Source organism: Microbacterium sp. che218, from assembly GCF_040436305.1.
Taxonomy (GTDB): Bacteria; Actinomycetota; Actinomycetes; order Actinomycetales; family Microbacteriaceae; genus Microbacterium; species Microbacterium algihabitans.
On sequence record NZ_AP031501.1, the window covers coordinates 396,769 to 512,111 of the forward strand.

Below are 115,343 nucleotides of genomic sequence, written 5' to 3' on the forward strand. Positions count from 1 at the left end.
GTCAGCAGCGTCGGGGTTCCGGGCGCGGGCTTGTTCACGTTGAGGTTGTTGACCACGACCGGGGCCGTGCCGCGCAGGGCCGACTGCGTCACGATGGAATTCATCCACGCACCGCCGCGCTTGCTGTCGCGCGTGTACAGGTCGAGCAGGAACAGGCCGAGCTCGCTGCCGTCGGCGTTGTGCACCTCGAACACGCGGACGTCGGGGTGGTAGCCCTGAAGATCGTGGCGTTCGGTCAGGCGGATGCCGTAGAGCTTCTCGGCCGCGAAGAACACGCCGTCGCGCAGCACGCGCTCGGCCTCGAACCACGGACGCAGGGCGGCGCGGTCGAGGTCGTACCGCTCGGCGCGGACCTTCTCGGTGTAGAACGCCCAGTCGTGAGCTTCGATCCGGATGCCATCGGCATCGGCGATCTTCTGCAGAGCCTCCTGCTCGGAGCGGGCGTTGGCGGCAGCGGGGGTGGCGAGCCGGCGCAGCAGGTCGCGCGCGGCATCTGGAGACCCCGCCGTCTGATCGGCGAGGACGGCGGCGGCGTGCGAGGGGTAGCCGAGAACCTCAGCGCGCTCTGCGCGCAGGCGCACGATCTCGCGGAGGACTCCGCGGTTGTCGTTGTCGTTGCCGCGCGCGGCGCGCGAGCGCGAGGCCGCGAGCAGGCGGCGGCGGCTCTCGCGGTTCGCGAGCGAAGCGAGCAGGGGGTGGCCCGTGTACAGCGTGAGGTTCACGACGTAGCGTCCGTCGAGGCCGCGGCTCGTGGCCGCCTGCGCCGCGGCCGACAGCTCGCCGTCGCTCAGGCCATCGAGTTCATCCGCAGTGTCGAACACCACCGCGAGCTCGTTGGTGTCGGCGAGCAGGTTCTTCTCGAACGCGGTCGTCAGCACCGACAGTCGCTGATTGAGCTGGGTGAGCTTCTGCTTCTGCGCGGCGTCGAGACCCGCGCCGGCCAGCGACATCTCGCGGTGGTACCGCTCGACGAGGTAGCGGCTCTCGGCGTCGCGGTCGAGGTCGTCGAGCTGCGCGTGCACGGCGGCGATTCGCGCGAACAGGTCGGCGTCGAGCTGGATCGCGTCGCGGTGCGCCGACATGAGGGGAGCGAGCTCTTCTTCGACGGCCTGGATCGCGAGGGTGCCGTCGGCGGATGCCACGGTGTAGAAGGTGCGCGCGACCCGGTCGAGCACCTGCCCGCTGCGCTCCAGCGCGACGAGAGTGTTCTCGAACGTGGGCTCGGCGCTCTGCGCGGTGATCGCGTCGACCTCCGCCCGCTGCGCGGCGAAACCGGCGCGGAATGCGGGGAGGTAGTGCTCGACGTCGATGCTGCCGTAGGGCGGCAGGTCGTAGGGGAGCGAGGGCGGCGCGAGGAGAGGATTGTTCACGGCATCCGTCATCGGTCCAGCGTAGTTGGCGAGCGAACTACGCTCGACGGACACCGGCGCCGTTCCATAGGGTGGAGCGATGAGCGACACGATCGAGGTCGATCCGGGGGCGATCGACACCATGGCGACGCAGATCGCGCTCGCACTCGAGGGCATGCAGACGGAGCTCGACACCCTCGACTCCGTCCTGCAGACACTGAGGCAACAGTGGTCCGGCGAGGCGTCCGATGCGTACCAGACTGCGCAGGGCCAGTGGCTCGGCTCCATGGAGGCTCTCCGCGCCTGGGGAGAACGGGCCGTTCAGGCGCTGCACGCCGTGTCATCGGAGTACACCCGCGCCGAGTCGGCGGTCATCGCACGCTGTACGTGACGCCACCGGGCGAGCGCACATATGAAGGGGGAGCATATGAACGATTCCGAGAAGGCCACTGGGGGCGGTGACGACCTCATGGCGCGCCTGACGGCGTTTCAAGGACGCGCACAGCAGGCGGTCGTCGATCTGACAGCTGTGCAGGAGCAACTGACGGCGCTCATGGTCGTGCCCGAGCCGACCGCCGTCACCGCCACGATCGACGCGACGGGAACGCTGGTCGATCTCGCCATCGACGAGCACGCCCGCCTTGAACTCACCGACGAGCAGTTGAGCGACGAGATCGCGATCGCCGTGGCGATGGCGGCACGGGACCGGCCGACGCTCGATGCCCGCGACCTTCGTGCGCAGGGAGCGGACGGCCTCGACGTCGCCGAAATGCTCGACGGCTTGTTTTCGGGCGCGGTGCCCCCGTCACCGCCCGAGCCGATGTGGAACGACGACAGGACCATTGCCGTCACCGTTGTCGCGGGCGTGGTGACGGACGTCCGCGCGCAGCCGCGGTGGCTCGGCAAGAGCATCGACGCCGTCGCCGTGCGGGAGATCGTCGAGGCCGCAGCCGCGGCTCAACGGCGATCGCGCGGGGGCTCATCGAGCGCGCCGACGGAAGGGGTCTGACCATGGTGGACGAATTCACCGTCTCTCCCTCGGCTCTCCGCGACGATGCGGCGACCTGGACCCAGTGGCAGTCCTCGCTCGACTCGATCCGGGGCGGGGTGCCTTCGGTCGATATCCTCGCGTTCTCGATCCTGCCCGGCGCGGTCACCGTGGCGGGCGCCTATCTCGGAGCCTCGCAGACATTCGTCGAGCAGCTCGGGGTCGGCGTGAAGCAGCTGACAGGAGTGGCCGACACGCTCCGGTGGTCCGCAGACCGCTACGCCGAGATGGAATCGACGAACCAGCAGACCATCGCGACCGCCGCTGAGGAGGGCTGAGCATGAACCCCGAAGCGATTGCCGCGATGATCCTGCAGGGATGCGACACCGCTGACCGCACGATCGACGCCGCCATGGCAACGGCGCCCGGCCTGGTGCGCGCCGCCCTCGATCATGTGCGCGTCTTCGGTCTTCCGCTCCCGGGACCGGCCAAAGACCTCGCGTACGACCTGATCATGGGCGCGGCCCGACGCGCGGCCGAGATCCTCCGGGAAGCGATCGACATCATCCGCATTCTGGCGCGGTCGGTGGGCCGACCCACCCTGCTGCGCACTGCCGCGACGCAGATCCAGACCGACGTGGTCGACGCGGCCGAGACGCTCGGTTCGTCGATGTCGCTCAACGACCTCGAAGCGACTGATTCCGACGCCTGGGATTCTCCGGCGGCCGAGTCGTACGAGAGCGCGTTCTCCGACCAGGCGCGCAACGTCGACGGCATCAGCGAGGTGGGACGCTCGCTGGTGCGACTTTTGAACGACATGGCGGCGTCGATCGAATCGTTCTACGGCGAGCTGCAGTGGGCTTACTTCGGGCTGCTGATCTCTGTGGGGGGCCTCGTCGTGGCCATCGTGACCGCGGCCCCGACCCTCGGAGTAGGGACGATCATCGGCCTCATCGCGTCGGTTGCGGGCGTGATCGTGAGCGTTGCGAGCGTGGTGATGGCGTTCACCAACTCGTCGAGCCGCAATGCAGGGCTCGCCGAGGAGCTGTCGTCCGCGCCCGCCATCGAGTGGAAGACCTCCGCCTTCGCGGGATGAGGACGAGACATGACGAACAACCCCCCACCGCCAGCACCCCCACCCGGGTGGTATCCCGACGCTCAAGGACGACAGCGTTGGTGGGACGGCTCGGCATGGACGTCGCACATCACGCCTCAGACGCCGCGGCGACCTACGGTTCGTCTGGGTGAGGGCTCGTTCGTCGGCAGCATCATCGCCGGCGTCTTCTGCGCGGTCCTCGCGCCCACGGCGCTGATCATGGGCGTGGTCGCGGCGTCGACGGGTCAAATCCCGCTCGCGGTCGCGGGAATCGTGACGTTTCTGGCCGTTATCGCCTTCGCCGTCGTCGCGTTCGCGAACGCGGCCGCGCTCTCCCGGCGCCGCAGAGGTACCCGAGCTCCCTGACCTTTTCGGTCCCGCGACGCCTGCAACCCAGGTCCCCGAGCTTGTCGAAACTCAGGTGCCTGAGCCTGTCGAAGGGCCGGGACTCGCAGCGCTGGGCGCAGCCCGGGTCTTGGAGACCGTCTTGACGGGTTTGTTGCAAAGAGATGCTTGCAAAGATATCTTTGCACTGTGACCGAGCAGCCATATCCCCGCGAAGAGCGCGTCCTCGACGCCGGCGCACTGCGCGCACTGGCGCACCCCCTACGGGTGCGGCTCTACGACATCCTCAGCCAGTACGGCCCGCAGACCGCGAGCAGCCTCGCGGAGCTGACGGGGGAGTCGACCGGAGCGACGAGCTACCACCTGCGCGCGCTGGCCCGTCACGACCTCATCCGGGAGGTCGCCGATCGGGGAACCGCCCGCGAACGCTGGTGGGAGCGCCCCGCCGGCAGCGTCACGCTGACGAACCCCGAGCTCGAGCACACGCCGTCGGGGCGCGCCGTGATGGAGGCCGTGCACTCCGAGACCCTGACGCTGCGCCACCAGCAGCTCATGCACTTCGCCACCCACGGGTGGGACGAGAACGAGCAGTGGCGCGAGGCGTCGGTGATCTCCACCGCGACCGCGCGGCTGACCGCCGAGCAGTCGCGCGACCTCGTGCAGCGCATCGGCGCGCTGATCGACGAGACCGTCCAGCGCTACCGGGATCAGACAGGCGAGGGTGTGCGGCCCGTCACGATCCGCAACGACGTCTTTCCGCTGCCGACCGAGAGGGGCTCCGCATGACCGCCGTCACCCGCACCATCGTCCTGCCGGTGCGCCCCACCCCCGTCGAGGCGGCCCTGCTCGCTCTGTCGCGGGCGATGGCCCGTGTCGCCGAAGAGCGGATGCGCCGTCGCGCGTGGGCCGTCGAAGCGGAGCCGGCGCGTCGAGCCGGTCGCGCAGCGTCTCAGGCGATGTCGGCGGATGCCGCGCGGTACGTGTTGCCGCGCTGACGCCGGAGGTTCCTGAGCGTGTCGAAGGGACCGGGACCCGCGCGCGACCCAGGTCCCTGCGTGCAACCCAGGTCCCTGAGCTTGTCGAAGGGACCGGGACCCGCGCGCGACCCAGGTCCCTGAGCCTGTCGAAGGGACCGCGACCTGCGCGCAACCCAGGTCCGTGAGCCTGTCGAAGGGCCCGGGACCCGCGTACCCCCGGTGGCTTCGACAGGCTCAGCCACCTTGCTTCAGGCCCGGCAACCTCGCAACCCAGGTCCCTGAGCCTGTCGAAGGGACCGGAACCAGTGGGACCCCGGTGGCTTCGACAGGCTCAGCCACCTCGCCGTGCGGCTGAATTGCCTCGAAACCGAGGTCCCTGAGCCTGTCGAAGGGCCCGGAACCCGCGTGTGCCCGGTGGCTTCGACAGGCTCAGCCACCTTGCCGAGCAACCCGCGAACCCCCGGTGGCTTCGACAGGCTCAGCCACCTCGCAGTGCGGCTGAATTGCCTCGAAACCGAGGTCCCTGAGCCTGTCGAAGGGACCGGGACCCGCGTGTGCCCGGTGGCTTCGACAGGCTCAGCCCCCTCGCCCAGCAACCCGCGAACCCCCGGTGGCTTCGACAGGCTCAGCCACCTTGCCGAGCAACCCGCGCACCCCGGTGGCTTCGACAGGCTCAGCCACCTCCCCGCGCCGGAACGCACAGAGCCCGCCGACGCGCGAAGGCGTCGACGGGCTCAGCAGCGCGAACCCGAAGGCTCAGGCGAACTCGGCGTCGTCGTCGTAACGCACGACGACCTCGCCCGCGGCATCCTGGCTCACGATGACCCCGGTGTCGAGCTCGGCGACGGGTCGCCCCTCGAGAAAGGTCAGCGTCCACTTCGGAGCGGGCGCGCTGAGCCCGTCGGGGTTCAGCGCGGCTTCGACGGCGGCGATCTGGGCGTGGAGCACCTCGGGAACAGCCTTGGGCGGCTGTTCGCGGGCGGTCCAGCGGGTTCCGAGTTGCATCAGGCCTCCTGGGGTGCGAACACGATGTCGGTCACGGTGGTGGTGTCGGCCTCGGCGAACGAGATCGTCTCGATGCGGCCCACGGCGCGCAGGTCGCCCTCGGCGAGACGCAGGGCCTCGACCTTCGGACCGGACACGGTGAGCGAGGTCACCTGCGTCTTCTGCGAGGCCTTGGCCTCGGTCTTGGCGCGACGGATGCCGATGAGCGCAGCGCTCACGGCGGTGAGCACGGCCGGGTCGCCCTCGATGCCGAGCGGCTCGGGCCAGGCCGCGGTGTGCACCGAGCCCTCTTCGAACCACGACCACACCTCTTCGGACGCGAACGACAGTACGGGCGCGAACAGGCGGACGAGCGTCGACAGGGCCGTTCGCAACGCGAGGGCGGCCGAGGCCTGGCCCACGTCGGACTGGTCGTACGCGCGCTCCTTCACGAGCTCGAGGTAGTCGTCGCAGAACGTCCAGAAGAACGACTCCGTGATCTCGAGCGCCCGCGCGTGGTCGTACGCCTCGAAGGCAGCGGTGGCGTCGCGCACCACGGCATCCAGGGTCGCGAGCATCGACGCGTCGAGCGCGTGCGTCACCTCGGCGCCCTCCGGCACGGGGAACGACAGCACGAACTTCGCCGCGTTCAGCAGCTTGATCGCGAGGCGGCGACCGATCTTCACCTGGGTCGGGTTCTGCGGGTCGAACGCCGCGTCGGTGCCCAGACGGCTCGACGCCGACCAGTACCGCACCGCGTCGGAACCGTGCTGCTTCAGGATGTCGGCGGGCGTGACGACGTTGCCCTTCGACTTCGACATCTTCTTGCGGTCGGGGTCGACGATGAAGCCCGAGATCGCGGCATCCGTCCACGGGCTGCGGTCGTCTTCGAGGGCACTGCGCAGCATGGTCGAGAAGAGCCACGTGCGGATGATGTCCTGACCCTGGGGTCGCAGGTCGAACGGGGCCACGAGGTCCCACAGCTCCTCGTCGCGCTGCCAGCCACCGGCCAGCTGCGGGGTGAGCGACGAGGTCGCCCACGTGTCGAGGATGTCGCGCTCGGCGTCGAACCCGCCGGCCACGCCGCGCTGGTCTTCGGCGTAGCCCGGGGGCACGTCCACCGTCGGGTCGACGGGCAGCGACGCGAGGTCGGGCGTCAACACGCGCGAGTAGTCGCGCTCACCGCTGTCGTCGAGGCCGTACCAGACCGGGATCGGCACGCCGAAGAAGCGCTGACGCGACACGAGCCAGTCGCCCGTGAGGCCGCTGGTCCAGTTCTCGAAGCGCACGCGCATGAAGTCGGGATGCCACGACATCTCGCGACCGAGCGAGATGAGGCGCTCGCGCAGCTCGGCGTCGCGCGCGCCGTTGCGGATGTACCACTGGCGCGTCGACACGATCTCGAGCGGGCGGTCGCCCTTCTCGAAGAACTTCACGGGGTGGGTGAAGGGCTTGGGGGCACCCTCCATGGCGCCGGACTCCTGCAGGAGCTCGACGATGCGCTTCTTGGCGCTGAACACGGTCTTGCCCGCGAGCTCGTCGTAGGCCGCCTTCGCGGCATCCGTCGCGATCACATCGGGGGCCTCGGCCACGATGCGGCCGTCCTTGCCGATGATGGTGCGGTTCGGCAGGTCGAGCTCGCGCCACCAGATGATGTCGGTCACGTCGCCGAAGGTGCAGATCATGGCGATGCCCGATCCCTTATCCTTCTGCGCGAGGGGGTGCGCGAGCACCGGCACCTCGACATCGAACAGGGGGGTGCGCACGGTCGTGCCGAACAGCGGCTGGTACCGCTCGTCGTCGGGGTTGGCCACCAGCGCGACGCAGGCCGGCAGCAGCTCGGGGCGGGTGGTCTCGATGAACACGTCGCCCGAGCCGTCGGTCTTGGCGAAGCCCACGCGGTGGTACGCGGCGGGCTGATCGCGGTCTTCGAGCTCGGCCTGGGCGATCGCGGAGCGGAAGTCCACGTCCCACAGCGTCGGGGCCATCGACTGGTACGCCTCGCCGCGCTCGACGTTGCGCAGGAACGCCAGCTGGCTCGTGCGGATCGAGTCGTCGGAGATCGTGCGGTAGGTCTGCGTCCAGTCGACGCTGAGGCCCAGCTCGCGGAAGAGCTCCTCGAACTGCTTCTCGTCTTCGATCGTCAGCTGCTCGCACAGCTCGATGAAGTTGCGGCGGCTGATGGGCACCTGGTCGGCGGCCTTGCTGCTTTTGTTGTCGCCGCCCGCGAACGGCGGGGTGAACTCGGCGTCGTAGGGGAGCGAGGGGTCGCAGCGCACGCCGTAGTAGTTCTGCACGCGGCGCTCGGTCGGCAGGCCGTTGTCGTCCCATCCCATGGGGTAGAACACGGTCTTGCCGCGCATGCGCTCGAAGCGCACCTTCACGTCGGTGTGCGTGAACGAGAACACGTGGCCGATGTGGAGGCTTCCGGATGCCGTCGGCGGCGGGGTGTCGACGGAGTACACGCCCTGGCGGCCGAGCTCGGCGGCACGCAGGCGGTCGAAGACGTAGGTGCCGCGTTCACGCCAGGCGGCGTCCCATTTCTGCTCGAGGCCTTCCAGGGCGGGCTTGTCGGGAATGGTGGCCATAGGGGTACTCCTCGAGCGATATGGGCGGCACTGTGTGAGCGTGCCTGATGGGTGTGGCGTCCACGATACCGGGGGTCTTGCGCGAGCGCGCGTCGTGGCGCGCAGGCTCAGCGATTCGCGCAGATTCAGCCCGGCGGGGCGAATGCGGGCTGAGGTTGTGCGGACTGCGGAGGTTGCGCGGGCGAGCGTCACGCGCCGCGCGGTGTGAGGGATTCGCGCACCCTCAGCTTCCGGGGGCCGATGCCGACTGAGCTTGTGCGGATCGCGGAGATTGCGCGGACGAGCGCGCGATCGGCGCCCCGCGCAGGGGCAGGGATTCGCGCACCCTCAGCTTCCGGGGGCGGATGCCGACTGAGCTTGTGCGGATCGCTGAGATTGCTCCGTCTGCAGCGATTGCGCGTTGGCATTCCTCCACAGCGGGAAATTCATCCACAGGGGCTGCCGCCGTGCGTTTTCGCTGCTGAAGGCGGGCGACGATGGCGCGCATGGATGACGCCCCCGCCCGTGCCGTCGCAACGCGAACCGCTGAACTCGGAGGCGTCGTTCGCCCGACCCGTCTCATCAGGGAGGGGCACAGCCGACACCGCATCTCCCAAGCGCTCCAATGTGGATTCGTTCTCAGGGTCAGGCGGGACTGGATCGCGCTTCCGACGGCCGACGCACACGTGGTTTCCGCCGCGCGAACGGGCGTCGTCCTCTCGTGCGTCACCGCCGCCGACAGGCGTGGGCTGTGGGTCGCCGAACGGCCGGACAAGCCACACGTCGCGTATCCCGGCCGAGGAAGGGTCGACGGTCCGGCAGCCGTCGTGCACTGGCAGCGGGCGATCGTCCCTCGGCATCCGGATCTGCTCGAAGATGAGATCGAGAACGTCTTGCTGACTGTCGCCTCGTGTCAGCCCTACGAGGCGGCTCGTGCGATCTGGGACTCGGCGCTGAACAAGAAGCTGGTCGATCTAGCGCACCTACGCCGTCTGCCCTGGACCGGCGCCGCACGTCGGCTCGTTCGAGAGGCGTCGCCCTGGGCCGACTCCGGGCTCGAGACATTCGTGATCGTCCGACTGCGGTGGATGGGCTTGCCCATTCGCTCCCAGATCTGGATCTACGGTCATCGCGTCGACTTCCTCATCGGAGAGCGACTCGTTCTCCAGGTCGACGGCGGTCACCACGTCGGGGCTCAACGCACAGAGGACATCCGCCACGACGCCGAGCTGATGCTCCTGGGTTACCACGTCATTCGCGTGGGGTACGAGCAGGTCATGAACCGCTGGCCCGAGGTGCAGGAGCAGATCATGCACGCCGTGGCGCAGGGGCTGCACAAGGCGTGAGCGGTCGCGCACACTCAGCGATTCGCAGATCTTCAGCAAGATGGGGCGGATGCCGACGGAGGTTCTGCGAATCACTGAGGTGATGCGGGCCTCAAGTGAGCCGCCGCCCGCGCAGGATGAGCAATCCGCAGGGAGTCGCCGATCCGCGCGACCTCGGAGCCGAAAGGCGGATGGCGACGGAGACTGCGCGTGCCACTGAGGTTGTGAGTCCCCGTGTGCACACAGTGCCCCTCACGCAAATTCGGCGATTCGCACATCCTCGGCCCGGAGGGGCGGATGCCGACCGAGGTTCAGCGAATCACTGAACTTGTGAAAGCCCGTGGGCACGGTGCCCCTCTCGCAAATTCAGCGATTCGCACATCCTCGGCCCGGAGGGGCGGATGCCGACCGAGGTTCAGCGAATCACTGAACTTGTGAAAGCCCGTGGGCACGGTGCCCCTTTCGCAAACTCAGCGATCCGCACACCCTCGGCCCCGAAGGGCAGATGCCGACGGAGGTCGCGGGAATCACTGAACTTGTGAGTGCCCGTGGGTGGGTGCCCCTCTCGCAGACTCAGCGCTTCGCACATCCTCGGCCCGGAGGGGCGCATGCCGACTGAGAGTGTGCGAATCGCTGACTCTCTGCGGCGTGGCACCCGCCCGCGTTCGCTGTGAGCGCGCGCGGCGCCGGTGACTTTCCGCACTGGGTCCAGGAACCCCGGTAAGCTGAAAGCCTTCCCACCAGAGATTCCGAGGTTTCTCCATGCCTTCTTCGCTTTCGCGCCGCGCGCTGTCGGCTGTCGCCGTCGCGGCCGTCGCCGCCCTCTCGCTCTCGGCCTGCGCCGGGTCGGACCCCGCCGCGCAGGGCGACGGGGAGGTCGTCTGGGCGATCGAGGGAGCGAACCTCTCGGCCGGGCACATGGACCCGCAGACCAGCCAGCTCGACGTGTCGGCGATGGTGCAGCGTGCAGTGCTCGACTCGCTCGTGTACCAAGAGGCCGACGGCACGTTCTCGCCGTGGCTCGCCGAGTCGTGGGACGTCGAGGACGGCGGCGCGAGCTACCTCTTCCGCCTGCGCACCGACGTCACCTTCCACGACGGCACGCCCTTCGACGCGGCCGCGGTCAAGGCGAACTTCGACCGCATCGTGAACCCCGACACCGCCTCGGCGCAGGCGGCCAGCATGCTCGGCGGCGACCTGTACGCGGGCACCGATGTCATCGACGAGCACACCGTGCGGGTGCGCTTCACGCAGCCCTACGCGCCGTTCCTGCAGGCCGCCAGCACGGCTCTGCTCGGTTTCTACTCGCCGAAGGTGCTCGAGACCAAGGCCGACCAGCTGAAGGCCGGCGGCCCCGACGTGACCGTCGGCACCGGCCCGTTCGAGCTCACCGAATACACGCCCGACCAGGACATCGTGTACACCCGCAACGACGACTACACGTGGGGTCCCGACGGCGGTGGCAAGCCGAGCTTCAAGACGCTGCGCGTCGACATCCTCCCCGAGGCGTCGGTGCGCGTCGGTGCGCTCTCGAGCGGACAGGCCGACGTGGTGACCAACCTGCCGCCGAACCTCGTGCAGCAGGTGCCCGCCGACGACACCGTGAAGTCGATCGCCTACCCGGGCCTGCCGTACTCGCTGTTCCTCAACGAGAAGTACGGCGTCTTCGCCGACCAGAAGGTGCGTCAGGCCTTCAGCCGCGCGATAGACGTCGACACCGCGGTGAACGAGATCTTCTTCGGTCAGTACCCCCGCGCCTGGAGCGTCCTCGGCGCGACGACCCCGGGCTACGACGCGAGCCTCGAGAAGTCCTGGCCCTTCGACCAGGCTCGGGCCAACGCCCTTCTCGACGAGGCCGGATGGACGGGTCGGGATGCCGACGGCATCCGCACCAAAGACGGTCAGCGCCTCACCGCCCGGTGGATCGCGTGGACGCCGGTTCCCGACGACCGCGCCGCGCTCGCCAACGCCGTGCAGAGCGACCTGAAGGCCGTGGGCTTGGACCTGCAGCGCGAGGTGCTCGAGCCGGGTGCCTACAACGAGCAGTACGGCCCTAAGACCTTCGACGTCACCGACTGGGGCTTCTCGGGCGTCGACGCCGACCTGCTGCGCAGCCACCTCGCCACCGACGGGTTCCAGAACGCCTCGCAGGTGAGCGACCCCGCCCTCGACGCGCTGCTCGAGCAGGGCGCCTCGACGACCGACCCCGCCGCCCGCACTGCGATCTACGCCCAAGTCCAGCAGGGGAACGCCGACCAGGCCGCCATCGTGCCGCTGTACAGCCCGGCCCTCATCAGCGCCGTGACCCCGAAGGTCTCGGGCCTGACGTTCGACCTGTACGGTCGCCCGCTGTTCGCGACCGCCTCGGTCGGCTGAGCCGCCGGGTCTCAGACACACTATTCGGATGCCACGCTCTCGCTCGCGCGCCCTGCTGACGCGCCTCGGCGGGATCGTGGCATCCGTCGTCCTGGTGCTCTGGGGAGCGGCGACGCTCGCGTTCGTGGCGTTCCGCATCATCCCGGGCGACCCGGTCGACGTCCTGCTCGGACCGCAGGCGCAGGTGAGCGAAGCGGTCAAGGCCGGCATCCGCAGCGACCTGGGGCTCGACCGACCCGTGCTCGAGCAGTACGCGACCTTCCTCGGCCGGCTCGTGCGCGGCGACCTCGGCGAGTCGTACCAGCTGCGCCAGCCGGTCGTCGAGGTCATCGGGCGCCAGCTCGCCCCGACCCTGCAGCTCTCCGCGCTCGCGTTGATGATCGCCATGGTGCTGGCCCTCGCCTCGTCGCTGCTCGTGCGCGGGCGGACCGGTCGGGCCGTGGCATCCGGGATCGAACTCGTCGTGCTGTCGTCGCCGGTGTTCTGGACGGGGCTGCTGCTGCTGAGCGTCTTCTCGTTCCAGCTCGGGTGGTTCCCGGTGTCGGGGGCGCGGGATGCCGCCGCGATCGTGCTGCCCGCGGTGACCCTGGCGCTGCCGGTCGCGGCCCTGCTGTCGCAGGTGCTGCGCGACGGGGTCGAAGCGGCCGAGCGCGAGCCGTTCCTCACCACCGTGCGCGCCCGCGGGGCGACGCCCCTGCGCGAGAGCGTTCACCACACGCTGCGTCACGCGAGCGTCGGGGGAGTGACGCTCGCCGCCTATCTCGTCGGGTCGCTGCTCGGCGGCGCGGTGCTGGTCGAGACCGTGTTCGCCCGGCCCGGCATCGGCCGGGTGACGCTGACGGCGATCACCGACCGCGACCTGCCGGTGATCACGGGCGTGATCCTGCTGAGCGCGCTCGTCTTCGTCGTCGTGAACACCGTCGTCGACCTCGTCGTGCCCCTGATCGACCCGCGCCTGCGCACCGCCGCGCCGGCGGTGGCCGCACGAGCGGCGGTGCCCTCGTGAAGCGCCGCGGTCAGGCCGCCGCGCTGTGGATCGCCGGCGCCGTGCTCGCCGTCATCGCCCTGGCCGCCGTCGCCCCCGGGCTGCTCGCCACCCACGACCCGCTGCTGACCGACGTACGCGCGACTCTGCAGCCGCCCAGCGCGGCGCACTGGTTCGGCACCGACCAGAGCGGGCGTGACGTGTACTCGCGCGTGATCCACGGGGCCGGACGCTCGGTCGGCATCGGCCTGCTCGCCACCGGCCTCGCCCTGGTCGTCGGGGTGGTCGGCGGTTCGCTCTCGGCCGTCGCCCCGCGGTGGGTGGATGCCGCGGCCATGCGCGTCGTCGACGTGCTGCTCGCGTTCCCGGAGTTCCTCGTCGCCCTGCTGGTCGTCGCGGTGCTCGGTCCCGGCCCGGTGAACGTGGCGGTCGCCGTGACCATCGCCGCGGTGCCCGTGTACATCCGCCTGGCGCGGGCGCAGACGCGCACCCTCGCCGCCGCCGAACACGTCGAGGCCGCACGGATCATCGGGGTTCCGACCGCCGTCGTGCACGTGCGGCACGTGCTCCCCGGCGTGTTGGGCGCGGTGAGCGTGCTGGCCACGATCGGCATCGGCACCTCGATCCTCGCCGCCGCCGGGCTGAGCTTCCTCGGGCTCGGTCCCACCGAACCCACCGCCGAATGGGGCCTCATGCTCTCCGCCGGACGCAACCTGCTGCTGCAGGCGCCGTGGGTCGCGGTGTTCCCCGGGCTCGCGATCACCGCGACCGTCGTGAGCGTCAGCGTGATCGGCCGCATCCTTCGCGCTCGAGCCGAGGAGCGCGACGCGTGAGTGGATTGCGGGTACGCGGACTCCGCATCGACGGACCGACCGGCGCGATCGTGCGCGGACTCGACCTCGATGTCGCCCCGGGCGAATGCGTGGCGATGGTGGGGGAGTCGGGCACCGGCAAGTCGGTGAGCGCCCGCGCCCTGCTCGGCCTCCTGCCCGCGGGCCTCACGGCTCGCACCGACGAGCTCGAGATCGACGGCGTCGACGCCCGATCGTTCGGCGAGCGGCAGTGGCGAGGGCTGCGCGGCGACCGGATCGCTCTCGTGTCGCAGGACGCCCTCGTCTCGCTCGACCCGCTGCGACGCATCGGTGCCGAGGTGGCCGAGCCCGTCCGCATCCACGAGCCCGACGTGCGGGGAACGGCCTTGGCCTCACGCGTGCGCGAGAGCCTCGAGCGCGTGTCGCTGCCCGAGCCCGAGACGCGGGCACGGCAGTACCCCCACGAGCTGTCGGGCGGTCTGCGGCAGCGCGCGCTGATCGCCTCGGCGCTCGCCGCGAACCCCGCCGTGCTGGTCGCCGACGAGCCCACGACGGCGCTGGATGCCACCGTGCAGGCGCGCGTGCTCGACCTGCTGCGTCGCATCGCCGACGACGGCGTGGCCGTGGTCTTCATCAGTCACGACCTCGGGGCGGTCGCCCGCGTGGCGGATCGCGTCGTCGTGATGCACGAGGGGCGCGTCGTCGAGAGCGGGCCGACCGCCGAGCTGCTCGCCTCCCCGCGTGATCCGCACACGCGCGCGCTGGTCGAGGCGGTGTCGCACGAGCCGCTCCGCCGGGCACCGCGCACCGACGCCCCCATCTTCACCGCCGACTCCCTGACCAAGCGCTTCGGCGACCGTGCCGCGGTCGACGACGTGTCGATCGAGGTGCGCCGCGGTCGCACGCTCGCGGTCGTGGGGGAGTCGGGCTCGGGCAAGACGACCCTCGCGCGGCTGATCGTCGGGGTGTCGGATCCGGATGCCGGGACCATGACGTTCGCGGGACGCCCCTGGTCGTCGCGGGTCGCCCGCGGCGCCGCGCGCACCCGCGTGCAGCTCGTGCAGCAGAACCCGTGGGGCGCCCTCGACCCCCGCTGGACGGTCGGCCGCACGCTCTCCGAGGCGGTGACCGCCGGGGGAGTCGCGCGCTCGGCGCGTCGCACCGTCGTCGCCACGCTGCTCGAGGAGGTGGGCCTGTCTCCCGCGTTCGTCCGTCGTCGGCCCGCGCAGCTCTCGGGCGGGCAGCGCCAACGCGTCGCGATCGCGCGCGCCCTCGCGGTGACGCCCGACCTTCTCGTGCTCGATGAGCCGGTGTCGGCGCTCGACGCCTCGGTGCGCGCGCGGATCCTCGACCGCCTCCGCGCCCTGCAGACCGAGCGCGACCTCGCGATGGTGTTCGTCACGCACGACCTCGACGTGGTCGCCGGCATCGCCGATGACGTGATCGTGATGAAGGACGGGCGCGTGGTCGACTCGGGCACCGTGTCGTGCGTCTTCGCCGCCCCGCGGCATCCGTTCACCCGAGAGCTGCTGGCCGCGGCGGGTCTGGGCTCAGCGGGGGCGTGAGCCCGCGGTCGCGTCCGGCCCCTCGACGGCCACGCACGCGCCGCAGCGCAGCGCGCCCGGCTCGCGTAGACTGGATCCACACGCACCGATCCGGCCATCACCGGGGAGCACGCGGAAGAACGTCCGGCCCTTCGACTCGCTCGAAGTCCGGATCAGTAGAACCGCGCGGGGCAGGCCCGTCACAGCCGCAGTGAGAGTGGCACCGGTCCCGAACGGGGTCGGCGCAACGCGGGGTGGTACCGCGGTCCGCACGGATCGTCCCCGCAGGTGGATCCCAACCTGCGGAGAGACATGACCTACCCACGCCCCTCATCCTTCGGCCCGGCCGCTGACGCGCAGAGCGTCGCCGCCACGGCATCCGTCGTTCCGAGCCCCCGCTTCCCGTCGATCGAGAACGACACGCTCGACTTCTGGGCGGAAGACGACACCTTCCGCGCCTCGATCGCCAACCGCGAGGGCGCCGAGGAGTGGGTCTTCTACGACGGCCCGCCCTTCGCCAACGGCCTTCCGCACTACGGCCACCTGCTCACCGGCTACGCGAAGGACGTCTTCCCGCGCTTCCAGACGATGCGCGGCAAGAAGGTCGACCGCGTCTTCGGGTGGGACACGCACGGTCTTCCCGCCGAGCTCGAGGCGATGAAGCAGCTCGGGATCACCGAGAAGGACGAGATCGAGGCGATGGGCGTGGCGACCTTCAACGCCAAGGCCCGCGAGTCGGTGCTCGAGTACACGCGCGACTGGCAGGACTACGTCACGCGTCAGGCCCGCTGGGTCGACTTCGAGCGCGGCTACAAGACGCTCGACACGACCTACATGGAGAGCGTGCTGTGGGCGTTCAAGACACTCCACGACAAGGGTCTCGCCTACGAGGGCTACCGCGTGCTGCCCTACTGCTGGCGCGACGAGACGCCCCTGTCCACGCACGAGCTGCGCATGGACGACGACGTCTACAAGATGCGTCAGGACCCCTCGGTCACCGTCACCTTCCCGCTGGTCGGGGCCAAGGCCGAGGCCCTGGGTCTCACCGGCGTCCGCGCGCTGGCGTGGACGACGACGCCGTGGACGCTGCCGACGAACCTCGCGCTGGCCGTGGGTCCCGGCATCCGCTATGCCGTCATCGAGGGCGGACCGAACGGTGCCGCCGACGTGCACCGCGCTCCCGACGGCACGCCCGACGAGGCCTTCGAGGCCGTCGCCCACCGCTACCTGCTGGCCGAAGACCTGCTGCCCGGCTACGCCAAAGACCTCGGATACGAGAGCGCGGATGCCGCCCGCGAGGCCGTCCAGTCCACGATCCTGGGCTCCGAGCTCGAGGGCGTGTCGTACGACCGCCTCTTCGACTACTACGCCGACGCGTCGGTGTGGGGCACGCAGGACGCCTGGAAGATCCTCGTCGACGACTACGTCACCGTCAGCGACGGCACCGGCATCGTGCACCAGGCTCCCGCCTACGGCGAGGACGACAAGCGGTTGGCGGATGCCGCGGGCCTGCCGACGATCATCTCGCTCGACGACAGCGGCCGCTTCCTCTCCGCGGTCACCGACGTCGCCGGCGAGCTGTGGATGGAGGCCAACCGCCCCCTGATCCGCCTGCTGAAGCAGGATGGCCGGCTGCTGCGCGAGGCGTCGTACGAGCACTCGTACCCGCACTGCTGGCGTTGCCGGAACCCCCTCATCTACAAGGCCGTGTCGAGCTGGTTCGTGCGCGTGACCGACATCAAGGACGACCTGCTGGCCAACAACCAGCAGATCACCTGGGTGCCCGAGAACGTCAAGGAGGGCCAGTTCGGCAAGTGGCTCGAGGGCGCGCGCGACTGGTCGATCAGCCGCAACCGCTACTGGGGCTCGCCGATCCCGGTGTGGAAGAGCGACGACCCGAACTACCCGCGCGTCGACGTCTACGGCTCGCTCGCCGACATGGAGGCCGACTTCGGCCGCCTGCCGGTGAACGCCGACGGCGAGGTCGACCTGCACCGCCCCTACATCGACGACCTCACGCGTCCGAACCCCGACGACCCGACGGGACAGTCGACGATGCGCCGCATCGAAGACGTGCTCGACGTGTGGTTCGACTCGGGCTCGATGCCGTTCGCGCAGGTGCACTACCCGTTCGAGAACCACGAGTGGTTCGACGAGCACGCCCCCGCCGACTTCATCGTCGAGTACATCGGGCAGACGCGCGGCTGGTTCTACGTCATGCACGTGCTCTCGACCGCGCTGTTCGATCGTCCGGCGTTCACCGGCGTCTCATGCCATGGCATCGTGCTCGGCAACGACGGTCAGAAGATGTCGAAGTCGTTGCGCAACTACCCCGACGTGCGCGAGGTGTTCGATCGCGACGGGTCGGATGCCATGCGGTGGTTCCTCATGTCGAGCTCGGTGCTGCGCGGCGGCAACCTCGTCGTGACCGAGGAGGGCATCCGCTCGGGCGTGCGCGAGTTCCTGCTACCGCTGTGGAACGCGTGGTACTTCTTCGCGACGTACGCGAATGCTTCGGCGGCGCCGGTGGCTGAGCCGGTCGAAGCCTCCGGCCCCGGGGCCGCGGGGGTAGCGGTCCCTTCGACAAGCTCAGGGACCTCAGCGGCAGCGACCGCCGGGTACGACGCCGAGTGGCGCACCGACTCCACCGATGTGCTCGACCGCTACATCCTGGCGCTCACCGGCGACCTCGTGACGAACGTCGCCGCAGACCTCGAAGGGCTCGACTCCACGACGGCCGCCGAGCGCCTGCGCGACTTCGCCGAGGTGCTGACCAACTGGTACATCCGTCGTTCGCGCGACCGCTTCTGGGTGGGCGTGACCGACGACCCGCGCAGCCGCGAGGCCTTCGACACGCTCTACACCGTGCTCGAGACGCTGACCCGCGTCGCGGCCCCGCTGCTGCCGCTGGTCACCGAGCGCGTGTGGCAGGGCCTCACGGGTGGGCGCAGCGTCCACCTGACCGACTGGCCCGACGCCGCGGCGTTCCCCGCCGCCGAAGACATCCGCACCGCGATGGACACGGTGCGCGAGGTCTCGAGCGTCGCCAACGCGCTGCGCAAGCGCGAGGGCAAGCGCGTGCGCCTGCCGCTGCCGCGTCTGACGGTGGTGACTCCGGATGCCGCGGGCCTGGCCCAGTTCGAAGACATCCTCCGCGAGGAGCTCAACGTGAAGAGCGTCGAGCAGGTCGCCCTGCAGGACGGAACCGCCTCCGAGTACGGCATCACGCACCGCCTGTCGGTCAACGCGCGTGCGGCCGGCCCCCGCCTCGGCAAGCAGGTGCAGCAGGCGATCAAGGCCGCCCGCGAGGGCGACTGGAGCGAGGTCGACGGACAGGTCGTCGCGGGCGGCATCGCCCTCGAGCCCACCGAGTACGACCTGGTCGTCGAGACTGCGGGTCGCCCCGAGGGCGAGGCGCTGGCCGTGCTCGCGCGCGGCGGCTTCGTGCTGCTCGACACCGTCACGACCTCCGAGCTCGAGGCCGAGGGCCTGGCGCGCGACATGATCCGCGGCATCCAGGACACCCGCAAGGCCGCCGGCTTCGACGTCAGCGACCGGATCTTCCTCTCGCTCACCTTCGTCGAAGACGCCGACGCGCAGGCCGTCGCCCAGGCGTTCGACGTCGCGGGCGTGGCATCCGAGACGCTCGCCGAATCCGTCGTGCTCGCCGGTCCCGAGGGTCGCCTGATCGAGCGCGGCGAACTGCTGCCCGCCGAGTACGAGACCGTCGTCACCGCCAAGACCTACGCGAACGTCGGCGCCGTCACGGTGGCCGTTGCACGGATCGGAGCCCCCGCATGAGCGACCGCACCAGGGCGGATGCCGTCTACTCGGCGCTGCTCGAACGCCAGGGCGAGCAGTGGGTGCAGCCGCGCGTCGAGCGCACGCGCCGCGTGCTCGAACTGCTGGCCGACCCGCAGCGCACGTATCGCGTCATCCACGTGACGGGCACGAACGGCAAGACCTCGACCAGCCGCATGATCGAGAGCCTGCTGCGTGCGATGGGACTTCGCACGGGCCTGTTCACCAGCCCTCACCTCGAGCGCTTCACCGAGCGGATCCTCATCGACGGAGAGCCCGTGGCCGACGCCGCGATCGCCGACGCGTGGGAGGAGATCCAGCCGTTCGTCGGCATGGTCGACGGCGAGCTCGAAGCCGCCGGAGACGCGCCGCTGACGTTCTTCGAGCTGCTCACGGTGCTCGCGTTCGTCGTCGCGGCCGACGCGCCGATCGACGTGCTCGTGCTCGAGGTCGGCATGGGCGGGGAGTGGGACTCGACGAACACCGCCGACGGCGACGTGGCGGTCTTCACCCCGATCGACATCGACCACGTCGACCGTCTGGGCTCGACGATCGCCGAGATCGCCACGGTGAAGGCCGGCATCATCAAGCCGGGCGCCGCTGTCGTCTCGGCCGCGCAGCCCGACGAGGCCCTGCGCGCGATCCGCGCTCGCGCCGAGAAGGAGGGCGCGACGGTCGCGGTGGCCGGAGACGGCTTCACCCTCGAGGGCCAGACGCTCGCGGTTGGCGGGCAGCAGCTCGACATCCGCGGCGTCGCGGGGGCGTACCGCGAGGTCTACCTGCCGATGTACGGCGCGCACCAGGGCGCCAACGCGGCCCTGGCCGTCGCCGCGGTCGAGTCGCTCATCGGGGGAGGCACCCAGCCCCTCGCCGCCGACGTGGTGGCCGACGGCATCGGCAACGCCACCTCGCCCGGCCGCCTGCAGCTCGTCGGCACCGCACCGACCGTGCTGGTCGACGCCGCGCACAACCCGCACGGCGCCCGCGCGCTGGTCGCCGCCCTCGACGAGGCCTTCGACATCGACGAGTGGGGCGCCGTGGTCGGCATCCTCGACGGGAAGGACGCGGTCGGCATCATGTCGGCCCTCGTTCCCGCCGTCGCGCGCGTGTTCGCCACGGCGCCCGACAGCGACCGCGCGACCGACCCCGACGTGATCGCCGACGTGGCCGAGGCCGCCGACCTTCCGGTCACCGTGCACCCGACCCTCGAAGACGCCGCCGACGCGGCCCGGGCATGGGCCGCGGAGTCCGACCGCCGGGCCGTCGTCATCGCCGGATCCGTCGTGCTCGCCGGGGAGGCCCTGCGTCTGTCGGAGCTCGAGGACTGGAAGTCGGGGTGGCAGGCGTGAGCCCGCGCGAGCCCCGCGCCCCTCGCCCCCGGCGTCAGCGCGGCGCGCAGGAGTCGCTCGGCTCCGTCGTGCTCGGCTTCGAGTCGATCATCGTCTTCCTCGGCGGTCTCGTCGTCTACGGCCTCAAGGTGCTCCCCGCGGGCATCGAACCGTGGTGGGGGATCGTCGGCGGTGTCGTCATGGCGATCGCGATGATCGCCGTGTCGGGCCTGGTGCGTCACCGCTGGGCGCTCTTCGCCGGGTGGGGCCTGCAGATCGTGCTGCTGCTCGCCGGTTTCCTGGTTCCGGCCCTCGCCGTGGTCGCCGTCATTTTCGGCGGCATGTGGGCGTATGCGACGATCAAGGGAGCGGCGCTCGACCGACGCAACGCCCGGCTCGCCGCTGACCCCGACCTCTCGAACGGAGAATGACCCATGGCTACCGAAGAGACCCTCGTCCTGGTCAAGCCCGACGGCGTCGCCCGCGGCCTGACCGGTGCGATCCTGGCCCGCATCGAGGCGAAGGGCTACGCGCTCGTCGACATCCGCCTCGTCGAGCCCGACCGCGAGACCCTCGCCCAGCACTACGCCGAGCACGAGGGCAAGCCGTTCTACGAGCCGCTGCTCGAGTTCATGATGTCGGGACCCTCCGTCGCCATCCGCCTCGCCGGCAACCGCGTCATCGAGGGTTTCCGCTCGCTCGCGGGCACGACCGACCCCACCACCGCCGCCCCCGGCACGATCCGCGGCGACTTCGGCCGCGACTGGGGCCTCAAGGTACAGCAGAACCTCGTCCACGGATCCGACAGCGTCGAGTCCGCCGAGCGCGAGCTCGCGATCTGGTTCTCCTGATCCCGGATGCCGCGAAGGCCGCCGCCCCGCGTGGGGTGGCGGCCTTCGTCGTTGGGGGAGAGGTGGCTGAGCCTGTCGAAGCCCCCGGGCCCTGCGTTGGGCTCCCGGCGGAGGTGGCTGAGCTTGTCGAAGCCCCCGGGCCCTGCGTCGGGCTCGCGGCAGAGGTGGCTGAGCCTGTCGAAGCCCCCGGGGGTTCCGTGGGTCTCGGTCCCTTCGACAGGCGCAGGGACCTGTGCTGCGCGAGGTGGCTGAGCCTGTCGAAGCCCCCGGGCCCTGCGTCGGGCTTCCGTCAGCGGTGGCTGAGCCTGTCGAAGCCACCGGGGGTTCCGTGGGTCCCGGTCCCATCGACAGGCTCAGGGACCTGTGCTGCGCGAGGTGGCTGAGCCTGTCGAAGCCACCGGGGGTTCCGTGGGTCTCGGTCCCTTCGACAGGCTCAGGGACCTGTGCTGCGCGAGGTGGCTGAGCTTGTCGAAGCCCCCGGGCCCTGCGTCGGACTTGCGGCAGAGGTGGCTAAGCCTGTCGAAGCCACCGGGGGTTCCGTGGGTCTCGGTCCCTTCGACAGGCTCAGGGACCTGTGCTGCGCGAGGTGGCTGAGCCTGTCGAAGCCCCCGGGCCCTGCGTCGGACTCGCGGCGGAGGTGGCTGAGCCTGTCGAAGCCACCGGGGGTTCCGTGGGTCTCGGTCCCTTCGACAGGCTCAGGGACCTGTGCTGCGCGAGGTGGCTGAGCTTGTCGAAGCCCCCGGGCCCTGCGTCGGGCTTCCGGCGGAGGTGGCTGAGCCTGTCGAAGCCACCGGGGGTTCCGTGGGTCCCGGTCCCTTCGACAGGCTCAGGGACCTGTGCTGCGCGGCATCACGCGGGTTCCGGTCCCTTCGACACGCCCAGGGACCTCTGCCCTCCAACCCGGCCGGGTCAGAGCTGGGCGAGCACGTTCAGCCGCAGCTGCGCGATCACCGCGACGACGGCGAACGCCACGATCGTCATGAGCGGCACCCACGCCATGAGGCGGTCGGCGACCTCGCGCACGCGCTCTCGCGGGATCACACCCTCACGCAGCACGTGCAGGGTGACCACGAAGAACGACGGGATGACCACCGACCACGTGACCATGCACCACGGGCACAGCGTCGCCAGCACGAACAGGCTCTGCGAGATCAGCCAGACGACGAAGCTGATCGCGAAGACGAAGCCCAGCCAGAACAGCACCCAGAACCACCGCGCGAAGCGCGCGCCGGCCAGCAGCGCCATGCCGACCACGATCGGAGCGATCCACGCTCCGAGACCGATGATCGGGTTGGGGAAGCCGAACACGCTGCCTTGGGCCGACTGCAGGTTGGCCGAGCACTGCACGAGCACGCTGAAGTCGCAGGATGCCGCGGTGCCGGGGTTCTGCAGTTGGGCGAAGCGTTCCATCGTGAGCGAGAAGGCCGCCCACCACCCGACGACGCCCGCGAAGATCAGCCAGATCGCGACGACGACCGGACGACGAGGGGTGACGGTTTCGTTCATGGGGGCGATTCTCGCACCGCCCCGCTATGCAGTCGCTTTGAACGCGCCTGGCCGTCGCGACGCGCCCGCGAGACCGGCGGAACGCTTCTCGTGGGCGAACGCGGCGGTTCGTGCGATAATGAAGGCTGATGTGACCGCGGCCGCGCCGCAGGAACATCACCCAGAAGACTTCGGGCGATGACCGCCCTTCGCAGCACGAGCCGCAGGCCGGCTGCAGACCGAGTGAGTTCGCGGCCCCGCCGGGTGCGGCGCCGCATGAGATTTCGTCGGGCGACGCGCGGTGTCGCCCGCCAGGGAGTACCTCCGCATGGCTGATGTGACCGACGATCAGAACCCCACCGACGACACGCCCCCCACGTCCGCGTCCGATGTGACCGCCCCCGACCTCGCGACCCCTGCGGTCGACGAAGAAGAGGCCGCGGTCCAGGATGCCGAAGACGCGGCGTCGACCGACACCGAGGCCCCCGCGGTGCTCGACGATGCCGCCCCGGCGTCCGAGGGCGACGCGAGTGCGCCCGACGCGCCCGCCGAAGCTCCCTTCGACGAGTCGCCCGCAGAGGCTCCGGCTGAGGAGGCGCCCGCCGAGGCGTCCGCCGCCGAGGCTCCGGTCGAGCCCCCCGCCGAAGCAGCGGCCGAGGAGGCGACTCCGGCTGCCCCCGCCGAGCCCGCCGCACCCGAGGCCGACGGGACGGCCGAGGCGCCGGCATCCGCCCCCGAGCCCGAGGCAGCCCCCGAGCCCGAGGCAGCCCCCGAGCCCGAGGCAGCCCCCGAGCCCGAGAAGCCCGGACGCCCGACGGCTGTGTCGCTCGGTCTGCTGCCCGAAAACTTCGTCTCCGCCGTCTCGACGGCCCTGCACTTCTACGCCCCCGAGCTGCCGCCGCTCCCCGTGCGCGACGACTCGTGGGACCGCGACGACCGCGACGACGACGCCCCCGCCGAGCGCGGCTCCGCCAACGCGCGTCGCCGCAACCGCCGCCGCGGTGCTCCGATCTCCGGCTCCGACGAGGCCCCTGAGACCCCCGCGGCGCCCGTGCGCCAGCGCGCGGTCGAGGTCATCACCGAGCCGCAGCGCATCAAGGGCTCCACGCGTCTCGAGGCCAAGAAGCAGCGTCGCCGTGACGGTCGCGAGGCCGGTCGTCGCCGCCCCGTCGTCACCGAGGCCGAGTTCCTCGCCCGCCGCGAGGCCGTCGACCGCGTCATGGTCGTGCGCTCCAAGGCCGGTCGCATCCAGATCGCGGTGCTCGAAGACAACGTGCTCGTCGAGCACTATGTCGCGCGCAACCAGGACGCCTCGCTCATCGGCAACGTGTACCTCGGCCGCGTGCAGAACGTGCTGCCGAGCATGGAGGCCGCGTTCGTCGACATCGGTCGCGGCCGCAACGCCGTGTTGTACTCCGGCGAGGTCGACTGGGACGGCGTCGAGACCAACAACCAGCCGCGTCGCATCGAGCTCGCCCTCAAGTCGGGCGACCGCGTGCTCGTGCAGGTCACCAAGGACCCCGTGGGTCACAAGGGTGCCCGCCTGACGAGCCAGATCTCGCTGCCCGGCCGTTACCTGGTCTACGTGCCCAACGGCACGATGAACGGCATCTCGCGCAAGCTCCCCGACACCGAGCGCGCGCGCCTGAAGAAGATCCTCAAGGAGGTGCTCCCCGAGTCGTCGGGCGTGATCGTGCGCACCGCCGCCGAGGGCGCCACCGAAGAGCAGCTGACCCTCGACGTGCAGCGCCTCACCGCGCAGTGGGAGCACGTCTCGAGCCAGATCAAGACCATCCAGGCTCCGGCCCTGCTGCACTCCGAGCCCGACCTCCTGGTCAAGATCGTCCGCGACGTCTTCAACGAGGACTTCACGCGCATGCTCATCCAGGGCGACGAGGCGCTGCAAACGATCTCGTCGTACCTCCAGGGTGTCGCCCCCGACCTGCTCGAGCGGGTCGAGAAGTACGAAGGCGAGCAGGACCCGTTCGACGCGTTCCGCGTGACCGAGCAGATCGAGAAGGCCCTCGACCGCAAGGTCTGGCTGCCCTCGGGCGGCTCGCTCGTGATCGACCGCACCGAGGCCATGACGGTCGTCGACGTCAACACCGGCAAGTTCGTCGGCTCGGGCGGAAACCTCGAAGAGACCGTCACCAAGAACAACCTCGAAGCGGCCGAAGAGATCGTGCGCCAGCTGCGCCTGCGCGACATCGGCGGCATCATCGTCGTCGACTTCATCGACATGGTGCTCGAGTCCAACCGCGACCTCGTGCTGCGCCGCCTCATCGAGTGCCTGAGCCGTGACCGCACGAAGCACCAGGTCGCCGAGGTCACCTCGCTCGGACTCGTGCAGATGACCCGTAAGAAGCTCGGCCTCGGCCTGCTCGAGACCTTCAGCGAGGCGTGCGAAGTATGCGCCGGTCGCGGCGTGGTCGTGCACCACGATCCCGTGGTCAAGCACCGTCCCGCCGGCTCGTCCTCCAACGGCGGCGGCAACGCCAACGGCGGTTCGTCGAACCGTCGCGGCCGCGGCGGCAACGGTCCCTCGAACGGCAACAACGGAAACGGCGGGGGCAACGCTCCGGCGCAGAACACCGGCGCAGCGGCGGCCCCGGCCGGCGGCACGCACACCATCACCGAGGGCGTGAAGTCGGCGCTGGCGCAGATCGCGGCATCTACGGTCAAGCCCACCCTCGACGACCCCGCCGTGGTCGAGGCGGCGGTCGTGGCATCCGTCGAGGCGGTGCTCGAGGCGAAGAGCGACTCCGCCGCCGAGGCCCCGGCCCCGGCGCGCGAGAAGCGTCCGCGCAAGAAGCGCGAGCCCAAGGCGCCCCGCACCGAGAAGGACGCCCTGCTGGAGTCCGTGCTCGAGGCGTTGCCCGAGCCCAAGGCCCCCGGTCAGGGACGCTCGCGTCGTCGCGTGACCACGGCAGCGCTGACCGGTACGCCGGTCAACGCGCAGCCGACCACCGAGGCCTGAGCCCTCTTCTCCCTCGTGAGGGGTCGCTTTCCGTCGCCGAGCAACGCTTAGGCGAGGGCGAGCGGCCCCTCACGCGCACGCGAGGGGGGCGGATGCCGAGGGGCCGGGCGGGCCGTCAGAACACCGACAGCCGGCCGTCAGGCGCCGGGGCGCCGCTCTCGTGCCGTGATCCGCAGCCCCGAGGCGCGCAGACGTCGCACGAGCTCCTTGCCGCCCACGTGCTCGGCGCCCGCGGCGACGAGGTCGGCGTGCCGCTCGTCGGGCACGTCGTAGTGGTCGAGGTCGAAGGCGCGGCGGGGAATGCCGGCGGCGGAGGCGAAGGCGTGCAGCTCGGCGAGATCGCTGTCGCTGACCAGGTGCGCCCACAGCCGACCGTGTGCGGGCCACTGCGGGTCGTCGATGAGGATCGCCATCCCGCGATCCTACGGTCGACACGCGGGCGGATGCTTTTGCCGGATGCCCTCCGGTGAGCTAAACTCGACCCTTGGTGCGTCGCGTCCGCTCTGTACGAGCGAGACCCCGCTGACTTTCGTCGGCCGGATCGCACCGAGACTTGGGTCATCAGACCCTCCCGACGTCATCAGACAACCGGAGCCCCGCGGCTCCCGAACGAAACAGGTGTGAAGTGGTTTACGCAGTTGTGCGCGCCGGCGGCCGCCAGGAGAAGGTCCAGGTCGGCACCATCGTCGTGCTCGACCGCCAGAAGGCGAAGATCGGCGAGAGCATCCAGCTGCCCGCCGTCCTGTTCGTCGACGGCGACGCGGTCACGACCGACGCCGACAAGCTCGCGAAGGTCTCGGTCACGGCCGAGGTGCTCGGCGAGGAGCGCGGTCCGAAGATCGTGATCCAGAAGTTCAAGAACAAGACCGGCTACAAGAAGCGCCAGGGCCACCGTCAGGACCTCACGCGCGTCAAGATCACCGGCATCAAGTAAGAGCCAGGAGACGCAGAGATGGCACACAAAAAGGGCGCAAGCTCCACCCGTAACGGTCGTGATTCCAACGCACAGCGCCTCGGCGTGAAGCGTTTCGGCGGCCAGGTCGTCCTCGCCGGCGAGATCATCGTCCGCCAGCGCGGCACGCACTTCCACCCCGGCGCCAACGTCGGCCGTGGTGGCGACGACACGCTGTTCGCTCTGGCCCCCGGTGCGGTCCAGTTCGGCGCGAAGGGCGGCCGCAAGGTCGTCAACATCGTCACCGCTGCAGCGGAGTAATCCACAGCGCTTCGGCGCTCCAGAGGGGGTGGGCTCAGCCCGCCCCCTCTTCTCGTTTTTCACGTCGGCATCGCCCGACCCTTCCCGGAAGGACCCGCCATGGTCACCTTCGTCGACCGCGTGACCCTGCACCTGCGTGCAGGAAAGGGCGGCAATGGCTGCGTCTCGGTGCGCCGTGAGAAGTTCAAGCCGCTGGCCGGTCCCGACGGGGGCAACGGGGGCAGCGGCGGCGACGTCGTGCTCGTCGCCGACCCGCAGACGACCACGCTGCTGTCGTACCACCACTCGCCGCACCGCTCCGCGGGCAACGGCGGGTTCGGCATGGGCGACCACCGCTCGGGCGCCCTCGGTGAAGACCAGGAGCTGCCCGTTCCGCTGGGCACCGTGGTCAAGGACGTCGACGGCAACGTGCTCGTCGACATGATCACCCCCGGCATGCGCTTCGTCGCCGCTCCGGGCGGACTCGGCGGGCTCGGCAACGCGGCCCTGTCCTCGCCCAAGCGCAAGGCGCCCGGTTTCGCGCTTCTCGGAACCCCCGGCTACGAGGGCGACGTCGTCCTCGAACTCAAGACCGTCGCCGACGTGGCTTTGGTCGGCTTCCCCTCGGCCGGCAAGTCGAGCCTCATCGCCGCCGTGTCGGCTGCGCGGCCCAAGATCGCCGACTACCCGTTCACCACGCTGCACCCCAACCTCGGTGTCGTGCAGGCCGGCGACGCGCGCTTCACCATCGCCGACGTGCCCGGCCTCATCGAGGGCGCGAGCGAGGGCAAGGGCCTCGGGCTCGAGTTCCTCCGCCACGTCGAGCGCTGCACGGCCCTCGTGCACGTGCTCGACTGCGCCACCCTCGACCCCGGCCGCGACCCGCTGAGCGACCTCGACATCATCCTCGCCGAGCTCGCCGCGTACCCCGTGCCCGAGGGGCAGGTGCCCCTGCTCGAGCGCCCGCAGATCATCGCCCTCAACAAGGTCGACGTTCCCGAGGCGCACGAGCTCGCCGACTTCGTGCGCCCCGATCTCGAGGCCCGCGGCTTCCGCGTGTTCGAAATCTCGACCGTCAGTCGCTCGGGCCTGCGCGAGCTGACCTTCGCCCTGGGTGAGCTCGTCGAGCAGCACCGCCTGGCCACGATCGCCGAGGCCCCCGCCGAGCGCGTCGTCATCCGCCCGCGTGGCGCCCAGAAGGACTTCGAGGTCAAGGTCGAGGGCGGCACCTACGGTCCCGTCTACCGGATCCTCGGCGACAAGCCGGTCAAGTGGGTGCAGCAGACCGACTTCCAGAACGAGGAGGCCGTCGGCTACCTCGCCGATCGTCTCGCGCGCCTCGGCGTCGAAGACGGACTGTTCCGCGCCGGCGCGGTCGCGGGTGCGACCGTCGTCATCGGCCCCGGCGACGGCATCGTCTTCGACTGGGAGCCCACGCTCACCTCGGCCGCCGAGCTGATGACCGCTCCCCGCGGCACCGACCCGCGTCTGGTGCAGAACCCGCGTCGCACCTCGTCCGAGCGTCGCGAGCAGTACCACGAGCGCATGGATGCCAAGGCCGACGCCCGCGCCGAGCTCGAGGCCGAGCGCCGCGCGGCGCGTGCCGTGGGCATCACGCCCGACGGCGACTCGGCGGAGCTGCAGGAAGCGGCATCCGGTACCGAGGACGACCAGCGGTGACCGCGTCGACGCGCGCCGACATCCCCGGCGCTGCCCGCGTCGTGGTGAAGGTCGGTTCGTCGTCGATCAGCGGCGACGGTGCGCACCGCATCGACACGATCGTCGAGGCCCTCTCCCGCGCGCATGCGGCGGGGACCGAGGTCGTGCTCGTGTCGTCGGGTGCCATCGCCACCGCTCTGCCGCTGCTCGATCTGGGCGGTCGTCCGAACGACCTCGCCACGCAGCAGGCCGCCGCGGCGGTGGGGCAGAACGTGCTCATGTGGCGCTATCAGACCTCGCTCGACCGCTTCGGGCTCCTCGCGGGACAGGTGCTGCTCACCGCGGGCGACCTCGAGAACGCCACCCACCGCTCCAACGCCCGTCGGGCCATGGAGCGCCTGCTGGGCCTCGGCATCCTCCCGATCGTCAACGAGAACGACACCGTCGCGACGCACGAGATCCGCTTCGGCGACAACGACCGCCTCGCGGCCCTGGTCGCCCAGCTGATCGGCGCCGACGCCCTGGTTCTGCTCAGCGACATCGAGACGCTCTTCACGCGTCCGCCGAGCGAAGCGGGCGCGCGTCCGATCGTCGACGTGGCCTGGGGCGACGACCTGTCGGACTTCGAGTTCGGTGCGGGCGTCGTCAACGGCGTGGGCACCGGGGGAGCGGCCACCAAGGCCTCCGCGGCGAAGCTCGCCTCCACCGCCGGCGTCGGTGTGCTGGTGACCAGCGCCGACCTCGTCGCCTCGGCCCTCGCGGGCGAGCAGGTGGGCACCTGGTTCGCTCCGAACCCCGACCCGGTGACCCTGGCAACGGGCCCGGTGGGCGCTGTGGGCGCGCCGGTACACTGAGCGCATGTCCGTGATCGCCGCCTCCGTCGACGAGCGCCTGCGTCTGGCCAAAGACGCCGCGCGCGAGATCGGGCTGCTCGACTCCGCGCGCAAGACCGCGTTGCTGCGCGCCGTCGCCGACGCCGTCGAGGCGGCCACCGACGAGATCGTCGCTGCGAACGCCGAAGACCTCGAGCGAGGGCGGGCGGATGCCATCGGCGAGGCCCTCCTCGACCGCCTGCGCCTCGACGCGGGGCGCGTGGCCGCCCTCGCCGCGGCGGTGCGCGACGTCGCCGACCTGCCCGACCCCGTCGGACGCGTGCTCGACACCCGCACCCTACCCAACGGCCTCGCCCTGCAGAAGGTCGCGGTGCCGTTCGGCGTCGTCGGCTCGATCTACGAGGCGCGTCCCAACGTCACGGTCGACATCGCCTCCCTCGCTCTGCGCTCCGGCAACGCCGTCGTGCTGCGCGGCGGCTCGGCGGCCCAGAGCAGCAACGCCACCCTCGTGCGCGTCATGCGCGACGCGCTGAGCGCCCAGGGGGTCGACCCCGAGGCGATCCAGAGCGTCGACGACTTCGGCCGCGACGGCGCCCGCGCGCTGATGAACGCACGTGGGCTCATCGACGTGCTCGTGCCCCGCGGGAGCGCGGGTCTCATCGAGACCGTCGTGACCGAGTCGACGGTGCCGGTGATCGAGACCGGAGCAGGTGTCGTGCACATCGTCGTCGACGCCTCCGCGCGCGCCGACTGGGCGCGCGACATCGTGCTGAACGCCAAGACGCAGCGCCCGAGCGTGTGCAACGCCGTCGAGACGGTGCTCGTGCACCGCGACGCGGCCGACCGTCTGCTGCCCGAGCTCCTGGCATCCGTGATCGACGCCGGCGTCACCGTGCACGGCGACGAGGCCACTCGTGCCACCGACTCGCGGGTCGTGCCCGCCACCGACGACGACTGGGCGCGCGAGTACGGCACCCTCGACCTCGCCGTGCGCGTCGTCGACGACCTCGACGAGGCTCTGGCCCACATCCGCCGCTACTCGACCCAGCACACCGAGTCGATCATCACCGACGACCAGAGTGCCGCTGATCGCTTCCTGGCCGAGGTCGACTCGGCGGTCGTGCTGGTGAACGCCTCGACGCGTTTCACCGACGGCGGGGAGTTCGGCTTCGGTGCCGAGGTCGGCATCTCGACTCAGAAACTCCATGCCCGCGGCCCCATGGGGCTCGCCGAACTGACGAGCACCAAGTGGCTCGGGCGCGGCGGCGGCCAGGTCCGCGCCTGACCGCCTAAAATGACAATGCGCTCTGCGCAGACACTTCGAACGGAGCACTGATGACTTTCGTGTCACTTCTCGCCCAGGTCGCCGAACAGGCCGGACACCACGAGGGCGGCAACGTGCAGGCCACGACCTTCTGGTACGGCGCCCTCGCCTTCGTGATCTTCGTCTGCCTGAGCCTTGTCACCCTGTCGTACCGCAACGTGTCGAACCGTCACGCCCACAAGGCCGAGGCGTACACGAAGAAGCACGGCACGCCCACCCCCGAGGCGCACGGCCACTGAGGCCCGCTGTATGTCGGTGACGCGCGCCCCTCGAATCGGGGTCATGGGTGGGACGTTCGATCCCATCCATCATGGTCACCTGGTCGCCGCCAGCGAGGTCGCCCAGTCGTTCGATCTCGATGAAGTCGTCTTTGTTCCCACGGGTCGCCCGTGGCAAAAAGACGACGTCACCGAGAGCGAGCACCGTTACCTCATGACGGTCATCGCGACGGCGTCCAACCCGCAGTTCACCGTGAGCCGCGTCGACATCGACCGCGCCGGCCCGACGTACACGATCGACACGCTGCGCGACCTGCAAGACCAGCGGCCCGGTGCCGAGTTGTTCTTCATCACCGGCGCCGACGCGGTGGCCCAGATCCTGAGCTGGCGCAACCACCAGGAGCTGTGGGACCTCGCGCACTTCGTCGCCGTCTCGCGCCCCGGTCACGTGCTGACCACCGAGGGGCTCCCGTCGCAGAATGTGAGCCAGCTGGAGATTCCGGCGCTGTCGATCTCGTCCACCGACTGCCGCGCCCGTGTGCGCCGAGGACACCCCGTGTGGTACCTCGTGCCCGACGGCGTCGTGCAGTACATCGCGAAGCACCACCTCTACCGGAGCAAGCCATGAGCACGTCCGAGAACCCCGAGACTCCGCCCCTGACCCGTCGTCAGCTGCGTGAGCTCCGCCAGACCGGCGCGACGCCCATCATCGTCCCGCAGACCGAGGGCGAGACCCCGGATGCCGCGGCCGCCGAGCCCGCGACCCCGACGACCCCCATCGACGAGGCGTCGACGCCGCACGAGGTCATCGACGCCGTGCCGGAGGGCGACCAGCCGGCCGAGCCCGCTTCCGCGGAGGAGACGCCCGTCGAGGATGCCCCCGTCGACGAGGCTCCGGCCGACGAGTCTTCGGTTGAGGAAGTCCCGTCCGACGAGGCTCCGTCCGAGGACGCCCCCGTCGACGAGGCTCCGGCCGACCACGCTCCGGCCGAGGATGTCCCGGTCGACGGCGCCGACAAGCCCGCGCCCGCCGTGGCCGCCCACGACGAGCGTCCGGCCGCCGCGGCGTTCCCCCCGGCCTTCGGCTCGCCCTTCTCCGCCGAGAGCGCCGAGTTCGGCGTCTCGGGTCTCACCCGCCGTCAGGTGCGCGAGCAGGAGAAGATCCGCACGGCCGCCGTGCCGATCATCAGCTCCGACCTCGAGCGATCGCAGCCCGCGGCTCCGGCCCCGGCTCCCCGCGCCGACGACGCGCCGGTGCTCCCCGCGATCTTCCGCCCCTCCGCTCCCGAGACCGACGAGACGGCCGTCTCCGAGCCGCAGGGCGCCGCCTCCGTCGTCAACCCGGCGCTGGGCTCCGACCTGCTCGAGGGTGTCACGCCCGACGTCACCCTGCCCGCCTCGTTCGATCAGTTGATCACGCGCGGACCGGGAGGCACGGGCGCCGTCTCGACGCCCAACGCGCTGATCCTCTCGCAGACCCCGACCGGCGTGCCGCTGGTCGGCCCGATGACCGGCACCGGCGAGATCATGATCACCGGTTCGTTCGACCTTCCCGCGGGCCTCGGCTCGGTCGGGCACGCCCCCGGCACGACCGACGGCCATGACGCCGACGCCGTGCTCCTCGACGGCGAGCTTCCGCCCGCCTCGTCACCCACGCCGATCGCCGCGAGTGCGGCCATCAGCACCGTCAAGCAACCCGGCGAGATCATTCGCCCCCCGGCGCCCGAGAAGGGGAGCAAGCTCCTCGTCGTGCTCGTCATCACGACGGGCATCCTCGCGCTGGGAGTGGTCGTGGCCCTCGGCCTCGCCATCACGACAGGAGTCTTCCGATGACAGCCACCGACAACGGCCGCGAGATGGCGCAGATCGCCGCCATCGCCGCCGACGCGAAGGGCGGCGACGACATCGTCGCGCTCGACGTGTCGGAGCCCCTTCCCCTCGTCGACATCTTCCTTCTCGTCACCGGTCGCAACGAGCGCAACGTCGCCGCGATCGCCGACGAGATCGAAGAGAAGCTTCTCGAATCGGGCCACAAGCGCCTGCGCCGCGAGGGCCGCCAGGAGTCCCGCTGGGTGCTCCTCGACTTCGGCGACCTCGTCGTGCACGTCTTCCACGAGGAGGAGCGCGTCTACTACGGCCTCGAGCGCCTCTGGAAGGACTGCCCGGTCGTTCCGATCGAGCTGCCCACGCCGGCCAACGCCGCCGACTGAGCTGCGCGTCTTCGACGCCCTCTGCCCGCTCGGGCAGGGGGCGTTCTGGCGTACGCCCGAGCGGTCCGGGTCAGCCGTACCGTTCGCGATAGCGCCGCTCCGCCGACGGGTGCAGCGCGAGGGGCGCGGTGTCGATCAGGCTCGCCGGCGTCAGGTATTGGATGCCGAGGGCGTCGGCGGGCACGAGCGCGGGGGCGTCGTCGATGAGCGCGTCGACGAGCGCGCGCACGAGGTCGTCGGCGAGGTCGCTGCGCGCGAGCAGCAGGTTCGCCACGCCGATGGTGGGGACCGCGCGCGGGGCGTCGTAGACACCCGCCGGAATCGTCGTCGCCGCGTACACCTCGGGGTACGCGCGGGCGAGCCCGTCGAGGGCGGGGGTGGTGTCGATCACCGCGATCGGCACGCGTGTCGCCAGATCGGCGATCTGCGGGGTGGGCACCCCGCCCGACCAGAACAGCGCGTCGATCGAACCCGCCTCGAGGTCGTCGACGGCCTCGCGGAACGTGCGCTCGACGACCCGGGGCGATGTCGCCGAACCGGCCAGCCCCGACACCTCGAGCACACGGCGCGCGGTGGCCGCCGCCCCCGATCCCGGGGCCCCGAGAGACACCGTCCGCCCCGCGAGGTCATCAAGGCTCCGGATGCCGCCGTCCGCACGCACCACGCACTGCAGGTAGTTCTGGTAGACGCGCCCGATGGCCACGACGTCGGCGGCGGAATCCGCGGCCACCGCGGAATCCACGAGCGACAGGGCGAGGTCGACGCGTCGCGCGGCGAGCAGAGCGAGGTTGTCGACGCTGCCCTCGGTGGGCAACGGTGAGATGCGCAGGCGGGTCGAGGAGCTCGTGGCATCCGCCAGCAATTCACCGAACTGCAGGTAGCTTCCGCCCGCTTCGCCGCAGCCCAGCACCAGGGGAGGGGCGGCGGCGGGGACGCACCCCGAGAGCACGGCCGTCGATCCGGCGAGCAGAGCCCACGTCAGCGCCTCACGGCGCGTCAGGGCCGTCATCGGTGCTCCCAGACGAGACGCGCCGCGAGACCGCCCGCAGCGGCTCGTGAGAGGTCGAGCCGGCCGCCGGCGGCGCGCATGAGCTGCGCCACGATCGCCAGACCCAAGCCGGTCCCCGGGCGCGACGGCTGCGCGGTACTCCTCCAGAAGCGCGTGCCCATGCGCTCGAGGTCGGCGTCGGTCAGGCGCATGCCCGAATCCTCCACGACGAGCGCGACCCCCGCGGCATCCGGAACGAAGCGCACCCAGACCTCGGCCCCGACCCCGGCGTACTTCGCGGCGTTGTCGAGCAGCACGTCGACCATCTCCTCGAGATCCGCCTGTCCGCACGGGACGCTCACGAGCGCGTCGCCGTCCGCGTGAAGGGTCAGGCCCGCGTCGGTGAGACGCCGGCGGTGCCGGTCGGCGAGTCCCGCAGCCGACACCGTGCACTCGCGCACGACGCCGTCGTCGCGTGCGGCGTCGAATCCGTGGCTGCGCGCCGACGCGCGGTGCTCGGCATGGGCGAGGGTCAGCATGCGCTCGACCGTGTGTTCGAGGCGGTCGAGGTCGTCGTCGACGGCGGAGAGGTCATCGGCGGCGGCGCCCTCGCGCGGAAGACCGTCGACGCGCAGGCGGATCGCGGCGAGCGGCGTGCGCAGCTGATGCGAGGCGTCGGCGACGAACCCGCGCTGTTGTTCGAGGCTGCTCTCGACCTCGGCCGTCATGGCGTCGAACGCCCGGCTCAGCCGGCGCAGCTCCGGCGGACCCATCGGCGGCAGAGGAGTGGGGTCGCGGTGGGCGGTGAGCGCGGCGACGGCGGAATCCAGAGCGCGCACCGGACGCAGGATCCATCGGGTCCACAGCAGCGAGGCGCCCATGAGCGCGGCCAGCAACAGAAGTCCGATGACGCCGACGATCACCCAGGCCCACGTCACCTCGGCCTTGGCGGCGGTCAGGTCGACCTCGAGCACGACCACGCCCGTCGACAGGTCTCCCGCCGCGATCACCGGCACGGCCACGAGGGCAGACGACGGCGCCCACGGCGTGACCCGCGGCAGATCGAGCTGGGGGATCGCGCGCGCGGCAGCGCCGACGATGCCCGATACGCGGTCGTCGGGCACGAGGGTCCCTGCCGCGGCGACCGGCTCGCCGCGGTCGTCGAGCACCATCACCGACTCGCCGTACACCGCGTGGAAGCGATCCAGGTAGGTCTGCAGCGACGCGGCCTCGTTCTGTATGAGCGCCGTGCGCGCCCGCTGAACGACCTGGTCGAGCGCGGCGCTGCGCTGCAGCGACACCTGCTGCGTGCGCGAGTCGGCGATGGACTGCGCCACCGGGATGAGCACCGCGATCACGGCGATGAGACCGAACACCAGCAGCGGCAGGAGCACGCGCAGTCTCATCCGGCGTCCTCGAGGCGATAGCCGAAGCCGCGGATGGTCGTGATCGTGACCTCGGGCACCTTCTGCCGCACCTGACCCAGATGCACGTCGAACGAGCGCGACGACGCCGCGTAGGCATCGCCCCAGACCTCGTCGAGGATGAGGCGGCGGCTCACCGCCTGTCCTGCGCGACGGGCGAGGGCGAGCAGAATGCCGAACTCGTTGGGCGTCAGCGCCACCTCGCGCCCACCGACCTGCACGCGGTGCGCGTCCACGTCGATGTCGACGGGACCGGCCTGCACGCGCGTGGGCTCGTCGGGAGGGCTGTAGCGCCGCGTGACGGCGATGAGACGCGCGAGCAGCTCGTGCAGGCGGACAGGCTTGACGAGGTAATCGTCGGCGCCGAGCGACAGCGCTCGCACCGTCGAGCGCTCGTCGCCGCGGGCCGTCACCACGATCACGGGGATGGGGGTCACCTCGCGCAGCTGACGCAGCGCGTCGAGGCCGTCCATGTCTTCGAGCCCGAGGTCGAGCAGCACGACGTGGGCGTCGCGGTGGCGCAGCAGCACGTCGCTGCCACGGGCGACGCGGGTGCACGTGTGACCGGCGCGCGTGAGCGCCGAGACCAGCGCTGCGGCGACGGAGCCGTCGTCCTCGGCCACGAGTACGTGCATCGCACCATCGTAGGCAGACGCAGCCGCGGGCTGCGGTCGGGCAGGCCGAGCGGAATGTAAGGCGGATGTAAGGATTCCGGATGCCGCGTCTCCGGTCCACCACGATGGCGGAGACACCCCGCGACGCCGCCGGGATCGCGAGTCGGCGATGCGGGGTTCCAGAACCCTTCGACAGATCGGAACCACGATGTCAACGACGACAACGATCCCCACGAGCATGCGGCGGTCGATCTCGAACACGCTCAAAGGCTCCGCGGGCAACCTCGTGGAGTGGTACGACGTCTACGTCTACTCCGTGTTCGCGGTCTACTTCGAATCGCAGTTCTTCAGCGCCGACGACAAGAACTCGACCATCTACGTGTGGGCGATCTTCGCCGTCACCTTCCTCATGAGACCGATCGGGTCGTGGTTCTTCGGACGCTTCGCCGACCGGCACGGCCGCCGTCTGTCGCTGACGGTGTCGGTGTCGCTGATGGCGTTCTGCTCGCTCGTGATCGCCCTCGCGCCGACGGCCCAGGCGATCGGCGCCGGCGCCGTCGTCATCCTCGTGTTTGCTCGTCTCGTGCAGGGCTTCGCCACCGGGGGCGAGTACGGCACGAGCGCGACCTACATGTCGGAGGCCGCGATGCCCGGTCGCCGCGGCTTCCTCTCGTCGTTCCACTACGTCACCCTCGTGGGTGGTCACGTGCTGGCCCAGACCACGCTGCTCGTGATGGTGCTCACCCTCGACGATCAGGCCATCACCGAGTGGGGCTGGCGCGTCGCCTTCGCGATCGGCGGCGTCGCGGCCGTGGCCGTCTTCTGGATGCGACGCACCATGGACGAGTCGCTCGAGAAGAGCGTCATCGCCGACACCAAGTCGGGCAAGACGCAGCAGTCGGGCTCGATGCGCGACCTGTTCGTCAACAACTGGCGTCCGCTGCTGCTGTGCTTCGCGGTGACCGCCGGTGGCACGGTCGCCTTCTACACCTATTCGGTGACCGGGCCCAACATCGTCAAGACGGCCTTCTCGGGCGGCGACGTCGTCACCGGAACCGTGATCAACTTGATCGCGCTGACGGCTCTCATGCTCATGCAGCCCCTCGGCGGATGGCTGTCCGACAAGGTCGGGCGCAAGAGCCTGCTGGTGTTCTTCGGCGTCGGCGGCGTGATCTACACGTGGTTCCTCATCACGATGCTGCCGCAGCAGACGAACGAGTTCGCGGCGTTCGCGATCCTGCTCGGCGGCTTCGTCATCCTCACCGGATACACCTCGATCAACGCGCTCGTGAAGGCGCAGCTGTTCCCGACCCACGTGCGGGCGCTGGGCGTCGGCCTCGGCTACGCGCTGGCCAACTCGCTCTTCGGGGGCACCGCACCACTGCTGTACGCCGGAGCGCAGAGCACCTCGCAGGTGCCGCTGTTCATCGTCTACGTCACGGCGATCATCGCCGCCTCGCTGCTGGTGTACATCTTCGCCCTGCGCAACAAGGCGCCGAACTGGCTCGACGACGAGCTGCTCATGCGCGAGACGCACGCAGCGAGGTCCCGCGAGACGGTGTCGTCCCGCTGACACGTCCCCGAGGGGCGCCTTCTCCTTCGAGGGGAGGCGCCCCTCGCCGTGCGCGTGCCCGGCGAGGCGGTTGTCGCGGGATGCCGCGGTGCCCCGCGCACTGCGCAATCTCAGCGATTCGCGCGATATCGGTGGCATCCGGCGCCCTCGGGCGGAGGTTATGCGAATCGCCGAAGTTGTGCGGCCTTGGAGAGACGCCACCGTGCCCCGCGCACGGCGTAACCTCAGTGATTCGCGCAATGTCAGTGGCATCCGGTGCCCTCGGGCTGAGGTTGCGCAGATTGCCGAGGTGGTGAGGAAGTGAGGGATGCCGCGGCGCCCCGCGCACTGCGCAACCTCAGTGGTTCGCGCAATGCCGGTGGCATCCGGCGCCTTCGGGCTGAGGTTGTGCGGATCGCCGAGGTTGTGAGGAAGGGGAGGGATGCCGCGGCGCCCCGCGCACTGCGCAACCTCAGTGGTTCGCGCAATGCCGGTGGCATCCGGCGCCCTCGGGCTGAGGTTGCGCAGATTGCCGAGGTGGTGAGGAAGGGGAGGGATGCCACGGCGCCCCGCGCACTGCGCAACCTCAGTGATTCGCGCAATGCCGGTGGCATCCGGTGCCCTCGGGCGGAGGTTATGCAGATTGCCGAGGTTGTGAGGAAGGGGAGGGATGCCGCGGCGCCCAGCGCACTGCGCAACCTCAGTGATTCGCGCAAGGTCGGTGGCATCCGGCGCCCTCGGGCTGAGGTTATGCGGGTCGCCGAGGTGGTGAGGAATGAGAGGGATGCCATGATCTCGGCCGACCGGGAACCCACCGTGCCGGCGAACGAAGAAAGCCCCCGCCGAAGCGGAGGCTTTCTCTCTGGGTGGACCTGAGGGGACTCGAACCCCTGACCCCCTGCATGCCATGCAGGTGCGCTACCAGCTGCGCCACAGGCCCATATTTTGTTTTCCGCCCCGTTTGAGGCAACTCCATGAGCTTACAACAGAGTTCGCGACGGCAGGAAATCCGCGCCGCCGGGCGTGTCGTCGACCCCTGTGACGGCCGTCAGGATGCGGACGCGCAGGTGCTGCCCGCGCTCGCTCAGGGCCCGCTGTCGCGAGACGTACTGCGCCTTGCCCTCGGGCGTCTCGACCGCGACCGGCTCGTAGCCCCAGGCGGTCAGGTCGTAGGGCGAGGCCTCCATGTCGAGGGTGCGGATGTCGCGGGCCAGCTCGAACGCATCGAGCAGCGCATCGCCGGGAACCAGCGGCCCGAGCTTCACCGCCCACTTGTAGAGATCCATGCCGGCGTGCAGGCACCCGGGCTGCTCGCGCTCCGCTTGATCGTCGCGCGTCAGGGGCGAACGGTTCAACGGCACGGCCTCGGGCGTGAAGAACCGGAACGCGTCGAAGTGTGTGCAGCGCAGATCGTGCGCCTCCACCACGGCGTCGGTGCCCGCGCGCCCCAGGCGCAGGGGCACCGCGTGCCGCACCTCGTCGGCGCGATAGGCCATCGCCCACTCGTGCAGGCCGAAGCAGCCGAACTGTCCCGGGCGCTCACGCGTGGCGCGCAGCAGGTTGACGATGCCGCGGTACATCGACCCCTTCTCGTCGCGGAAGCGAGCGGCATCCACCCGCACGTCCGCGCCCTCGGCGCGGTACCAGCGCCACTCGGCACGCTCGGGAGCCTGCTCGAGCACGGCGTCGGCGCCCGGATGCCAGCGCCGCAGGATCGCGGGCTTGTACGAGTAGTAGGTGAAGAGGAAGTCCTCCACGGGGTGCTTCTCGGCACGGCTGGCGCGGGCGCGGTGCTCGGCGGTGAGCAGATCGGCGCGTTCGGCGTGCGCGGCCGCGGCGGCGGTCCACTCCGCGCGCGAGAGCGCCGGAGCCTCGAGCAGCAGCGTCACTCCACCGGCTCGATCAGCTCGGGGGAGTCGTTGCGCACGTTGCCGACCGCTGCCGACACGACGTGGTCGTCGAGCGTCTCGGCCACGTCGGGCGCGGCGTCGATCGCGGCGTCGAGGATGTCGCCGACGTTCTCGGTGGTCGGGTCGAGCCAGAAGTCGGCGAAGTCGGGGTCCATGAACAGCGGCATGCGGTCGTGGATCGACCCCAGACGTCCGATCGCGTCGCGCGTGAGGATCGTGCAGCTGAGCACCCAGCGGGCGGGATCGTCGTCGGCGCGCGCGGGGTCTTTCCACCACTCGTACAGGCCGGCGAAGAACAGCGGCGACCCGTCGGCGGGGTGGATGTAGTGCGGCGTCTTGCCCGCCTCGGTCGTCTTCCACTCGTAGTACCCGGATGCCGGGATGATGGCCCGTCGCTTGATCAGCGCGTTGCGGAACATGGGCTTTTCTTCGACCTCTTCGCTGCGCGCGTTGAACGCGCGAGCGCCGATCTTGACGTCTTTGGCCCACCCGGGGACGAGGCCCCAGCGCGCGACCTCGAGGCGCCGCACCGGGGGCTCGCTCTTGATCGAGTCGAGCACGATGCCGACCTGCGAGGTCGGGGCGATGTTGTAGGAGGGCTGGGGCAGCTCATCGGCCTCGACGTCGACGCGGAGCACCCCCACGAGCTCGCTGGCCACATTGGCTACGACGAATCGACCGCACATGCCTCCACCGTACGCGCCACCTCCGACATCGGGCCGCCCGCGTTGGTCGGGCGATCGCGCAGCCTCAGCGATCCGCACATCCTCAGTCGCAGGGCACCGGATGCGACCGACTTCGTGCGGATCGCTGAACATACGCAGGGCGCCGGGCCCGCGGCATCCGGGATCAGGCGTCGCAAATCCTCAGTCGCAAGACACCGGATGCCGCCGACATTGCGCGAATCGCTGAAGATGCGCGTCGCCGCGCTCGCGGCATCCGGAATCACGCCTCGCGCAGCCTCAGCGATCCGCACATCCTCAGTCGTAAGACACCGGATGCCGCCGACATTGCGCGAATCGCTGAAGATGCGCGTCGCCGCGGTCGGGGCATCCGGAATCACGCCTCGCGCAGCCTCAGCGATCCGCACATCCTCAGCCGGAAGACACCGGATGCCACCGACTTGGCGCGAATGGCGGAAGATACGCGGGGCGCTGAGCCCGCGGCATCCGGAATCACGCGTCGCGCGAGATGACGCCCGTGTTCTGCAGGCGGTCCAGCAGGCCCGCGCCGTCGGACTCGCTCACCCACGGCACCTCGGCCGCGGAGTGATCGTCGACGACGGTGCGGCCACCGGCCAGCACGGCCTCGGCGGGCAGCAGCTTGCGGATCGCGACGGCCGCGACGTTGTCGGGGTGCTCGATCGCGAAACCGGTGTAGATGGCGTCGTCGTGCTGACCGTCGTCGCCCACCAGCAGCCACTTCACCTGCGGGAACTCCGACGCGAGGCGGCGCAGGTTCTGCTCCTTGTGGTCGCGTCCGCTGCGGAACCACCGGTCGTGCGTGGGGCCCCAGTCGGTCAGCAGGAACGACCCGGCTGGGAAGAGGTGGCGGCGCATGAAGCGCGTGAGGGTCGGGGCGACGTTCCACGCACCGGTGGAAAGGTAGATGATCGGGGTTCCGGGATGCTCCCGCGTCAGACGCTCGAGCATCACGGCCATGCCGGGTACGGGCTGGCGCGCGTGCTCGTCGACCACGAAGGAGTTCCACGCCGCGAGCAGCGGGCGGGGGAGCAACGTGACCATGACGGTGTCGTCGATGTCGCTGACCACGCCGAAGCGCACGTCGGAGCCGACGATGAACACGCGGGTCTCGGTGGGCTCGCTGCCCTCGACCGACATCGTGATGCTCTGCCACCCGGGCTTCAGCGTCGCGGGGAGCTTGGCGTCGATGACCCCGCCGCGATCGGCGGGCACGTTGTGCTCAATGCCGTCGATCGTCACGGTCACGTGCGCGAAGCCGACCGGAACGGCGGCGAAGCTGCGCCATCCGCGCAGGCTCTCGACGTCGCCGGTCGAGGTGCGGCGGGCCGGCGGGGCGATCAGCACGCGGCCGAGAACGCGCACCCATTCCTCGGTGCCGTAGCCGGGGAAGCCCGTCACGCCGGGGCGCAGGCCCCGCGCGCGGGCGCGGCGTTCGCGCCACCGGTGGAACCGGCGCTCGAGTCGGGCGAACCAGAGCACTTTGGCGCGAGGAGAGCGAGGCATCGGCCTCAGTCTTTCACGTCACCGTCCGCAGGTTCGAGGGTGGCGCTCTCGTCGGCGAGGTGTCGGCGCTCGACGCGCTCCAGGATCTTCTTGCCCACGAACACCAGCACGAGGAACGCCGCGAGGATCCCCACGAAGATGTAGCCCGCGTAGTGGATCTGATCGCTCAGCTCTCGGTAGGTGCCGGCGGCGGTCGCCGCGATCGTGACGTAGAGCCCGGCCCAGACGATGCAGGCCGGGGTGGTCCAGGCGAGGAAGCGGCGGTAGCGGTAGCCGCTCATGCCGACCGTCAGCGGCACGAGCGAGTGCAGCACGGGCAGGAAGCGCGAGAGGAAGATGGCCGGACCGCCGCGACGGCGGAGGTAGCGATCGGCGCGCTCCCAGTTGCGTTCGCCGAGCTTCTGGCCGAGCTTCGACGCCCGGATGCGCGGGCCGAAGTAGCGGCCGAGCCAGAACCCGAGGCTCTCACCGGCCAGGGCGCCGACGACGATCGCGGCGGCGAGCACCACGCCCTCGACGGGCGACGCGACGGCGGTGCCGGCGACGATCACCATGGTGTCGCCCGGGACGATCAGCCCGACGAGCACGCTCGTCTCGAGCATGACCGCGACACCGGCGAGGATCGTGCGCAGCACGGGATCGACGTTCTGGACGACGTCGAGGAGCCACGTGAGGATCTCGTTCACCTCGGTCAGCCTAGGGCCGCGGGCTCGCCCTAGCCTGGGAGCGTGCCAGAATCCGCCTGCTCTTTCGCCCTGCGCGACTGGGTCGATCCCGAAGCGGTGTTCCTGCACCTGTTCTCCACGGCTCCGCACGCGTTCTGGCTCGACGCGGGAGTCGACGCGCGCGCGGGCTGGAGCTGGATGGGGACGGGGTCTCCCGACGCGGCAGAGCACCCCCTGAAGGCGGATGCCGCGGCATCCGGAACCGTCTCGCACGAAGCGGGGGCCTTCCGCGGCGGATGGGTCGGGTGGCGCTCGTACGAGGGCGACGACGCGTGGATGCGCGTGGCCTCCCTGCTCGCGTTCGACCACGCGAACCGGCGCGTGTTCGCGATCGGAGACGAGAGCCTGGCTGCGCGGGCCGCCGAGGCTCCGCCCGCGGGTGCGGTGCCGCCGGCGTCGGCTCGGGGCGCGGCATCCGCCCGCGTGACGCCCGAGGGCTACGCCGAGCGGATCGAGGCGTGCCGCGAGCGGATCCGCCTCGGCGACGCGTACCAGCTCTGCCTCACCACGCGCTTCACCGTTCCGGGGCGCTTCGCGGCGCTGGAGGTGTTCCGACGGCTGCGCCGCGCCTCGACCTCGCACCACGCGGGCTTCGTGCGCCGCGGCGACACGGCGCTCGTGAGCGCCTCGCCCGAACGGTTCGTCGAGGTGCGCGAGGGGCGCGTGCATACGCATCCGATCAAGGGCACGCGTCCGCGCTCGGCCGACGCCGCCGTCGACGCGGCCCTCGCGGAGGAGTTGCGGGCGGATGCCAAGGAGCAGGCCGAGAACGTCATGATCGTCGACCTGATGCGCAACGACCTGTCGCGGGTGTGCGCCCCGTCGAGCGTGGGGGTCGACCGCCTGCTCGAAGTGGAGACGTACCCGCACGTGCACCAGCTCGTGAGCGAGGTGTCGGGCGAACTGCTGCCGGGCACGAGCGTGGGTGGCCTGCTCGGCGCAGTCTTCCCGGCCGGCAGCATGACCGGCGCTCCCAAGCAGTCGGCGATGCACATCCTCGCCGGCCTCGAAGCGGCCCCGCGCGGGGTGTACTCCGGCGCGTTCGGCTGGATCGGCGACGACGGGGCCGCGGATCTCGCGATGGTCATCCGCAGCGTTGTGGTCGAACCGGATGCCGCCTGGGTCGGCGCCGGAGGCGGCATCACGTGGCGCTCGGTCGCGGCATCCGAAGTCGCCGAGGTGGGCGTCAAGGCCCGAGCCCCGCTGGCGGCCCTGGGAGCCGAGGTCCCGCCGGGGTGGTGACGCGCGGGTCCGATAGCCTGGAGGTTGGCCCCCGCGGCCTCCCGACCTTCACGATTGGCTTCACCCGTGTCTCAGAACACCGCACCAGACCCCCGCGAGGGGGGCTTCGACACCCACGCCATCCAGGCGAAGTGGCAGCAGGCTTGGGCCGAGAAAGACCCGTTCCGCGCCGGCGGCGACGACGACAATCGCCCCCGCAAGTACGTGCTCGCGATGTTCCCCTACCCCTCGGGCGACCTGCACATGGGGCACGCCGAGAACTACCTCTATTCCGACATCGTGGCGCGCTTCTGGCGTCACCGCGGGTACAACGTGCTCAACCCCATCGGGTGGGACTCGTTCGGCCTGCCCGCCGAGAACGCCGCCATCAAGCGCGGCGCCGACCCGGTCGAGTGGACCTACGCGAACATCGCGCAGCAGAAGGAGAGCCTGAAGGACTACGGCGTCTCGTTCGACTGGAGCCGCGTGCTGCACACGAGCGACCCCGAGTACTACCGCTGGAACCAGTGGCTGTTCCAGAAGCTGTACGAGAAGGGCCTGGCCTACCGCAAGGACGCCCTCGTCAACTGGGACCCGGTCGATCAGACCGTGCTCGCGAACGAGCAGGTGCTGCCCGACGGCACGAGCGAGCGCAGCGGCGCCGTGGTGGTCAAGAAGAAGCTGACGCAGTGGTTCCTGCGCATCACCGACTACGCCGATCGCCTGCTCGACGACCTCAACCAGCTCGAGGGCTTCTGGCCGAGCAAGGTCATCCAGATGCAGCGCAACTGGATCGGCCGCTCCGTCGGCGCCGACATCGAGTTCGAGATCGAGGGCCGCAACGAGAAGATCACGGTCTTCTCCACGCGCCCCGACACCCTGCACGGCGCCACGTTCTTCGTCGTGGCTCCGGAGTCCGACCTGGCCGCCGAGCTCGCGGCATCCGCGGATCAGGGCGTGCGCGAGAGCTTCGAGGCCTACCTCGCCCAGGTGCAGCGCGCGACCGACATCGAGCGTCAGGCGACCGACCGCCCGAAGACCGGCGTGTTCCTGGGCCACTACGCGATCAACCCGATCAACGGCGAGAAGCTGCCGATCTGGGCCGCCGACTACGTGCTGGCCGATTACGGTCACGGCGCGGTCATGGCCGTTCCCGCGCACGACCAGCGCGACCTCGACTTCGCCCGCGCGTTCGACCTGCCCGTCAAGGTGGTCGTCGACACCAACGCGCCCGTCACCGGCGCGATCCCCGTGATCGAGCTCGACGCGGACGGTGTGCCGATCGACCCGCTCGGCGACCTCGACGAGCTCGACCCGGTCAAGACCGGCATCGCGCTGACCGGTGAGGGACGCCTGATCAACTCCGGCTCGCTGAACGGCCTGAGCAAGCGCCACGCGATCACCCGCATGATCGAAGAGCTCGAGGCGAAGGGCGTCGGCCGCGCGGCCAAGACCTACCGCCTGCGCGACTGGCTCATCTCGCGCCAGCGCTACTGGGGCACGCCCATCCCGATGCTGCACGGAGAGGACGGCTCGATCACGCCGGTCCCCGCCGACCAGCTGCCGGTCACGCTGCCCTCCGTCGAGGGTCTCGACCTGAAGCCCAAGGGCACCTCGCCCCTGGGTGCCGCCACCGACTGGGTGCAGGTCACCGACCCCGAGACGGGCCAGACGCTGCTGCGCGACCCCGACACGATGGATACCTTCGTCGACAGCTCGTGGTACTACCTGCGCTTCCTCTCGCCCCACAGCGAGACCGAGGCGTTCTCGGGCCGCGAGGCGTCGAAGTGGGGCCCCGTCGACTTCTACATCGGCGGCGTCGAGCACGCGATCCTGCACCTGCTGTACGCGCGCTTCATCACCAAGGCGCTGTTCGACATGGGCATGGTGGAGTTCACCGAGCCGTTCTCGAGCCTCATCAACCAGGGCATGGTCATCCTCGACGGCACGAAGATGTCGAAGAGCAAGGGCAACCTCGTGCTGTTCCAAGAGGAGCTCGACGCCCACGGCGCCGACGCCCTGCGCGTGGCCCTGGCCTTCGCCGGTCCCGTGGAAGACGACAAGGACTGGAACGACGTCTCGACCACGGGTGCGGCGAAGTTCCTGGCCCGTGCGCTGCGCATCGCGCACGACGTCGACAGCGAGACCGACGTGGTCTGGGCCGAGGGCGACAAGACCCTCCGCCGCGTCACGCACCGCCTGCTGGCCGACGCCGCGAACCTCATCGAGCAGACGAAGTTCAACGTCGTCGTCGCGCGCCTGATGGAGCTGGTCAACGCCACCCGCAAGGCCGTCGACGGCAAGCCCGGAGCGAGCGACCCCGCCGTGCGCGAGGCGGCAGAGGTCATCGCGATGACCCTCGACCTGTTCGCTCCGCACACCGCGGAGGAGATGTGGCAGACCCTCGGCTACACCGGCTTCGTGGGACTCGCGACCTGGCGTCAGGCCGACCCGACGCTGCTCGTCGAAGACACCACGACAGCGGTCGTGCAGATCGACGGCAAGGTGCGCGGCACGCTCGAGGTCTCGGCCAAGATCGGCGCCGACGAGCTCGAGGCGATGGCCCGCGCCGACGAGAAGGTGCTCCGCGCCCTCGGCGACCGCGAGATCGTGCGCGCAGTCGTCCGCCCGCCCAAGGTGGTCAGCTTCTCGACGAAGTAGGTTCTGATCCCGGATGCCACGTCCCCGACGCTCTGCGGAGTGCGGGGGGCGTGGCATCCGGGGTTTTCGGGAGCGGGGCTCCTCCCCAGTGTCCGATCCCGTCCGGTTCTCCCCAACTGACCGAACCCGCCCCGCGGGACGCGCCGGACCCTCCCTACCGTGGCAGCGTGACGGACGAGACCGAGCCCGACGAGCGGCTGCGTGCGCGCACGCGCCTCGGGATCGGCGGGGTCATCGTTCTGGTGCTGCTCGCGTTCGCGGTGACCATCGCGATCGGGATGTTCCGTGGAGCGACCGGAGCCGAGGTGGTCGCTCCCGTGCCGTCGTCGTCGGCGGCGTCGCTGCTGCCCGCGGAGGCCGGACTGTAGGTCCACGTCGCCGGCGCGGTGCGGAAGCCGGGGCTCTACCGCCTCGACGCGGGAGACCGCGTGGCCGACGCGATCGCCCGCGCGGGCGGCTTCTCCGACGAGGCCGCGCGCGACGGGGTGAATCTCGCCCGCCCGGTCGCCGACGGCGAGCAGATCGTGGTGCCCGTGATCGGGGCCGAGACCGCCGCGCCGACGGCGGGCGGCTCGGGCGGCGGTGCGGGCGGAGGGGCACTCGACCTCAACACGGCCACCCGCGATCAACTCGACACCCTCCCGCGCGTGGGTCCGGCGATCGCGGATCGCATCATCGCGTGGCGCGCGCAGAACGGACGCTTCACCAGCGTCGACGACCTCCTGTCGGTGCCGGGAATCGGGCAGAAGATGCTCGACGGCATCCGCGACCTGGTGCGCGTATGAGCGTGCGGCGGGCGGTCCGGCGGCGGGCGCTCCGCTCGGTCACGGTGGCCGCCCTGACCTGGGCCGCCGCCGGGGTGGCGGTGGGCGTTCCGGATGCCGCGGTGCCCGCCCTCGCGCTCGCCACAGGCGCGCTCGTCGCCACAGGCGGCTTCGTGTGGCGGCGGCGGGCCGTCGTCGGCGTGGTGGCCGTGGCCCTCGCCTGCGCCGGGGCGGCGGCGGGAGCCGTGGCATCCGTCGCGCCCGTGCGCGACCACGTCGCGGCCCTGCAGACCGAGGGCGGGCGGCAGCTCGAGCTCGACCTCACCATCGCGGGACGCATCGACGGCACTCCCGACGGGGGAGCGTGGTTCGACGCGATCGCGGCCGAGGTGCGCGCCGGGCCGGTCTCGCTGAGCGGAGGCGTGCCCGTGCGCGTGATGGTCGACGCCGAGGGACGCGCAGCGCTCGCGGGCATGGGCATGGGGGGAGGGGTCGGCGTCGTCGGGCGCGGCGTCGCGGCCGACCCCGCGGAACGGGCGGTGCTCGTGGTGCGCGCGAGCGAGGTGCACGACGTGCGGCCTCCGGAAGGGCTGTGGGCGTTCTTCGAGGGGCTTCGAGATGGGCTGGTCGCCTCGACGCGAGGACTCCCGCAGCCCGGCGCGGGTCTGGTGCCGGGTCTCGCCGTCGGCGACACCTCGAGCCTGGATCCGTCCACCGAGGCGGCCATGAACGCCGCCTCGCTGTCGCACCTGACGGCCGTTTCGGGGGCGAACTGCGCGATCGTGGTGGGCGCGGCGTTCGCGTTACTCGCGCTGTGCGGCGCCTCGCGTGGTGTGTGCGTGGTCGGCGCGACCGTCGTGCTGGTCGCCTTCGTGGCCCTCGTCACGCCCGAGCCGAGCGTCGTGCGAGCCGCGGCGATGGCCGTCGTCGCGATGCTCGCTCTGGCCCTCGGGCGACCCGCGGTCGGCATCGCGGTGCTTTCGGCGGCCGTGACGGCGTTGCTGGTCATCGATCCGTGGCTCGCGCGTTCACTCGGATTCGCCTTGTCGGCGGGCGCCACTGCTGCCCTCCTGGCGCTCGCGCGGCCCCTTGCGGTCGGGTTGGAGCGGTGGATGCCGCGCGCCCTCGCCCTCGGGCTCGCCGTGCCCACGTCGGCCCAGCTCGTCTGCGGCCCGCTGATCGTGCTGATCGATCCGCACGTGCCACTGCTGGGGATCGCCGCCAACCTCGTGGCCGATCCGGCGGCCGCCCCGGCCACCATCGCGGGAGCACTGGCGTGCATCGCGCCCTTCCCCTGGCTGCGCGACGGACTCACCGCTCTCGCGTGGGTCCCCGCCGCGTGGATCGCCGCGGTCGCCCACACCACGACCGCCGTCTCAGCGCAGAACCTGCCGTGGCCCGACGGTCTGCTCGGTGCCGCCCTGCTCGCCGCCGTGGGTGCGGCGGTGAGCGTCGCGATCCTGCGACCGCGACGACTCCCGCGACTCACAGCGCTGTCGTCGGCGGCGATGGCCGTGGTAGTCGGCCTCGTGCTCGGTCAGACCACCGTGCGCACCGTCGGCGGCCCGCTCGCGGTGCCGAGCGCGTGGCAGGTCGCGATGTGCGACGTCGGCCAGGGCGATGCGACGCTGTGGAGATCCGGCGCGGCGGTCGCGCTCGTCGACACCGGTCCGGAGCCTGCGGCGGTGGAGCGCTGCCTCACCACCTTCGGCATCGACCGGGTCGATCTGCTCGTGCTCACGCACTTCGACCTCGACCACGTCGGCGGCTCCGGGGCGCTGATCGGTCGAGCTGCGGTCGTCCTGCACGGCCCTCCGGGCGAAGCGGCCGATCAACGGCTGCTCGAGCGCTTCGCCGCGGCGGGCGCCCGCCTGCAATCCGCGTCGATCGGTCTGACGGGCACCATCGGCTCGACCCGGTGGCAGGCGCTCGGCCCTCCGCCCCGCGCCGAACCCGGTAACGACGCCAGCGTCGCGCTCGACGTCGTCGGGCCGGACTTCCCCCGCACCGTGCTGCTCGGCGACCTCGGCGAGCAGTCGGAGGCCGACCTCCGCCGGCGGCTCGCCGTGCCCCGCGTCGACGTGGTCAAGGTCTCGCACCACGGCAGCGCCGATCAGGATGCGGAGCTCTACCGCGAACTGCATCCGCGGGTGGGGCTCATCGGGGTGGGAGCAGACAACAGCTACGGACACCCGACCGCAAAGCTCCTCGGCATCCTGACCTCGATCGGAGCGACGGCGGGTCGGACGGATCAGGACGGCGCGCTGGCGGTGTGGCTCGACGCTGACGGTCGCCTGACGATGTGGCGGGAGAAGGCCCCGGTCGTCGTCCCTGCTGCGGCCATGCCGGTGCCGCGAGCGCGGGGTGGGGGCGCCCGCCGTCGGTCGTCGACGCCTCGGCCCGACGGCCGATGTCGGAGGCGGTCGGTAGGCTGGGGGAGTGACTCCGGCTCCCCGACGCTCCGCCCCCGCCAAGGCGAAGTCGGCCATTCCACAGGTGTCGTGGCGCAGCCCGCAGCCCGCACCGATCGTGCTCGTCTCGGGCCCCGAAGAGGTGTGCGCCGAGCGCGCGACGGCCGGCATCCGCGCGATGCTCAAGAGCGAAGACCCCAGCCTCGAGGTCACCGACATCCGCGCCGACGACTACGCCGCGGGCACCCTGCTGGCCGTCACCTCGCCGTCGCTGTTCGGCGAGCCGCGGCTCGTGCGCGTCACCGGCGTCGAGAAGTGCAGCGACACCTTCCTCAGCGAGGCCGTGTCGTACCTCTCGCAGACGCAAGAGGGCGCGACCGTCGTGCTGCGCCACACCGGGGCGAGCGTGCGCGGCAAGAAGCTGCTCGACGGCATCCGCGCGGGTCAGGGCGGCGGCATCGAGATCGCGTGCCCCGCCGTCAAGCGCGATTCCGACCGGTTCGACTTCGCCGTCGGCGAGTTCAAGACCGCGGGCAAGCGCATCGCACCGGTCGCCCTGCGCTCGCTCGTCTCGGCTTTCGCCGACGACCTCACCGAACTCGCCGCGGCGTGCCAGCAGCTCATCGCCGACGTCCCGGGAGACATCGACGAGCGCATCGTCGAGCGGTACTACGGCGGTCGCGTCGAGACCTCGGCGTTCACCGTCGCCGACACCGCCATCGCCGGCCAGTACGGGCCCGCACTCCTCGCGCTGCGTCACGCCCTGGCATCCGGAGCCGACCCCGTGCCGCTCGTCGCCGCCGTGGCGATGAAGCTGCGCACGATGGCCCGGGTCGCCGGCAGCCGCGAGTCGTCGTCGATGCTCGCTCAGCGACTCGGCATGAAGGACTGGCAGGTCGACCGCGCGCGGCGCGACCTCGTCGGCTGGACCGGCAACACCCTCGGCATGGCGATCCACGCCACCGCCCGCGCCGACGCCGAGGTCAAGGGCGCCTCGCGCGACGCCGTGTTCGCGCTCGAGCGCATGATCACGATCATCGCGACCCGCGCCCCCTTCGGCGACTGATCGCGACCGCCTCCCAGCCCGCCTCAGACGGTCGACTCCAGCCGCTGATCGAGCGCATCGAACAACCGGCGTCGCCACGGCAGCGACGACCACCCGTGGTCCGCCCCCTCGACCACGGTGAGCGAGCCCCCGGGCATGACCTCGGCGAAACGCCGACCGTACTCGAGGGGGACGACCTCGTCAGCCGATCCGTGCAGCACGTCGACCGGCCCTTGGTACGCCGCGGCCCGACCGTACACGTCGAGGCCGTCGCGCACGTCGTCGACGATCGCCGGCCCCACCGCCATCCCGGCAAGATCCACGAAGCCCCTCTCCCGCATCGCCGCCAGCGGCTCACCCATCACGCGGTCGCGAACGGTCATGTCGTCGACGATCACTCCGGCGGGCGACCAGAGCGTGACCGATGCGCCACGCTCGCCCTCCTGTGCCGCGGCAAGGGCCGACTCGACCGCTCCCAGGCTGTGGCCGACGATGTGCACCCGGCCGGCACCCGCCGTCTCGCGGATCATCGCGCGGACCTGCTCGATCTCGTCGCGAACCGTGATGTCGAAGAAGTCGCCATCGCTCACGCCCTGGCCCAGCCGGTCGTACGAATGGGCGACGACCCCGCGCGAGACGAGGTGTCGTGCCGCCTATACGAACAGCTGGCGCGAACCGGCCGAGGTACTGCTGAACCCGTGCACGAACAGCACCCGCGGAGCCTCGGGGGCATCGGTGCCGTCGTCCCACCGCCACCCGCGCAGCGTCCGCCCGCGGTGGTCGAGGGCGAGAGGCGTCACCCGCGGGTCGACGTCGACGTGGACGGCGGCGAGGTCGTCGGAGGAGCGATCGGCGGGGCGTGAAGAATCCGGCATCCGTCAATCCTCGTCCGTCCGTTGCCGCGCGCGCACGGGCGCAATACACGGGGGTGCTGCCTACGATGCGCTCATCCGCGGGTGAGGTGGCGCGCCAAGAAGGTCGCCGCCCTCAACGTGAGGCGGGGCTCCGCGTGCCGCAGGTCGCGGATCACGACGATCTCGTCGTGGTCGGGCGACGACACCGTGGCGGCCCAGCGGAGTGCCGGCGCCGGAGGCTGCCCGCCCTCGGGGAGATCCCCACCGAACAGGTCCACGAGGCGGCGACGGGGATCCTCCCGGTCGCCGAAGAACATGGCCGCTCGTTCGTTCTGCATGTCGCACCTCCGGGGACCCACGCTACGAGGGCTCGCCCGGGGTGCGCATCCGTCGAAGGGAGGAGATCGAGGTGCGCTCAGTCACCACCATCCCGGGAACGACGAAGCCCGCCCCGCGCAGTGCGGGACGGGCTGTCGAAGAAGAGCTGCTGCTCAGAGAGCGGCGACCTGCTTCGCGATGGCCGACTTGCGGTTCGCGGCCTGGTTCTGGTGGATGACACCCTTGCTCACGGCCTTGTCGAGCTTCTTGCCGGCGGTGACGAGCGCCTTCTCGGCGGCCGCCTTGTCTCCGGCCAGCACGGCCTCGCGGGTGCGACGCACGTGCGTGCGCAGCTCGCTCTTGACGGCCTTGTTGCGCTCGCGCGCCTTCTCGTTGGTCTTGTTGCGCTTGATCTGCGACTTGATATTCGCCACGTCGACGGTCTTTCGTTTGAGTGAGTGTTGGAAGTGCCGGGCGAGCGGTAGAGGGGCGCTGCACCGGCGATCGTGGAGGTCGGGAAAAACCCCACACGCAAGCCAAGAGGCGAGTCTAACAGGTCGAGGCTTCGACCGTCGTGAGCGCCACGTTCAGCACGGCGTTGAAGACGCGCGGCCGCATCGCCGTCACGAGGTGGGTCGTGCGCGGGACGACGATGAGCTCGGCATCCGGAGCGATCGTGGTGAACAGCTTCTCGTTCATGCGCAGCTGGTCCCACTGCCCGTTGACGAACCAGAGCGGCACGTCGATCCGGCGCAGCGCCGTCAGAAGGTCGAGCACCGACAGCGACGCGAGAGCAGTGTCCTGCGCGTCGAACGCGTAGCCGCCGGCCCCGAAATCCGGGCGCGTCTCGGCAGGGAGCGTGCGGTCGAGCACCCGATTGGTCAGGCCGAGGCCGCGGTCGGGCAGGCTGTCGAACCGTCGGGCGAGGAAGCGGTAGGCGGCGAGTCCGATCCCGCGGGGGAGAGAGGTGCAGGATGCCGCGACGAAGCCCGCGACCGGGGGAGCGTCCTCGCTCCCGGTGTAGGCGATCGACAGCAGACCGCCCATCGAATGCCCCACGAGCAGCACGGGGCCGCGGGCCGCGGCATCCCGAACCGCCCGATCGATCGTCGCGAACGCCTCGTCGAGCGTGAACTCCTCGCCGCGGCGGGTTCCGTGCCCCGGCAGGTCGACGGCGGTGACGGGGGTGCCGCGTTCTTCGAGGTACGCGACCTGCGCGCGCCACATGGTCGCCGACGTGCGGATGCCGTGCACGAGCACGACCTGGACCGTCATGGCATCCACTGTAAAAGGCTCCGGATGCCGAGAGCCTGAGCGCCCGCGGACGGCGATGTCGGCGCACCACCGTAGAATCGACGGAACATGTCACCGCGCGCCCTGAAGCCCCTCGAGCCGTCTGCCACTCCGCCGGAGCAGATCCGCAACTTCTGCATCATCGCTCACATCGACCACGGCAAGTCGACGTTGGCCGACCGCATGCTGCAGATCACCGGCGTCGTCAGCGACCGCGATATGCGCGCGCAGTACCTCGACCGCATGGACATCGAGCGCGAGCGCGGCATCACGATCAAGTCGCAGGCGGTGCGGATGCCGTGGGCCACGACCGACGGCACGTTCGCCCTGAACATGATCGACACGCCCGGTCACGTCGACTTCACCTACGAGGTCAGCCGCTCGCTCGCCGCGTGCGAGGGAGCGATCCTGCTCGTCGACGCCGCGCAGGGCATCGAGGCGCAGACGCTCGCCAACCTCTACCTCGCGCTCGAGAACGATCTGACGATCATCCCGGTGCTGAACAAGATCGACCTGCCCGCGGCCGACCCCGACAAATACGCCGCCGAGCTCGCCGGCCTCATCGGCGGCGACCCGGCCGACGTGCTGCGCGTCAGCGGCAAGACCGGCATGGGCGTCGAAGAACTGCTCGACCTCATCGTCGAGAAGATCCCCGCCCCGGTCGGCAAGGCCGACGCTCCGGCGCGCGCGATGATCTTCGACTCCGTCTACGACGCCTACCGCGGCGTCGTCACTTACGTCCGCATGATCGACGGGTCGTTGCAGCCGCGCGAGCGCCTGCAGATGATGTCGACGGGCGCGACGCACGAGGCGCTCGAGATCGGCGTCTCGAGCCCCGAGCCCGTCCCGACCCGCGGCCTGGGCGTGGGCGAGGTCGGCTACCTCATCACGGGCGTGAAGGACGTGCGCCAGTCGAAGGTCGGCGACACGATCACCACGCACCGCAAGCCCGCCACCGAGGCCTTGGCCGGGTACACCGACCCGAAGCCCATGGTCTTCTCGGGCGTCTACCCGATCGACGGCAGCGACTACGCCGAGCTGCGCGAAGCCCTCGACAAGCTCAAGCTCTCCGACGCCTCGCTGCAGTACGAGCCCGAGACCTCGGTCGCCCTGGGCTTCGGCTTCCGCTGCGGCTTCCTCGGTCTGCTCCACCTCGAGATCATCACCGAGCGCCTGTCGCGCGAGTTCGACCTCGATCTGATCACCACCGCTCCGTCGGTGACGTACGAGGTCACCACCGACACCGGCGAGATCATCTCGGTCACCAACCCCAGCGAGTATCCCGACGGGCGCGTCGCCTCGGTGTCGGAGCCGATCGTCAAGGTCGGCATCCTGCTGCCCAAGGACTACGTCGGCACGGTCATGGAGCTCTGCCAGACGCGTCGCGGCACCCTGCTCGGCATGGAGTACCTCAGCGAAGACCGCGTGGAGCTCCGCTACCACATGCCCCTCGGCGAGATCGTGTTCGACTTCTTCGACCACCTCAAGAGCCGCACGCAGGGCTACGCGAGCCTCGATTACGAACCCGCCGGCCAGCAGACCGCCGACCTGGTGAAAGTCGACATCCTGTTGCAGGGTGACAAGGTCGACGCGTTCAGCTCGATCGTGCACCGCGAGAAGGCCTACGCCTACGGCACGCTCATGGCCGAGCGTCTGCGCAAGCTCATCCCGCGCCAGCAGTTCGAAGTGCCTATCCAGGCCGCGATCGGCGCACGCATCATCGCGCGCGAGACGATCCGCGCGATCCGCAAGGACGTCCTCGCGAAGTGCTACGGCGGTGACATCACCCGAAAGCGCAAGCTCCTCGAAAAGCAGAAAGAGGGCAAGAAGCGCATGAAGATGGTGGGCCGTGTCGAGGTGCCGCAGGAGGCGTTCATCGCCGCCCTGTCGGGCGACGTCGAGACCAAGAAGTAACGCACCACACCGAGAGGGGTGAGCCATGCGCAGGCAGAGTTTCACCGATGACACGGTCGACTACGCAGCCGTCGGCGCCACCCAGGCGCACGACCTCATGCAGTACCCGCCCGAGCACTCCGTGCCGGCCGAAGACTCGTGGCGCATCGGCAGCGGCGAAGAGCGCTTCGCCGCGGCCGGCGAGCTGCTGCTGTCGTGGGCGCCGCTGCGCACCGGAGAACTGAGCATCACCGACGTGCGCCCCGCCGCCAACGCGGGGTACTCGGGCGTGGGCTTCGACGCCGACGGTGCCCCCGTGGCCCCCTCGAGCCTCGAGGCCGAGCAGCGCTTCGCCGCCGACGGCACGCCGTTCGTCAGCCCCGGCGCCGGAGTCCGTCTGCACGGCAAGGTCGACGGTCACCGCGCCGACGCCGAGCTGCGCGTGATCTCGGTCTTCGAGGAGCCCCGTCGCGTCGGCTTCATCCTCGGCACCGTCGGGCACTCGATCGTCAGCGGCGAGGAGCTGTTCGCGGTCGAGTGGCGCGACAACGACGAGGTGTGGTTCGTCGTGCGCGCCTTCGACCGACCCACGGCTCCGTCGTACCGGCTGTTCACGAGCCGCGTGCGCCGTCGGCGCAAGGCGCTGTTCGCTCGCTACCTGCGGGCGATCTCGCCGCTGTACTCGTCCTGATGGGCGGTCCGCTCCCGCTCGGAGACCCGGCCCCCGCCGACGGACGCCTGCCCGCCGACCTCGAGATCGACCCCGCCGCCGACTTCGGCGTCTACCTGCACGTGCCGTTCTGCCGCGTGCGGTGCGGGTACTGCGACTTCAACACCTACACCGCCAGCGAGCTGCGCGGCGCCCGGCAAGACGACTTCGCCGACACGCTGAACGCCGAGGTGCGTCTGGCGGGGGCAGTGATGGATGCCGCGGGCGGGCGCCGCTCGGCATCCACCGTCTTCTTCGGTGGAGGCACGCCCACCCTGCTGCCGCCGGGGGATCTGGCGCGCATGCTCGACGCGGTGCGCGGGGAGTTCGGCATCCGCGACGACGCCGAGGTCACGGTCGAGGCCAACCCCGACACGGTCGACGACGCCATGGCGCGCACCCTCGCCGACGCCGGCGTGAACCGCCTGTCGATCGGCATGCAGTCGGCCCGGCCGCACGTGCTCGCCGCCCTCGACCGCACGCACGATCCCGCCAACGTGGCGACGGCCGTCGCCGCGGCCCGACGCGCGGGTCTCGACGTCTCGCTCGACCTCATCTACGGCGCGCCGGGGGAGTCGCTCGACGACTGGCGCGCCTCTCTCGAGGCGGCCACGGCCCTCGAGCCCGACCACATCTCGGCCTACGCGCTGATCGTCGAAGACGGCACCAAGCTCGCGCGCCAGATTCGCTCCGGTGTGGTCGCCATGCCCGACGACGACCTGCAGGCCGACATGTACGAGCTCGCCGACGACCTGCTCGCCGCCGCCGGCTACGACTGGTACGAGGTGTCGAACTGGTCGCGCGGCGTCGAGCACCGCTCGCGTCACAACCTCGCGTACTGGCGGGGGACCGACTGGTGGGGCTTCGGGCCGGGCGCGCACAGCCACGTCGCGGGGCTGCGCTGGTGGAACGTCAAGCACCCCGCGGCCTACGCCCAGCGCCTCGCCGCCGTCGAGTCGCCCGCGGCTGCTCGCGAGCGCCCCGACGAGACCGCGCGTCGGCTGGAGTCGGTGCTGCTGCGCAGTCGCATCCGCGAGGGACTGGCCGTGTCGGAGATCCTCGGCGAGGGTCGCAAGAACGTCGCCGCGCTCATCGCCGATGGGTTGATCGAGGGGGCGGATGCCGTGCGCGGGCGCATCGTGCTGACCCGGCGCGGTCGGCTGCTCGCCGACGCCGTGGTGCGGGCGCTCACGGTCTGAGTGCCGCGCGGGCGTCACCCGCGGCGGCCTCCGCGAGCCGCCCGGCGCAGTGTCGGGGCTATCCCGTAGAATTGGCACTCAAGAGACGCGAGTGCCAGACGGGAGGAGCATCGCATGGTGTCGGAACGTGGCCTTCAGGTGCTCCGCGCGATCGTGCAGGACTACGTCGACACGCGTGAGCCGGTCGGCAGCAAGGCCATCGTCGAGCGCCACGCCTTCGGGGTGTCGGCCGCGACAATCCGCAACGACATGGCTCTGCTCGAAGACGAAGACCTCATCGTCGCCCCGCACACCTCGTCGGGGCGCGTGCCCACCGACAAGGGCTACCGCGTGTTCGTCGACCACCTCGCCGAGCTCCGTCCGCTCTCGGGCGCACAGCGCAGCGCCATCACGTCGTTCCTCGACGAGGCCGGCGACCTCGACGACCTCCTCGCCCGCACGGTGCGCGCACTCACCCAGCTGACCGGTCAGGTCGCCATTGTGCAGTACCCCTCGTTCGCGCGGGCGAACGTCTCGCACGTCGAGCTCGTCGCCCTCGGCGGACCCCGCGTGCTGGTGATCCTCGTGACCGACACCGGCCGGGTCTCGCAGCGCATCTCGTTCGTGCCGGTCGAGCCGAGCGAAGCCGACGTCACCCAGCTGCGGGCCCGCGTGAGCGGTCTGCTGGTCGGCCGCAGCGTCGCCGACAGCTCCCAGCGGGTGGCCGCGGCCCTGGCCGACGGCCCCCGCCCCGGGGTCGTCGTCGACGCACTCGCCGACGCCGTGCTGCGCGTGGTCGGCGAAGAACTCGAGGAGTTCCGGCAGGATCGCCTCGTCATGGCCGGTGCCGCGACGCTCGCCAAGCGCGAGCAGGACTTCCGCGGCAGCATCTACCCGCTGCTCGAGGCCATCGAAGAGCAGGTGACGCTGCTGCGCCTCATGAGCGAGATGGTCGCCGACGAGCAGGGCCTGTCGGCCAGCATCGGGCGGGAGAACGAGCCGTTCGGCCTCGTCGAGGCCTCGGTGCTCGCCAGCCGCTACGACGGCTCCTCCGGCGGAGCGCGCGTCGGACTCCTGGGTCCCATGCGCATGGACTACTCCTCGAACCTCGCGGCGGTCCGTGCCGTCGCGCACTATCTGACCCGGGTGCTCGAAGACGACGACACCTCTCGTTGACTTTCGAGAGATCGAGCACCCCAAAGAGAACGACCCCGCGCGAGCGGGCAGGAAGGCGATTGTGGCTGACCACTACGAGGTCCTGGGTGTCGAACGCGACGCCAGCCCCGAAGACATCAAGAAGGCGTACCGCCGTCTGGCGCGCCAGTTGCACCCCGACGTCAACCCGGGAGAAGACGCCTCCGAGCGCTTCAAGCTCGTCACGCACGCTTACGACGTGCTGAGCGACCCCGAGCAGCGCCGCCGCTACGACATGGGCGGCGACCAGAGCCCGTTCGGTGGCGGGGGAGCGGCCGGCTTCGGCGGCTTCAGCGACATCTTCGAGACGTTCTTCGGCGGCGCGCAAGCGGGCGGCGGTGGTCGCGGTCCGCGTCCGCGCTCGCGCCGCGAGCGCGGGCAGGACGCCCTCGTGCGCGTCACGCTGCAGCTCGGCGACGTCGTCTTCGGCGCCCACCGCGACCTCGAGGTCGACACGGCGGTGCTGTGCGAGACCTGCAAGGGCGCGTGCACGCAGCCCGGCACGAGCGAGGTCACCTGCGACATCTGCCACGGCTCGGGTCACGTGCAGCGCACCGTGCGCAGCTTGCTCGGCAACGTCGTCACCAGCGCCCCCTGCACCGTGTGCCAGGGCCACGGCACGACGATCCCGTACCCCTGCGGAACGTGCCAGGGCCAGGGCCGCGTGCGCGCGCGCCGCACGGTCTCCGTCGACATCCCCGCCGGCGTCGAGTCGGGCCTGCGTTTGCAGCTGCCCGGTTCGGGTGAGGTCGGCCCCGCGGGCGGACCCAACGGCGACCTGTACCTCGAGATCACCGTCGAGGCTCACGAGGCGTTCAGCCGCGAGGGCGACGACCTCGTCGCAACCCTCGAGGTGTCGATGCCGGATGCCATCCTCGGAGCCAACGCGACGATCGAGTCCCTCGACGGAAGCGTCGACCTCGAAGTGCGCCCCGGCGTGCAGTCGGGCGACGTGCTGACCATCAAGGGCCGCGGAATCACCCCGCTGCGCGGCACCCAGCGCGGCGACCTCAAGGTCGGCGTGCACGTGGTGACGCCCACGCGCCTCGACAACCGCGATCGCGCCCTCATCGAGGAGTTCGCCAAGCGCACCAAGGCTCCCAAGCCGCGCCTGGCCGAGCACCAGCAGGGCATGTTCAGCAAGTTCCGCGACCGCTTCCGGCACTGACCGTGGCGCTGCACTTCGTCACCGACGAGGCGGGTGGCGCCCAGCCCGGCGACACCGTCGAGCTCACCGGATCCGAGGCGCACCACGCCGCCGCCGTGCGTCGCGTGCGCGTCGACGAGGCGGTGACGCTCGGCGACGGCCGCGGAGCCTGGCTGTCGGGCGTCGTCACCGCGGCGTCGCCGAAGCAGGTCGAGGTGCGGGTGACCGGCCGCGAGGTCGTGCCCGCACCCTCGCCGCGCTTCGTTCTCGTGCAGGCGCTGGCCAAGGGCGACCGCGACGAGCTCGCCGTGCAGGCGGCGACCGAGCTCGGCGTCGACGCGATCGTGCCGTGGCAGGCGTCGCGCAGCGTCTCGCGGTGGGACGCGAAAGCCGACAAGGGCCTCGCGCGCTGGCGCACGATCGTCCGCGAGGCGGCCAAGCAGGCGCACCGGGCGTGGATCCCCGAGGTCGAGACGGTGGCCCGCACGGCCGATCTCGTGCGTCTCGCCGAGACCTCGCTCGTGCTGGTGCTGGAGCCCTCGGCATCCGACCGTCTCACGTCCGTCGCGGCCGAAGCCTCCGACGGGCGGGACGTCGTGCTCGTGGTCGGCCCCGAGGGAGGCATCGCACCGGAGGAGCTCTCGGCGCTGGCCGATGCCGGCGCCCGGCTCGTGCGCCTGGGCGACACCGTGCTGCGCACCTCGACCGCCGGTGCCGCGGCGATCTCGGTATTGTCGGCCGCCCACGGGCGCTGGTGACCCTCCACCCGTGATCCCCGCGGTGCGCGCCGATCTCTCCGGTTCGGGGCGGATTTCGCATGTCGGGGCGTGAATTCTCCGCCCCGAACGACGGATTCCGCCCCGAACCCCGAGAGAGTGCCGCACGCCATGCGTCGGCGCAACGGCCGAGCCCCGGTGTCGGAGGCCCTCACTAGACTGGATGCCATGAGCGAACCGTCGATCTTCACGCGCATCCTGCAGGGCGAGATCCCCGCCGAGATCGTCGCCGAGACCGAGAACGCCTTCGCGATCCGCGACATCGCGCCGCAGGCGCCGGTGCACCTGCTGGTGATCCCCAAGACGCAGCAGTACCGCAACGTCGTCGAACTCGCCGCGGGCGACCCCGACCTGCTCACCGAGGTCATCGGCCTCGCGAACTCCGTCGCCGCGGAGCACTCCGACGGCGACTTCCGTCTGATCTTCAACACCGGCGAGGGTGCCGGTCAGACCGTCTTCCATGTGCACGCCCACGTCCTCGCGGGTGGCCTGAACGAAAAGAGCCTGGGTGGCTGATTCCCCCGAAGAAACCGTCTCCGACCGCATCGAGGTCGACGGCGTGGCCATGGTGCAACTGCTCGGCCCGCAGGACCGCCTGCTGCGCGTGGTCGAGAAGGAGCACCCCGACGTCGACGTGCACGTGCGCGGCAACGAGATCACGCTCTCGGGCACGCCCGACGCGGTGCGCGCCGCCCGCGGACTCGTCGACGAGCTGCTCAGCATGACCCGCTCGGGTCACGGCCTCGACCCGGCCGACGTGACCAGCTCGAACCGCATGCTGCGCTCCGACGGCGGCCCCCGTCCGTCCGAGGTCATGGGCGAGGCGATCCTGTCGTCGCGCGGAAAGACCATCCGGCCCAAGACCGCGGGCCAGAAGGAGTACGTCGACGCGATCGACGAGAACACGATCGTGTTCGGCATCGGCCCCGCCGGTACCGGCAAGACCTACCTCGCGATGGCCAAGGCCGTGCAGGCGCTGCAGCGCAAAGAGGTCACGCGCATCATCCTCACGCGTCCCGCCGTCGAGGCGGGGGAGCGGCTCGGGTTCCTCCCCGGCACGCTCACCGACAAGATCGACCCCTACCTGCGGCCGCTCTACGACGCGCTGAACGAGATGATGGACCCCGAGATCGTCCCCAAGCTCATGGCGACGGGCACGATCGAGGTCGCACCGCTGGCGTACATGCGCGGGCGCACGCTGAACGACTCGTTCGTCGTGCTCGACGAGGCGCAGAACACCACGCCCGAGCAGATGAAGATGTTCCTCACGCGCCTCGGCTTCGGCACCCGCATGGTCGTCACCGGCGACATCACCCAGGTCGACCTGCCGCAGGGCGCCTCGGGTCTGCGCCTGGTGACGCGCGTGCTCGACGACATCGACGACATCCACTTCTCGCGCCTCACCAGCGACGACGTCGTGCGCCACAACCTCGTCGGGCGCATCGTCGACGCCTACAGCGAGTACGACGAGAAGCGCCTGGCCGCCCGACGCGAGCGCGACGAGGCCTCCGAATTCGCCACCCGTGCGGAGCGACGCGGCCCCGGTGCCGCCGGTCCCCGCGATCACCTCCCGAGACGAAACCGCTCATGACGATCGAGATCAACAACGAATCCGACCACGAGGTCGACGAACAGGTGCTGCTGCGCCTCATGGAGTACAACCTCCAGGAGCTGCACGTCAGCCCCGACGCCGACGTGGCCATCGTGCTCGTCGACGAGGGCGCCATGGAATCCCTCCACGTGCAGTGGATGGACGAGCCCGGCCCCACCGACGTGCTGAGCTTCCCGATGGACGAGCTGCGTCCGGGATCCGAGGACGCCCCGACCCCCGCGGGTCTGCTCGGCGACATCGTGCTGTGCCCGGCGGTGGCCGAGACGCAGGCCGTCGCCGCCAAGCACTCCACGCTCGACGAGCTGATCCTGCTCACCACCCACGGGCTGCTCCACCTGCTCGGATTCGACCACGCCGAGCCCGACGAAGAACGCGAGATGTTCGGCCTGCAGCGCGAGCTGATCACCGGCTTCCAGGCCGTCGAGCGCCAGCGCCGCGCATGACCGAAGCACTGCTGCTCGTCGCGGCACTGCTGCTGGTGGCCTTCGGCGGCCTCATGGCGGCCTCCGAGGCGGCGCTGGGCGTGACCTCGCGCACCGACCTGCTCGAGCTCGGCGCTGCGGGGCGCAACGCGCGCTCGCTGCGCCGCATCGCCGACGACCCCAGCGCGCACGTGACGGCGGTGGTCTTCATCCGCGTGCTCGCCGAGACGACGGCCGCGGTGCTCGTCACCGCCGCCTTCATGCTCATCTTCGACAACATCTGGCTCGCGGTGATCACTGCGGCCGTGCTCATGACGGGCATGTCGTTCGTCGCGGTCGGCGCGAGCCCGCGGTCGGTGGGTCGTCAGCACGCGCGCGGTCTGCTGCGCGGGGTGTCTCCGGTGATCCGCGGCATGCGCATCCTGCTCGGCCCCCTCGCCCACGGCCTCGTGGCGGTGGGCAACCGGGTGACGCCGGGCGTTCCGCACTCGACCTCGTTCGCGTCGGAGGAGCAGCTGCTCAGCATCATCGACGAGGCCACCGAGAACGAGCTCATCGAAGAAGACGATCGCGAGCTCATCCACTCGGTGTTCGACTTCACCGACACCTACGTGCGCGAGGTGATGGTGCCGCGCATCGACATGGTGAGCGTGGATGCCGCGGCCTCGTCCCGCGAGGCGCTCGCGCTGTTCCTCGAGAAGGGCGTGTCGCGCGTGCCCCTCACCGACGACGACGCCGACGACGTCGTGGGCGTGCTGTACCTGAAAGACCTGGTGCAGTTCGGTTTCCGCGACGAGGCGGGGTGGCGAGACGCGCCGATCCGCCGCATCGCACGTCCCGCCGTGTTCGTGCCCGAGTCGATGAAGGCCGAGACGCTGCTGCAGCAGATGAAGAAAGACGCGGTGCACGTGTGCCTCGTCGTCGACGAGTACGGCGGCGTCGCGGGGCTCGTGACCCTCGAGGACCTCATCGAAGAGCTCGTGGGCGAGATCGCCGACGAGTACGACGCCCCCTCGACCGAGGTCGTCGAGCTGCCCGACGGCCGCTATCGCGTCAACGCGCGTCTGGGCCTCGACGAGGTCGGCGACCTCTTCGGCCTCGAGCTCGACGACGAGGAGGTCGACTCGATCGGCGGTCTGCTGGGCAAGGCCCTGGGCCGCATCCCGCAGCCCGGAGCCACCGCCGAGCACGACGGACTCGTGATGACCGGCGGCGCGTCGCGCGGCCGCAACCGCGGAATCGCGACGGTGATCGTGGAGCGGGCCGAGACGATGGACGATGAAGACGCCGAGGCCGACGCCTCGTCGCGTGAGAGGAACGACAGATGACCGACACCCGATCCGGTTTCGTGACCTTCGTGGGCCGGCCGAACGTCGGCAAGTCCACGCTGACCAACGCCCTCGTGGGCGAGAAGGTCGCCATCACGAGCGAGAAGCCGCAGACCACCCGCCGCGCCATCCGCGGCATCGTGAACCGCCCGGGCGGCCAGCTCGTGGTGGTCGACACCCCCGGCATCCACCGCCCCCGCACCCTTCTGGGGCAGCGACTGAACGACCTCGTCGAGCAGGTGCTCGGCGACGTCGACGTGATCGCGTTCTGCGCCCCGGCAACCGAGAAGGTCGGCCCCGGCGATCGCCGCATCGCCGAGTCGCTCTCGGGCTACCCGCGCGCCAAGAAGGTCGCCCTGGTGACGAAGACCGACGCAGCGACCCGCGATCAGATCACCGAGCGCCTCGTCGAGGTCGACGCGCTGCGCGAGGACTGGGCGGCGGTCATCCCGCTCTCGGCCGTCACGAACGATCAGCTCGACGTGTTGAGCGACGAGCTGCTCGCGCTCATGCCCGTGGGTCCCGCCCTCTACGCCGACGACGTCACGACCGACGAGACGCTCGAAGACCGCATCGCCGAGATGATCCGCGAGGCCGCCCTGCACGGCGTCCGCGACGAACTGCCGCACTCGATCGCGGTGACCGTCGACGACGTGGCCAAGCGTGAAGACAGCGACCTCACCGACGTGTGGGCCAACATCGTCGTCGAGCGCGACAGCCAGAAGGCGATCATCATCGGTAAGAAGGGCTCGCGCCTCGCCGATGTCGGAGCCCGCGCCCGCGCCGGCATCGAACCGCTTGTCGGCGGCCGCGTCTACCTCTCGCTCCACGTCCGCGTGGCCAAGGAGTGGCAGCGCGACCCGAAGCAGCTGGGCCGCCTCGGCTTCTGACCGCTTCCCAGAACATCTGACGCCGGGGGCTACGCTCAGCGGCGACGACCCGAAACGAAAGGCGTGACCATGGCGAAGAGGTGGACGGCTCCGGCTCCCGGGCCCATCGATCAGTGGAGCTTCGACGAGGTCGAGGTCGCGGCCCCCGGCTCGGGCGAGGTCACGATCCGCGTGCATGCGGCGGGCGTCAACCCGGCCGACGCGAAGCACGTCGCCTCGGCGCGTCCCGGCGCCGAGTTCCCCGTGCCGATCGGCTACGAGCTCTCGGGCGAGGTCACCGCCGTCGGCCCCGATGCCCTCGGCGGCTCGGGTGAGCTGACGGTCGGCGATGAGGTCGTCGCCTTCCGCGTGCAGGGCGCCTACGCGACCGACATCACGGTTCCGGCCCGCGACGTCTTCGCCAAGCCCTCGCCCCTCTCTCACCCCGAGGCGGCGAACCTGCTGCTCGCGGGCACCACCGCGGCCGAGATGATCCAGGTCACCCGGGTGACCGAGGGCGAGACGGTGCTGTTGCACGCGGCCTCCGGCGCGGTGGGCGTGAGCCTTCTTCAGCAGGCGCGCGAGCTCGGCGTCCGCGTGATCGGCACGGTGGGTCCGGATGCCGAGGACTCGGCCGAACGCGTCCGTCGCTACGGCGGCATCCCGGTGGCCTACGGCGACGGCCTGCGCGAGCGCGTCGAAGAGGCGGCCGAGGGCGCCCCGATCGCCGCCGCGTGGGATGCCGTGGGCACCGACGAGGCCATCGACGTCTCGCTCGCCCTCGTGGCGGAGCGCGACCGCATCGTGACGATCGTCGATCCCGAGCGCGCGAAGGCCGACGGGTTCCTCTGGATCGCCGGCGCACGGCCCGAGAGCGCCCGTTTCCGCGACATCGCGCGTGCGCGCGTGCTCGAGCTCGCGGCATCCGGAGCCCTCGAGGTACCCGTCGCGCGCACCTACCCGCTCGCCGAGGCCATCGAGGCCGTGCGATTCGTGATGGACGGTCACCCGGGCGGCAAGGTCGCCCTACTGCCGTGAGCGCGTCGCCGTTCGTCCTCCCGCCGGCGCCCGACACCCTCGAGGTGACCCGCGAGCGGGTGCGCCTGCGCCCGTTCGAAGAGCGCGACCTCGACGCCATGGCCGCGTACCGCGGGGACGCCGAGGTGTGCCGCTACCTCCCGTTCCAGCCGCAGACCCCCGACGACATCCGGCACCGCAACGGCCATCTGATGGGCGGGACGAGTATCGAGGGCGAGCGGGGCGGCGTGATGCTCGTGATCGAGCGTGTCGACGACGGCGCGGTGATCGGCGACCTCGTGCTCTTCCACCTCGACGCCGAGGCCGGGTCGGCCGAGGTGGGCTGGGTCGTGAGCCCCGCGGCATCCGGTCGGGGCCTGGCGACCGAAGCGGTGCGCGCACTCATCGACACGGCCTTCGAGGTGTACGGCCTGCGCCGGCTCGTCGCGCAGATCGACGCCGACAACCTCCGCTCGGCGGCCCTCGCCGAGCGCCTCGGCATGCGACGCGAAGCGCATTTCGTCGAGAACGAGTGGTTCAAGGGCCGCTGGAGCGACCTGCTCGTGTACGCCGTGCTCGACCACGAGTGGGCGGCCGCCCGACGGAGCGCCTCGTGAGGGACTGCTACGATCGCTGCATGCGCTTCGGTGGCCAGCTTCTTCTTAGCCGCCGCGACGAGTCCTCGATCTAAGGGCCTTCCTCGTCGCGGAGATCGTCGTCGGCCCCACCGAACGAATCTAAAGAAGCGACACATCATGAAGAACACCCAGAAGCCCACCTCCGCTCCGGTGCACAAGTACCGTCCCTTCCACGAGCAGATCCGGGTCGACCTGCCCGATCGCACGTGGCCGTCCAAGCGCATCGAGGTCGCACCCCGCTGGTGCGCCGTCGACCTGCGCGACGGCAACCAGGCGCTGATCGACCCGATGAGCCCCGAGCGCAAGCGGGTCATGTTCGACCTGCTGGTGAAGATGGGCTACAAGGAGATCGAGGTCGGGTTTCCGAGCGCGAGCCAGACCGACTTCGACTTCGTCCGTCAGCTCATCGACGAGAACCTGATCCCCGACGACGTCACCATCCAGGTGCTGACCCAGGCGCGCGAGCACCTGATCGCCCGTACCTACGAGGCGATCGCCGGCGCCAAGCAGGCCATCGTGCACCTGTACAACTCCACGAGCGTGCTGCAGCGCAAGGTCGTGTTCCGCACCGACGAGCAGGGCATCGTCGACATCGCTCTCGAGGGCGCGCGCCTGTGCAAGAAGTACGAGGCGACGGTTCCCCAGACCGAGGTCTACTACGAGTACTCGCCCGAGAGCTACACGGGCACCGAGCTCGAGTTCGCCCTGCGCATCTGCAACGAGGTGCTCGAGGTCTTCGAGCCGACCCCCGAGCGCAAGGTCATCCTGAACCTGCCCGCCACGGTCGAGATGGCCACGCCCAACGTCTACGCCGACTCGATCGAGTGGATGTCGCGTCACCTCAATCACCGCGAGAACGTCATCCTGTCGCTGCACCCGCACAACGACCGCGGCACCGCCGTGGCCGCCGCGGAGCTGGGCTACATGGCCGGCGCCGACCGCATCGAGGGCTGCCTGTTCGGCAACGGTGAGCGCACCGGCAACGTCGACCTGGTCGCGCTGGGCGTCAACCTGCTGACGCAGGGCATCGACCCGCAGATCGACTTCAGCGACATCGATCAGGTCAAGCGCACCGTCGAGTACTGCAACCAGCTGCCGGTTCCCGAGCGCAGCCCCTGGGCCGGCGACCTCGTCTTCACCGCGTTCAGCGGGTCGCACCAGGACGCCATCAAGAAGGGCTTCGAGGCGATGGAGGCCCGTGCGGCCGCCGATGGCAAGACCGTCGACGAGATCGAGTGGGCCGTTCCGTACCTGCCGATCGACCCGAAAGACCTCGGCCGGTCGTACGAGGCCGTCATCCGCGTCAACTCGCAGTCGGGCAAGGGCGGCGTCGCCTACCTGCTGAAGGCCGACCACGCGATCGACCTGCCCCGAAAGCTCCAGATCGAGTTCTCGGGCGTGGTGCAGGCCCGCACCGACGCCGAGGGCGGCGAGGTCTCGAGCGCGCAGATCTGGGACATCTTCAACGACGAGTACCTGCCGTCGACGGTCGACGACCAGCGCTGGGGCCGCTTCGAGCTGCTGTCGACGCGCTCGTCGAGCGACATGTCGGGCGACGTGCACCTCGACGTCTCACTGCGCGACGGCAACACCACGCACCCGGCCTCGGCCGTGGGCAATGGACCCGTCGCCGCGTTCCTCGAGATCGTTCGCGCGCAGGGGTTCGACGTGACGCTGTACGACTACGTCGAGCACGCTCTCAGCTCGGGCGGCGACGCGCAGGCCGCGGCCTACGTCGAGCTGCAGGTCGACGACCAACGCCTGTGGGGCGTCGGCATCGACGGCGACATCTCGACCGCGTCGCTCAAGGCGATCGTGTCGGGCGTGAACCGCGCGATCCGCACCCGACAGGACTCGGGCGCCCTGGCCGGCGTCTGACCCGCGCAGAAGAGAAGACGACCGTGGCCTACGCCCACGGACACCACGAGAGCGTGCTGCGTTCCCACGCGGTACGAACCGTCGCCGACTCGGCGGCCTACCTGGTGTCTTCGCTGTCCGCCGGCACCCGCATCCTCGATGTGGGTGCCGGCCCCGGCTCCATCACCGTCGACCTCGCCGATCGGGTCTTCCCCGGAGAGGTCGTCGGGGTGGATGCCGCGTCCGACGTCGTCGAGGTGGCCCGTGCCGCCGCGGGGGAGCGCACGAACGTGACCTTCCGCACCGGCGACGCCTACGCCCTCGACGTGCCCGACGCCTCGTTCGACGTCGTGCACGCCCACCAGGTGCTACAGCACCTCGAGCGTCCGGTCGACGCGCTGCGGGAGTTCCGCCGCGTCGCCGGGCCCGACGGCCTCGTCGCGGTGCGCGACGTCGACTACGGCGGGGTGATCTGGCATCCGCTCATCCCCGCCCTCGACGACTGGCTCGAGATCTATCACGGCGTGCACCGCGGATCGTCGGGCGAGCCCGATGCGGGTCGGCGCCTCAAGGCGTGGGCGCGCGAGGCGGGGTTCACCCGCATCGAGGCGAGCGCGAGCGTCTGGGTGTTCGACACGCCCGACAAACGCGCGTGGTGGGGCGGCATGTGGGCCGACCGCGTGCTCGCCTCGGCGTTCGCCGGGCACGCGAAGCGGCTCGGTCACGCCGACGACGCGCAGCTGCAGCGCATTTCGGATGCGTGGCGCGAGTGGGCCGCGCACCCCGACGGGTGGATCCTGCTGCCGCACGGCGAGGTTCTCGCCCGCTGGTGATCGCGCAAGGGGGCGTCGATGCGAGGATGAAACCGTGATCCGAGTCGACGCCCTCTACCGCTATCCCGTGAAGGGCTTCACGCCCGAGAAGCGCGACAGCCTCGTCATCCAGGACGACGGCCGCGTGCAGGGCGATCGCTCGCTCGTCTTCCGCTTCGCCGATGCCCTCGAGCCGGCGGATGCCACATTCCCCAAGAGCCGCGGACTCGCGCTCATGACCTTCCCGACGTTGGCGCGCGTCGACCTCACCCTCGACGACGAGGCGCTGACGCTGCGGCTGCAGGTCGACGACATCGACGTCACCGCCGATCTCAGCGACGAAGGTCGTGCTCTACTCAGCGAGGCGATCACCGCCTACCTGCGGACGACGAGCGATGCGAAGCTGCTCGAGGCCGACGGCATCCTGCCCCTGGGTCTACTCGGCGACGGCCGCACCGCACGCTTCCAGGACCGCCCGCGCGGATTCATCTCTCTGCACGGCGCCGCCTCGGTCGAGGAGGTGGATGCCGCGGTGCCGGCGCCCGTCGACGATCGCCGCTTCCGCTCGAACATCGTGGTGAGCGGTACCGCGCCGTGGGCCGAGCTCGAGTGGCAGGGTCGCGTGCGGATCGACGAGGTGGAGTTCGAGGTGCAGAAGCCGATCGAGCGCTGCGCCGCGATCACCGCGAACCCCGACACGGGCGTGCGCGACGCCCGGCTGCTGCGGGTGCTGACGACGGAGTTCGGTCAGTCCGAGCCGACGCTGGGGATCCTGCTGCTGCCGGTCGCCGACGGGGGCACGATTCGGGTCGGCGACGAGGTCACGCCGCTCGGCTGATCGTCCCTCTTGTGAGGGTCGAGAACTGTCGCCTCCGCGCGCCCGAGGCGACACGAAGTGACCCCTCACGCGCCCCGAGACCCGCTCACTCCGGGTCGTCCATGCGGATGATCGGGATGCCGGTGGTCTCGACCGCGACCTTGCGGCGGTAGAGCTTGCGCTGCTCGGGCAGCGACAGATCGAACAGCACGGCGAGCACGCGGATGACCGTCGTGACCGCCACGCCGATCACCGCGGCGACCGGCAGCGGCACGCCGAACGCCGCGACGGTCGCCAGCACCGCGCATCCGCCGCCGGCGGCCACGGCGTACAGCGATCCGACGTGCATGATGGCGACGGGCAGGCCCATCAGCACGTCGCGCAGCACGCTGCCCCCGGCCGCGGCGAGGACGCCCACGAAGATCGCGGGCACGGCCGGCATGCCGAGGGCGAGCGCCTTCGAGGTGCCGAACGCCCCGAACAGCCCGATCACCACCGCGTCGAGCATGACGATCGCACGGTTCAGACGCTGGAAGATCCCCGACAGCAGCATGCCGACGATCGAGGCGAGGGTCGCGGTGATGAGGTACCAGTTGCTCTGGAGGGTCGCGGGGGTGAGCCCGAGCAGCAGGTCGCGGATGAGACCGCCGCCCATGCCGAGCAGGATGCCGATGATTGCCACGCCGAGCAGGTCGAGGCGCCGCTGGCCCTGGAAGCCGGAGGCGAACAGCGCACCCTGCACGCCGCCCAGGGCGACGGCGGTGAGATCCGCCCACAGCGGGATGACGAAGACGGACTCGTTCACGTCATCCATTCTCCCGCCCCGACGGCGTTCGCCCAGGCGCGCCGCGCAGGCCGCTCACGGGTGGGCGGGCCGATAATGGACTGTGCCCACCTACCGCGACGAGGTCGTGGTCCTGCGTACCCACAAGCTCGGGGAGGCGGACCGCATCCTCACCCTGCTCAGCCGCCGCAACGGCAAGATCCGTGCGGTCGCCAAGGGCGTGCGCCGCACCTCGTCGAAGTTCGGATCCCGTCTCGAGCCGTTCATGGTCGCCGACGTGCAGCTGTTCAAGGGGCGCAACCTCGACATCGTGCAGCAGGCCGAGTCTCTTGGCTCGTACGGAGCCGAGATCGTGGCCGACTACGACGTGTACACGACCGCCAGCGCCATGGTCGAGACCGCCGATCGCCTGAACGAGGCCGAGGCGACGCCCCAGCAGTACCTGCTGCTGGTCGGCGGGCTGCGCTCCCTCGCCCGCGGTGAGCACTCCGAGCGCAGCGTGCTCGACTCGTACCTGTTGCGGGCCATGGCCCTGTCGGGTTGGGCGCCCGGTCTCACCGAGTGCGCGCGCTGCGGCACCGTCGGCGACCACGACTACTTCCTCCCGCAGCTCGGAGGCGTCATCTGCTCCACCTGTGCCCCGGCGGGCTCGCCGCGCGTCGCGCGCGACACGGTCGACATGCTCCGCGCCCTCATGGCGGGGGAGTGGGAGACGATCGACGCCGCCCCCGGACGCACCACCGCGGCGGCCTCGGGCCTCGTGGCCGCGTACGCGCAGTTCCACCTGGAGCGCGGCATCCGCTCCCTCTCGCACCTGGAGTCGCATCGATGACACCCAAGCCGTTCACGCACCGCGACGCCGTGCCCTACCGCCCCCTCGACTGGACCGGCGAGTACCCGCCGGCCTTCCCGAAGGGTGCGGTCCCCGAGCACGTCGCGATCGTGATGGACGGCAACGGCCGCTGGGCCAACCGCCAGGGGCTCACCCGCGTCGAGGGCCACCGCGCGGGTGAGGCGGCTCTGCTCGACGTCGTCGCAGGAGCCATCCAGGCCGGCGTGAAGCACCTGTCGGTCTACGCCTTCTCCACCGAGAACTGGTCGCGCTCACCCGACGAGGTGCGCTTTCTCATGGGGTTCAACCGCGAGGTGCTGCACCGCCGCCGCGACCAGCTCAACGAGTGGGGTGTGCGCATCCGCTGGTCGGGCCGCAAGCCGCGCCTGTGGGGCTCGGTCATCAAGGAGCTGCAGCACGCCGAGCGCCTCACCGAGGGCAACTCGACGCTCACGCTGACGATGTGCGTCAACTACGGCGGCCGGGTCGAGATCGTGGATGCCGTGCGCCGTATCGGCGACGACATCGCCTCGGGCAAGCTCAAGCCGTCGGCCGTGACCGAGAAGCTCATCCGCAAGAACCTGTACCAGCCCGACATGCCCGACGTCGACCTGTTCGTGCGCTCGAGCGGCGAGCAGCGCACCTCGAACTTCCTGCTGTGGGAGTCGGCGTACGCCGAGATGGTGTTCCTCGACACCCTCTGGCCCGACTTCCGCCGCACGCACCTGTGGGACGCCATCGGGCACTACCAGTCGCGCGACCGCCGCTTCGGCGGGGCGGTCGACAAGCCGACGGCGTGACGGATGCCGTTGACGGAATAGATCCACGATTCGAGAGGTTGCACGCGATATGACGGATGCCATCAAGATCGACGTGTGGAGTGACATCGCCTGCCCCTGGTGCTACATCGGCAAGCGGAATCTCGAGAACGGCCTGGCCGCCACGGCCGCCGACGACGACGCTCCGGTCGTCGAGATCGAGTACCACTCGTACGAGCTCTCGCCTGACACCCCTGAGGACTTCGACGGCGGAGAGGTCGACTACCTCTCGCAGCACAAGGGCATCTCGCCCGAGTCCGCGCGCGAGATGCTCGACCGCGTCACCGGCGTCGCCGCCGATGCCGGGCTCGCGTACCGCTTCGACATCCTCAAGCACACCAACACCGTGAAGGCGCACGAACTGCTGCACTTCGCGAAGGAGAACGGCAAGCAGCTCGAACTCGCCGAGGTGCTCATGTCGGCGTACTTCCTCGAGGGCAAGCACGTGGGTCGCGACGACGACCTCATCGCCCTCGCCGTCGAGGTCGGTCTCGACGAGGCGGAGGCCCGCGAGGCCCTCTCGTCGCAGCGCTTCCGCGCCGCCGTGCGCGCCGACCAGGAGCAGGCCCGCCAGTTCGGCATCACCGGCGTGCCCTTCTTCGTCATCGACGGCAAGTACGGCGTGAGCGGCGCGCAGCCGGTCGAGGCCTTCAGCCAGATCGCCCGCCAGGTGTGGGGCGAGCGTCGCGAGGTCGCCGAGACCGCCGACGCGTGACCCCTTCTGCACAACCGGTGCCCGTTCCCGATCCGTTCGGGGGCGGGCACCGGTGCGTGCGACCGTCTGGGAGAATGGAACTGTGAATACGGCATTGGCTCCGGCGCGGGCGCTCCGCATCGGCAACATCGAACTCGACGCTCCCGTCGTGCTCGCTCCTATGGCCGGCATCACGAACACGGCGTTCCGGCGCCTGTGTCGCGAATACGGTGCCGGCCTGTACGTGAGCGAGATGATCACGACGCGCGCGCTCGTCGAACGCAACGACACCACGATGCGGCTCATCCGCCATCACGAGTCCGAGACCCCGCGCTCGATCCAGCTCTACGGCGTCGACCCGGCCACCGTCGAGGCGGCCGTGCAGATGATCGTCGCCGAAGACCACGCCGACCACATCGACCTCAACTTCGGCTGCCCCGTACCCAAGGTCACGCGTCGCGGCGGGGGAGCGGCGCTGCCGTGGAAGACCTCGCTGTTCCGCGAGATCGTCGAGCGCGCCGTGAAGGCGGCGGGCGACAAGCCGCTGACCATCAAGATGCGCAAGGGCATCGATGCCGACCACCTCACCTACCTCGAGGCCGGGCGCATCGCCGAGGGCGCGGGGGTCTCCTCCATCGCGCTGCACGCCCGCACGGCATCCGAGTTCTACTCCGGCCAGGCCGACTGGGCGGCGATCACGAAGCTCAAAGAGACGGTCACGAGCGTTCCCGTGCTCGGCAACGGCGACATCTGGTCGGCCGACGACGCCGTGCGAATGATGGACGAGACCGGCTGCGACGGCGTCGTCGTCGGTCGCGGCTGCCTCGGTCGCCCCTGGCTCTTCGGCGACCTGGCGCGCGCGCTGGGTGGCCCGGGAGCCGCCCACGGCGAGCCCGTCGACGCCACGCTCGGTTTCGTCGCGAAGGCCTTCCGCCGCCACGCCGAACTGCTCGTGGAGTTCTTCGAAGACGAGGGGCGCGGATGCCGTGACATCCGCAAGCACGTCGCCTGGTACTTCAAGGGCTATCCCGTCGGCGGCGAGCTGCGCGCGAGCCTCGCGACCGCGTCGACCCTCGACGAGATCGACGAGCTGCTGGCCACGATGGAGCTCGACGCCCCGTACCCGGGCGCCGCAGCCGAGGGGCAGCGCGGTCGCGCGGGTACGCCCAAGCGCCCGGCCCTGCCCGACGGCTGGCTCGACTCCCGCGAGATCGGCCACGATGCCGGACGCGCCCTCGCCGACGCGGAGTTGCACCACAGTGGCGGTTGAGGCGTCGCCGACGGTCGCCCGACCGCTCGGCTACGACGACGTCGACGCGGCGCGCTTCCACGTCGAGAACCACCGCTCCCAGCGCGACGACTTCGCGCGCGACCGCGCCCGCGTGCTGCACTCCGCGGCGCTGCGCCGCCTGGCCGCGAAGACCCAGGTGCTGAGCCCCGCGAGCCCCGCCGACTTCGCCCGCAACCGCCTCACGCACTCGCTCGAGGTCGCGCAGGTGGGTCGCGAGCTCGCGACCGCGCTGCAGCTGTCGCCCGACGTCGTCGACACGGCGTGCCTGAGCCACGACCTCGGTCACCCGCCCTTCGGCCACAACGGCGAGCGTGCGCTCAACGAATGGGCCGAGAACATCGGCGGCTTCGAGGGCAACGCCCAGACCCTGCGCATCCTCACGCGCCTCGAGCCGAAGTCGTTCGGCGCCGACGGCGAGCCGTACGGCCTGAACCTCACGCGCGCGAGCCTCGACGCCACGTGCAAGTACCCCTGGACGGTCGACGAGCCCGTGCCCGACCCGGGCGGTCGCCTGAAGTTCGGCGTGTACCCCGACGACGAGCCGGTGTTTCACTGGATGCGCGGCGGCGCCCCCGCCCGCCAGCGCTGCATCGAGGCCGAGGTCATGGACCTCTCCGACGACATCGCCTACTCGGTGCACGACTTCGAAGACGCGATGGTCAACCGCTACGTCGACCCCGCCCGCCTCGCCTCGCGCGTCGGGCGCGAGGGGCTCCTCGACGCGATCCAGCGCTGGGTGGGCTACGACTTCGTGCGCGACGACCTCGCCGCGGGCCTCGAGCGGCTCATGGCCATGCCCGAATGGATCACCTCGTTCGACGGCACGCGCCCCGCTCTCGCGCGGCTGAAGAACCTCACGTCCGACCTCATCGGCCGTTTCGCCCGCGCCGCCACCGCGGCCACGCGCGAGGCGTACCCCGCCGACGAGCTCACCCGTTACCGCGCCCACGTCATCGTCCCGGCCGACGTCGAGGTCGAGATGGCGGTGCTCAAGGGCATCATCGGCGCGACCGTCGTCTCGATCGACGGCCGCAAGGTGCTGTACCGCGAGCAGCGCCACGTGCTCAAGCGCCTGGCATCCGCCCTGTGGGAGAACCCCGGCGCCCTCGACGCCCTGCACGCCCCCGACTTCGCCGCGGCCGCCGACGACGCCGCACGCCGGCGGGTCGTCGTCGACCAGGTCGCGAGCCTCACCGACCAGCTCGCGATCGCGTGGCACGGCCGGCTCGTGGGAGAAGTGGACGCCGCCGAGCTCGGCGTCTGGGCTCCCGGCGCCCGCGCGGCCCGGGGAGCGGATGCCTGATGCCCCGCATCCGCCAGTCCGACGTCGACGAGGTCAAGGCGCGGGTCAACATCGCCGACGTCGTCGGTGAGCGCGTCGCGCTGAAGTCGGCCGGCGTCGGGTCGATGAAGGGCCTGTGCCCCTTCCACGACGAGCGGAGCCCGAGCTTCCACGTGCGCCCGCAGGTCGGGTACTACCACTGCTTCGGCTGCGGCGAGTCGGGTGACGTCTACTCGTTCCTGCGCGCGATGGACCACGTCTCGTTCACCGAGGCCGTCGAGCGCATGGCCGCTCGCGTCGGCTTCACGTTGCACTACGAAGACGGCGGGCCCGCGCCCGAGACGACCGGCCGCTCGCGCCTGTACGCCGCGAACGCCGCGGCGGCGGAGTTCTTCCGTGCCCAGCTCATGACGCCCGAGGCCGACACCGGCCGCCGCTTCCTCGGCGATCGCGGCTTCGACGCCGGCGCCGCCGCCCACTTCGGCGTGGGCTACGCCCCCAAGGGCTGGTCGCACCTCATGGATCACCTGCTGGCCGAGAAGTTCACCCGCGACGAGCTGTTGCAGGCGGGTCTGGTCTCGCAGGGGCAGCGCGGCGTCTACGACCGCTTCCGCGGGCGCCTCGTCTGGCCCATCCGCGACATCACGGGCCAGGTCATCGGCTTCGGGGCGCGCAAGCTCTACGACGACGACCAGGGCCCCAAGTACCTGAACACCCCCGAGACGCCGATCTACAAGAAGGCGCAGGTGCTCTACGGCCTCGACCTGGCCAAGCGCGACATCTCGCGCTCGCACCGGGTCGTCGTGGTCGAGGGCTACACCGACGTCATGGCGTGCCACCTCGCGGGCATCACCACCGCGATCGCCTCGTGCGGCACCGCCTTCGGCAGCGACCACATCACCGTGCTCCGGCGGGTGATGGGCGATGACAGCTCGTCGGGCGAGGTCGTCTTCACCTTCGATCCGGATGCCGCGGGGCAGAAGGCGGCGCTGCGCGCCTTCGCCGACGAGAAGCGGTTCGCCGCGCAGACGTACGTCGCCGTCGCCCCCGAGGGCCTCGATCCGTGCGACCTGCGCCTGCAGCGCGGCGACGGAGCCGTGCGCGCGCTGATGGACAACAAGGCGCCGATGTTCGAGTTCGTCATCGATCAGCGCCTCAAAGACTTCGATCTCTCCAGCGTCGAGGGTCGGGCCGGTGCCCTGCGCGCCGCGGCGCCCATCGTGGCCGACATCCGCGACCCCGCGCTGCGCCCGGGCTACGTACGCGTGCTCGCCCGCCGCCTCGGTCTCGACATGCCCGAGGTGCAGTCGGCCGTCGAGCGCGCGGCCCGCGGCGCCGACCGCGCCGAGAAGCGCGACGCGCAGCGCGGCGGAGAGACAGCTGCCCCCGTCGCGGTCTCGGTGACCATGGCGTCGCTGCCCAACACGCGCGACGTCGCTCTCGAGCGGGGCGCCATGATGGCGTTCCTGCAGTACGGGCACCGCATCGAGCCCGACCTGTTCCTCCGCGCCCTGCAGACGCCGTTCGGGCACCCGGCCCTCGAGGCCGTGCGCGCAGCGCTGGCATCCACCGACCTCTCCCAACCCGGCTGGGCGGTCACCGCGGTCGAGGCCGTGCGCGAGCCGTTCCGCACGCTCGCCGTCGAGCTGCTCACAGCCGCCTTCCCCGCGCGCACCGAAGAGGGTGCGGTGGCGGCGGCCAACGACCTCGCGCGGGGCGTGCTGCTGCGCGAGATCGAGCGGCAGAAGGCCGAGCTGGTGCGCGGAATCCAGCGCGTCACGCCGGGTTCCGAAGAGGGACGCAACCTCGGCCTGCAGCTGCGCGAGCTCGACGCCGACCGGCAGCGCCTCATCGCGTCCTGACGCGCTGGCCCGCGGGCGTCCGGAGCACCCGCCCGACGCCGGGAGATGTGTCGGCGCCTGACGCGATTCAGCCGTAGATCTCGACCTCGGCGGGATCTCGCAGCTCGATCTGCGCGACGCCTTCGTAGAGCGAGATCTCGCCCTCCGTGCACAAGGTCACACCACCGTCTATCGGCTCGAGGCTGCCGACGTCCCAGATGACGATCTGGAATCGGTCGGGATCCGGGTCGTCGCGGCCGAGGTTCAGAAAGACGTCATCGTCGGAATTGCCACCGCCGGCCAGCGGTCCGCACACTCGCTGGACGGAGCCGGCAAAGCCCACAGCGTCTTGCCAGGAGATTCCTCCGCCTGGGTGATCTTCCCGAGCGCGATCGGGAGCAGAGAAAGGAACCGGAGCGGAGTCGGATTCCGGTCGGAATTCCCAGACCCCCTCACGCACTTCGACACAGCCGTATCCGGGTGCTTTCTGCTGCGCCAGACCCTGCGGCATCGCGATGAGCATCTCGCACCGCTTCACGGGATCGACGGGCACCGCCTCGAGGGAAACCTCGTCTTCCGGCGGCTCCTGCGGAAACCCTGTGCAGCCGCTTGCCATCGCGGTGAGCGATCCGAGGGCGACCGCGAAACCGAGAAACGCGGCGCGACGGGAGTGGATCACGCCGTCAGACTATTGCAGCGCATGCGTCGTCATTGCACCCAGGAATGCAGGGCTTCATCGTCGACACCCGCTCGGGCGAAAGCGTCCGGGAAATGCGAACCGTCGCATTGTCGATCGAGTCGTCCGAACCGAATCAGTCACCACCGGCAACCGCGACCCCGAACGACCCGCGGGTGCAACGGCTGGCATCCGCCCCCTCCGTGGGTAAGGATGAAGGAATGCCCCGGCACCTCGACACCGACGTCGCCCTCCGCGCCGACGACCTCTCCCTCGCGAGAAGCGGGGTGCGCGTGATCGACGGGATCACCTTCACCCTCCCCACCGCCGAGACCTTGATCGTGCAGGGGGCCACGGGTTCGGGCAAGACCTCGCTCGTCTCGCTGCTCGCCGGTCACCCCGATGACGGACTGACGGTGGTCGGGGGAGACGCGCGCGTGCACGGCATCTCCGCACGGCGTCCGGGCCGGGCGCGACGCGAGTGGGTCTTCCACACCGGGTACCTGCCACAGGGCGCCGGCGCAGCGCTGCCCTCGAGACTGACCGTGCAAGACGTCATCGCCGAGCCGATCACGAGCCGCGACCGCAAGGTCAACACGCGTGCCCTCGCGGTGCGCGTGGCGACGCTGCTCGACGAGATGGAGCTTCCGCTGGGCACGGCGCCGAAGTATCCGTACGAGCTCAGCGCGGGCATGCGCCAGCGCGTCGCCCTGGCACGCGCGCTCGTGCTCGAGCCGCGCCTGTTCGTCGCCGACGACCTGTACGCCAACCTCGATCTCGAGGTGCGCGCGGCCGCCCGCGCCTCGATCACGCGTCGCCGCGACGAGCGCGGGATGGCCTCGCTGATCGTCACGAACGACGCCGATGCGCCGAAGGATCTGGATGCCGATGTGCTCGTGCTGCACGCCGGCCACGCCATCGGCCTGGGCCACGGCGACGAAGCACTGCAGTGGACTCCCGACGGCACGCCCGAGCGACGGATTTCGGCGGGCTGATTTTTCCGTCACCCTCGCGTGCTGTTAGTATCGTGGGGTTGCCCGCCGCGAGGTGAGCATGATCCTCGGTAGCTCAATTGGCAGAGCAATCGGCTGTTAACCGATAGGTTCTTGGTTCGAGTCCAAGCCGGGGAGCCACGAACGAAAGCCCGACGCACACGCGTCGGGCTTTCGTGTTTCCGGGCAACGGGCGAGGCGCCCCGGGTCGGCTCGTGCCCCGCCGCTCGCCCCCTCGCGCAGAAACGCGAGCAGAGCGCGTCTATGCGCGTCGATCGCGTTTATGCGCGGGAAGGGGCCCGGGCCATCCTCGAGCCCAAGGCACCAGGCGACGAATCAGATCCCCGCCACCGGCAGGTCCTGGTCGCTGCGCGGCGGGTGCGCCACGAGCTCGCGCGCCTGCGCGGCGTCGACGTGCTGGGGGAACAGCGACCGCGAGAACTTGCCCTTCGGGTCTTCGGGGGCGCGGGGGAGGGCGATCTGCGCGCCGTCGAGGACGGCGAGGGCCGCTCGGCGCTGCTCGTCGCTCATCGCGAGGTCGCCGCGGCGACGAAGCAGCAGGGGCGCGCGCAGCTTCTCGGGCCCCTCGAGCACGAGGAACAGCGACCGCGGGCCGCCGACGAACGTCGACGACGCCTGCAGACGGGCCGCGGTGAAGCTCGACCAGGGCACCTCGCGCGAGCCGGTGCGCACGAGTCCGGCGCCGACGTCGACCGAGACCTCGGGCAGCAGCCGCGACACCCACGCGCCCGCGCCGATCACGGCCGCGGTGAGGGCGAGCACCGCGATCACGAGACCGAGGGTGCTGGCGCGCGCGATCAGCAGCAGCAGCGAGGTCATCTGCCACACCGCCACGACCGACAGGGCGAGGCCGGGAAGCGCGAACAGCAGGATCGTGCCCCGGTCGCGGGGTGTCACGAGCACCCACCCGGTGGGCATGGCATCCGGCTGCGTGTCGGGGGCATCTTCTTCGACCCGCGCCGCCACGCGTCGCGAAGCGAACAGGCCGATCACCCCCAGCACCAGCACGAGCACCCCGATGACCGATGCGCGGAGGGTCCCGGCGTCGGTGGGGAACACCACGGCCACGGCGATCAGGCCGACCCCGAACACGACACAGATGATCCCCTGCAGGCGCGTCACGCGGCGCAGACGTTCGCGGTCGCGCGCGCGGTCGACGGGGGTCCATCCCGGGGCGGGCTCGGGCGCCCACGACCTGCGCGAAAGCCACACGGCGGCGAGGGCGACGGCGGCGACGCACAGCGCGAGGCCGAGCGCGCTCACCACGCTGATCACCCCGCCGGCGGGGAGGAAGATGACGGATGCCACGCCCCCGGCCAGAGCGAGAACGAGGAGGACGGCTCCCGAGACGCGTGGCGACGGCATCGGCCGAGGGTCAGTTCTTGCCGGAGTCGGTCGAACCCTTGCCGTTCGCGCCCTTGCCGTTCGCGCCCTTGCCGTTGGAAGAGCCCTCGCCGTTGGAAGAGCCCGTGCCGTTGGACGAGCCCGGTCCGGTGCCGTTCTCCGACCCGTTGGCCTTCTCGCCGGGCGTGCCCTTGCCGTTCGACGACCCGTTGCCGTTGGACGAGCCGGGACCCGTGCCGTTCGGCGAGGCGTTCTTCGCCGGGGGATCGGTCTGCTTCGCGGGCGTCTCGGGCTCGGCGATCTGCAGGGGAGTGTCATCGGCGGGAGCCGGGGGCACGACAGCGGTCTCGTTCGGCGAGGTCTGCACGGTGCGAGACGACCCGCCGCTGCTCTCCTCGGGCACGTTCACCGCGGGCTGAACGGCCGTGGTCCCCGCGGGCGCGGGTTCGACGGCCGGCGCGACCGACTCGCTCACCGTCGGCACGGGTGCGGGCGGGCCCACGGTGGTGGTGTCGCCCGCCGCCTGCAGCGAGAAGCCGAGCAGCGGGAGTCCGATCACGACGACGACTCCGGCTGCGGCGCCGACCCACATCCAGCGGCGACGCATCGCGTCGTGAGATGCGACGGGAGAGGCGGGCAGGAGTCGCGCGCGACGCCGACGCCCCACGGCATCCGTCGTGCTCGACGCCGCGACCGGCACGGCCCATGGTGCCGTCTCGTCGAGCGAGTCTGAAACCGGGTCGGATGCCGGTCGCGCGGCCGCAGCGGCGGTGGCGGCGACCGGCAGGGCCCACGGGGCGGTCTCGGCCAGCGCCGGATCCAGAGCTGACGCGCCCGTGGACGGAAGGGGCGCGGATGCCGTGGAGGGCGAGTTCATGAGGGTGGCGGCGCGCTCGGCCACGGTGCGCGCATCGGGTCGCTCCGCGGCATCCGGTGCCGTCATCGCGGCCAGCAGCGACCGCCACTCGTAGCCGAAGTGGCCGGGGATGGTGGGCTGTCGAGCCAGGCGAGCGAGGAGGGTCTCCTGCAGCGATCCGCCGCCGAACGGGTGCAGACGCGTGAGCGCCTCGATCGTCATGAGACCGAGGGCGTAGATGTCGGAGGCCGGCTGCGGCGTTTCGCCGCGCACCTGCTCGGGGGCGAGGTACGCAGCGGTACCGATGATCGTGCCGGGGGTGGTCAGGCGGGTCGCGTCGAGCAGGTGAGCGACCCCGAAGTCCGCGAGCACAGCCTCGTGCGAGCGCGGACCCTGCTGCACCGGACGCAGGAGCACGTTCGAGGGCTTCACGTCGCGGTGCACGATTCCGGCGTGGTGCACGGCTCCGAGGGCCGTGGCGAGATCGTGGAGGTAGCCGGCGATCTCGGCGGGCGGGATCTCGGCCTCTTCGATGCGCCGCTGCAGGGACGGGCCGGTGATGAGCTCCATGACGAGGTACACCTGGTCGTCGCCCGACAGGCGCGCGTCGTAGAGGGTGACGAGCGAGGGGTGGTCGAGAGCCGCGAGCACGCGGGCTTCCGACATGCGGCGCAGCGGGTCGGGCTCGGCGCTGGAGTCGGTGAAGAACACCTTGATGGCCACGTCGCGGCGCAGCACTTCGTCGCGCGCACGGAACACGCGACCCATCCCGCCCGCTCCGATGCGTTCTGTCAGCACGTACCGCGCCGCCAAGACGTCGCCCACATGGAGCATCGAGGGATCGGGGGCGTGGCTCATCGGGTCCTTCACGGGCGGCGAGCCGCCGGGTGGGCGAGAACGGGAATCGAGTTTCCTGTCGATCCGGACATTACGTGTGCCGCGGCTTCGGCGATCGGGGGTGGAGATTATTCGCGACGCGAACCATAATGGTGGTCCCTCCTCGACGCTCCGGTCTGTTCCTACGATCCCGACTCCGAGGACCACGTGGCGCGAGCCCCGCTGTCGCCCACCTGCACGACGTTCACGGTGGTCGCGACGGCGACGACGATCGCCACGACGGCGATCGCCACCGTGATGACGCGCGTGCGGGTCGAGCGCGTATCGGTCGACCGCGTGCCGGAGGCCTGGCGGCGGTTGCGGAAGAAGAACCACGCCCACTGGCTCGCGGCCACGACGAACAGACCAACGGCCCACGGCAGCAGCTGGTCGCCGAGTTCGGTGTGCTGCTGCAGGGCGGCCGGCGTGCACCAACAGGGGGTGGGCGGGAAGGCCCGCGATCTGCCACATGGCCGCATCGAACCACCGTTGCGGATCGCGGCCGGGGGCTTGCGCGAAAGCGGTGGTTCATGATGCCCGATCTGGCTGACGTGGGAGCGGTTCCACTAAGCTTTCTTCGGCCGCTGCACGCCGGCTCGAGAGGACCCGACGTGACCGCCACCGCTTCGCCCGTGCGCCGCGATCTGCAGGGATTGCGCGCCGTCGCGGTCCTCGCTGTGGTGGCGGCGCACCTGACGGGCTGGCCGCGCGGCGGTTTCGTCGGCGTCGACGTGTTCTTCGTGCTGTCGGGCTTCTTCCTCACCGGGATCCTGCTGCGCGACCTCGCGCGCGACGGCGTCGTGCGACTGGGGGCCTTCTTCGCGCGGCGGATCGCCCGCCTTCTTCCGGCCGCCCTCCTCGTGCTGGCCGCGGTCTGCGGGGCGTCCGCGCTCGTGTTCTCTCCCTCGCGGGCCGAGAGCGTCTTCGGTGACGCGCTCGCGGCGCTGGGCCTCTCGTCGAACTGGCGCTTCGGGCTCGAGGGGCGCGACTACTTCGCCACGGTGGACGTCTCACCCCTCCAGCACTTCTGGTCGCTGTCGGTCGAGGAGCAGTTCTCGCTGGGGTGGCCGCTGCTGGTGATGGTCGCCGTCGTCGCGCTCCCGGTGGCCGCGCGTCGAGGTGCGGGCGGCCGGATCGCGGTCGGGGTGCTGTCGCTGGCCGTGGTGGCCGGGTCGGCGGCCGTGGCGATCGCGCAGACCCCGGCCGACGCGAGCCTCGCCTACTTCTCGACCCTCACCCGCGCCGGCGAACTCGCGGTGGGTGCGGCGCTGGCCGCGGCGGTCCCGCTCCTCGCCCGGGTGCCGCGCGTGGTGGGCGGCTTCGCGGGATGGGTCGGACTCGGCGTCATCGCCTGCGCGTTCGTCGTGATCGACCCCGACTCGGCGTTCCCGGCGCCGTGGGCGGCGCTCCCGGTGGCGGGCGCCGCGCTCGTCATCGCCGGAGGGGTCGGCGGCGACCCACGACAGCGTCACCTCTTCGTGCTCTCGAACCCTGTCGCGGTCGCGGTCGGCGACGTGTCGTACTCGCTGTACCTCTGGCACCTGCCGCTGATCGTGTTCGCCGGGGTCCTCCTCGCGCCCGGACCCGCCGCCACGGCCATCACGGCGCTGGCGATCGTCGTCGTGAGCGTCGCCACCTTCCTCGGCGTCGAGCAGCCGCTGCATCGCGCACCGTGGCGTCGCCCGCCGCAGAGCCCGGCGGTGGTCGAGACGATTCCGGATGCCGCGCCCCCGGTCATCCCCGATCCCGCTCCCGCACCGCGCCCGTCCGCCCTCGCGTCCCGGCCGGCGGGCTGGGTGCCGGGTCAGCGCTACTACCCGGGCACTCGGGCATCGGCGACCGCGAGCGTCGACGAGATCGCGCCCGCGGCGGTCGCGGCGAACGCCGTGCCGAGCTCGACGGCATCCGCCCCCGCCTCGTCACCGGCCGAGGTCGCCGAGCGTGTCGAGCAGCCCGCGCCCGCGCGTGACTGGACGTCGTGGCGCGCGCGCTTCGCCCCGCGGGTCGCCCTCGCCGGCGCCACCCTCGCGATCGGTGCGGGAGCGACCGTGCTCGCGGTGTTCGTCGCGTACGGCGCCCCGACACTGCCGGGCCTTCCCGGCCTCCCGGGCATCGGCGTCATCGCGGCGCCCGCCGTGGAGGACCCCGCCGACACCGCGGCCGAGGCGAGCGATGCCCTGGCGTCGCTGCAGGCCGAGCTCGCGTCGGCCGCGACCGCGACGACGTGGCCCGCCCTGCATCCCTCGCTCGATGAGGCGATGCGCGCGTCGTCGAGCGACAACCGCGCCCACGACTGCTTCACCCCCGACAGCGTCCCCACCGCCGACCGCTGCACGTGGGGGAGCGCCGACGCTCCGCACCACCTCTACCTGGTGGGCGACTCGAGCGCGATGGCCTACGCCCCGGCCTTCGCGAAGCTGGCCGAGGACTCGGGGGGCACGTGGCGCGTGACGGCGGCGGGGCTCTACGGATGCCGCTTCACCGACGTTCTCGTCGAGAGTCGCGACCCTGCCGTGATGGCCGTGTGTGCGCAGCGCAAGGCCGACGTCGCGGCGATGATCGCCGCGGCCCCCGCCGACCTGCTGGTCGTCTCGAACGCCTTCACCCTCGGCCGGACGGTCGACGGACGCGATCTGGGCGCGGATGCGCTGGCATCCGCCGTCTCGAACGAGGTCAGCGGATGGGCCCCGCCCGGTCGCACCCTGTACCTCGCCCCTCCGCCGCACGGGCTCGATCTCGGCCGCTGCTATTCACCGCTGTCCGGTCCCTTCACGTGCCTGTCCGCCGTCGACGACGTGTGGACCCAGATGGAGACCGCCACCGAGTCCCGTGCCGCGGCGACCGGCGACGCGGCGATCAGCGCCCTGCCGTTCACGTGCTCGGCGGGCGTGTGCCCGGCCTTCGCGGGCGACACCCCGGTGCGCTACGACGACACGCACATCACCCCTGCCTTCGCCGAGCGGCTCACGCCGATCCTGCGCGGCGAACTGCTCGCTCGCGGCCTGTACTGACGAGCCGCGGCCCGGCTGAAGCGATTCGCTGCGAGGGTGGGGGAGTGACCTCTTCGACGGATCCCCGCACGTACGACCTCGACGCCCTGCGCGAGCGGGTGGTCGACGACCGTCGCGGTGAGGTCGACGACAGCATTCCGCAGCTCGCTGAAGCCGACCCCGCGCTCTGCGCGATCGCGCTCGCCCTGCCCGACGGCGGCGTGCTCTCCACCGCGCAGGCGCGCGAAGCGTTCAGCGTGCAGTCGGCGGTCAAGCCGTTCCTGTTCGCCCTGGCCCTGCTCGACACCGACGGTGCGGCGCTCGAGCGCGTCGGCATCGAGCCGACGGGGGAGTCCTTCGACGCGATCAAGCTCGAGAGCGGCACCGGTCGACCGCCGAACCCGATGGTGAACGCCGGCGCCCTGCTCACCGCGTCTCTCGTCGACGGCGACGATCCCGAGGCGCGCAGCGCGCGGATCGCCCGGGGCCTCGCCGCCTTCGCCGGACGCGACCTCGAGGTCGACGACGACGTCGCGCACGCCGAGCATCTGCTCGGCGACCGCAATCACGCGCTCGCTCACCTCATGCGCGCCGAGGGGACGCTCGAGGCCTCCGCCGATGACGCCGTCGCCGTCTACGCCCGTGCGTGCGCGACGCTCGTCGACGCGGAGACCCTCGCCGTCATGGGCGCGACGCTCGCCTTCGGGGGAGTGAACCCCCGCACGGGCGAACGCGTCGTGCCCGAGCGCGTCGCACGCGACGTCGTGTCGGTCATGGCGACGTGCGGCGTCTACGACGGCTCGGGGCGGTGGATGCGCACGGTCGGGATCCCGGCCAAATCGAGCGTGTCCGGCGCGATCGTGCTCACCGCCCCCGGGCGACTGGGCGCCGCCGTGGTCAGCCCCCCGCTCGACGCCCAGGGCACGAGCGTGCGCGGCCGCCTGGTGAGCGAGGCACTCAGCGACGACCTCGCCCTGCACGCGTTCGCGACGTGAGTCCCGGCCCGCGACGGGCCGACACACGAAGACGACGCCACCCACCCCGCGCGTGTGAGAGCATCGGCGATGGTGTGCCGCACCGGCATCCGCGAAGGAGATCTTCATGCACACGGCCGCTCGTCGCCGCGCCTCGCGCACCGTGACCGTCGGAGTGGTGGCCGCTCTGGCCGCGAGCCTCACCGGGTGCGGACAGGGCTCCAACGTGTCGGAGGACTACGCGCAGATCTGCCGCGACAACTCCACCGAGAAGCGCCTGCCCGACGACGACTGCAACAACCACGGCGGCAGCGCCCACTGGTACTACCTGCCGATCGGGTCGAGCAGCCGCACCGTGCCCGCCGTCGGTCAGCCGACCACCGGTGGGGTCGACTCCCTGCCCTCGGGCAAGACCGCCGCCCGCGGCATCTCGAGCGAGGGCGCGAGCGTGTCGCGGGGCGGCTTCGGCGGCTCGGGCTCCGACGGAAGCCACGGCGGCTGATGCGCCGCATCGAGCTTGACCCGCGGCCCGACTGGCAGCGCACGATCAAGCAGTCCGGCCTCATCTACTCGCGCTCCGTGCGCGACGACGGCTCCGCGGTCGAGTACTGGAACGACGGCGCCGCCTACGTCTTCACCCTGCCCGAGGTCGAGCAGCTCGAGCGCGAGACCGAAGAGCTGCACCGCATGAGTCGCGAGGCCGCCCGCTACCTGGCGACCGGAGCCCTCGGACACCTCGGTCTCACCCCGCAGGCGTTCGAGCTAGCCCAGTGGTCGCTCGAACAGGACGAACCCGACGTCTACGCCCGCTTCGACCTGGCGTACGCCGGCGACGGCAGCCCCGCGAAGATGCTCGAGTACAACGCCGACACCCCCACCGGACTCATCGAGGCGTCGGTCACGCAATGGTTCTGGCTGCAGGACCGGCTGCGCACCGGAGCGCTGCCCGCCGACACCGACCAGTGGAACGGCCTGCACGAGGCCCTCGTCGAACGCTGGCGCACGCTGCTGCACCGCTCTCTCAGCGAGGGCGAGGGCGGTCGGCTGTTCGTCGCCCACTCCGACGCCGACATCTACGGCGAAGACTGGGACACCGTCGCCTACATGCGCGACCTCGCGGGCGAAGCCGGGTGGGAGCACACCGGCATCGAGATGAAGGACATCGGCTGGCACCACGGCGCCCGCCAGTTCGTCGGGGTGCCCGAACCGTGGGGCTCGTCGCGCAGCATCCAGGCCCTCCCCGGCGACGAACCGGGCACGCAGTACCCCGTCATCCGCAACCTGTTCAAGCTCTACCCGTGGGAAGACGTCGTCTCGGGCGACGACCGCGTCGTGGGCGATCAGGAGTTCGGCGCTCTGCTCATCGCCGGGCGCGGCCTGTTCGGCCGGTGGTACGAGCCCGCGTGGAAGATGTTCCTCTCGAACAAGCTCCTGCTCGTCGCCCTCTGGCGGCTCTACCCCGACCACCCGAACCTGCTGCCCGCCTACACCGACGGCCCGAACGGCCTGACCGACTTCGTCGTCAAACCCGTCTTCGGGCGTGAAGGCGACGGCATCCGGGTCCATCGCGCCGACGGCAGCGTCACCTCGAACGGGCAGGAGTACCGTCGCGAGGGCCTCGGCCGCGAACGCGTGTGGCAGCAGTACCACGAGCTCCCCGACTTCCCGGGCGCCAACGGCAGCAACCACCCGGTGCTCGGATCGTGGGTGGTCGACGATGAAAGCTATGGCGTCGGCATCCGCGAATCCGACGGACCCATCACCGACTACTTCTGCCGCTTCGTCCCCAACGTGATCGAGGGCTGACGGGCGAGGTTCCGGATGCCGGCTCCCGGCCCGTCATCGCGCGCGAGCGCTCACGCCTCGATGTCGTCGACGCCCGGGGTCCACGACGCGCCGGGCTTGCCCCACTTGCGCTTCTTGGCGATCTTGGCCACCACCCGCGCGTCGTCGTCGTCGAGACGGTCGACGTACAGGATGCCGTCGAGGTGGTCGAACTCGTGCTGCAGGATGCGCGCACGCCACCCCGACACCTCGACGCGCACCGCGTTGCCCTCGAGGTCGGTGCCCGTCATGAGCGCCGCCTCCGAGCGCCGCAGCGGGAAGCGCTCGCCGGGGAACGACAGGCACCCCTCGCTCTCGTCGTCGGGATCCGGGTAACCGGGTTCGAGCGGGCGGATCCACAGCTCGGGGTTGAGCACCACTCCACGCCAGGGCTGCCCCTCGTCGTCTCCGTACGTGTACGTGAAGATGCGCAGGCCCACCCCCACCTGAGGGGCGGCGAGACCGACGCCGGGAGCGGCGTCCATCGTCTCGAACATGTCGGCGACGAGCTGACGCACCTCATCGGTGATCGCGTCGACTCGGGAAGCGGGAGCGTGCAGCACGGGGTCGCCCATGATGCGGATCGGGAGTACGGCCACGTCACCAGCCTATCCAGCGGGCGTACGGCTATCGTCGGAGGGTGACTCCGCTCGATGCAACTCTCAGCGACGGAATCGACCAACTCGTCGGTGTCTTCCGCGACCCGCGCATCCTGCTGGGCATCCCGCTGGCGCTGCTCGGCGCGGTCTTCATGTCGTTCGGCGCCCAGTACCAGCACCGCGGCGTGCAGAAGGTCGAGCGCCTCTCGGGCGGCCAGACCACCGGCGGCCTGTCGCGCGCGCAGCTCACCTCGCTGCTGACGCGCCCGTCATGGGTGGCGGGAACGGTCATGCTGGGCCTGGCGATCGTGTGCCAGCTGTCCGCGCTGTCGGTCGCCCCGCTGATCCTCGTGCAGCCGCTGGGGGCCATCGCCCTCGTCATCACGACGGTGCTGAACGCCCGCGTCTCGCGGCACAAGCCGACCAAGCAGTCGCTCATCGCGATCGCCCTGTGCATCGGCGGCATCCTGGTCTTCGTCACGATCGCGGCGTTCTTCGCCACCGAGCACGTCGTCACGGAGCGCGAACTGCTGATCATCCTCGGCATCCTGGCCGTGGTCGTCGTGGTGTTCGGCGTCTTCTGGGTGCTCGTGCGCCGCCGCGCCCAGGCGTTGTTCTACATCATGGCCGCCGGCGTCATCTACGGCTTCGTGGCGACGCTCGCCAAGGTCGTCATCAGCCGCGCCCAGGCCGGCAACTTCGAGTGGCTCACGCTGCTGTGCCTCGTCGCTCTGCTGGCCGCCGTCGCCGTCGGCGCGTACTTCGTGCAGACCGCCTACTCGGTCGGTCCGCCCGACCTCGTGATCGCCGGCCTCACGGTGATCGACCCGATCGTCGCGGTGCTCATCGGCCTGCTCGTGCTGGGCGAGGCCTCGACCGCTCCCGCGTGGGCGCTCATCGGCTTCGTCATCGCTGGCGCGATCGCCACGTGGGGCGTGATCCAGCTCACCAAGCACCACCCGCAGATCACCTCCGACGGCAAGCCCGCCAAACCCCGCGTGCACTGACGGATCGTCACGTGCCCGGGCGTGGGATCCGTCGCCCCGCCGCCCTCGCGCGGGGATACTTCGCGCTGCAGGCCGCGGGAGGCGCTGCCTGGTGGGTCGCCGTGTTCACCGTGCCGTTCGTGCGCGAGGCGACTCTCGGCGACCTCGACCCGGTGGTCGTGGCCGCCCTCGACGTCCCGCTCTTCGTCGTGGCATCCGCCCTCGTCGTCGTGCTGCCCGCCCGCGCCGCGCGGTGGGCCGCGGGCGTGGCGACCCCGTGGACGCTGCTGGTGACGGTCTCGCTCGCGCTGTACGCGACGGTCACGACCCTGGCCGGGTGGGGCGTGATCATCATGATCGCCGCGAGCCGGCTCACTCGTCTGGAACTACGCGATCCGCCCGCACGAGGAGGCCGATCTGATCGCGACCTTCGGAGACGACTACGTCGCGTACCAGCGGACGGTGCGGTGCTGGGTGCCGCGATTCGCCACCCGCTGAACGCGTCGCGTGGTTCGATGGCGTCCGACGGATGCCGGTAGGCTCGACGGCGCTGGGGGCGGTGGCCAAGCTGGTCAAGGCAGCGGGCTCATAACCCGACGATCGTGGGTTCAAGTCCCACCCGCCCTACCGACGCCCTCCCTCAGGTCCTCCTGAGCGGAGGGCTCTCCCTTTCCCGCCGGGCTTCGCGTCGGCGGGCTGCGGCCGGATGTCGGAGGTCGTCGCTACCTTCATCCGCGTGGCGGAACGAGTGCAGGCCTGGTGGGCGCGACGGCAGTGGTCGAAGGGGGCTGAGGTGCCCTACGCGGTGGGGTCGTATCGCGAGTCGTGGGCGGCGTTCCCCGCGCTGATGCGGCAGTACCACCCCGACCTCAACGCCGGCATCGCGCTCAGCCAGGTACCGCCCGCCGCCGATGTGCTGCTGCTGTGGCAGTGCGACGTGGGGCACCGGTTCGCCGCGACTCCCAGTGAACAGCGCCTGCGGCCCGGGCGCGAGAGACGGCGCAGCGCGTGGTGTCCCGAGTGCAGCGAGCAGGCGAATCCGACGCGCACGGTGGCCCTGCCCATGCGCGACTCCGTCACCGCGCCCGCCGTCACCGCGAACGCCGTGCTGCGCCCGCGGCGCGTCCGGCGTGCACCGCCCGTGTGCGACAAGACGCCGGCCCTCCCCGTCGGTGAGGCCTTCGTCTCCCCGTGTGCACCGAAGCCCGCGTCGGCCGTCGAAGACCGGCTGCGCGCCGACCTGCACGAGCGGCTCGCCCTGACCCCGGGTCTCAACGCCGTGCGAGTGGCGCGACCGTTCTTCCAGCACCTCGAGGTGTGGCCCGACCTGGTGTTCCCCGAGCTGCGCATCGCGGTCGAGTACGACTCGATCGGCCGGCACGGCCTCGAACACGTCGGAAAGCGCGAGCATGCCGACCGCCGCAAAGACCGAGCCCTGCGGTCCGCGGGGTGGGAGGTCGTGCGATTGCGCACCGGAAAGCTCGAACCGCTCGGTCCCTACGACCTGCAGCTCGCGAACTGGAACCGCGGGGCGCTCGATCGGCTGGTAGAGACGTTCCGCGGCATCCGGGGATCACTCCTCGTCGACGCCTACGTGCGATGAGGTGCGGTGACGGCCGGAGGCGCGATCCCACTCGAGCGAGCGGAACTGCAGGTAGGTGCAGAGGCGAGCGGCGTCGAGCACCACCGAAGCCAGCCCGCCGAGCTCGAGAGCGCTCATGGTCACGTCGTACTCGCGCGAGGGGATCGTCAGCTCCCACACCGGGTCGTCGAACCCACGCGGCTGCATGTAGACCGAGAGGCTCGAGCCCTTCGGCCGCATGATCACCAGACCGGTGTCGAGCTCGCCTTCCGCGTCCTGCGGGGCGACGTCGATGCGGGCGCCGTTGAGCGTCGACGTCCGCAGGTAGTCGTCGACCCACGACTGGAGGAGTTCCCGGCTGCGCCGCGGGGGGAAGCCGGCATCTGTGCTCACCGGCCCATCATCGCACTCTTGTTGTCTGCGGCCGGGGGGGGCATCGGTTCGACGTCGTACCGGAACGGGGCAATCCCGTGCGCCGGTGCGGTCGAGGGACGCAGACTGCACGTATCGCGACCAGAGGGTCCCTGCGACCGGGGGAGCGGGTGCCCTCCCGGCCCCGCTTCGGGTCCGGGGCCAGGAGGGGCGGACGAATCGTCGTCCGCATCGCCAGGTTAGGGGCCGGATCGGTCGTCTTGAGCGACCGGGGCGAATCTTCGGCGCACCTTGCGGCGACCCCGCCCGGTTGGCCGGAGAGCGCAGTCGGTTGCGCGAATCTTGAGGGTCCTGTGCGCGCGGCGTCCCCGGCCGGGAGAAGTTCCCCGCCGATCAGGTCGACTCGCGCGTGTGCAGCACCGGCAGCACGTACGTGCGCTGCACCGGCCGGCTCGCCCCCTCGGTCAAGCGCCCGACCATCGTCTCCACCGCGAGACGCCCGACGTGCTGCTTCGAGGGGCGCAGGGCCGTGATCGGCGGTTCGGCGCTCTCGGCCACCTCGTCGTCGTAGGCGAGGATCGCGAGATCCTCCGGAACGTGCCACCCGTGATCGCGCGCGTACTGCTGCACGAGCACCGCCTGCGGGTCGGAGTGAACGAGCAGCGCCGTGGTCACGGTCGCGCGGCACTGCGCCAGCAGGTCGGCCACGACCTCCTCGCGGGCAGGCGCGTCGAGCGCGTCGAGCGAAGCGTCGACGTCGACCGGGCATTCGAGCCCGAGTTCGGCGATCGAGCGCTCCCACCCGCGCCGCAGCTGCGACGAGGTGGGCGATCCGGCCGAGGTGAGGATCCCGACGCGGGCGTGTCCCCGCGCCGCGAGGTGGTCGGCCGCGAGCGACCCACCGAAGACGTGATCGGTCGTGACCCATTCGAGCTTGGTGAGGGCGAGGGCGGATGCCGCTCGGCGTTCGGCGAGCACGACGGGAAGCGGGAGCGACTCGAGCCAGTGCAGGAAAGCCCGCCCGTCGGCGCCGGTGGTCTCGGGCGCGACGATCAGGCCGTGGAGGCTCCCCGAGTCGACGAGCGAGGCGATCTGCCGTCGCTGGTCGGCCACAGAGTAGCTCGCGCCGCGGAGCACGAGCTGCACGCCGAGCTCGGTGGCGGCGGCGCGGGCGCCGACGATGATGTGGGGCCAGTAGTAGGTGAGCGAGGGGGTGACCATGCCGACGCGGAAGCGGATGGGCGCCGACGTCCGCGCGTCGACGGGAACGCTGGTGTCGAGCCGGCTGCGCAGCGTCGCCCCGCCGTGCACTCGCGTCAGGAGCCCGCGGTCGGCGAGGTGTCCGATGTCGCGTCGGATCGTCAGCTCGGCGACGCCGAGGTCGCGGGCGAGGTCGGCGACCCGAACCGATCCGGTGCGTCGCAACTCGTCGAGGATGCGTTCGCGGCGCGACAACCCGAAAGGCGGAGAACCTGCGCTCATGATCGGACAGCGTAGGGCGATGTACGTATCGATTCAAGAATGATCGATCGTGTTCGTTTCGCTTCCGTTCGACGTCGAGGGTGACCGACGATGTGGGCGGGCACACGGGAGTGCCCCCGCGGCGATCGGAACGGACCGACGCCGCGCCCCCGTCGAAGGAGACTCCCCATGGTCACGGCACCGATCCCCCCGGTTCGACCTCATCCCCGTCGCACAGGCCGCGTGGCGGCGGCGGCCGCGCTCGTCACGGCGACGATGGTCGGCGCGCTTCTCGTTCCGACTGCGGCGCAGGCGGCGGGGGCCGATCCGGTCAGCGTGACGGTGCGCGGCACCGACGTGGCCGCGGCCGCGAAGAACGTCAACGGCCTGACCTTCAAGGGCTTCGGCGTGCTCAGCGCGAACTCCACGAGCGCCCTGCTGCTGGACTACAAGTCGCAGCATCCCGAGAAGTACTGGGAGCTCATCGAGACGCTGTTCGGCGGGGACTTCCCGATCATGAACACGGTCAAGATCGAGATGGGCAATGACCGCAACACCTCGACCGGGCCCAACGCCTCGACGATGCGTTCGCGCGACGAGTACCCCAACGTGCTCCGCGAGCCCGGATTCCAGCTCGCCGCGGATGCCAAGACCGTCGCGCACGGCCCGGTGCACGTCAGCATCCTCCGCTGGAACCGCCCGACGTGGGTGACCAACCACCAGGACCAGTACGTCTGGTTCAAGAACACCACCCTGGCCGCGTACCGGCAGTTCGGCTACATGATCGACTCGATCAACCCCGATGCGAACGAGACCTCCAACCCCGACCTGCAGCTCTACAAGGACTTCTCCGGGTGGCTGCGCAACGACACCAAGGGCTACGAGGGCGCCACCGCGGGCGACCCGAACAACGGCTTCGCCTCGGCGACCGAGCGCGACCTGTACACCTCGATCCGCACGATCGCCGGCGACACGGTCGGCACCCCGCCGGTCGCCCTGGGCGACGGGATGACCGGCAGCGACTCCTCGCTGCGTGACGCCGTCGACATCGTGGGGTTCCACTACAGCAGCGCCGACGACCGCAACGGCAACATGAAGAAGATCGCCGAGCAGCTCGACCGTGAGGTGTGGAATTCCGAGGGCCAGTCGACGTTCTCGAACTCCGCCGACCGCCCGAACAACACCAACAGCAACGAGCAGGGCGGGGTGGGCACCTCGATGGGCGGCCCCGGCAGCGCGCTCGAGATGGGCAACTGGGTCACCACGGGCTTCTCGGCGTCGCGCCGCACGCTCAACATCTTCCAGCCCGCGATCGGGTCGTTCTACGACGGCTTCCAGTACTCCTCGAAGGAGCTCGTGAACGCGCGCGAGCCCTGGTCGGGCTGGATCTCGTACGACGGCGGACTCGCGGTGCTCGAGCAGTTCACGCAGTTCGCGAAGCTCGGGTGGGAGAACTCCGACAACACGGCCGGCATCTGGCGGGCGATCCCGCAGGCCTCGGGCAGCGAGCTCGGCACGGGCAACCCGCCCAGCGGTGCCCGAGCGGGCGGAGCGTCGTACACGACCCTCGCCGCCCCCGACGGAGCGGACTTCTCGACCGTCATCGTCAACGACAGCTCGTTCACCAAGACCTACCGCGTCGCCGTCGACGGCATGTCGCTGGGCGACGACAAGACCATGGAGGTGTGGGAGACGCGCGCGGCCGATGCGGGGCAGGCGGCGGATGCCAACTACGTCCGGCCTCTCGCCGAGATGGCGCCGGCCGCCGACGGGAGCTACACGGTCACCGTGAAGCCCTGGTCGACGGTGACGGCCACCACCCTCGATCACGCGGAGACGCGTGCCGGGGTGATCGCACCGCGCGAGGGCTTCGGACGCACCGCCCCCGCGACGACGGAGTACACCGCACCCGACGGCGGCCGCGACGTGCTCGACACCGACTCCACCGGCAACGTCAACGGGGTGACCGACGACGCGTACCTATACGCCGACGACTTCGACTACCGCGGCACGGGCGACATCCAGGGCTACGACCCCGACACGCGCACCCTCGTGGGCAGCGGCGAGGGCTATCTCTCCAGCAGGGGAGCGGCCGACAAACCCTCGGGCACCCCGAGCGTGCAGGCCGAGGATCAGGGCGCGACTCCGCGCTACACCAACGACACGAACGGCGCGTTCGAGTCGGTCGCGACCTCCGACGCCGCGCACGGGCGCGTGCTGCGCCAGCAGATCGGTTCAGGCATGGCCGGCGGCGCCTGGAACGGCGGCGACCCCAAGACGACCATCGGCGACGCCCGCTGGGCCAACTACGTGGTCGGCGCCGACGTGATGTTCGAGGCCGACGGGGCGCAGTACGCCACCATCGGCGCACGCGAGCAGGGCGGCACCGCGAACGGTCAGGCCGTGTCGGCCGCCGAGCTGCGCGTCGAGCCCACCGGGGCGTGGTCTCTCCAGCGCTACGGCACGGTGCTCTCCACCGGCAACGCCTCGACGACGGCGGGTGTCGACTTCCGCACCGGCTCGGGCGTGTGGAACCGCATCGCCGTGAAGGTCGCGGGCGATGTGTACACCGCGCAGATCAACGGGGTCGACGTGGCCTCGTACACGGATGCCGCGCCCCAGGCGACCGGACGCATCCAGCTCGGGTCGAGCTTCACCTTCGTGCGCTTCGACAACCTCACCGTCGAGACCGTGCCCGGCTACACGCCGTACTACACCCAGATCATCGACGGCATGCACCAGAGCAGCTGGAGCGACACCTCGGCATCCGTTCTGCGCTTCGACGACGGATGGAGCCACGTCAACGGCCAGGGCATGTTCGAGTGGCAGCGCACCGCGTCGAAGAGCACCCGGCAGGGCGCGACGATGGCCTACACGTTCGAGGGAACCGGCCTCGACATCATCGGCACCAACTCGGGCGCACCGACCCTCGACGTGATCGTCGACGGCGAGCAGCTCGTCACCGCGGCGCCGACCCTGGCCGCGGGCAGCGAACGCACCGCGTACATGCTGCGGGGGCTGCGCACCGGCACCCACGCGGTCGAGGTGCGCACCGCCAATGCCGACGCGCTGAACGTCGACGCGGTGGGGGTCGTCACGGCGAACGCCGACGCGAGCAGGGTCGACACCACGGCTCTGGGCGCACGTGTGGACACGGCATCCGCCCTCGACGAAGCCGAGTACAGCGTCGACTCGTGGGCGCGACTGCAGTCGACGCGCGACGCCGCGCGCGACGCGGTCGCCGATCCGGGCGCGTACGGGCTCGACGCCGAGGGCGCCCGCGCTCTGGAGGCGCGTTTGGCGACAGCCGTGGATCAGCTCACCCCGCGCGACGTCAGCGACGACGTGAAAGACGTCGGAACCCTCTCGATGACCCTGCCGGGTCGGACCCTCCCCACGACGGTCTCGCTCGAGGGCGCGGATGCCGCTGTCACCTGGACCGCGGGTTCGGTGACCGCGGCGGGCGCCGCTGCCGAGCTGAGCTCGTTCACGGCGACGGGACGCACCACCGAGAAGACCTCGGCGGGCGTGTACCAGCGCCTCACGGCGACGGTGCTGACCCTGCCGGCCGATCTGACGTACTTCATCGATTCCGGTTCGTCGGGTGCGGCCGCCGGCTCGGCGTTCGCCACCGCGAAGGCGGCGTTCCCCGACCTGCGCAACGACAGCGCCGACCAGAAGTGGGACGGAACCAGCACGGCCGCGACCTGGGGCTACGCGACCTCCGCGACGACCATCGCGGCCGGCTCACCCACCGACTGGGGCTCGTCGTACGTCGGTGCCGACTTCACCAAACCGATCGTCTACAACCTCACCCTGCCCGCCGGCTCGTACAACATCGTCGCCGTGCAGGCCCCGCGGGCCGGTCTGACGACCAATGTCTACAGCAAGGTGCGGGCGCCCGGGGCCGCCGAGACCACGCAGTCCGCGGTCTCGAACGGCGCCGCCACGCCGGTCGCGCAGCGGGTGAACGTGTCGACCGACGGCGTGGTGCGTCTGGAGTTCGGCACCACGGGCACCTCGGGCTACAACGCCCGTCTCGCCCTCGTCTACGTGCAGGCACTTCCCCGCGATCTGGGCATGGTCGGAACGCTGAAGGCCGACGACGAGCTGCCCGCCACGGTCACGGTCGACGGCGTCGACAAGGCCGTGACCTGGGATGCCGACTCGGCCGCCCAGAAGCGCACCGAGCTGCGCAAGCTCGTGCTCACCGGTCGCTTCACCGAGGGCGGTCAGAAGGTCGTCGCCGCCTACGAGGTGATCCCCGCGGGGCTCGTGTACTACATCGACTCCGGAACCGGCACGACCCCCTCGCCGCAGTTCACCGCGGTCCAGAAGGCCGTACCGACGCTGCGCAACGACAAGGTCGATCAGGTCTCGACCTCCGCCGACCAGTGGGGATACGTCGCCGACGGCATGAAGGTGAAGGGCTCGACCGACATCACCGACAAGTTCTCGACCGGTCTCTATCAGGACACCACGCGGCTCACCTACCGTCTGCCGCTGCCCGCGGGGCAGTACACGCTGACCGGCGGGTTCACCGAGTGGTGGGGTCTGAACCGCACGATGAACCACACCGTGTCGGTCGGCGGAACCGAGCTCGCCAAGGGCAACGTGCCGCTGACCGGGGTGAGCGGACCGCTCACCGGCGACCTCACCTTCACCCTCAGCGAGGCGGCGACCGTCGACTACGTCATCACCAACGAGGGCGCGGGCAGCGAGAAGCCCGTCATCTCGTGGCTCGCCGTGAAGGACACGACCCGGGCGACGGCGCCGCAGAACGTCTCCGCGACCGCGGCGTCCGACACGTCGATCACCGTCGCGTGGGAGGCCCCGGCCCAGACGGGTGCCGTGCTGTCGGGGTACCGGGTCTACGAGGCCGGCGGCACCGAGCCCGTGTGCGAGGTCGCCGAGGCCACGTGCACGTTGTCCGACCTCGCGCCCGGCTCGGCCCACGCCTTCGAGGTGGCGGCCGTCAACGCCGTCGGCGAGGGCGACCGCTCGGCGGCGACGCCGACGATCACCCTGCCCGAGGTCCCCTCGAACGACGGGGCCACCGCCGCACCCGGCACGGGCGTGCTCTCGTCGAACGACGGCTGGGACACGGGCCTGAAAGACGGCACGTTCCAGCTGACGATGAACCTGTGGTGGGGCTCGAACGGCTCGCTGTTCAAGCTGTACCGCAACGACGAGCTCGTTGCGACCATGCCCCTGTCGATGGCGACGCCGAACGCGCAGAAGAGCGTGGTCGAGATCGCCGGGCTCGGCAACGGCACGTACCAGTTCACGGGTGAGCTGGTGAACTCGAAGGGGACGACGGCGACCAAGCCGCTCACGGTCAAGGTGACGGATGCTGCTCCCGGCCAGCCCGTGCTCTCGTCCGACAACAGCGACCGCGACGGGGCGTACTCCCTGACGGCGAACCTGTGGTGGGGCACGAACGCCACCTCGTACCGCCTGCTCGAGAACGACGTCGAGATCGCGTCGGGGGCGCTCGCCGCGGCGACGCCCGCCGCGCAGAAGGTGGTCGTGCCCGTCACCGGCCGGGCGATCGGCACGTACACCTACACGGTCGAGTTCGTGAACGCCGGGGGAGCGACCACGAGCGCTCCGCTGAAGGTGGTCGTCGCGAAGTAGCACGACGCGAGATCGCCCCGCGGGTGCCTGCTGAGGCGTCCGCGGGGCGATCTGCGCGTATCGGGGCGCGTCCCGTGACGCCCCAGACGCAGGGTTAGGAGCCGTGCGCCTCCTCCGACACCGGCTGCCACTCGCGCCACGTCTTCAGACGCGACTCATAGTCGCGCTCGGCGATGCCGAGGGGCGCCTTGCCGAAGAAGATGCGCAGCGGCGGGTTCTCGGCATCCACCACCTTCAGAATGGCGGCACGCGTGGCCTCGGGCTTTCCGGGGTCGGCTGCCGACGGACGCTTCGCCGCCTGCTCGCGCACCGCCGCGTACGCCTCGATCTCGTCGCTGCGCTTCGCCGACGGACCCGACCAGTCGGTGGAGTACCCGCCGGGCTCGATCAGGGTGACGTGGATGCCGAAGTCGGCGACCTCCTGCGAGAGCGACTGCGACAGTCCTTCGAGGGCCCACTTCGACGCGTGGTAGGCGCCGACGGTCGGGAACGCGCTGATTCCGCCGATGCTCGACACCTGGATGATGTGGCCCGAGCCCTGCTCGCGCATGATCGGCAGAGCGGCCTGGGTGACCCACAGGGCGCCGAAGAAGTTCGTCTCGAGCTGCGCGCGCACCTCGTCTTCGGTGAGCTCCTCGACCATGCCGAAGTGTCCGAATCCAGCGTTGTTGACGACCACGTCGAGCGCGCCGAACTTCTCGTGCGCCTTCCGGATCGCGTCGATATCGGCCGCGCGATCGGTGACGTCGAGCTGCAGCGCGAGGAACGCGTCGGGGTAGGTGTCGACGAGCTCCTGCACGTCGTCGAGGTTGCGGGCCGTTCCCGCGACGTTGTCTCCGCGCTCCAGGGCCGCCTCGGCCCACTCGCGGCCGAAGCCCTTGGATGCGCCGGTGATGAACCAGGTCTTGCTCATGAGTGTCCTCCGAGGAGATGAGGGGGGTGAACGCGAGCGACGGTACGCCGCGTTCTTCAGCCCTCGTGACGGCTTGACACTCCGCCGCGGGCGGTCGCGCTCCCGCTCTCGACGGTTCGGGGCGGAATCCTCACCTCGGGGCGTGAAAACGACGCCCCGAACGGAGGATTCCGCCCCGGAACCCGCTATCGCGCAGCCACCGCCGCGACCTCGCCCGGCCCGGGCAGGATCTCGCGCAGCAGGTCGTCGACCGTCACCACGCCGAGCAGTCGCTCGTCGTCGACCACCGTCGCCAGCTGCACGCGGCCGCGGCGCATGCGCGCGAGGGCGTCGTACGCGGATGCCGTGGGCTCGAGCACCAGCGGTTCGCGGGCGATCTCGAGGGCCGGGGTCGAGGGGTCGACGGCCAGGGTGTCGCGCACATGAGCGACGCGCGAGCTCGCGCCCGCCCCGACCAGGATGCGCAGGTGCGTCGACGAGGCGGCGACGGCCTGGATGTCGGCCGCCGTGGCATCCGCCGAGACGGCCGTGGGGGAGCGGTCGGTGCGCACGATGTCGCCGACGGTGAGCGTGCCCAGCGCGATCGCCTGCGCGATCGGCTCGGAGTACTGCTTCTCGAGCGTTCCGGCCTGGCGCGAGTGCGCGACGAGCTCGCGGATCGTGTCGGCGTCCTGGCCACCGGCTGCGGCCTTGTCGACCGGCTCGACACCCGAGGCCTTCACGAGCCGGTTCGCGATGTGGTTGATCCACAGCAGGAACGGGCGCAGCGGCCAGGTGAGGGCACGGGCCAGGATGCCGGTGGCCTTCGCCGCCGTCTCGGGGTGGGCGATCGCCCACGACTTCGGCGCCATCTCGCCGATGACGAGGTGGAGGAACGTGACCACGATGAGCGCGAGCATGAACGCGATGATGTCGGCCAGCACGTAGGGCAGGCCCCACGCCTCGAACACGGGCGCGAGCGCGTAGTCGATGGCCGGCTTGGTGATGGCACCGAGCAAGAAGGTGCAGGCCGTGATGCCGAGCTGCGCGAACGCGAGCATGACGGTCAGCTCGTTCACTCCGCGCAGGGCGGCACGGGCCGACGCGCTGGTCGCGGCTTCCTCTTCGAGGCGGTGGCGGCGAGCGGCGAGCAGGGCGAACTCGACGATGACGAAGAAGGCGCTCGCGATGATGAGCGCGGTGGTGATCAGGGCCACGGTCCAGCCGTTCATCGGGTCACCTCCTCGTCGCGGGTCGGCTCTTCGACCGCGTCACGGTCCACCTCGTGCAGCTGCACACGCAGTTGCGAGGGCACGTGCCGGTCGACGGCGACCACCTCGACGGCGAGCCAGCGGTCGATGTCGAGCCCCTGGATGGTCTCGCCGGCGCGCTCGGGCAGGTCGATGCGCACGACGCTGCCCACGGCGGGGAGGTCGCCGTGCGCGTCGATCACGAGCCCGGCCACGGTCTCGATGTCGCTCTCGGCGAGGTCGTGCCCGATGAGACGCTCGAGTTCGTCGAGGTGCAGGTCGCCCGGAACGCTCCAGGCGTCGTCGCCGACCGACGAGACCTCGCTCACCTCGGCGTCGTGCTCGTCGGAGAGCTCGCCGATGACCTCCTCGGTCAGGTCTTCGATGGTGAGGATCCCGTCGAAGTTGCCGTACTCGTCGACCACGCACGCGAGTTCGTTGCGCGAGCGTCGCATGCGGTCCAGGGCCACCGGCAGCTGCATCGAGGTGGGGATGACGACGGCGCTGCGCATGACGGATGCCACGGGGGCGTCGTCGGAGGGCTGCTCGCGCAGCAGGTCGATGAGCTCGACCACGCCGACGGGGGAGTCCTCGTCGCCGATCACGGGATAGCGGGTGTGGCCGGTGGCCATCAGCGCGCGCACCTCGCCGACGGTCGTGTCGGGGGTGACCGAGTCGACCTGAGAGCGCGGCACCATGGCGTGCTCGACGTCGCGCTGGGGGAAGTCGAGGATGCGGTCGATGATCATCGACAGGTCGTCGGGCAGGTCGCCGCTCTGGCGCGACTCCTCGATGATCGCCTCGAGGTCGCGCGCGGTCGCGCTCTCGTCGACGTCTTCGAGCGGCTCGATGCGCAGCAGGCGCAGCAGCGCATTGGCCGCCAGATCGAACACCGTGATCAACCAGCCGAACATCAGCAGGTAGATGCGGGTGGGCACCGCGAGGGCCCGGGCCAGGGGCTCGGGGTTCGCGATGGCGAGGTTCTTGGGGTACAGCTCACCGAAGATCATCGTCACCACCGTCGCCAGCAGAAGCGCACCGACGGTGCCGATGAGCACCGAGACGGTCGGGTCGACGCCCACCCCGCCCAGCAGCGTGCCGATCGACTGACCGATGAGGGGTTCGGCGACGTATCCGATCAACAGGCCGGTCACGGTGATTCCCAATTGGGCGCCCGAGAGCATGAATGACGTGCGCTTGGTGATCGCCAGAACGCGCTTCGCCTGCGCGTCGCCCTTTTCGGCTCTCGCGGTCAGACGCGAGCGGTCGACGGACATGTAGGCGAATTCCTGCGCGACGAAGAATCCGCAAGCGACGATGATCGCCAAGGTCACGATAATCCCCAACAGAAGCGTCAGGGCCGCAGCCAGCATTAGATCTCACCCCCTCTCCGGAAGAGGGGGCTCGAAGATCGGCCCTCCTGGTCGGTGGAGGTGCGGTGAGGGCTCACGGGGGTTGTCTCTCTCGTGGGTCGGTGATCACTGATCTCTTCGACTTTATCGAGCGAAGCGAAGCCGATTCTGAGGATTCACCTCGATGATGGATGAAGGGATACACCGTAAGTCCAGATCGGTGCCACAATGATGGGGCCCCCATTGCTGCGCTTCCCGGCGCGGTCCCCCCGCAACACAGGTGCGATCCGTCGCGCCGGAAAAGGACCAGTAATGGGACGCCTCATCTACCGCGACCGTGCCGCGTTCGACATCGACGACCGCATCCTCGCCCACCTCCGCATCGTCGTGATGAACAAGTTGCGACGCAACGAGGGATTCATGCTCCAGCTGCCCGTCAATGAGGGCGTGCGGCAGGCGAGTCTGTGGATCCACGCCTCGAACGCCCTCGTCATGCAGTTCTACGGCGGCCGCGAGCCCGTGATCGATCGCGCTCTCGTCGACCAGATGATGCACGACGCGAGCGGCGCCGACGGCCTCACGCTCACCGCGGCGGGCATCGCCCCGCAGACCGCACCCGTGCGTCAGCCCGTCGCTCGAACGGCGCACTGACGCTCAGGCAAGCGGGAGCTCGACCTCGAATCGGGCTCCCGCCGCCGTCGGCACGCATCTGACCTCGCCGCCGTGTGCGCGGGCGATGCCGCGCGCGATCGGCAGCCCGAGTCCGACTCCGGCCGCCGAGGTGCGCGAGGAGTCGAGCCGCACCATGCGGTCGAAGATGCGCTCGCGCTGATCCACGGGCACCCCGGGTCCGTCGTCGGTCACGGCGACCACGGCGAGGTGATCCCGGATGCCGAGCTCCAGCGTCACCGCACCCGTGCCGCCCGTCGCCCGCGCGGCGTTCTCGACGAGGTTCGACAGCACCTGCGTGAGGCGGTCGACGTCGACGCGGGCGGGGACCGCGGCATCCGGCATCCGTAGATCCACTCGCATCGAGGGATGCACGAGGGGGATCCGTTCGGCTTCGGTGCGCACGACCTCCCGCAGGTCGACATCGACACGCTCGAGTTCGAGCCCGCGGTCGACGCGGGCCATCGTGAGCAGGTCGTCGACCAGACGCGAAGCGCGGGCCGCCTCGCGTGCCACCTGTGTCGCGAGCACCTCGCGCTCGGGCCCGTCGAGATCGGCGCGCACGAGCGTGTCGGCAGCGGCTCGGATGCCGGCGACCGGCGTGCGCAGCTCGTGTGCCGCGTCGGAGAGGAAGGCCCGCAGCCGCGCCTCGGCCTCGCGCGCGGTCTGCTCGGCTCCCACGACGTCGTCGAGCATGTCGTCGAGGGCGGTCGCCACGCGTCCGATCTCAGTGTCGGGGCGCGTCGGCCGCAGACGCCGCTCGCGCTCTCCCGCTCCGATCGCCCGCGCGACGTCGGACACCCGGTCGAGAGGTCGCAGACTCCGGCGCACCACGATCGTGACGGCGCCCGCGGCGATCACGAGCACGCCCACCGAGGCGATCGCGAGGATCCAGCGCACCTGCGCGAGCGTGTCACCGACGCCGACCGCCGACGCCGTGAGCGTAAGGGTCGAGCCGTCGCTCAAGGTCGACTGCAGCGTCACCAACTGGTCGTCGCCCGAGAGCGCCGAGGCGGTGACGGTCACGTCGCTCGAGGCGCTCGGCTGCGGCTGCGACCGCTCGCCGGGACTCCCGCCGGGGCCGCCGCCCGGGCCCGGAGGACCGTCGCGCAACTGCTCGGGACTCGGCCCCGCCACCACCGAGTCCCCGCCCGCGCTGTCGATGCGCACCGCGAGTCCCTGATCCGACAACCGCTCGGCGAGGTCGGTGTCGTCCACGACCCCCACGAGAGAGGCGGCCGCGGCCGCCCGGTCGCGCAGACGGTCTTCGATCTGGCCGCGCAGGCGCGCCCCGAGGGCCACGTCGACGACCACCGCGAGCACGACCAGCAGCACCGCCACCAGCGCGAGCACCGCGACGATCGTGCGGCGCCGCAGCGATCCGGTGCGCAGGGGAGAGCCCTCGCGGCCGACGGCGGCGCTCACGCGGCACTCAGCCGGTAGCCGAGGCCGCGAACGGTATGGATGAGGCGCGGGCCGTGCTGCTCCATCTTGCGACGCAGAGCGCTCAGGTGCACCTCGACGAGATTGGGGTCGTAGTCGTCGAATCCCCACACCTGTGTGAGGATCTGCGCCTTCGACAGCGTGCGACCGCGACTGTCGGCGAACAGGTGCAGCAGGCGGAACTCCGTCGCCGTCAGATCGAGCAATGATCCCGCTCGATGGGCCGTCGCGGCATCCGGATCCACGACGAGATCGCCCACCGCGATCGTCTGGGGCAGCCGCCCGCGGCGGCGCAGCACCGCCCCCGTCCGCGCGACCAGCTCCGCCATGGTGAACGGCTTGACCACGTAGTCGTCCACTCCCTCGGCGAATCCGCGCAGGCGGTCGTCGACCTCGTCGCGCGCCGTCAGCATGATGACGGCGGTGTCGCCCGCGGTGTGGATGACGGGCAGCAGCCGGATGCCGCTCGGCCCCGGCATCATCCAGTCGAGCACCACGAGGTCGGGGCGAAAGGCGGCCAACCGCTCCGAGAGATCGAGGCCGTCGGGCGCGGCGTCGACGACGTAGCCGTCGGCGCGGAGGGCGACCGTGACGGCGGTGCGGATCGTCTCGTCGTCGTCGAGGACGAGCACGCGGGCAGGAGCAGACATCCGCCCGACGCTACGGCCCGGCGCTGAACGGGCGTTATGGCTTGCATATGCGATGCCCCGACCCTCACCGACTTCAGGTTCGCTTCAGTCCCGCCGCGAAATGTGGAACTCGAGCCGGTGAACGCCACCGGCGGAGAGCGAGAACCATGAACGACGACAACCCCACCCAGCCGTTGCCGCGGTTCGACGAGGCCCCCGAGCCCCGCCGCCGCTCGTGGCGTCGCCCCGCGCTGATCGCGGGCGCGGTCATTGTCGCCGCGGGCCTGACGGGCGGTTCAGCCGCCCTCGCCGCGCAGACGAACACCCCGCTGACGCTGGCGACCTCGGCACCGAGCGCCGACGGCGGATCCACCGGACCCGGCGCCGCGACCCCGGGCACGGGCACCCCCACGCCCGGCTCGAGCGCCACCCCCGGCGCCACTCCGAGCGACGCGCCCACCGGAGCCCCCGCCGACGGCACGGCCCCGGCCGCCCCGACCGCCCCCGCCGACGGGTCCGGCCCGGGCGAGTGCGGGCCTGGCGGCCCCGCGGGTCCCGGCCACGGCCCCGGTGCTCCCGGCGCCGAGAAGCCGACCCCGCCGGCCGACGGTACGGCTCCGACCCCGCCCGCCGAGGGCGAGAAGCCGACGCCTCCCGCCGACGGCGAGAAGCCCACGCCTCCCGCCCCGCCGACAGACGGCACGGCACCCACCCCGCCCGCGGACGGCTCGGCGCCCACGCCCCCGGCCGACGGCACCGCCCCCGCCCAGCCCGGCAGCTGAGCACCACCGCGCTGGCCGACGCGCCGCACCTTGCGTGCACCGCCCGGTCAGCCCCGGACGTGAGCACCACCGCGCTGGCCGACGCGCCGCACCTCGTGTGCTCCGCCCGGTCAGCCCCGGACGTGAGCACCACCGCGCTGGCCGACGCGCCGCACGTCATGTGCAGCGCGCGGTCGGCGCGGTGCGGCACGATCGGGGGGTGGCGAACACTCGTACGCGGCCGAGCCGACCTCGTCGTCCGCCCGTCCGGCGGCGTCGCCCCACCGCCCGTGCCCGGCAGCTCCGTCGCCGTCGCATCACCTTCGGCATCGTCGCGGCTGCTCTGGTCTCTCTCGTCGTACTGGCCGTCATCCCGCTGGTCTCCCTCACCAGTGCGTGGACGACGGCGTGGAACACCGAGCAGCGTCGTCAGGCGATCGACCTGTCGAGCTTCGACCCGGGCACTCTGATCAGCGACGACGCCTTCTACGACGGCAACGCCATGACCGCCGACGACATCCAGAGCTTCCTCGACGATCAGGTGGGGGAGTGCCGCAATGACTCCTGCCTGTCGGTGCTGCGCACGGATCTCCCCGCGCGAGGTCCGGTCGTGTCGGATGCCACGGGCCAGACCGTCTGCGACGGCTATGACGGCGGCTCGCTCACGGCGGCCGAGATCATCGACCGCGTCCAGCGCGCGTGCGGGATCTCGGCGAAGGTGATCCTCGTCACGTTGCAGAAGGAGCAGAGTCTCGTCGCCGGACGCGTCGCACGCTCGCCGTCCGCCGAGCAGCTCGGTGCGGCGATGGGCGCCCGCTGTCCCGACGACGCGGCGTGCGACCCGGGCATCGCGGGCTTCGCCCAGCAGGTCGCGCAGGGCACCACCGACCTCAAGACGTACAGCGCCTCGAACTTCATGCGTCAGCCCGGCACCCACTACCTCGCGTATTCGCCCGATCCCGCGTGCGGGGGCTCCGACGTCGCCATCACCAACGAGGCCACGGCGGCGCTGTACAACTACACGCCCTACCAGCCGAACCCCGCAGCCCTCGCGGCGCGCTGGGGCACGGGAGACGAGTGCTCGTCGTACGGCAACCGCAACTTCGCGCTGTACTGGGCACTCTGGTTCGGCTGAGCACTGAGGTCCCTGAGCCTGTCGAAGGGCCCGGAAGCCGCGCGCCGCCTCCCCACGCCGCACCCAGGTCCCTGAGCCTGTCGAAGGGACCGGACCCCACAACTCAACGCGCGCAACCCAGGTCCCTGAGCCTGTCGAAGGGCCCGGAAGCCGCGCGCCGCCGCCCCACGCCGCACCCAGGTCCCTGAGCCTGTCGAAGGGCCCGACCCCCACAACTCAACGCGCGCAACCCAGGTCCCTGAGCCTGTCGAAGGGACCGGAAGCCGCACAGTCCCGCCCCACGCCGCACCCAGGTCCCTGAGCCTGTCGAAGGGACCGGAAGCCGCACAGTCCCGCCTCACGCCGCACCCAGGTCCCTGAGCCTGTCGAAGGGCCCGAACCCCACAGCCCCACGCGCGGAACCCAGGTCCCCGAGCCCGTCGAAGGCCCCGCACCCCCGCGCCAGACGCACATCGGAACCACAGTGTTGTGATTTCGTTATGAGCGGGCGATAATGGCCGGGACAACCGAACAATCGCCACACTCCATCACAGGTCGTAGGGGAAGACGTACCTGACGAAGGAGAGACCATGGCGATCACGTCTTCGCGCGGAGTGATCTTGATCCACTCCGCGCCCCGCGCGTTGTGCCCCCACCTCGAGTGGGCGGTAGGACGTGCCCTCGGCCGTGCCGTCAACTTCGACTGGGCCGAGCAGCCTGTACTGACGGGCAGCCGCCGCGCGGAGTTCTACTGGGAGGGTCCGGTGGGTTCCGGTGCGGCTCTCGCCAGTGCCATCCGCGGCTGGGAGCACCTGCGTTTCGAGGTGAGTGAAGACCCCACGCCCCGCAGCGACGGCGGTCGCTGGATGCACACGCCGGGTCTCGGCATCCACTTCGCTCAGACCGATGCGGCCGGCAACGTCGTCATCGGCGAAGACCGGGTGCGCTACGCCATGGAGGTCGCCGCCGGCGATGCGTTCGAGCTGCAGCGCGAGCTCGACGTCGCGCTCGGCTCGGCCTGGGACGAAGAACTCGAACCTTTCCGGCACGCCGGTGACGACCAGCAGATCGTCTGGCTCCACAAAGTGGGCTGAACGCGTCTGCCTCATGCGTCGGACGGGGGAGGCGCCACTACCGGAGGCCGGTGTTCATACCCGGCACCGGGACCGCGTATCCCTCGCCTGACATGCAGAACGCCCCCTGGCATCCCCGATCGCAGTCGGGGGGATGCCAGGGGGCGTTCTCCTGCGGTCAGACCGAAGCGATCGCGACGACGGCGTTGTGACCGCCGAAGCCGAACGAGTTGCTGATGGCCAGCTGGTCACCGGCGCCGAGCTCCACGGGCGAGCCCGAGAGCGCGAAGGGAACGTCGGGGTCCTGCTCGGTCAGGTTGATCGTGGGGGGCGCGACGCGGTTCTGCAGGGCGAGCACCGTGAAGATGGCCTCGAGAGCCCCCGTGCCACCCAGCAGGTGACCGGTCGACGCCTTGGTCGCCGAGACGGGGATCTCGTCGACGCGGTCGCCGAACACGGCGCGCAGGGCCTTGTACTCGTTCGGGTCGCCGACGGGGGTCGAGGTGGCGTGGGCGTTGATGTGAGTGACGTCGTCGACCGACGCGCCCGCCATCTCGAGCGCCAGGTGGACGGCGCGCGCGGCGCCGTGCCCCTCGGGGTCGTTCGCGGTGATGTGGTACGAGTCGGCGGTGACGCCGCCGCCCACGATCGAGGCGTAGATCTTGGCGCCACGGGCCTTGGCGTGCTCTTCGGTCTCGAGGATCAGCACGCCCGCGCCTTCGCCCATGACGAAGCCGTCACGGTCGACGCTGGCGGGCCGCGACGCGGTCTCGGGCGAGTCGTTGCGCTTCGACAGCGCCTGCATCGACGCGAACGAGGCGATGGTGATCGGGTGGATGGCCGATTCGGTGCCACCGGCGATGACCACGTCGGCGAGGCCGTCGCGGATGTGCTGCACGGCGTTGACGATCGACTCGGTGCTCGAGGCGCACGCCGACGCCACGGTGCGCGCGAAGGCGCGGGCGTTGAAGTGCAGCGAGAGGTTTCCGGCCGCCGCATTCGGCATGAGCATGGGCACCGTCATCGGCATGACGCGACGCGGGCCCTTCTCGCGCAGGGTGTCCCACGCGTCGAGCAGCGTCCAGACGCCGCCGATGCCGGTGGCGAAGTCGACGCCGAGGCGGTCGGGGTCGATGTCGGGGGAGCCGGCGTCTTCCCACGCTTCTTTGGCCGCGACCATGGCGAGCTGCGACGAGGGGTCGAGCCGCTTGGCGACGGGTCGCTCGAGCACGGTCTCGGGACGCACGAGCGCCTCGGCGGCGAAGGTGACGGGCAGGTTGTACTGCTCGACCCACTCGTGCTCGAGGGAACGGGCGCCGGAGGTTCCGGCGAGCAGGGCGGACCAGCTCTCGGGTGCCGTTCCGCCGATGGGCGAGGTGGCTCCGATGCCGGTGACGACGATGCGGGGTGTGCTCATGAGCGAAGAATCCTTGGTGCGGCCGACAGGTCGTGACCGGTGGGGGCCGGAGCCCCCACCGGGAGGTGTCAGGACTGGTTCGACGTAATGAAGGTCACGGCGTCGCCGACGGTCTTGAGGTTCTTGACCTCGTCGTCGGGAATGGTGACGCCGAACTTCTCCTCAGCGTTGACGACGATCGTCATCATCGAGATGGAGTCGATGTCGAGGTCGTCGGTGAACGACTTCTCGAGGGCGACCTCGTCGGCCGAGATGCCGGTCTCGTCGGTGATGAGCTCGGCAAGGCCCGCGAGAACCTCGTCGTTGGTGAATGCCATGATGTCTCCTGTTTCTTGGGGGCGGGCCTGTCAGGCCCCGATCAGTCTAGGGTTCGACGCCGACGCGTCAGGGGAGGACGACGACCTGCGCGCCGAACACGAGTCCGGCGCCGAAGCCGATCTGCAGCGCGAGGCCGCCGCTCAGCTCGGGGTGCTCCTCGAGCAGGCGGTGGGTGGCGAGCGGGATGGATGCCGCCGAGGTGTTGCCCGTGGTCTCGATGTCGCGACCGATCACGACGGTCTCGGGCAGGCCCAGCTGCTTGGCGAACTCGTCGATGATGCGCATGTTCGCCTGGTGCGGCACGAACGCGGCGAGGTCGGCGGGTTCGATGCCGGCGGCCTCGATCGCCTGACGCGCGACCTTGACCATTTCCCAGACGGCCCAGCGGAAGACCGTAGGGCCCTCCTGGCGCAGGGTTGGCCACGGGGCGAGGCCGTCGCGGAAGTCGGTGAGCGTGGCGTTCATGCCCACGGCATCCGCCTTCGATCCGTCGGAACCCCAGATGGTGGGGCCGATGCCCGGAGTGTCGCTCGGGCCCACCACGACCGCACCCGCGCCGTCGCCGAGCAGGAACGAGATGCTGCGGTCGGTGGGGTCGACGACGTCGCTGAGCTTCTCGGCGCCGACGACCACGACGTGCTTCGCCAGGCCGGCCCGCACGAGGGCATCCGCCTGGCCCACGCCGTAGGCGAAGCCCGCGCACGCGGCGTTGAGGTCGTAGGCCGCGGCCGGGTTCGCCCCGATGCGGTCGGCGACGATCGCCGAGGCCGACGGCGTCTGCTTGGGGTTGCTGATGGTCGCCACGATCACGGCGTCGATGTCCTCGGGCGCGACGCCCGACTTCTCGACGGCTTCGCGCGCGGCCGCGGTCGCGAGGTCGATGGCATCCGTGTCTTTGTCCGCGCGCACGCGCGTGACGATGCCGGTGCGCTGGCGGATCCACTCATCGCTGGAGTCGATGGGCCCCACGAGGTCGTCGTTGGGCACGAAGTTCTCCCCACGCGCGGCGCCGTAGGCGTAGATGCGCGTGTGGGCGGCTCCCTGCAGCTGACGGAGGGTGGGGGTGCTCATGCCTGGTCTTCTTTCAGGAGTGAGACGGCCGCGTCGAGGTCGTCGGGGGACTTGACTGCCACGGTGGGGGTGCCGCGCAGTGCTCGCTTCGCGAGACCCGTGAGGGCGCCGGCGGGCGAGAGTTCGATGATGCCGGTCACGCCCTGCTCGGCGAACGAGGCCATGCAGCGGTCCCAGCGCACGGGAGACGAGACCTGGGCGACCACGAGATCGAGCGCGCGACGGCCCTCGGTCACGACGGAGCCGTCGGAGTTGGTCCACAGTGTCGTCGCGGGGTCGGAGACCTGCACGTCGGCGGCGGCGGCGGCCAGCGTCTCGACGGCGGGCTCCATGAAGCGGGTGTGGAAGGCGCCCGCGACCTGCAGGGGGATCACACGGGTTCCGCGCGGCGCCTCGGCGGCGAGCTCGGCGAGGGCGGGCAGCTCGCCCGCGGCCACGATCTGTCCGCCGCCGTTGTAGTTGGCGGGGGTGAGTCCGAGCGCCTCGAGGCGCTCGAGCACGGCGGTCTCGTCTCCGCCGACCACCGCGCTCATGCCGGTCTCGACGGTGGCGGCGGCCTCGGCCATCGCGCGGCCGCGGAGACCGACCAGGCGCAGCGCGTCCTCGTCGGAGAGCACTCCGGATGCCGCCAGCGCGGCGATCTCGCCCACCGAGTGCCCCGCGACGCCGGCGACGGCGGCCGTGGAGCGGTCGTTCAGCGCAGACCACGACAGCAGGCTCGCCGCGACGATCAGCGGCTGGGCGACGGCGGTGTCGCGGATCTGATCGGCATCCCACTCGGTGCCGGCGGCGACGAGGTCGACGCCCGCCTGCTCCGAGAAGGCCTCGAGGCGCTCGCGCGCTCCGTCGAGTTCGAGCCACGGGGCCAGGAAGCCGGGGGTCTGCGAACCCTGTCCCGGGAAGACGGCGATGATCACGTTTCCATCCTGCCAACGATCGGGCCCGCGCTTATGGAGATATCGACACAGATATGCGGCGTGTCTTTGTGCGCGCCGTGCATCAGCGGGCGTGTTCCGCGTCGAGCGGGCGCGAAACCCGGGCCAGATGACGGTGCTGCGGGCGATCGCTCGACCTGCTCGGTGTCACGAGAACAGGCACGCTCATCGAGAACAGGTCGATCCGAGCCGATACGGCCTGTTCCGGCCGCGTCTTCCTGTTCTCGTCGCCGGCGGACAGCCGTGGGCTCCGCACGACCCGGCGCGACACGACTCAGCGCGAAGCGGACGGTCGCCGACTGGCGAGCCCGCGACGCCGCGTGGCGTCGGTGCCGATCGAGCCGAGGATCAGCGCGGTCTGCAGGATGAGCGCTTCGCGCGGCCCCGTGGCATCCCACCCGATGACCTCCGACACGCGCTTGAGGCGGTACCGCACCGTGTTCGGGTGCACGTACAGCTCGCGCGCGGTCGCCTCGAGCGAGCGCCCGTTGTCGAGGTAGCTCCACAGCGTCGCCACGAGGTCGGCGCTGTGCGCCTGCAGCGGTCGGTACACGCGATCGACGAGCGTCTGCTTCGCGACGGCGTCGCCGGCGAGGGCGCGCTCGGGCAGCAGGTCGTCGGCCTCCACCGGGCGCGGGGCGTGTCTCCAGGCCCGGGCCACGGCGAATCCGGCGAGGGCCGCGCGGGCGCTCTGGCCCGCGTCGACGAGCGCAGGAACCGGCGGGCCCAGCACCAGATGACCCGACCCGAAACCGGGTTCGAGACGCTTGGCGATCTCGGGGAAGGGCAGTTCGACGCCGTCCTCGCCACTGCTGCGGGCGGGCAGATCGGCACGGCCGACCACGAGCACGAGGCGCGAGCCCTGCACTCCGATGAGCACGTCGACGCCGAGCTTGCGCGCCGTGCGGCGCACCTGGTCGACGTCGAGTTGCGGGGGAGTGGTGCCCACCAGCACCGCGACCTCGCCGTGCCCGTGCCAGCCGAGCGCGGCGATGCGGCTGGGGAGTTCGTCGTCGGCCTCGCCGGTGAGAATCGAGTCGACCACCAGTGCCTCGAGCCGGGCGTCCCAAAGCCCGCGGGCCTCGGCGGCGCGCGCGTAGACGTCGGCGGCGGCGAAGGCGACCTCGCGCGAGTACGACAGCATCGCCTCGCGCACCTTCTCGCTGCGGCCGGCGACGCGCTCCTCCATCACCTCGACGGTGACGCGCACGAGCTGCAGGGTCTGGGTGAGGCTGACGCTGCGCAGCAGCTCACGAGGAGCGGCGGCGAAGATGTCGGCGGCGATCGCCGGAGTGGATGCCGGCTCCTCGAACCACTGCAAAAACGAGGTGATGCCCGCCTGGGCGACGAGCCCGACCGCCGAACGCCGGGCCGGAGGCATTTCGGCGTACCAGGGCAGCGTCTCTTCGAGGCGCTGGATCGTCGCCGTCGCGAGGTCGCCCGAGATGCGGCGGAGCCAGGTGAGGGTGTCGGCCTTCTCCTGTGCGGCGGCCGCGATCGCGCCCGCAGACCGGTCGGGCCCGGCCCCGCCCGTGGAGGCGGAACCGGACCCGTCGGTGGTGCTCGTCACGCGCTCAGGCCTCGCCACCCGCGTTGCCGCTGGTGCCGGCGTTGACGTCGTGCAGGCGGTACTTCTCGATGGCCTGACCCACGACCGCGCGGTCGACCTTGCCCTCTTCGGCCAGCGCCTGCAGGGCGCGGACGGCGAGCGAGGGACCGTCGATCTTGAAGAAGCGACGGGCCGCGGCACGGGTGTCCGAGAAGCCGAAGCCGTCGGCGCCGAGGGTCCAGTAGTTCTGCGGAACCCACTGGCGGATCTGATCCTGCACCGCGTGCATCCAGTCGCTGACGGCGACGACGGGGCCGTCGGCTTCTTTCAGCTTGTCGGTGAGGTAGGCCACGCGGGGCTCTTCCTCGGGGTGCAGGAAGTTGTGCTCGTCGGCGGCGAGACCGTCGCGGCGCAGCTCGCTCCACGAGGTGACCGACCAGACGTCGGCCGTCACGCCCCAGTCGTCCTTCAGCAGGCGCTGGGCCTCGAACGCCCACGGCACACCGACGCCGGACGCGAGCAGCTGCGTGCGGGGGCCATCGCCCTCACCGGAGGAGATGTGGTGGATGCCGCGGACGATGCCGTCGACGTCGACCCCTTCGGGCTCGGCCGGCTGCACGTACGGCTCGTTGTAGACCGTCATGTAGTACATGACGTTGGGGTCGGGGTGGTTCCCGCCGTACATGCGCTCGATGCCCGAGCGGACGATGTGCGAGATCTCGTAGCCGTAGGCCGGGTCGTACGACACCGTCGCTGGGTTCGTCGAAGCGAGCAGCTGCGAGTGACCGTCGGCGTGCTGCAGGCCCTCACCGGTCAGGGTGGTGCGACCGGCCGTGGCGCCGATGATGAAGCCGCGTGCCATCTGGTCGCCGGCCGCCCACTGGGCGTCGCCCGTGCGCTGGAAGCCGAACATCGAGTAGAAGACGTAGACCGGGATCAGCGGCTCGCCGTGGGTCGAGTACGCCGTGCCCGCCGCGGTGAACGCCGCGAGGGCGCCCGCCTCGTTGATGCCGACGTGGATGATCTGGCCCTGCGGGCTCTCCTTGTACGCCAGCAGCAGCTCGCGGTCGACGGAGGTGTAGTGCTGGCCCTTGGGGTTGTAGATCTTCGCCGTCGGGAAGTACGCGTCCATACCGAACGTGCGCGCCTCGTCGGGGATGATCGGCACGATGCGGTGACCGAAGTCCTTCACCCGCAGCAGGTCTTTCAGCAGTCGCACGAACGCCATGGTGGTGGCGATCTCCTGCGTGCCGGAGCCCTTCTTCGGCAGCGCGTAGGCGGCGTCGCCCGGCAGCTCGAGGCCGACGTGCGTGGTGCGACGCTCGGGCAGGAACCCACCGAGCGAGCGACGACGCTCGAGCATGTACTTGATCGTCTCATCCTGCTCACCGGGGTTGTAGTACGGCGGCTGGTACGGGTTCTCGTCGAGCTGCGCGTCGGTGACGGGGATGTCCATCGCGTCGCGGAAGGCCTTGAGGTCGTCGAGCGTCAGCTTCTTCATCTGGTGGGTCGCGTTGCGGCCCTCGAAGTGCGGTCCGAGGCCGTAGCCCTTGATCGTCTTCGCCAGGATGACGGTGGGCTGGCCCTTGTGCTCCTTGGCCGCCTTGAACGCCGCGAACACCTTGCGGTAGTCGTGGCCACCGCGCTTGAGGCCCCAGACCTGCTCGTCGGTGTAGTCCTTGACGAGCTCGAGGGCGCGGGGGTCGCGACCGAAGAAGTTCTCGCGCACGTAGGCGCCGTTCTCGGCCTTGTAGGTCTGGTAGTCGCCGTCGGGGGTGCTGTTCATGAGGTTGAGCAGCGCGCCCTCGGTGTCGCGGGCGAGCAGGTCGTCCCACTCGCGGCCCCAGACGACCTTGATGACGTTCCAGCCGGCACCACGGAAGAAGCTCTCGAGCTCCTGGATGATCTTGCCGTTACCGCGGACCGGGCCGTCGAGGCGCTGGAGGTTGCAGTTGACGATGAAGGTCAGGTTGTCGAGGCCTTCGTTCGCCGCGACCTGCAGCTGTCCGCGGCTCTCGACCTCGTCCATCTCGCCGTCACCGAGGTAGGCCCAGACGTGCGAGTCGCTGACGTCCTTGATGCCACGGTTCGACAGGTACTTGTTCGACATCGCCTGGTAGATCGCGTTGATCGGGCCGAGACCCATCGACACGGTCGGGAACTGCCAGAACTCCGGCATGAGGCGCGGGTGCGGGTACGACGGGATGCCGTTGGGCGCCTGCGACTTCTCCTGACGGAAGCCGTCGAGCTGCGCCTCGGTGAGGCGACCCTCGAGGTAGGCGCGGGCGTAGGCGCCGGGGGAGGCGTGGCCCTGGATGAAGATCTGGTCTCCGCCCGACGGGTCGTCGAGGCCGCGGAAGAAGTGGTTGAAGCCCACTTCGTACAGCGCCGCCGACGAGGCGTAGGTGGAGATGTGGCCGCCGACGCCGATGCCGGGGCGCTGGGCGCGGTGCACGGTGACCGCGGCGTTCCAGCGGATCCACTTGCGGTAGCGGCGCTCGAGCTCCTCGTCACCGGGGAACTCGGGCTCGTTCTTCTGCGAGATCGTGTTGATGTAGTCGGTGGTCGGAACCATCGGCACGTTCAGGTGCAGTTCTTTCGAGCCCTTCAGCAGGCTCAGCATGATCTCGCGAGCGCGAGCCGGACCCTTCGCCTG

At 70.8% G+C, this 115,343-nt stretch carries 102 protein-coding genes, 3 tRNA genes and 3 pseudogenes (2 of these 108 only partly in view); 70 read left to right on the forward strand and 38 right to left on the reverse strand.

Annotated elements, in window-relative coordinates:
• Positions 1-1,382: the 5' portion of a M3 family metallopeptidase gene (locus tag ABXS86_RS01885; RefSeq protein ID WP_353665443.1), read on the reverse strand. 670 nt of this gene lie to the left of the window's left edge; the window shows 1,382 of its 2,052 coding nt (coding positions 1-1,382); the start codon lies at positions 1,380-1,382; the stop codon falls past the left edge of the window.
• Positions 1,383-1,449: 67 nt separating this feature from the next.
• Here ABXS86_RS01885 and ABXS86_RS01890 point away from each other — a divergent pair, with 67 nt between their 5' ends.
• From ABXS86_RS01890 to ABXS86_RS01920, 7 genes are all read left to right on the forward strand, one after another.
• A complete protein-coding gene (locus tag ABXS86_RS01890) occupies positions 1,450-1,740 on the forward strand; it encodes a WXG100 family type VII secretion target (RefSeq protein WP_307211366.1) in 291 nt (96 codons plus the stop codon).
• A 36-nt stretch (positions 1,741-1,776) separates the two neighbouring features.
• Positions 1,777-2,358, forward strand: coding sequence for a YbaB/EbfC family nucleoid-associated protein (locus ABXS86_RS01895; RefSeq protein WP_353665444.1), 582 nt, complete (start codon positions 1,777-1,779; stop codon positions 2,356-2,358).
• Positions 2,359-2,360: 2 nt separating this feature from the next.
• The gene (locus ABXS86_RS01900; RefSeq protein ID WP_353665445.1) at positions 2,361-2,675 is read left to right on the forward strand and encodes a hypothetical protein; all 315 of its coding nucleotides are present in this window, start codon (positions 2,361-2,363) and stop codon (positions 2,673-2,675) included.
• Between the two features lie 2 nt (positions 2,676-2,677).
• Positions 2,678-3,433, forward strand: coding sequence for a hypothetical protein (locus ABXS86_RS01905; RefSeq protein ID WP_307211359.1), 756 nt, complete (start codon positions 2,678-2,680; stop codon positions 3,431-3,433).
• A gap of 9 nt (positions 3,434-3,442) precedes the next feature.
• Positions 3,443-3,799, forward strand: coding sequence for a DUF2510 domain-containing protein (locus ABXS86_RS01910; protein WP_353665446.1), 357 nt, complete (start codon positions 3,443-3,445; stop codon positions 3,797-3,799).
• Between the two features lie 168 nt (positions 3,800-3,967).
• Positions 3,968-4,564 (forward strand): helix-turn-helix domain-containing protein, encoded by a 597-nt coding sequence (locus tag ABXS86_RS01915; RefSeq protein ID WP_353665447.1) that lies wholly within the window; start codon positions 3,968-3,970, stop codon positions 4,562-4,564.
• Positions 4,561-4,773, forward strand: a complete 213-nt coding sequence (locus ABXS86_RS01920; RefSeq protein ID WP_307211353.1) for a hypothetical protein — start codon at positions 4,561-4,563, stop codon at positions 4,771-4,773. The genes ABXS86_RS01915 and ABXS86_RS01920 overlap by 4 nt, the downstream gene beginning before the upstream one ends.
• 738 nt (positions 4,774-5,511) lie before the next feature.
• On the opposite strand, the gene ABXS86_RS01925 is transcribed toward ABXS86_RS01920, so the two are convergent.
• Together ABXS86_RS01925 and valS are read right to left on the reverse strand one after the other, a co-directional pair.
• Entirely contained in the window at positions 5,512-5,760 is a 249-nt protein-coding gene (locus ABXS86_RS01925) for a hypothetical protein (protein WP_056231099.1), read from the reverse strand.
• Positions 5,760-8,327, reverse strand: coding sequence for a valine--tRNA ligase (gene valS, locus ABXS86_RS01930; RefSeq protein WP_353665448.1), 2,568 nt, complete (start codon positions 8,325-8,327; stop codon positions 5,760-5,762). The genes ABXS86_RS01925 and valS overlap by 1 nt, the downstream gene beginning before the upstream one ends.
• 485 nt (positions 8,328-8,812) lie before the next feature.
• Here valS and ABXS86_RS01935 point away from each other — a divergent pair, with 485 nt between their 5' ends.
• The 9 genes from ABXS86_RS01935 to ndk all read left to right on the forward strand — a co-directional run bounded on the left by ABXS86_RS01935 (position 8,813) and on the right by ndk (position 21,328).
• Positions 8,813-9,652 (forward strand): endonuclease domain-containing protein, encoded by an 840-nt coding sequence (locus ABXS86_RS01935; protein WP_353665449.1) that lies wholly within the window; start codon positions 8,813-8,815, stop codon positions 9,650-9,652.
• 741 nt (positions 9,653-10,393) lie between these two features.
• Positions 10,394-12,007 (forward strand): ABC transporter substrate-binding protein, encoded by a 1,614-nt coding sequence (locus ABXS86_RS01940; RefSeq protein ID WP_353665450.1) that lies wholly within the window; start codon positions 10,394-10,396, stop codon positions 12,005-12,007.
• A gap of 28 nt (positions 12,008-12,035) precedes the next feature.
• Entirely contained in the window at positions 12,036-13,013 is a 978-nt protein-coding gene (locus tag ABXS86_RS01945; RefSeq protein WP_353665451.1) for an ABC transporter permease, read from the forward strand.
• Positions 13,010-13,825 (forward strand): ABC transporter permease, encoded by an 816-nt coding sequence (locus ABXS86_RS01950; protein ID WP_353665452.1) that lies wholly within the window; start codon positions 13,010-13,012, stop codon positions 13,823-13,825. Before ABXS86_RS01945 ends, ABXS86_RS01950 begins: the two co-directional genes overlap by 4 nt.
• Positions 13,822-15,369 (forward strand): ABC transporter ATP-binding protein, encoded by a 1,548-nt coding sequence (locus ABXS86_RS01955; protein ID WP_353665453.1) that lies wholly within the window; start codon positions 13,822-13,824, stop codon positions 15,367-15,369. The genes ABXS86_RS01950 and ABXS86_RS01955 overlap by 4 nt, the downstream gene beginning before the upstream one ends.
• Before the next feature lie 291 nt (positions 15,370-15,660).
• Positions 15,661-19,149, forward strand: coding sequence for an isoleucine--tRNA ligase (ileS, locus tag ABXS86_RS01960; RefSeq protein ID WP_353665454.1), 3,489 nt, complete (start codon positions 15,661-15,663; stop codon positions 19,147-19,149).
• Positions 19,146-20,498: a bifunctional folylpolyglutamate synthase/dihydrofolate synthase gene (locus ABXS86_RS01965; RefSeq protein ID WP_353665455.1), complete on the forward strand. Its 1,353-nt coding sequence runs from the start codon at positions 19,146-19,148 to the stop codon at positions 20,496-20,498. The genes ileS and ABXS86_RS01965 overlap by 4 nt, the downstream gene beginning before the upstream one ends.
• Positions 20,495-20,908 (forward strand): DUF4233 domain-containing protein, encoded by a 414-nt coding sequence (locus ABXS86_RS01970; protein WP_353665456.1) that lies wholly within the window; start codon positions 20,495-20,497, stop codon positions 20,906-20,908. The genes ABXS86_RS01965 and ABXS86_RS01970 overlap by 4 nt, the downstream gene beginning before the upstream one ends.
• A gap of 3 nt (positions 20,909-20,911) precedes the next feature.
• On the forward strand, positions 20,912-21,328 hold the full coding sequence (gene ndk / locus ABXS86_RS01975) for a nucleoside-diphosphate kinase (protein ID WP_144785245.1): 417 nt from the start codon (positions 20,912-20,914) through the stop codon (positions 21,326-21,328).
• A gap of 909 nt (positions 21,329-22,237) precedes the next feature.
• Here the strand turns inward: ndk and ABXS86_RS01980 are convergent.
• Positions 22,238-22,834, reverse strand: a complete 597-nt coding sequence (locus ABXS86_RS01980; protein ID WP_353665457.1) for a vitamin K epoxide reductase family protein — start codon at positions 22,832-22,834, stop codon at positions 22,238-22,240.
• A gap of 307 nt (positions 22,835-23,141) precedes the next feature.
• Here ABXS86_RS01980 and ABXS86_RS01985 point away from each other — a divergent pair, with 307 nt between their 5' ends.
• On the forward strand, positions 23,142-25,790 hold the full coding sequence (locus tag ABXS86_RS01985; RefSeq protein WP_353665458.1) for an Rne/Rng family ribonuclease: 2,649 nt from the start codon (positions 23,142-23,144) through the stop codon (positions 25,788-25,790).
• A gap of 137 nt (positions 25,791-25,927) precedes the next feature.
• Here ABXS86_RS01985 and ABXS86_RS01990 read toward each other — a convergent pair whose 3' ends face one another.
• Entirely contained in the window at positions 25,928-26,203 is a 276-nt protein-coding gene (locus ABXS86_RS01990) for a DUF4031 domain-containing protein (RefSeq protein WP_144833747.1), read from the reverse strand.
• A gap of 212 nt (positions 26,204-26,415) precedes the next feature.
• Between ABXS86_RS01990 and rplU the strand changes: the two genes are divergently transcribed.
• The 9 genes from rplU to rsfS all read left to right on the forward strand — a co-directional run bounded on the left by rplU (position 26,416) and on the right by rsfS (position 33,226).
• Entirely contained in the window at positions 26,416-26,724 is a 309-nt protein-coding gene (rplU, locus tag ABXS86_RS01995; protein ID WP_138172328.1) for a 50S ribosomal protein L21, read from the forward strand.
• Between the two features lie 18 nt (positions 26,725-26,742).
• On the forward strand, positions 26,743-27,003 hold the full coding sequence (gene rpmA / locus ABXS86_RS02000; RefSeq protein ID WP_055836932.1) for a 50S ribosomal protein L27: 261 nt from the start codon (positions 26,743-26,745) through the stop codon (positions 27,001-27,003).
• A 99-nt stretch (positions 27,004-27,102) separates the two neighbouring features.
• Entirely contained in the window at positions 27,103-28,662 is a 1,560-nt protein-coding gene (gene obgE, locus ABXS86_RS02005) for a GTPase ObgE (protein WP_307211321.1), read from the forward strand.
• Complete coding sequence (gene proB, locus ABXS86_RS02010; RefSeq protein ID WP_144833743.1) at positions 28,659-29,495, forward strand: glutamate 5-kinase; 837 nt, start codon at positions 28,659-28,661, stop codon at positions 29,493-29,495. The genes obgE and proB overlap by 4 nt, the downstream gene beginning before the upstream one ends.
• 4 nt (positions 29,496-29,499) lie before the next feature.
• The gene (locus ABXS86_RS02015; RefSeq protein WP_307211315.1) at positions 29,500-30,759 is read left to right on the forward strand and encodes a glutamate-5-semialdehyde dehydrogenase; all 1,260 of its coding nucleotides are present in this window, start codon (positions 29,500-29,502) and stop codon (positions 30,757-30,759) included.
• Positions 30,760-30,809: 50 nt separating this feature from the next.
• Positions 30,810-31,037, forward strand: coding sequence for a hypothetical protein (locus ABXS86_RS02020; RefSeq protein ID WP_251506950.1), 228 nt, complete (start codon positions 30,810-30,812; stop codon positions 31,035-31,037).
• A gap of 10 nt (positions 31,038-31,047) precedes the next feature.
• Positions 31,048-31,644 (forward strand): nicotinate-nucleotide adenylyltransferase, encoded by a 597-nt coding sequence (gene nadD / locus ABXS86_RS02025; RefSeq protein ID WP_144833737.1) that lies wholly within the window; start codon positions 31,048-31,050, stop codon positions 31,642-31,644.
• Complete coding sequence (locus tag ABXS86_RS02030) at positions 31,641-32,849, forward strand: hypothetical protein (protein ID WP_353665459.1); 1,209 nt, start codon at positions 31,641-31,643, stop codon at positions 32,847-32,849. Before nadD ends, ABXS86_RS02030 begins: the two co-directional genes overlap by 4 nt.
• Positions 32,846-33,226 (forward strand): ribosome silencing factor, encoded by a 381-nt coding sequence (gene rsfS / locus ABXS86_RS02035; RefSeq protein WP_307211311.1) that lies wholly within the window; start codon positions 32,846-32,848, stop codon positions 33,224-33,226. The genes ABXS86_RS02030 and rsfS overlap by 4 nt, the downstream gene beginning before the upstream one ends.
• Positions 33,227-33,296: 70 nt before the next feature.
• On the opposite strand, the gene ABXS86_RS02040 is transcribed toward rsfS, so the two are convergent.
• The 3 genes from ABXS86_RS02040 to ABXS86_RS02050 are packed head-to-tail and all read right to left on the reverse strand — an operon-like array spanning position 33,297 to position 36,273.
• Positions 33,297-34,235, reverse strand: a complete 939-nt coding sequence (locus tag ABXS86_RS02040) for a TAXI family TRAP transporter solute-binding subunit (protein ID WP_353665460.1) — start codon at positions 34,233-34,235, stop codon at positions 33,297-33,299.
• Positions 34,232-35,620, reverse strand: a complete 1,389-nt coding sequence (locus tag ABXS86_RS02045) for a sensor histidine kinase (protein WP_353665461.1) — start codon at positions 35,618-35,620, stop codon at positions 34,232-34,234. The genes ABXS86_RS02040 and ABXS86_RS02045 overlap by 4 nt, the downstream gene beginning before the upstream one ends.
• Complete coding sequence (locus ABXS86_RS02050) at positions 35,617-36,273, reverse strand: response regulator transcription factor (protein WP_353665462.1); 657 nt, start codon at positions 36,271-36,273, stop codon at positions 35,617-35,619. Before ABXS86_RS02050 ends, ABXS86_RS02045 begins: the two co-directional genes overlap by 4 nt.
• 187 nt (positions 36,274-36,460) lie before the next feature.
• Here ABXS86_RS02050 and ABXS86_RS02055 point away from each other — a divergent pair, with 187 nt between their 5' ends.
• Positions 36,461-37,825 carry an MFS transporter gene (locus ABXS86_RS02055; RefSeq protein ID WP_307211301.1) on the forward strand — a complete coding sequence of 455 codons (1,365 nt, stop codon included), beginning with the start codon at positions 36,461-36,463 and terminating at the stop codon, positions 37,823-37,825.
• 846 nt (positions 37,826-38,671) lie between these two features.
• Here ABXS86_RS02055 and ABXS86_RS02060 read toward each other — a convergent pair.
• From ABXS86_RS02060 to ABXS86_RS02085, 6 genes are all read right to left on the reverse strand, one after another.
• Positions 38,672-38,744, reverse strand: a tRNA-Ala gene (locus tag ABXS86_RS02060).
• A gap of 40 nt (positions 38,745-38,784) precedes the next feature.
• A complete protein-coding gene (locus ABXS86_RS02065; protein WP_353665463.1) occupies positions 38,785-39,693 on the reverse strand; it encodes a 3-methyladenine DNA glycosylase in 909 nt (302 codons plus the stop codon).
• Complete coding sequence (locus tag ABXS86_RS02070) at positions 39,690-40,400, reverse strand: SOS response-associated peptidase (protein ID WP_307211297.1); 711 nt, start codon at positions 40,398-40,400, stop codon at positions 39,690-39,692. The genes ABXS86_RS02065 and ABXS86_RS02070 overlap by 4 nt, the downstream gene beginning before the upstream one ends.
• On the reverse strand, positions 40,379-40,777 hold the full coding sequence (locus ABXS86_RS02075) for a hypothetical protein (protein ID WP_353665464.1): 399 nt from the start codon (positions 40,775-40,777) through the stop codon (positions 40,379-40,381). The genes ABXS86_RS02070 and ABXS86_RS02075 overlap by 22 nt, the downstream gene beginning before the upstream one ends.
• A gap of 112 nt (positions 40,778-40,889) precedes the next feature.
• Entirely contained in the window at positions 40,890-41,921 is a 1,032-nt protein-coding gene (locus ABXS86_RS02080) for an App1 family protein (protein ID WP_307211293.1), read from the reverse strand.
• A 5-nt stretch (positions 41,922-41,926) separates the two neighbouring features.
• A complete protein-coding gene (locus ABXS86_RS02085; RefSeq protein WP_251506979.1) occupies positions 41,927-42,607 on the reverse strand; it encodes a DedA family protein in 681 nt (226 codons plus the stop codon).
• 42 nt (positions 42,608-42,649) lie between these two features.
• Here ABXS86_RS02085 and ABXS86_RS02090 point away from each other — a divergent pair, with 42 nt between their 5' ends.
• The 6 genes and pseudogenes from ABXS86_RS02090 to holA all read left to right on the forward strand — a co-directional run bounded on the left by ABXS86_RS02090 (position 42,650) and on the right by holA (position 50,769).
• Positions 42,650-43,888, forward strand: coding sequence for an anthranilate synthase component I family protein (locus ABXS86_RS02090; RefSeq protein WP_353665465.1), 1,239 nt, complete (start codon positions 42,650-42,652; stop codon positions 43,886-43,888).
• Between the two features lie 66 nt (positions 43,889-43,954).
• Entirely contained in the window at positions 43,955-46,528 is a 2,574-nt protein-coding gene (gene leuS / locus ABXS86_RS02095; protein ID WP_353665466.1) for a leucine--tRNA ligase, read from the forward strand.
• A 167-nt stretch (positions 46,529-46,695) separates the two neighbouring features.
• Positions 46,696-46,896 carry a hypothetical protein gene (locus ABXS86_RS02100; protein WP_353665467.1) on the forward strand — a complete coding sequence of 67 codons (201 nt, stop codon included), beginning with the start codon at positions 46,696-46,698 and terminating at the stop codon, positions 46,894-46,896.
• Positions 46,897-46,908: 12 nt separating this feature from the next.
• Positions 46,909-47,313, forward strand: a pseudogene (locus tag ABXS86_RS02105) (helix-hairpin-helix domain-containing protein); the annotation flags it as partial.
• A gap of 704 nt (positions 47,314-48,017) precedes the next feature.
• Positions 48,018-49,079: pseudogene (locus ABXS86_RS02110) on the forward strand (ComEC/Rec2 family competence protein); the annotation flags it as partial.
• 652 nt (positions 49,080-49,731) lie between these two features.
• Positions 49,732-50,769, forward strand: a complete 1,038-nt coding sequence (holA, locus tag ABXS86_RS02115; RefSeq protein WP_307211283.1) for a DNA polymerase III subunit delta — start codon at positions 49,732-49,734, stop codon at positions 50,767-50,769.
• A 23-nt stretch (positions 50,770-50,792) separates the two neighbouring features.
• Here the strand turns inward: holA and ABXS86_RS02120 are convergent.
• From ABXS86_RS02120 to ABXS86_RS02140, 5 genes and pseudogenes are all read right to left on the reverse strand, one after another.
• A pseudogene (locus ABXS86_RS02120) lies at positions 50,793-51,386 on the reverse strand (alpha/beta fold hydrolase); the annotation flags it as partial.
• Positions 51,387-51,401: 15 nt separating this feature from the next.
• Positions 51,402-51,623 carry a hypothetical protein gene (locus tag ABXS86_RS02125; protein ID WP_353665468.1) on the reverse strand — a complete coding sequence of 74 codons (222 nt, stop codon included), beginning with the start codon at positions 51,621-51,623 and terminating at the stop codon, positions 51,402-51,404.
• A gap of 71 nt (positions 51,624-51,694) precedes the next feature.
• Positions 51,695-51,940: a hypothetical protein gene (locus ABXS86_RS02130; protein WP_353665469.1), complete on the reverse strand. Its 246-nt coding sequence runs from the start codon at positions 51,938-51,940 to the stop codon at positions 51,695-51,697.
• 153 nt (positions 51,941-52,093) lie between these two features.
• Complete coding sequence (gene rpsT, locus ABXS86_RS02135; protein WP_144833715.1) at positions 52,094-52,354, reverse strand: 30S ribosomal protein S20; 261 nt, start codon at positions 52,352-52,354, stop codon at positions 52,094-52,096.
• Positions 52,355-52,469: 115 nt separating this feature from the next.
• Positions 52,470-53,195, reverse strand: coding sequence for an alpha/beta fold hydrolase (locus tag ABXS86_RS02140; protein WP_353665470.1), 726 nt, complete (start codon positions 53,193-53,195; stop codon positions 52,470-52,472).
• An 87-nt stretch (positions 53,196-53,282) separates the two neighbouring features.
• Between ABXS86_RS02140 and lepA the strand changes: the two genes are divergently transcribed.
• The 16 genes from lepA to ABXS86_RS02220 all read left to right on the forward strand — a co-directional run bounded on the left by lepA (position 53,283) and on the right by ABXS86_RS02220 (position 69,503).
• The gene (gene lepA, locus ABXS86_RS02145) at positions 53,283-55,127 is read left to right on the forward strand and encodes a translation elongation factor 4 (protein ID WP_353665471.1); all 1,845 of its coding nucleotides are present in this window, start codon (positions 53,283-53,285) and stop codon (positions 55,125-55,127) included.
• 25 nt (positions 55,128-55,152) lie between these two features.
• Positions 55,153-55,797 carry a DUF1990 family protein gene (locus ABXS86_RS02150; RefSeq protein WP_144833709.1) on the forward strand — a complete coding sequence of 215 codons (645 nt, stop codon included), beginning with the start codon at positions 55,153-55,155 and terminating at the stop codon, positions 55,795-55,797.
• Positions 55,797-57,014: a radical SAM family heme chaperone HemW gene (hemW, locus tag ABXS86_RS02155; RefSeq protein ID WP_307211271.1), complete on the forward strand. Its 1,218-nt coding sequence runs from the start codon at positions 55,797-55,799 to the stop codon at positions 57,012-57,014. Before ABXS86_RS02150 ends, hemW begins: the two co-directional genes overlap by 1 nt.
• Before the next feature lie 114 nt (positions 57,015-57,128).
• Entirely contained in the window at positions 57,129-58,169 is a 1,041-nt protein-coding gene (gene hrcA, locus ABXS86_RS02160; protein ID WP_353665472.1) for a heat-inducible transcriptional repressor HrcA, read from the forward strand.
• A gap of 61 nt (positions 58,170-58,230) precedes the next feature.
• Complete coding sequence (gene dnaJ, locus ABXS86_RS02165) at positions 58,231-59,355, forward strand: molecular chaperone DnaJ (protein WP_144833702.1); 1,125 nt, start codon at positions 58,231-58,233, stop codon at positions 59,353-59,355.
• 2 nt (positions 59,356-59,357) lie between these two features.
• Positions 59,358-60,092, forward strand: coding sequence for a 16S rRNA (uracil(1498)-N(3))-methyltransferase (locus ABXS86_RS02170; protein ID WP_144833700.1), 735 nt, complete (start codon positions 59,358-59,360; stop codon positions 60,090-60,092).
• 186 nt (positions 60,093-60,278) lie between these two features.
• Positions 60,279-60,626 (forward strand): HIT domain-containing protein, encoded by a 348-nt coding sequence (locus tag ABXS86_RS02175; RefSeq protein WP_056232343.1) that lies wholly within the window; start codon positions 60,279-60,281, stop codon positions 60,624-60,626.
• 49 nt (positions 60,627-60,675) lie between these two features.
• A complete protein-coding gene (locus ABXS86_RS02180; RefSeq protein ID WP_230704932.1) occupies positions 60,676-61,701 on the forward strand; it encodes a PhoH family protein in 1,026 nt (341 codons plus the stop codon).
• On the forward strand, positions 61,698-62,165 hold the full coding sequence (gene ybeY / locus ABXS86_RS02185; RefSeq protein WP_353665473.1) for an rRNA maturation RNase YbeY: 468 nt from the start codon (positions 61,698-61,700) through the stop codon (positions 62,163-62,165). Before ABXS86_RS02180 ends, ybeY begins: the two co-directional genes overlap by 4 nt.
• The gene (locus tag ABXS86_RS02190; RefSeq protein WP_353665474.1) at positions 62,162-63,472 is read left to right on the forward strand and encodes a hemolysin family protein; all 1,311 of its coding nucleotides are present in this window, start codon (positions 62,162-62,164) and stop codon (positions 63,470-63,472) included. Before ybeY ends, ABXS86_RS02190 begins: the two co-directional genes overlap by 4 nt.
• Entirely contained in the window at positions 63,469-64,362 is an 894-nt protein-coding gene (gene era / locus ABXS86_RS02195) for a GTPase Era (protein ID WP_144833692.1), read from the forward strand. The genes ABXS86_RS02190 and era overlap by 4 nt, the downstream gene beginning before the upstream one ends.
• Before the next feature lie 69 nt (positions 64,363-64,431).
• Positions 64,432-65,379 carry a zinc-binding alcohol dehydrogenase family protein gene (locus ABXS86_RS02200; RefSeq protein WP_353665475.1) on the forward strand — a complete coding sequence of 316 codons (948 nt, stop codon included), beginning with the start codon at positions 64,432-64,434 and terminating at the stop codon, positions 65,377-65,379.
• The gene (locus ABXS86_RS02205) at positions 65,376-65,975 is read left to right on the forward strand and encodes a GNAT family N-acetyltransferase (protein ID WP_353665476.1); all 600 of its coding nucleotides are present in this window, start codon (positions 65,376-65,378) and stop codon (positions 65,973-65,975) included. The genes ABXS86_RS02200 and ABXS86_RS02205 overlap by 4 nt, the downstream gene beginning before the upstream one ends.
• 138 nt (positions 65,976-66,113) lie before the next feature.
• Positions 66,114-67,874: a 2-isopropylmalate synthase gene (gene leuA, locus ABXS86_RS02210; protein WP_353665477.1), complete on the forward strand. Its 1,761-nt coding sequence runs from the start codon at positions 66,114-66,116 to the stop codon at positions 67,872-67,874.
• A gap of 23 nt (positions 67,875-67,897) precedes the next feature.
• A complete protein-coding gene (locus tag ABXS86_RS02215; RefSeq protein ID WP_353665478.1) occupies positions 67,898-68,686 on the forward strand; it encodes a methyltransferase domain-containing protein in 789 nt (262 codons plus the stop codon).
• 34 nt (positions 68,687-68,720) lie between these two features.
• Positions 68,721-69,503, forward strand: a complete 783-nt coding sequence (locus ABXS86_RS02220) for an MOSC domain-containing protein (RefSeq protein WP_353665479.1) — start codon at positions 68,721-68,723, stop codon at positions 69,501-69,503.
• Between the two features lie 85 nt (positions 69,504-69,588).
• On the opposite strand, the gene ABXS86_RS02225 is transcribed toward ABXS86_RS02220, so the two are convergent.
• Positions 69,589-70,296 (reverse strand): trimeric intracellular cation channel family protein, encoded by a 708-nt coding sequence (locus tag ABXS86_RS02225; protein ID WP_409988231.1) that lies wholly within the window; start codon positions 70,294-70,296, stop codon positions 69,589-69,591.
• 73 nt (positions 70,297-70,369) lie between these two features.
• On the opposite strand from ABXS86_RS02225, the gene recO reads away from it, so the two are divergent.
• The 6 genes from recO (at position 70,370) to dnaG (ending at position 77,045) form a co-directional block, all read left to right on the forward strand.
• Positions 70,370-71,098: a DNA repair protein RecO gene (recO, locus tag ABXS86_RS02230; RefSeq protein WP_251507034.1), complete on the forward strand. Its 729-nt coding sequence runs from the start codon at positions 70,370-70,372 to the stop codon at positions 71,096-71,098.
• Entirely contained in the window at positions 71,095-71,898 is an 804-nt protein-coding gene (locus ABXS86_RS02235; RefSeq protein WP_307211247.1) for an isoprenyl transferase, read from the forward strand. Before recO ends, ABXS86_RS02235 begins: the two co-directional genes overlap by 4 nt.
• A gap of 49 nt (positions 71,899-71,947) precedes the next feature.
• Positions 71,948-72,631 (forward strand): DsbA family protein, encoded by a 684-nt coding sequence (locus ABXS86_RS02240; RefSeq protein WP_353665480.1) that lies wholly within the window; start codon positions 71,948-71,950, stop codon positions 72,629-72,631.
• An 82-nt stretch (positions 72,632-72,713) separates the two neighbouring features.
• Complete coding sequence (dusB, locus tag ABXS86_RS02245) at positions 72,714-73,880, forward strand: tRNA dihydrouridine synthase DusB (RefSeq protein WP_353665481.1); 1,167 nt, start codon at positions 72,714-72,716, stop codon at positions 73,878-73,880.
• Complete coding sequence (locus ABXS86_RS02250) at positions 73,831-75,204, forward strand: deoxyguanosinetriphosphate triphosphohydrolase (RefSeq protein ID WP_409988232.1); 1,374 nt, start codon at positions 73,831-73,833, stop codon at positions 75,202-75,204. Before dusB ends, ABXS86_RS02250 begins: the two co-directional genes overlap by 50 nt.
• Positions 75,204-77,045 carry a DNA primase gene (gene dnaG, locus ABXS86_RS02255; RefSeq protein WP_353665483.1) on the forward strand — a complete coding sequence of 614 codons (1,842 nt, stop codon included), beginning with the start codon at positions 75,204-75,206 and terminating at the stop codon, positions 77,043-77,045. The genes ABXS86_RS02250 and dnaG overlap by 1 nt, the downstream gene beginning before the upstream one ends.
• Before the next feature lie 67 nt (positions 77,046-77,112).
• Here dnaG and ABXS86_RS02260 read toward each other — a convergent pair whose 3' ends face one another.
• The gene (locus tag ABXS86_RS02260) at positions 77,113-77,703 is read right to left on the reverse strand and encodes a hypothetical protein (RefSeq protein WP_353665484.1); all 591 of its coding nucleotides are present in this window, start codon (positions 77,701-77,703) and stop codon (positions 77,113-77,115) included.
• Positions 77,704-77,921: 218 nt separating this feature from the next.
• On the opposite strand from ABXS86_RS02260, the gene ABXS86_RS02265 reads away from it, so the two are divergent.
• Together ABXS86_RS02265 and ABXS86_RS02270 are read left to right on the forward strand one after the other, a co-directional pair.
• Positions 77,922-78,695 (forward strand): ATP-binding cassette domain-containing protein, encoded by a 774-nt coding sequence (locus tag ABXS86_RS02265; RefSeq protein ID WP_307211238.1) that lies wholly within the window; start codon positions 77,922-77,924, stop codon positions 78,693-78,695.
• A gap of 62 nt (positions 78,696-78,757) precedes the next feature.
• Positions 78,758-78,833 (forward strand) — tRNA-Asn (locus ABXS86_RS02270).
• A gap of 195 nt (positions 78,834-79,028) precedes the next feature.
• Here the strand turns inward: ABXS86_RS02270 and ABXS86_RS02275 are convergent.
• From ABXS86_RS02275 to ABXS86_RS02285, 3 genes are all read right to left on the reverse strand, one after another.
• Positions 79,029-80,078: a hypothetical protein gene (locus ABXS86_RS02275; protein WP_353665485.1), complete on the reverse strand. Its 1,050-nt coding sequence runs from the start codon at positions 80,076-80,078 to the stop codon at positions 79,029-79,031.
• Positions 80,079-80,088: 10 nt separating this feature from the next.
• On the reverse strand, positions 80,089-81,771 hold the full coding sequence (locus tag ABXS86_RS02280) for a protein kinase domain-containing protein (protein WP_353665486.1): 1,683 nt from the start codon (positions 81,769-81,771) through the stop codon (positions 80,089-80,091).
• 161 nt (positions 81,772-81,932) lie between these two features.
• Entirely contained in the window at positions 81,933-82,268 is a 336-nt protein-coding gene (locus ABXS86_RS02285; protein WP_353665487.1) for a hypothetical protein, read from the reverse strand.
• 132 nt (positions 82,269-82,400) lie between these two features.
• Between ABXS86_RS02285 and ABXS86_RS02290 the strand changes: the two genes are divergently transcribed.
• The 4 genes from ABXS86_RS02290 to ABXS86_RS02305 all read left to right on the forward strand — a co-directional run bounded on the left by ABXS86_RS02290 (position 82,401) and on the right by ABXS86_RS02305 (position 87,559).
• Entirely contained in the window at positions 82,401-84,800 is a 2,400-nt protein-coding gene (locus tag ABXS86_RS02290) for an acyltransferase family protein (protein ID WP_353665488.1), read from the forward strand.
• Positions 84,801-84,844: 44 nt separating this feature from the next.
• Positions 84,845-85,774: a glutaminase A gene (glsA, locus tag ABXS86_RS02295; protein ID WP_353665489.1), complete on the forward strand. Its 930-nt coding sequence runs from the start codon at positions 84,845-84,847 to the stop codon at positions 85,772-85,774.
• A gap of 106 nt (positions 85,775-85,880) precedes the next feature.
• Positions 85,881-86,255, forward strand: coding sequence for a tRNA-dihydrouridine synthase (locus tag ABXS86_RS02300; RefSeq protein WP_307211226.1), 375 nt, complete (start codon positions 85,881-85,883; stop codon positions 86,253-86,255).
• Entirely contained in the window at positions 86,255-87,559 is a 1,305-nt protein-coding gene (locus ABXS86_RS02305; protein WP_353665490.1) for a glutathionylspermidine synthase family protein, read from the forward strand. Before ABXS86_RS02300 ends, ABXS86_RS02305 begins: the two co-directional genes overlap by 1 nt.
• Positions 87,560-87,609: 50 nt before the next feature.
• Here the strand turns inward: ABXS86_RS02305 and def are convergent, their stop codons facing one another.
• Positions 87,610-88,176 carry a peptide deformylase gene (def, locus tag ABXS86_RS02310; RefSeq protein ID WP_353665491.1) on the reverse strand — a complete coding sequence of 189 codons (567 nt, stop codon included), beginning with the start codon at positions 88,174-88,176 and terminating at the stop codon, positions 87,610-87,612.
• Between the two features lie 41 nt (positions 88,177-88,217).
• Here def and ABXS86_RS02315 point away from each other — a divergent pair, with 41 nt between their 5' ends.
• From ABXS86_RS02315 to ABXS86_RS02330, 4 genes are all read left to right on the forward strand, one after another.
• Positions 88,218-89,183 carry a DMT family transporter gene (locus ABXS86_RS02315; protein WP_307211225.1) on the forward strand — a complete coding sequence of 322 codons (966 nt, stop codon included), beginning with the start codon at positions 88,218-88,220 and terminating at the stop codon, positions 89,181-89,183.
• Positions 89,184-89,194: 11 nt separating this feature from the next.
• Positions 89,195-89,701, forward strand: a complete 507-nt coding sequence (locus ABXS86_RS16905) for a hypothetical protein (RefSeq protein ID WP_409988233.1) — start codon at positions 89,195-89,197, stop codon at positions 89,699-89,701.
• 14 nt (positions 89,702-89,715) lie between these two features.
• Positions 89,716-89,789: transfer RNA gene (locus tag ABXS86_RS02325), tRNA-Ile, on the forward strand.
• Between the two features lie 109 nt (positions 89,790-89,898).
• The gene (locus ABXS86_RS02330; RefSeq protein ID WP_353665492.1) at positions 89,899-90,765 is read left to right on the forward strand and encodes a zinc-ribbon domain-containing protein; all 867 of its coding nucleotides are present in this window, start codon (positions 89,899-89,901) and stop codon (positions 90,763-90,765) included.
• Here the strand turns inward: ABXS86_RS02330 and ABXS86_RS02335 are convergent.
• Both ABXS86_RS02335 and ABXS86_RS02340 read right to left on the reverse strand, forming a co-directional pair.
• The gene (locus ABXS86_RS02335) at positions 90,736-91,137 is read right to left on the reverse strand and encodes a hypothetical protein (RefSeq protein ID WP_353665493.1); all 402 of its coding nucleotides are present in this window, start codon (positions 91,135-91,137) and stop codon (positions 90,736-90,738) included. The two genes, ABXS86_RS02330 and ABXS86_RS02335, sit on opposite strands and share 30 nt — an antisense overlap.
• A 372-nt stretch (positions 91,138-91,509) precedes the next feature.
• Positions 91,510-92,598, reverse strand: coding sequence for a substrate-binding domain-containing protein (locus ABXS86_RS02340; RefSeq protein WP_353665494.1), 1,089 nt, complete (start codon positions 92,596-92,598; stop codon positions 91,510-91,512).
• 168 nt (positions 92,599-92,766) lie between these two features.
• Here ABXS86_RS02340 and ABXS86_RS02345 point away from each other — a divergent pair, with 168 nt between their 5' ends.
• Positions 92,767-98,214 carry a fibronectin type III domain-containing protein gene (locus tag ABXS86_RS02345; protein ID WP_353665495.1) on the forward strand — a complete coding sequence of 1,816 codons (5,448 nt, stop codon included), beginning with the start codon at positions 92,767-92,769 and terminating at the stop codon, positions 98,212-98,214.
• A gap of 94 nt (positions 98,215-98,308) precedes the next feature.
• On the opposite strand, the gene ABXS86_RS02350 is transcribed toward ABXS86_RS02345, so the two are convergent.
• The 3 genes from ABXS86_RS02350 to ABXS86_RS02360 all read right to left on the reverse strand — a co-directional run bounded on the left by ABXS86_RS02350 (position 98,309) and on the right by ABXS86_RS02360 (position 101,729).
• Positions 98,309-99,127, reverse strand: a complete 819-nt coding sequence (locus ABXS86_RS02350) for an SDR family oxidoreductase (protein ID WP_353665496.1) — start codon at positions 99,125-99,127, stop codon at positions 98,309-98,311.
• Between the two features lie 185 nt (positions 99,128-99,312).
• Entirely contained in the window at positions 99,313-100,338 is a 1,026-nt protein-coding gene (locus tag ABXS86_RS02355; RefSeq protein WP_353665497.1) for a CNNM domain-containing protein, read from the reverse strand.
• Positions 100,335-101,729: a hemolysin family protein gene (locus ABXS86_RS02360; protein ID WP_353665498.1), complete on the reverse strand. Its 1,395-nt coding sequence runs from the start codon at positions 101,727-101,729 to the stop codon at positions 100,335-100,337. The genes ABXS86_RS02355 and ABXS86_RS02360 overlap by 4 nt, the downstream gene beginning before the upstream one ends.
• A 291-nt stretch (positions 101,730-102,020) precedes the next feature.
• Between ABXS86_RS02360 and ABXS86_RS02365 the strand changes: the two genes are divergently transcribed.
• Positions 102,021-102,359, forward strand: a complete 339-nt coding sequence (locus ABXS86_RS02365; RefSeq protein WP_307211208.1) for an ATP-dependent DNA ligase — start codon at positions 102,021-102,023, stop codon at positions 102,357-102,359.
• A gap of 3 nt (positions 102,360-102,362) precedes the next feature.
• Here the strand turns inward: ABXS86_RS02365 and ABXS86_RS02370 are convergent, their stop codons facing one another.
• Positions 102,363-103,802, reverse strand: coding sequence for a sensor histidine kinase (locus tag ABXS86_RS02370; RefSeq protein ID WP_353665499.1), 1,440 nt, complete (start codon positions 103,800-103,802; stop codon positions 102,363-102,365).
• Positions 103,799-104,470 carry a response regulator transcription factor gene (locus ABXS86_RS02375; protein WP_144833623.1) on the reverse strand — a complete coding sequence of 224 codons (672 nt, stop codon included), beginning with the start codon at positions 104,468-104,470 and terminating at the stop codon, positions 103,799-103,801. The genes ABXS86_RS02370 and ABXS86_RS02375 overlap by 4 nt, the downstream gene beginning before the upstream one ends.
• A gap of 146 nt (positions 104,471-104,616) precedes the next feature.
• Here ABXS86_RS02375 and ABXS86_RS02380 point away from each other — a divergent pair, with 146 nt between their 5' ends.
• The 3 genes from ABXS86_RS02380 to ABXS86_RS02390 all read left to right on the forward strand — a co-directional run bounded on the left by ABXS86_RS02380 (position 104,617) and on the right by ABXS86_RS02390 (position 107,418).
• Positions 104,617-105,231 carry a hypothetical protein gene (locus tag ABXS86_RS02380; protein ID WP_353665500.1) on the forward strand — a complete coding sequence of 205 codons (615 nt, stop codon included), beginning with the start codon at positions 104,617-104,619 and terminating at the stop codon, positions 105,229-105,231.
• 199 nt (positions 105,232-105,430) lie between these two features.
• The gene (locus tag ABXS86_RS02385) at positions 105,431-106,345 is read left to right on the forward strand and encodes a hypothetical protein (protein ID WP_353665501.1); all 915 of its coding nucleotides are present in this window, start codon (positions 105,431-105,433) and stop codon (positions 106,343-106,345) included.
• A 569-nt stretch (positions 106,346-106,914) separates the two neighbouring features.
• The gene (locus ABXS86_RS02390) at positions 106,915-107,418 is read left to right on the forward strand and encodes a DUF3145 domain-containing protein (protein ID WP_144833619.1); all 504 of its coding nucleotides are present in this window, start codon (positions 106,915-106,917) and stop codon (positions 107,416-107,418) included.
• 157 nt (positions 107,419-107,575) lie between these two features.
• Here the strand turns inward: ABXS86_RS02390 and ABXS86_RS02395 are convergent, their stop codons facing one another.
• The 6 genes from ABXS86_RS02395 to aceE all read right to left on the reverse strand — a co-directional run.
• A complete protein-coding gene (locus tag ABXS86_RS02395; RefSeq protein ID WP_144833617.1) occupies positions 107,576-108,814 on the reverse strand; it encodes a beta-ketoacyl-[acyl-carrier-protein] synthase family protein in 1,239 nt (412 codons plus the stop codon).
• 68 nt (positions 108,815-108,882) lie between these two features.
• Positions 108,883-109,131 (reverse strand): acyl carrier protein, encoded by a 249-nt coding sequence (locus ABXS86_RS02400; protein WP_022880558.1) that lies wholly within the window; start codon positions 109,129-109,131, stop codon positions 108,883-108,885.
• Positions 109,132-109,198: 67 nt separating this feature from the next.
• The gene (locus tag ABXS86_RS02405) at positions 109,199-110,203 is read right to left on the reverse strand and encodes a beta-ketoacyl-ACP synthase III (RefSeq protein WP_353665502.1); all 1,005 of its coding nucleotides are present in this window, start codon (positions 110,201-110,203) and stop codon (positions 109,199-109,201) included.
• Entirely contained in the window at positions 110,200-111,120 is a 921-nt protein-coding gene (locus ABXS86_RS02410; RefSeq protein ID WP_353665503.1) for an ACP S-malonyltransferase, read from the reverse strand. Before ABXS86_RS02410 ends, ABXS86_RS02405 begins: the two co-directional genes overlap by 4 nt.
• A gap of 292 nt (positions 111,121-111,412) precedes the next feature.
• Entirely contained in the window at positions 111,413-112,636 is a 1,224-nt protein-coding gene (locus ABXS86_RS02415) for a PucR family transcriptional regulator (protein WP_144833794.1), read from the reverse strand.
• Positions 112,637-112,712: 76 nt separating this feature from the next.
• Positions 112,713-115,343, reverse strand: partial view of a pyruvate dehydrogenase (acetyl-transferring), homodimeric type gene (aceE, locus tag ABXS86_RS02420; RefSeq protein ID WP_353665504.1) — the 3' portion only. Its footprint extends 96 nt past the window's final position; only the last 2,631 of its 2,727 coding nucleotides appear in the window; its start codon lies beyond the right edge, outside the window; its stop codon occupies positions 112,713-112,715.

Coding starts and splice junctions, on each gene's coding strand:
- hemW (WP_307211271.1), top strand. CDS start 55,797: ATGGGCGGTCCGCTCCCGCTCGGAGACCCGGCCCCCGCCGACGGACGC.
- ABXS86_RS02130 (WP_353665469.1), bottom strand. CDS start 51,940: ATGCAGAACGAACGAGCGGCCATGTTCTTCGGCGACCGGGAGGATCCC.
- ndk (WP_144785245.1), top strand. CDS start 20,912: ATGGCTACCGAAGAGACCCTCGTCCTGGTCAAGCCCGACGGCGTCGCC.
- ABXS86_RS02405 (WP_353665502.1), bottom strand. CDS start 110,203: ATGAGCACCCCCACCCTCCGTCAGCTGCAGGGAGCCGCCCACACGCGC.
- ABXS86_RS02175 (WP_056232343.1), top strand. CDS start 60,279: ATGAGCGAACCGTCGATCTTCACGCGCATCCTGCAGGGCGAGATCCCC.
- ybeY (WP_353665473.1), top strand. CDS start 61,698: ATGACGATCGAGATCAACAACGAATCCGACCACGAGGTCGACGAACAG.
- ABXS86_RS02020 (WP_251506950.1), top strand. CDS start 30,810: ATGACTTTCGTGTCACTTCTCGCCCAGGTCGCCGAACAGGCCGGACAC.
- ABXS86_RS02015 (WP_307211315.1), top strand. CDS start 29,500: ATGTCCGTGATCGCCGCCTCCGTCGACGAGCGCCTGCGTCTGGCCAAA.
- ABXS86_RS02055 (WP_307211301.1), top strand. CDS start 36,461: ATGTCAACGACGACAACGATCCCCACGAGCATGCGGCGGTCGATCTCG.
- rsfS (WP_307211311.1), top strand. CDS start 32,846: ATGACAGCCACCGACAACGGCCGCGAGATGGCGCAGATCGCCGCCATC.
- ABXS86_RS02365 (WP_307211208.1), top strand. CDS start 102,021: ATGGGACGCCTCATCTACCGCGACCGTGCCGCGTTCGACATCGACGAC.
- ABXS86_RS02125 (WP_353665468.1), bottom strand. CDS start 51,623: ATGCCGGATTCTTCACGCCCCGCCGATCGCTCCTCCGACGACCTCGCC.
- ABXS86_RS02350 (WP_353665496.1), bottom strand. CDS start 99,127: ATGAGCAAGACCTGGTTCATCACCGGCGCATCCAAGGGCTTCGGCCGC.
- ABXS86_RS02030 (WP_353665459.1), top strand. CDS start 31,641: ATGAGCACGTCCGAGAACCCCGAGACTCCGCCCCTGACCCGTCGTCAG.
- ABXS86_RS01910 (WP_353665446.1), top strand. CDS start 3,443: ATGACGAACAACCCCCCACCGCCAGCACCCCCACCCGGGTGGTATCCC.
- ABXS86_RS02070 (WP_307211297.1), bottom strand. CDS start 40,400: ATGTGCGGTCGATTCGTCGTAGCCAATGTGGCCAGCGAGCTCGTGGGG.
- ABXS86_RS02300 (WP_307211226.1), top strand. CDS start 85,881: ATGCACACGGCCGCTCGTCGCCGCGCCTCGCGCACCGTGACCGTCGGA.
- ABXS86_RS02375 (WP_144833623.1), bottom strand. CDS start 104,470: ATGTCTGCTCCTGCCCGCGTGCTCGTCCTCGACGACGACGAGACGATC.
- ABXS86_RS02235 (WP_307211247.1), top strand. CDS start 71,095: ATGACACCCAAGCCGTTCACGCACCGCGACGCCGTGCCCTACCGCCCC.
- ABXS86_RS02390 (WP_144833619.1), top strand. CDS start 106,915: ATGGCGATCACGTCTTCGCGCGGAGTGATCTTGATCCACTCCGCGCCC.
- ABXS86_RS02275 (WP_353665485.1), bottom strand. CDS start 80,078: ATGCCGTCGCCACGCGTCTCGGGAGCCGTCCTCCTCGTTCTCGCTCTG.
- ABXS86_RS01920 (WP_307211353.1), top strand. CDS start 4,561: ATGACCGCCGTCACCCGCACCATCGTCCTGCCGGTGCGCCCCACCCCC.
- ABXS86_RS02225 (WP_409988231.1), bottom strand. CDS start 70,296: ATGGATGACGTGAACGAGTCCGTCTTCGTCATCCCGCTGTGGGCGGAT.
- ABXS86_RS02395 (WP_144833617.1), bottom strand. CDS start 108,814: ATGAGCACACCCCGCATCGTCGTCACCGGCATCGGAGCCACCTCGCCC.
- ileS (WP_353665454.1), top strand. CDS start 15,661: ATGACCTACCCACGCCCCTCATCCTTCGGCCCGGCCGCTGACGCGCAG.
- ABXS86_RS02190 (WP_353665474.1), top strand. CDS start 62,162: ATGACCGAAGCACTGCTGCTCGTCGCGGCACTGCTGCTGGTGGCCTTC.
- ABXS86_RS02400 (WP_022880558.1), bottom strand. CDS start 109,131: ATGGCATTCACCAACGACGAGGTTCTCGCGGGCCTTGCCGAGCTCATC.
- ABXS86_RS02265 (WP_307211238.1), top strand. CDS start 77,922: ATGCCCCGGCACCTCGACACCGACGTCGCCCTCCGCGCCGACGACCTC.
- ABXS86_RS01965 (WP_353665455.1), top strand. CDS start 19,146: ATGAGCGACCGCACCAGGGCGGATGCCGTCTACTCGGCGCTGCTCGAA.
- ABXS86_RS02380 (WP_353665500.1), top strand. CDS start 104,617: ATGAACGACGACAACCCCACCCAGCCGTTGCCGCGGTTCGACGAGGCC.
- ABXS86_RS02045 (WP_353665461.1), bottom strand. CDS start 35,620: ATGAGACTGCGCGTGCTCCTGCCGCTGCTGGTGTTCGGTCTCATCGCC.
- era (WP_144833692.1), top strand. CDS start 63,469: ATGACCGACACCCGATCCGGTTTCGTGACCTTCGTGGGCCGGCCGAAC.
- rpmA (WP_055836932.1), top strand. CDS start 26,743: ATGGCACACAAAAAGGGCGCAAGCTCCACCCGTAACGGTCGTGATTCC.
- ABXS86_RS01940 (WP_353665450.1), top strand. CDS start 10,394: ATGCCTTCTTCGCTTTCGCGCCGCGCGCTGTCGGCTGTCGCCGTCGCG.
- ABXS86_RS02340 (WP_353665494.1), bottom strand. CDS start 92,598: ATGAGCGCAGGTTCTCCGCCTTTCGGGTTGTCGCGCCGCGAACGCATC.
- lepA (WP_353665471.1), top strand. CDS start 53,283: ATGTCACCGCGCGCCCTGAAGCCCCTCGAGCCGTCTGCCACTCCGCCG.
- ABXS86_RS02250 (WP_409988232.1), top strand. CDS start 73,831: ATGCCGGACGCGCCCTCGCCGACGCGGAGTTGCACCACAGTGGCGGTT.
- ABXS86_RS02140 (WP_353665470.1), bottom strand. CDS start 53,195: ATGACGGTCCAGGTCGTGCTCGTGCACGGCATCCGCACGTCGGCGACC.
- ABXS86_RS02080 (WP_307211293.1), bottom strand. CDS start 41,921: ATGCCTCGCTCTCCTCGCGCCAAAGTGCTCTGGTTCGCCCGACTCGAG.
- dnaG (WP_353665483.1), top strand. CDS start 75,204: ATGCCCCGCATCCGCCAGTCCGACGTCGACGAGGTCAAGGCGCGGGTC.
- ABXS86_RS02180 (WP_230704932.1), top strand. CDS start 60,676: ATGGTGCAACTGCTCGGCCCGCAGGACCGCCTGCTGCGCGTGGTCGAG.
- ABXS86_RS02240 (WP_353665480.1), top strand. CDS start 71,948: ATGACGGATGCCATCAAGATCGACGTGTGGAGTGACATCGCCTGCCCC.
- ABXS86_RS02200 (WP_353665475.1), top strand. CDS start 64,432: ATGGCGAAGAGGTGGACGGCTCCGGCTCCCGGGCCCATCGATCAGTGG.
- ABXS86_RS01945 (WP_353665451.1), top strand. CDS start 12,036: ATGCCACGCTCTCGCTCGCGCGCCCTGCTGACGCGCCTCGGCGGGATC.
- ABXS86_RS02040 (WP_353665460.1), bottom strand. CDS start 34,235: ATGACGGCCCTGACGCGCCGTGAGGCGCTGACGTGGGCTCTGCTCGCC.
- ABXS86_RS01900 (WP_353665445.1), top strand. CDS start 2,361: ATGGTGGACGAATTCACCGTCTCTCCCTCGGCTCTCCGCGACGATGCG.
- ABXS86_RS01905 (WP_307211359.1), top strand. CDS start 2,678: ATGAACCCCGAAGCGATTGCCGCGATGATCCTGCAGGGATGCGACACC.
- ABXS86_RS02345 (WP_353665495.1), top strand. CDS start 92,767: ATGGTCACGGCACCGATCCCCCCGGTTCGACCTCATCCCCGTCGCACA.
- hrcA (WP_353665472.1), top strand. CDS start 57,129: ATGGTGTCGGAACGTGGCCTTCAGGTGCTCCGCGCGATCGTGCAGGAC.
- ABXS86_RS01990 (WP_144833747.1), bottom strand. CDS start 26,203: ATGGCGATCCTCATCGACGACCCGCAGTGGCCCGCACACGGTCGGCTG.
- ABXS86_RS01890 (WP_307211366.1), top strand. CDS start 1,450: ATGAGCGACACGATCGAGGTCGATCCGGGGGCGATCGACACCATGGCG.
- ABXS86_RS02280 (WP_353665486.1), bottom strand. CDS start 81,771: ATGAGCCACGCCCCCGATCCCTCGATGCTCCATGTGGGCGACGTCTTG.
- ABXS86_RS02355 (WP_353665497.1), bottom strand. CDS start 100,338: ATGAACGGCTGGACCGTGGCCCTGATCACCACCGCGCTCATCATCGCG.
- ABXS86_RS01980 (WP_353665457.1), bottom strand. CDS start 22,834: ATGAACGAAACCGTCACCCCTCGTCGTCCGGTCGTCGTCGCGATCTGG.
- ABXS86_RS02150 (WP_144833709.1), top strand. CDS start 55,153: ATGCGCAGGCAGAGTTTCACCGATGACACGGTCGACTACGCAGCCGTC.
- ABXS86_RS02050 (WP_353665462.1), bottom strand. CDS start 36,273: ATGCACGTACTCGTGGCCGAGGACGACGGCTCCGTCGCCGCAGCGCTG.
- nadD (WP_144833737.1), top strand. CDS start 31,048: ATGTCGGTGACGCGCGCCCCTCGAATCGGGGTCATGGGTGGGACGTTC.
- ABXS86_RS01935 (WP_353665449.1), top strand. CDS start 8,813: ATGGATGACGCCCCCGCCCGTGCCGTCGCAACGCGAACCGCTGAACTC.
- valS (WP_353665448.1), bottom strand. CDS start 8,327: ATGGCCACCATTCCCGACAAGCCCGCCCTGGAAGGCCTCGAGCAGAAA.
- ABXS86_RS01895 (WP_353665444.1), top strand. CDS start 1,777: ATGAACGATTCCGAGAAGGCCACTGGGGGCGGTGACGACCTCATGGCG.
- ABXS86_RS01925 (WP_056231099.1), bottom strand. CDS start 5,760: ATGCAACTCGGAACCCGCTGGACCGCCCGCGAACAGCCGCCCAAGGCT.
- ABXS86_RS02285 (WP_353665487.1), bottom strand. CDS start 82,268: ATGCGGCCATGTGGCAGATCGCGGGCCTTCCCGCCCACCCCCTGTTGG.
- ABXS86_RS01985 (WP_353665458.1), top strand. CDS start 23,142: ATGGCTGATGTGACCGACGATCAGAACCCCACCGACGACACGCCCCCC.
- leuA (WP_353665477.1), top strand. CDS start 66,114: ATGAAGAACACCCAGAAGCCCACCTCCGCTCCGGTGCACAAGTACCGT.
- ABXS86_RS02305 (WP_353665490.1), top strand. CDS start 86,255: ATGCGCCGCATCGAGCTTGACCCGCGGCCCGACTGGCAGCGCACGATC.
- ABXS86_RS02360 (WP_353665498.1), bottom strand. CDS start 101,729: ATGCTGGCTGCGGCCCTGACGCTTCTGTTGGGGATTATCGTGACCTTG.
- obgE (WP_307211321.1), top strand. CDS start 27,103: ATGGTCACCTTCGTCGACCGCGTGACCCTGCACCTGCGTGCAGGAAAG.